Source organism: Prevotella sp. ne3005 (assembly GCF_900110085.1).
Classification (GTDB): domain Bacteria; phylum Bacteroidota; class Bacteroidia; order Bacteroidales; family Bacteroidaceae; genus Prevotella.
The window spans coordinates 1-115,343 of the sequence record NZ_FOCK01000001.1; the positions used below are offsets into that span (position 1 = coordinate 1).

Annotated in this window: 88 protein-coding genes, 1 tRNA gene, 1 pseudogene and 1 riboswitch (1 of these 91 running past the window's edge); of the genes and pseudogenes, 35 read left to right on the forward strand and 55 right to left on the reverse strand. The window is 49.3% G+C overall.

Going from position 1 to position 115,343, the window contains the following annotated elements:
* Window positions 1–188: 188 nt before the first annotated feature.
* The 5 genes from BMY16_RS00005 to BMY16_RS00025 all read left to right on the forward strand — a co-directional run bounded on the left by BMY16_RS00005 (window position 189) and on the right by BMY16_RS00025 (window position 8,265).
* Complete coding sequence (locus BMY16_RS00005; protein WP_091838401.1) at window positions 189–1,247, forward strand: hypothetical protein; 1,059 nt, start codon at window positions 189–191, stop codon at window positions 1,245–1,247.
* A 183-nt stretch (window positions 1,248–1,430) separates the two neighbouring features.
* On the forward strand, window positions 1,431–1,682 hold the full coding sequence (locus BMY16_RS00010) for a hypothetical protein (protein WP_139207062.1): 252 nt from the start codon (window positions 1,431–1,433) through the stop codon (window positions 1,680–1,682).
* Between the two features lie 51 nt (window positions 1,683–1,733).
* Entirely contained in the window at window positions 1,734–3,335 is a 1,602-nt protein-coding gene (locus BMY16_RS00015) for a DNA cytosine methyltransferase (protein ID WP_091838406.1), read from the forward strand.
* Window positions 3,241–7,323 carry a DEAD/DEAH box helicase family protein gene (locus BMY16_RS00020; protein ID WP_091838409.1) on the forward strand — a complete coding sequence of 1,361 codons (4,083 nt, stop codon included), beginning with the start codon at window positions 3,241–3,243 and terminating at the stop codon, window positions 7,321–7,323. Before BMY16_RS00015 ends, BMY16_RS00020 begins: the two co-directional genes overlap by 95 nt.
* Before the next feature lie 57 nt (window positions 7,324–7,380).
* A complete protein-coding gene (locus BMY16_RS00025; protein WP_091838411.1) occupies window positions 7,381–8,265 on the forward strand; it encodes a DUF5677 domain-containing protein in 885 nt (294 codons plus the stop codon).
* Between the two features lie 100 nt (window positions 8,266–8,365).
* Here BMY16_RS00025 and BMY16_RS00030 read toward each other — a convergent pair whose 3' ends face one another.
* Window positions 8,366–8,575: a hypothetical protein gene (locus tag BMY16_RS00030; protein WP_139207063.1), complete on the reverse strand. Its 210-nt coding sequence runs from the start codon at window positions 8,573–8,575 to the stop codon at window positions 8,366–8,368.
* Between the two features lie 46 nt (window positions 8,576–8,621).
* Window positions 8,622–8,740: riboswitch (SAM-I-IV-variant riboswitch) on the reverse strand.
* Between the two features lie 226 nt (window positions 8,741–8,966).
* On the opposite strand from BMY16_RS00030, the gene BMY16_RS15895 reads away from it, so the two are divergent.
* The 11 genes from BMY16_RS15895 (at window position 8,967) to BMY16_RS00085 (ending at window position 23,571) form a co-directional block, all read left to right on the forward strand.
* Window positions 8,967–9,089 carry a hypothetical protein gene (locus tag BMY16_RS15895; RefSeq protein WP_262987317.1) on the forward strand — a complete coding sequence of 41 codons (123 nt, stop codon included), beginning with the start codon at window positions 8,967–8,969 and terminating at the stop codon, window positions 9,087–9,089.
* A gap of 132 nt (window positions 9,090–9,221) precedes the next feature.
* The gene (locus BMY16_RS00040) at window positions 9,222–10,619 is read left to right on the forward strand and encodes a hypothetical protein (RefSeq protein ID WP_139207064.1); all 1,398 of its coding nucleotides are present in this window, start codon (window positions 9,222–9,224) and stop codon (window positions 10,617–10,619) included.
* 330 nt (window positions 10,620–10,949) lie between these two features.
* Complete coding sequence (locus tag BMY16_RS00045; protein WP_139207065.1) at window positions 10,950–11,606, forward strand: hypothetical protein; 657 nt, start codon at window positions 10,950–10,952, stop codon at window positions 11,604–11,606.
* 38 nt (window positions 11,607–11,644) lie between these two features.
* Window positions 11,645–11,938, forward strand: a complete 294-nt coding sequence (locus tag BMY16_RS00050) for a hypothetical protein (protein ID WP_091838423.1) — start codon at window positions 11,645–11,647, stop codon at window positions 11,936–11,938.
* Window positions 11,939–12,024: 86 nt separating this feature from the next.
* A complete protein-coding gene (locus BMY16_RS00055; RefSeq protein WP_091838426.1) occupies window positions 12,025–12,537 on the forward strand; it encodes a hypothetical protein in 513 nt (170 codons plus the stop codon).
* The gene (locus BMY16_RS00060) at window positions 12,522–15,149 is read left to right on the forward strand and encodes a BT4734/BF3469 family protein (protein WP_244512781.1); all 2,628 of its coding nucleotides are present in this window, start codon (window positions 12,522–12,524) and stop codon (window positions 15,147–15,149) included. The genes BMY16_RS00055 and BMY16_RS00060 overlap by 16 nt, the downstream gene beginning before the upstream one ends.
* A 19-nt stretch (window positions 15,150–15,168) precedes the next feature.
* On the forward strand, window positions 15,169–15,600 hold the full coding sequence (locus BMY16_RS00065; RefSeq protein WP_244512783.1) for a hypothetical protein: 432 nt from the start codon (window positions 15,169–15,171) through the stop codon (window positions 15,598–15,600).
* Window positions 15,601–15,849: 249 nt separating this feature from the next.
* The gene (locus BMY16_RS00070; protein WP_091838431.1) at window positions 15,850–18,879 is read left to right on the forward strand and encodes a SusC/RagA family TonB-linked outer membrane protein; all 3,030 of its coding nucleotides are present in this window, start codon (window positions 15,850–15,852) and stop codon (window positions 18,877–18,879) included.
* Between the two features lie 19 nt (window positions 18,880–18,898).
* Entirely contained in the window at window positions 18,899–21,013 is a 2,115-nt protein-coding gene (locus tag BMY16_RS00075; RefSeq protein ID WP_091839768.1) for a RagB/SusD family nutrient uptake outer membrane protein, read from the forward strand.
* Between the two features lie 75 nt (window positions 21,014–21,088).
* Window positions 21,089–21,913 carry a rhamnogalacturonan acetylesterase gene (locus BMY16_RS00080; protein WP_091838433.1) on the forward strand — a complete coding sequence of 275 codons (825 nt, stop codon included), beginning with the start codon at window positions 21,089–21,091 and terminating at the stop codon, window positions 21,911–21,913.
* A 2-nt stretch (window positions 21,914–21,915) separates the two neighbouring features.
* The gene (locus BMY16_RS00085) at window positions 21,916–23,571 is read left to right on the forward strand and encodes a glycoside hydrolase family 43 protein (RefSeq protein WP_091838435.1); all 1,656 of its coding nucleotides are present in this window, start codon (window positions 21,916–21,918) and stop codon (window positions 23,569–23,571) included.
* Between the two features lie 4 nt (window positions 23,572–23,575).
* Here the strand turns inward: BMY16_RS00085 and BMY16_RS00090 are convergent, their stop codons facing one another.
* Window positions 23,576–24,403 carry a sensor histidine kinase gene (locus BMY16_RS00090; RefSeq protein WP_091838438.1) on the reverse strand — a complete coding sequence of 276 codons (828 nt, stop codon included), beginning with the start codon at window positions 24,401–24,403 and terminating at the stop codon, window positions 23,576–23,578.
* 261 nt (window positions 24,404–24,664) lie between these two features.
* Here BMY16_RS00090 and BMY16_RS00095 point away from each other — a divergent pair, with 261 nt between their 5' ends.
* A complete protein-coding gene (locus BMY16_RS00095; RefSeq protein WP_091838441.1) occupies window positions 24,665–26,179 on the forward strand; it encodes a carboxylesterase/lipase family protein in 1,515 nt (504 codons plus the stop codon).
* 45 nt (window positions 26,180–26,224) lie between these two features.
* Here BMY16_RS00095 and BMY16_RS00100 read toward each other — a convergent pair whose 3' ends face one another.
* From BMY16_RS00100 to BMY16_RS00200, 21 genes and pseudogenes are all read right to left on the reverse strand, one after another.
* A complete protein-coding gene (locus tag BMY16_RS00100; RefSeq protein ID WP_091838444.1) occupies window positions 26,225–27,616 on the reverse strand; it encodes a glycoside hydrolase family 88/105 protein in 1,392 nt (463 codons plus the stop codon).
* Window positions 27,617–27,621: 5 nt separating this feature from the next.
* Complete coding sequence (locus BMY16_RS00105) at window positions 27,622–29,559, reverse strand: rhamnogalacturonan lyase (RefSeq protein WP_091838447.1); 1,938 nt, start codon at window positions 29,557–29,559, stop codon at window positions 27,622–27,624.
* 324 nt (window positions 29,560–29,883) lie between these two features.
* Window positions 29,884–31,548, reverse strand: coding sequence for an asparagine synthase B (gene asnB, locus BMY16_RS00110; RefSeq protein WP_091838450.1), 1,665 nt, complete (start codon window positions 31,546–31,548; stop codon window positions 29,884–29,886).
* A 63-nt stretch (window positions 31,549–31,611) separates the two neighbouring features.
* Window positions 31,612–33,303: pseudogene (gene carB, locus BMY16_RS00115) on the reverse strand (carbamoyl-phosphate synthase large subunit); the annotation flags it as partial.
* Window positions 33,303–34,403, reverse strand: a complete 1,101-nt coding sequence (gene carA, locus BMY16_RS00120) for a glutamine-hydrolyzing carbamoyl-phosphate synthase small subunit (protein WP_091838453.1) — start codon at window positions 34,401–34,403, stop codon at window positions 33,303–33,305. The pseudogene carB and the gene carA, both read right to left, overlap by 1 nt.
* Before the next feature lie 5 nt (window positions 34,404–34,408).
* Window positions 34,409–36,190 carry an amidophosphoribosyltransferase gene (locus tag BMY16_RS00125; RefSeq protein ID WP_091838456.1) on the reverse strand — a complete coding sequence of 594 codons (1,782 nt, stop codon included), beginning with the start codon at window positions 36,188–36,190 and terminating at the stop codon, window positions 34,409–34,411.
* 51 nt (window positions 36,191–36,241) lie between these two features.
* On the reverse strand, window positions 36,242–37,843 hold the full coding sequence (locus BMY16_RS00130) for a CTP synthase (protein WP_091838458.1): 1,602 nt from the start codon (window positions 37,841–37,843) through the stop codon (window positions 36,242–36,244).
* A 179-nt stretch (window positions 37,844–38,022) separates the two neighbouring features.
* A complete protein-coding gene (gene aspA, locus BMY16_RS00135) occupies window positions 38,023–39,432 on the reverse strand; it encodes an aspartate ammonia-lyase (RefSeq protein WP_091838461.1) in 1,410 nt (469 codons plus the stop codon).
* A 12-nt stretch (window positions 39,433–39,444) separates the two neighbouring features.
* The gene (locus BMY16_RS00140; RefSeq protein ID WP_091838464.1) at window positions 39,445–40,791 is read right to left on the reverse strand and encodes an anaerobic C4-dicarboxylate transporter family protein; all 1,347 of its coding nucleotides are present in this window, start codon (window positions 40,789–40,791) and stop codon (window positions 39,445–39,447) included.
* Window positions 40,792–40,920: 129 nt separating this feature from the next.
* A complete protein-coding gene (locus BMY16_RS00145; protein ID WP_091838467.1) occupies window positions 40,921–41,631 on the reverse strand; it encodes a TorF family putative porin in 711 nt (236 codons plus the stop codon).
* 28 nt (window positions 41,632–41,659) lie between these two features.
* Window positions 41,660–42,913 carry an ammonium transporter gene (locus BMY16_RS00150; protein WP_091838470.1) on the reverse strand — a complete coding sequence of 418 codons (1,254 nt, stop codon included), beginning with the start codon at window positions 42,911–42,913 and terminating at the stop codon, window positions 41,660–41,662.
* A 42-nt stretch (window positions 42,914–42,955) separates the two neighbouring features.
* Window positions 42,956–43,303, reverse strand: a complete 348-nt coding sequence (locus BMY16_RS00155) for a P-II family nitrogen regulator (RefSeq protein WP_091838472.1) — start codon at window positions 43,301–43,303, stop codon at window positions 42,956–42,958.
* Window positions 43,304–43,649: 346 nt separating this feature from the next.
* Window positions 43,650–44,195 carry a D-Ala-D-Ala carboxypeptidase family metallohydrolase gene (locus tag BMY16_RS00160; RefSeq protein WP_244512785.1) on the reverse strand — a complete coding sequence of 182 codons (546 nt, stop codon included), beginning with the start codon at window positions 44,193–44,195 and terminating at the stop codon, window positions 43,650–43,652.
* A 59-nt stretch (window positions 44,196–44,254) separates the two neighbouring features.
* A complete protein-coding gene (locus tag BMY16_RS00165; protein ID WP_091838474.1) occupies window positions 44,255–46,897 on the reverse strand; it encodes a BT4734/BF3469 family protein in 2,643 nt (880 codons plus the stop codon).
* A gap of 1 nt (window position 46,898) precedes the next feature.
* A complete protein-coding gene (locus BMY16_RS00170) occupies window positions 46,899–47,192 on the reverse strand; it encodes a hypothetical protein (protein WP_139207066.1) in 294 nt (97 codons plus the stop codon).
* Window positions 47,193–47,250: 58 nt separating this feature from the next.
* Window positions 47,251–47,574: a hypothetical protein gene (locus BMY16_RS00175; RefSeq protein WP_139207067.1), complete on the reverse strand. Its 324-nt coding sequence runs from the start codon at window positions 47,572–47,574 to the stop codon at window positions 47,251–47,253.
* 19 nt (window positions 47,575–47,593) lie between these two features.
* Window positions 47,594–48,154: a hypothetical protein gene (locus BMY16_RS00180; protein WP_139207068.1), complete on the reverse strand. Its 561-nt coding sequence runs from the start codon at window positions 48,152–48,154 to the stop codon at window positions 47,594–47,596.
* A gap of 201 nt (window positions 48,155–48,355) precedes the next feature.
* On the reverse strand, window positions 48,356–49,663 hold the full coding sequence (locus BMY16_RS00185; protein ID WP_091838483.1) for a hypothetical protein: 1,308 nt from the start codon (window positions 49,661–49,663) through the stop codon (window positions 48,356–48,358).
* 671 nt (window positions 49,664–50,334) lie between these two features.
* Window positions 50,335–51,444: a PDDEXK nuclease domain-containing protein gene (locus BMY16_RS00190; protein WP_244512788.1), complete on the reverse strand. Its 1,110-nt coding sequence runs from the start codon at window positions 51,442–51,444 to the stop codon at window positions 50,335–50,337.
* Between the two features lie 230 nt (window positions 51,445–51,674).
* Window positions 51,675–51,932 carry a hypothetical protein gene (locus BMY16_RS00195; RefSeq protein WP_091838488.1) on the reverse strand — a complete coding sequence of 86 codons (258 nt, stop codon included), beginning with the start codon at window positions 51,930–51,932 and terminating at the stop codon, window positions 51,675–51,677.
* Between the two features lie 23 nt (window positions 51,933–51,955).
* Window positions 51,956–52,849 carry a helix-turn-helix domain-containing protein gene (locus tag BMY16_RS00200; RefSeq protein ID WP_024990708.1) on the reverse strand — a complete coding sequence of 298 codons (894 nt, stop codon included), beginning with the start codon at window positions 52,847–52,849 and terminating at the stop codon, window positions 51,956–51,958.
* 142 nt (window positions 52,850–52,991) lie between these two features.
* On the opposite strand from BMY16_RS00200, the gene BMY16_RS00205 reads away from it, so the two are divergent.
* From BMY16_RS00205 to BMY16_RS00215, 3 genes are read left to right on the forward strand one after another with little or no spacing between them, the layout of a single operon-like run.
* Window positions 52,992–53,759 carry an MBL fold metallo-hydrolase gene (locus BMY16_RS00205; protein ID WP_091838490.1) on the forward strand — a complete coding sequence of 256 codons (768 nt, stop codon included), beginning with the start codon at window positions 52,992–52,994 and terminating at the stop codon, window positions 53,757–53,759.
* Window positions 53,760–53,769: 10 nt separating this feature from the next.
* Window positions 53,770–54,459: a radical SAM mobile pair protein A gene (locus tag BMY16_RS00210; RefSeq protein ID WP_091838492.1), complete on the forward strand. Its 690-nt coding sequence runs from the start codon at window positions 53,770–53,772 to the stop codon at window positions 54,457–54,459.
* Window positions 54,446–55,312, forward strand: coding sequence for a radical SAM mobile pair protein B (locus BMY16_RS00215; protein ID WP_027454042.1), 867 nt, complete (start codon window positions 54,446–54,448; stop codon window positions 55,310–55,312). Before BMY16_RS00210 ends, BMY16_RS00215 begins: the two co-directional genes overlap by 14 nt.
* A gap of 13 nt (window positions 55,313–55,325) precedes the next feature.
* Here BMY16_RS00215 and BMY16_RS15375 read toward each other — a convergent pair whose 3' ends face one another.
* Both BMY16_RS15375 and BMY16_RS15380 read right to left on the reverse strand, forming a co-directional pair.
* Window positions 55,326–55,481, reverse strand: a complete 156-nt coding sequence (locus BMY16_RS15375) for a hypothetical protein (protein ID WP_170835950.1) — start codon at window positions 55,479–55,481, stop codon at window positions 55,326–55,328.
* Between the two features lie 30 nt (window positions 55,482–55,511).
* Window positions 55,512–55,664, reverse strand: coding sequence for a site-specific integrase (locus BMY16_RS15380; protein WP_170835951.1), 153 nt, complete (start codon window positions 55,662–55,664; stop codon window positions 55,512–55,514).
* A gap of 178 nt (window positions 55,665–55,842) precedes the next feature.
* Here BMY16_RS15380 and BMY16_RS00225 point away from each other — a divergent pair, with 178 nt between their 5' ends.
* Window positions 55,843–56,271 carry an acyl-CoA thioesterase gene (locus BMY16_RS00225; protein ID WP_091838498.1) on the forward strand — a complete coding sequence of 143 codons (429 nt, stop codon included), beginning with the start codon at window positions 55,843–55,845 and terminating at the stop codon, window positions 56,269–56,271.
* 439 nt (window positions 56,272–56,710) lie between these two features.
* Here BMY16_RS00225 and BMY16_RS15995 read toward each other — a convergent pair whose 3' ends face one another.
* Window positions 56,711–56,914: a DUF4248 domain-containing protein gene (locus BMY16_RS15995; RefSeq protein ID WP_091838500.1), complete on the reverse strand. Its 204-nt coding sequence runs from the start codon at window positions 56,912–56,914 to the stop codon at window positions 56,711–56,713.
* A 268-nt stretch (window positions 56,915–57,182) separates the two neighbouring features.
* Between BMY16_RS15995 and BMY16_RS00235 the strand changes: the two genes are divergently transcribed.
* The 7 genes from BMY16_RS00235 to BMY16_RS00260 all read left to right on the forward strand — a co-directional run bounded on the left by BMY16_RS00235 (window position 57,183) and on the right by BMY16_RS00260 (window position 68,337).
* The gene (locus BMY16_RS00235) at window positions 57,183–57,725 is read left to right on the forward strand and encodes an HU family DNA-binding protein (protein ID WP_139207069.1); all 543 of its coding nucleotides are present in this window, start codon (window positions 57,183–57,185) and stop codon (window positions 57,723–57,725) included.
* Window positions 57,722–57,826, forward strand: a complete 105-nt coding sequence (locus tag BMY16_RS15385) for a smalltalk protein (protein ID WP_411267755.1) — start codon at window positions 57,722–57,724, stop codon at window positions 57,824–57,826. The genes BMY16_RS00235 and BMY16_RS15385 overlap by 4 nt, the downstream gene beginning before the upstream one ends.
* 275 nt (window positions 57,827–58,101) lie before the next feature.
* Window positions 58,102–62,595, forward strand: coding sequence for a glutamate synthase large subunit (gene gltB / locus BMY16_RS00240; RefSeq protein WP_091838506.1), 4,494 nt, complete (start codon window positions 58,102–58,104; stop codon window positions 62,593–62,595).
* A 36-nt stretch (window positions 62,596–62,631) separates the two neighbouring features.
* A complete protein-coding gene (locus BMY16_RS00245) occupies window positions 62,632–64,002 on the forward strand; it encodes a glutamate synthase subunit beta (RefSeq protein ID WP_091839774.1) in 1,371 nt (456 codons plus the stop codon).
* Window positions 64,003–64,030: 28 nt separating this feature from the next.
* The gene (gene dapF / locus BMY16_RS00250; protein ID WP_091838509.1) at window positions 64,031–64,834 is read left to right on the forward strand and encodes a diaminopimelate epimerase; all 804 of its coding nucleotides are present in this window, start codon (window positions 64,031–64,033) and stop codon (window positions 64,832–64,834) included.
* A gap of 38 nt (window positions 64,835–64,872) precedes the next feature.
* A complete protein-coding gene (locus tag BMY16_RS00255; RefSeq protein ID WP_091838512.1) occupies window positions 64,873–66,111 on the forward strand; it encodes an LL-diaminopimelate aminotransferase in 1,239 nt (412 codons plus the stop codon).
* Between the two features lie 12 nt (window positions 66,112–66,123).
* On the forward strand, window positions 66,124–68,337 hold the full coding sequence (locus BMY16_RS00260; RefSeq protein ID WP_091838515.1) for a glutamine synthetase III family protein: 2,214 nt from the start codon (window positions 66,124–66,126) through the stop codon (window positions 68,335–68,337).
* A 103-nt stretch (window positions 68,338–68,440) separates the two neighbouring features.
* Here the strand turns inward: BMY16_RS00260 and BMY16_RS00265 are convergent, their stop codons facing one another.
* The 3 genes from BMY16_RS00265 to BMY16_RS00275 all read right to left on the reverse strand — a co-directional run bounded on the left by BMY16_RS00265 (window position 68,441) and on the right by BMY16_RS00275 (window position 70,868).
* Window positions 68,441–69,043 (reverse strand): hypothetical protein, encoded by a 603-nt coding sequence (locus tag BMY16_RS00265; protein WP_091838518.1) that lies wholly within the window; start codon window positions 69,041–69,043, stop codon window positions 68,441–68,443.
* A gap of 524 nt (window positions 69,044–69,567) precedes the next feature.
* The gene (locus tag BMY16_RS00270) at window positions 69,568–69,969 is read right to left on the reverse strand and encodes a hypothetical protein (RefSeq protein WP_091838521.1); all 402 of its coding nucleotides are present in this window, start codon (window positions 69,967–69,969) and stop codon (window positions 69,568–69,570) included.
* Window positions 69,970–70,451: 482 nt separating this feature from the next.
* Entirely contained in the window at window positions 70,452–70,868 is a 417-nt protein-coding gene (locus BMY16_RS00275; protein WP_091838524.1) for an LPD3 domain-containing protein, read from the reverse strand.
* A 342-nt stretch (window positions 70,869–71,210) separates the two neighbouring features.
* On the opposite strand from BMY16_RS00275, the gene BMY16_RS00280 reads away from it, so the two are divergent.
* From BMY16_RS00280 to BMY16_RS00295, 4 genes are all read left to right on the forward strand, one after another.
* Window positions 71,211–71,924: a DUF2461 domain-containing protein gene (locus tag BMY16_RS00280; RefSeq protein WP_091838526.1), complete on the forward strand. Its 714-nt coding sequence runs from the start codon at window positions 71,211–71,213 to the stop codon at window positions 71,922–71,924.
* 21 nt (window positions 71,925–71,945) lie between these two features.
* A complete protein-coding gene (locus BMY16_RS00285; RefSeq protein WP_091838528.1) occupies window positions 71,946–72,767 on the forward strand; it encodes a LytTR family DNA-binding domain-containing protein in 822 nt (273 codons plus the stop codon).
* 112 nt (window positions 72,768–72,879) lie between these two features.
* Complete coding sequence (locus BMY16_RS00290; protein WP_091838531.1) at window positions 72,880–74,931, forward strand: TonB-dependent receptor; 2,052 nt, start codon at window positions 72,880–72,882, stop codon at window positions 74,929–74,931.
* Window positions 74,912–75,439 carry a hypothetical protein gene (locus BMY16_RS00295; protein WP_139207070.1) on the forward strand — a complete coding sequence of 176 codons (528 nt, stop codon included), beginning with the start codon at window positions 74,912–74,914 and terminating at the stop codon, window positions 75,437–75,439. The genes BMY16_RS00290 and BMY16_RS00295 overlap by 20 nt, the downstream gene beginning before the upstream one ends.
* A 29-nt stretch (window positions 75,440–75,468) precedes the next feature.
* Here the strand turns inward: BMY16_RS00295 and BMY16_RS00300 are convergent, their stop codons facing one another.
* The 16 genes from BMY16_RS00300 to gap all read right to left on the reverse strand — a co-directional run bounded on the left by BMY16_RS00300 (window position 75,469) and on the right by gap (window position 95,526).
* A complete protein-coding gene (locus tag BMY16_RS00300; protein ID WP_091838536.1) occupies window positions 75,469–76,839 on the reverse strand; it encodes a glycoside hydrolase family 57 protein in 1,371 nt (456 codons plus the stop codon).
* Between the two features lie 36 nt (window positions 76,840–76,875).
* On the reverse strand, window positions 76,876–78,147 hold the full coding sequence (locus BMY16_RS00305; protein WP_091838539.1) for a glycosyltransferase family 4 protein: 1,272 nt from the start codon (window positions 78,145–78,147) through the stop codon (window positions 76,876–76,878).
* A gap of 12 nt (window positions 78,148–78,159) precedes the next feature.
* On the reverse strand, window positions 78,160–80,139 hold the full coding sequence (locus BMY16_RS00310) for a glycogen debranching enzyme N-terminal domain-containing protein (RefSeq protein ID WP_170835952.1): 1,980 nt from the start codon (window positions 80,137–80,139) through the stop codon (window positions 78,160–78,162).
* A 147-nt stretch (window positions 80,140–80,286) separates the two neighbouring features.
* Entirely contained in the window at window positions 80,287–81,216 is a 930-nt protein-coding gene (locus BMY16_RS00315) for a diacylglycerol/lipid kinase family protein (RefSeq protein WP_091838544.1), read from the reverse strand.
* Between the two features lie 232 nt (window positions 81,217–81,448).
* Window positions 81,449–82,348, reverse strand: a complete 900-nt coding sequence (gene miaA / locus BMY16_RS00320; RefSeq protein WP_091839777.1) for a tRNA (adenosine(37)-N6)-dimethylallyltransferase MiaA — start codon at window positions 82,346–82,348, stop codon at window positions 81,449–81,451.
* 5 nt (window positions 82,349–82,353) lie between these two features.
* The gene (locus tag BMY16_RS00325; protein ID WP_139207071.1) at window positions 82,354–83,445 is read right to left on the reverse strand and encodes a hypothetical protein; all 1,092 of its coding nucleotides are present in this window, start codon (window positions 83,443–83,445) and stop codon (window positions 82,354–82,356) included.
* Between the two features lie 14 nt (window positions 83,446–83,459).
* Entirely contained in the window at window positions 83,460–84,968 is a 1,509-nt protein-coding gene (locus tag BMY16_RS00330; protein ID WP_091838550.1) for a hypothetical protein, read from the reverse strand.
* A 16-nt stretch (window positions 84,969–84,984) separates the two neighbouring features.
* Window positions 84,985–86,322 carry a YARHG domain-containing protein gene (locus tag BMY16_RS00335; RefSeq protein ID WP_211839313.1) on the reverse strand — a complete coding sequence of 446 codons (1,338 nt, stop codon included), beginning with the start codon at window positions 86,320–86,322 and terminating at the stop codon, window positions 84,985–84,987.
* 16 nt (window positions 86,323–86,338) lie between these two features.
* Window positions 86,339–87,607 (reverse strand): XAC2610-related protein, encoded by a 1,269-nt coding sequence (locus BMY16_RS00340; RefSeq protein WP_091838553.1) that lies wholly within the window; start codon window positions 87,605–87,607, stop codon window positions 86,339–86,341.
* Between the two features lie 12 nt (window positions 87,608–87,619).
* Window positions 87,620–88,813: a hypothetical protein gene (locus tag BMY16_RS00345; protein WP_091838556.1), complete on the reverse strand. Its 1,194-nt coding sequence runs from the start codon at window positions 88,811–88,813 to the stop codon at window positions 87,620–87,622.
* A gap of 28 nt (window positions 88,814–88,841) precedes the next feature.
* Window positions 88,842–90,434 carry a YARHG domain-containing protein gene (locus BMY16_RS00350; RefSeq protein WP_091838560.1) on the reverse strand — a complete coding sequence of 531 codons (1,593 nt, stop codon included), beginning with the start codon at window positions 90,432–90,434 and terminating at the stop codon, window positions 88,842–88,844.
* An 18-nt stretch (window positions 90,435–90,452) separates the two neighbouring features.
* Window positions 90,453–91,862, reverse strand: a complete 1,410-nt coding sequence (locus tag BMY16_RS00355) for a TMEM43 family protein (RefSeq protein WP_091838562.1) — start codon at window positions 91,860–91,862, stop codon at window positions 90,453–90,455.
* 149 nt (window positions 91,863–92,011) lie between these two features.
* A complete protein-coding gene (locus BMY16_RS00360) occupies window positions 92,012–92,203 on the reverse strand; it encodes a hypothetical protein (protein WP_091838564.1) in 192 nt (63 codons plus the stop codon).
* A 236-nt stretch (window positions 92,204–92,439) separates the two neighbouring features.
* Window positions 92,440–92,856, reverse strand: a complete 417-nt coding sequence (locus BMY16_RS00365; protein WP_091838567.1) for a polymer-forming cytoskeletal protein — start codon at window positions 92,854–92,856, stop codon at window positions 92,440–92,442.
* Between the two features lie 20 nt (window positions 92,857–92,876).
* Window positions 92,877–94,391, reverse strand: a complete 1,515-nt coding sequence (locus BMY16_RS00370) for a helix-turn-helix transcriptional regulator (RefSeq protein ID WP_091838569.1) — start codon at window positions 94,389–94,391, stop codon at window positions 92,877–92,879.
* Between the two features lie 109 nt (window positions 94,392–94,500).
* Window positions 94,501–95,526, reverse strand: a complete 1,026-nt coding sequence (gene gap, locus BMY16_RS00375; RefSeq protein ID WP_091838572.1) for a type I glyceraldehyde-3-phosphate dehydrogenase — start codon at window positions 95,524–95,526, stop codon at window positions 94,501–94,503.
* Between the two features lie 249 nt (window positions 95,527–95,775).
* Here gap and mscL point away from each other — a divergent pair, with 249 nt between their 5' ends.
* Complete coding sequence (mscL, locus tag BMY16_RS00380; RefSeq protein ID WP_091838575.1) at window positions 95,776–96,195, forward strand: large conductance mechanosensitive channel protein MscL; 420 nt, start codon at window positions 95,776–95,778, stop codon at window positions 96,193–96,195.
* Window positions 96,196–96,236: 41 nt separating this feature from the next.
* Here mscL and BMY16_RS00385 read toward each other — a convergent pair whose 3' ends face one another.
* The 10 genes from BMY16_RS00385 to BMY16_RS00430 form a co-directional block, all read right to left on the reverse strand.
* Entirely contained in the window at window positions 96,237–97,979 is a 1,743-nt protein-coding gene (locus BMY16_RS00385) for a RagB/SusD family nutrient uptake outer membrane protein (RefSeq protein WP_091838578.1), read from the reverse strand.
* 13 nt (window positions 97,980–97,992) lie between these two features.
* Window positions 97,993–101,148, reverse strand: coding sequence for a SusC/RagA family TonB-linked outer membrane protein (locus tag BMY16_RS00390; protein WP_244512792.1), 3,156 nt, complete (start codon window positions 101,146–101,148; stop codon window positions 97,993–97,995).
* A gap of 382 nt (window positions 101,149–101,530) precedes the next feature.
* A complete protein-coding gene (guaA, locus tag BMY16_RS00395; RefSeq protein WP_091838583.1) occupies window positions 101,531–103,141 on the reverse strand; it encodes a glutamine-hydrolyzing GMP synthase in 1,611 nt (536 codons plus the stop codon).
* Window positions 103,142–103,176: 35 nt separating this feature from the next.
* Window positions 103,177–103,875, reverse strand: coding sequence for a sugar phosphate nucleotidyltransferase (locus tag BMY16_RS00400; protein WP_091839780.1), 699 nt, complete (start codon window positions 103,873–103,875; stop codon window positions 103,177–103,179).
* A 17-nt stretch (window positions 103,876–103,892) separates the two neighbouring features.
* Window positions 103,893–103,966, reverse strand: a tRNA-Val gene (locus BMY16_RS00405).
* Window positions 103,967–104,047: 81 nt separating this feature from the next.
* A complete protein-coding gene (locus BMY16_RS00410; protein WP_091838586.1) occupies window positions 104,048–105,595 on the reverse strand; it encodes a RapZ C-terminal domain-containing protein in 1,548 nt (515 codons plus the stop codon).
* 61 nt (window positions 105,596–105,656) lie between these two features.
* Entirely contained in the window at window positions 105,657–108,563 is a 2,907-nt protein-coding gene (locus BMY16_RS00415) for a glucosidase family protein (RefSeq protein ID WP_211839314.1), read from the reverse strand.
* 375 nt (window positions 108,564–108,938) lie between these two features.
* Entirely contained in the window at window positions 108,939–110,570 is a 1,632-nt protein-coding gene (groL, locus tag BMY16_RS00420; protein ID WP_091838589.1) for a chaperonin GroEL, read from the reverse strand.
* Between the two features lie 37 nt (window positions 110,571–110,607).
* A complete protein-coding gene (locus BMY16_RS00425) occupies window positions 110,608–110,880 on the reverse strand; it encodes a co-chaperone GroES (RefSeq protein WP_091838592.1) in 273 nt (90 codons plus the stop codon).
* Between the two features lie 114 nt (window positions 110,881–110,994).
* Entirely contained in the window at window positions 110,995–112,344 is a 1,350-nt protein-coding gene (locus BMY16_RS00430; RefSeq protein WP_091838595.1) for a rhamnogalacturonidase, read from the reverse strand.
* A 139-nt stretch (window positions 112,345–112,483) separates the two neighbouring features.
* Between BMY16_RS00430 and sppA the strand changes: the two genes are divergently transcribed.
* Window positions 112,484–114,283 (forward strand): signal peptide peptidase SppA, encoded by a 1,800-nt coding sequence (gene sppA / locus BMY16_RS00435; RefSeq protein ID WP_091838598.1) that lies wholly within the window; start codon window positions 112,484–112,486, stop codon window positions 114,281–114,283.
* Window positions 114,284–114,286: 3 nt separating this feature from the next.
* Window positions 114,287–115,343, forward strand: partial view of a tetraacyldisaccharide 4'-kinase gene (gene lpxK / locus BMY16_RS00440; protein WP_139207072.1) — the 5' portion only. The gene runs 134 nt beyond the window's last position; only the first 1,057 of its 1,191 coding nucleotides appear in the window; it begins with the start codon at window positions 114,287–114,289; its stop codon lies beyond the right edge, outside the window.

Here is a 115,343-nt window from a genome sequence, read left to right on the forward strand (position 1 = left end):
TTTCACTTTCAAAAACCTAAATGTCCAAAGTGGGAAAGTGGGAAAGTGGGAAACATTTTGGCGAAAAGTTTGGTTGGTATAGATAAATTGCTTATTTTTGCAGTCGAAAGTATATTAAGCCTAAGATATAGGAATTACTAATTCAATATAATAACAATTTTAAAACATTATTATTTATGAGAAAGTCAATGAAAACTATTCTAGCAGCATTAGTGCTCGCAACGCCTTTGGCATTAACATCATGCGAAGGAACCCTCGATGACGTCTTCGGCGAGTGGAGCCGCCCCTCCGGCAACACTAACACCGATCCTACCCCCGCTGTATCTAATAACTATATGGAATGGGATGGTACTGCTTTAGCAGCAAAAGCTATTCCTACTACAGGAATCCAAGAAGTAACAGATGCTACAACGTCATTTGAAGGAGGTTTCTACATCGTTAAAACGGATGTAACCATTCCTGCTCCAGGAATTCTTATAAATGCCGACACGAAACTTATATTGTGCGATGGAGCAACTTTAACAGTAAACGGCTACTTTGAAGACAAATCTAGTACAACTACATATAGTCTGACAATATATGGTCAAGAGAATCAGATAGGAAAACTAATAGTTAATGCGCCCGGCGGCTGCTGTGGCACGATAGTAAAAGATCTCGAGATTCATGGTGGTGACATTAATATTACCGGGTCGACTGGTCTTGCTGCAATTAATCCATCTGGAGATATTTCAATATATGGTGGTAAAGTAACTGCAACTGGAGGTGATGCTGATGATATAATGACTGGAGGTCCTGGTATCTATTGTTTTACTGGAAATATTGTCATAGACGGAAATGCACAAGTTAATGCCTATGGCGGTGCAGGCCATATCAGCAATGATAATGGTGGTTATGGCATTTTGTTACAATCAGGTGATTTGACAATTTCAGGTACCCCAACAATTGTAGCTACTTCAGGTTCACAAAGGAACGCAATAGATGTTGCAGGAACTTTGACAATGAGTGGTGGTGATGTTACTGCAACTGCTGTTGGTAATTTAGGTAATGGCTTGGAATGTACTTCTAATCCTATGGCTTTTTCTGGCGGAAAAGTTACAGCATCTGGATCTACTGGAGCAGATTTGGGTATCGATGGAACCTTATCACTTAGCGGCGGGTTGCAACTCTATGAGGCAGCTACTGCAGACCCAACAACTTTGGCTGGAGATCAGACTGCTTGTACCAAGCAATATGCCATCATTAAGTAATAAGGTTATATATTATCATCGGAGGCGCTTCTGCAAGGAGGCGCCTTTTTTTGCCTTGTTTCACTAAATAATATAAAAACAAAGAGAGTTATGATGGAAATTGAGAAAAATGCAGTATCTTTGCATCGTATTTATAATACTGAAATAATGGATAAAAGATTAAAACGACAAGCAGCGCTCTACATGCTGATTACTCTAGTTGATGAGAATGAGGGTTACATCGAGATCAACTCCGATGTTATTCGTAGCACGTTCAACGATGAGGATCAGGTAGTTAAGGCCAAACTGAAAGATGGCACAGTGGCGCTGGCTGCAGACCTCGATGGCGACGTACTCCACGAAGCCGTAAGCAAATGGATGGTCGACAACCCGACCCAATCCAGGTACATCATGTCGAAACTCGACCCAAGAAGGCTTCATGGCCTAAGAATTTAGTTTTCTTTTTAACGAAGGAACTCCAAGACACAAGATGATATTAATAATAAAATGAGTAGAACATATATTTCACTTTTTAGCTGCGCAGGCGTTGGTTGCTATGGATTTAAGATGAATGGATTTGAATGCGTAGCATCCAATGAGTTGCTGGCACCACGCATAGAGGTACAGAAATGCAATCATAAATGTAAATATGAAAGCGGCTATATTTGTGGTGATGCCACTAAGCCAGAAACCCATCAGCGTATCTATGATGAGATAGCGATGTGGAAAGAAAAAGAAGGATTAGAACAGGTTGATGTTGTTTTTGCTACGCCTCCATGTCAGGGTATGTCAACGGCTAATTACAAGAAGACAGACCATGAGCAGATACGAAATTCTCTTGTTGTAGAGGCAATCAAACTAATTAAGGGTATTCACCCTAAAGTTTTTGTATTTGAGAATGTACGTGCTTTCATGAAATCAATCTGCACTGACTTGTCAGGAGATGACATGCTAATTAAGGAAAGCATCTACAAAAACCTGTCTGAGGACTATAACATCTATTGGAAAGTTATCAATTTCAAGGATTACGGAGTGCCTTCGAGTCGTCCGCGTACTATCGTTATTGGTACCAGCAAGGAACTGAGACATACTACGCCACTCCAATTGTTTCCCACAAGGCAGAATGAGATTCTGCTGCGTGATTCAATTGGCGGATTCCCCCGTCTGGCTTATTGTGAGAAAGATAAGAGTGATCCCTTCCATTTTGCACGCCCTTTCCCTGAATATATGTTGGATTGGATTAAAGACTTGAAGGAGGGTGAAACTGCCTTTGACAACCCAGACGAGACGAAACCATATCAGCTCGACAAAGATGGAAACAAAATAGTAAACAAAGGAGCCTATATGGGTAATAAGTACCGGCGTTTGATATGGGATAGGCCTGGGGCCTGCATTGCGACGAGAAGCGATATAATGTCATCACAAGACACCATTCACCCCTGCGATAATCGTGTTCTCAGCATACGTGAACTTATGACCCTGATGACAATCCCCAACAGTTTCCAATGGACAGACCATGATAGTCAACTCACTGTTGAAAACTCTGATGAATATCTTAGAGACAATGAAGGTAATATTCGCAGATGTATAGGTGAAGCAGTACCCACTCAGATAGGCAAGGATATTGCAGGAAAAATTAAACAGATGTTGGATTACGAGGATTATGTAAAGTGTGGCGGAGGAGATAATGCTAATAATTTCTACATAGCAGCACATCGTTGTTTTGGAGAAATACTGCCCCAAGATGCCTTTGCAGAGATTGACAAGAAAAAGGAAGAGGTGGAAAATATCTCTGTAAAAGTAGTTGGAATCAGAGATTTTCTAGTATTCGTCCCTCAATTGATTTCTTATTATTCTCATATCAACTCAATCACAATAGATGTCTTTAGCTTAACAAGCGAAGAAGAAATAAATTTATTATCGCTTTTGGAAAAGATGAACATAGGTAGCAATGTTCATATTAATATTCCAGAAAGAGCAGCTGAATTTGAAAGCTATAACATGATAGTCGAGAATGGCAAATGTCGTCATTTCTTTGTCACCATTCTTGGTGCGAAGCGACCTGTCAAAAAAACACAAGCAGACCCCCTACAACTTTCATTATTCTGAAGACATGAATCCCAATATTGACTCATCCACTCTTGATGGCATCTTAGTAGGTCGTGTAGATCCTCAAATATATGCATTCACGACAGAGACCATCCCTAACTACCTGAAAGTTGGTGATACTTATCGTCCCTTGGAGACAAGATTAGATGAATGGAGAAAACATTATCCCAATCTAATTCATCAATTCCACGACTCTGCTAAACTTGAAAGTGGGAACATTTTCAGAGACTTTGCTGTGCACGATTTTCTAGAACTGATAAAACACTATCACCGTCTTGAACCGCAAGATATTGAGGAGGGAATATATTATTCAAGGGAGTTCTTCAAGGAAGCACAAGTAGATGATGTTAAAGAGGCAATTGAAGATATTAAGGATAGCGAAAAGGCTAAGGATGGCAGATACCATTTCTATACCCCAGACCATTTGCCTATTAAACTGACTTTTGAAAGAGTTAAAGATTTCCCACCCAGAGATAATCAGCAACAGGCCATTGATAAGTTTAAGGAAGCTGTAAAGAACGGCAGGAACAATCTGCTAATGTATGCTGTAATGCGATTTGGAAAGTCTTTCACTGCTATGTGCTGTGCCACAGAAATGGAAGAGCCTGCGAAATTAGTACTGATAGTTTCGGCAAAGGCAGATGTCCGCAAGGAATGGCAAGAGACAGTACAAAGTCATGTCCGCTTCAAGGACTATGAATTTTTTGATGGGGAGGATTTGAAGAATGACACGAATCTCATTAGTAATACTCTGAAAGATAACAAACGAGTTGCTCTTTTCCTAACGCTCCAAGACCTTCAAGGCGATACCATCAAAACGAAGCATCAGGAGATTTTCAAGGAAAGCATAGATTTGCTTATCGTTGACGAAACTCATTTTGGTGCTCGCGCTGCTGAGTATGGTAAAGTTCTAAGAGCGGGTGGCTTATCTGATAGAGAGATCAAGAGTGAAATACAGACAGCAGAAACATCGGACGATATTGATAGTGAAATAAAACAGCTCAAGGCAAAAGTCAGGTTACATTTATCAGGTACACCTTATAGAATTCTGATGGGTGATGAGTTCACGAAAGACGATATTATTGCATTCTGCCAATACACTGATATCATTGATGCGAAAGAGGAATGGGACAAAGATAATGTTGATAATGACGATGTTTCAGAATGGGACAACCCCTATTATGGATTCCCACAAATGATAAGATTTGCCTTTCAGCCTAACGAATCGTCTATAAAACGAATGAAGGAGATGAGAGAAAAGGGGATTACCTATGCTTTCTCTGCTTTGTTCAAACCACTCTCACTAACAAAGAAAAATGATGGGAGTCACAAGAAATTTGCTAATGAAAGAGAGATATTAGAATTGTTAGAGATTATTGATGGTAGTCGTAATGATGATAATATCCTGGGATTCTTGGACTGCGATAAAATCAAGAAAGGAGAAATGTGTCATCACATGGTTTGTGTCCTTCCTTTCCGCGCCTCTTGTGACGCTCTGGAGGCATTAATCACAAATAACAAGAATCGTTTCAAGAATCTTGGCGAATATACCATCATTAACATTGCTGGAGTTGATGATGAGCGTACCTATAGTGACACAGAAACAGTAAAAGCTAAAATAAAGTCCTGTGAGGAAGCTGGCGAAAAAACAATAACCCTTACAGTCAACAGGATGCTTACAGGTAGTACTGTAAAACAATGGGACACAATGCTATATTTCAAAGATACTGCATCGCCCCAAGAGTACGATCAGGCTATTTTCCGCATACAAAACCAATATATTAAGGTTTATCAGGATAGTGAGGGCAAGGAAGTACGATTCAACATGAAACCTCAAACGCTTCTTGTCGATTTCGATCCTAACAGGATGTTTCGTATGCAGGAACTTAAATCGCAGTTCTATAATGTCAATACAGATAAGAATGGTAATAGCAAACTGAAACATCGTATTGAGCGTGAACTTATAATCTCGCCTATCATCACTATCAACAACAAGTTGATGAAGCAGGTTGAAGCCACTGATGTGATGGCAGTAGTTCAACAATACTCTCAAAATAAGAGTATTATGGATGAAGCTTACGAGGTGCCGGTAGATTTCTCGTTGCTTGATGATGCGACATTCAGGGATGAGATAGAAACAATGAAGGGTATTGATGCATCAAAGGGACTAGAATTTAGTCCCAATGAAGGCGATAATGATGATGATTACACTATCCCAGACATAGACACGCCAATAGATAATGATGGATCTAAAAGGGAACAGCCAGACAGAGAAAAGAAAGAAGATGAAGAAAATGAGGAGGAGAATATAGCAAATAAATTCAAAGCATATCAGGCTAAGATTCTGTTTTATGCTTTCTTGACGGATAGCCGAGTAGAATCTATCGAGGATGTCATCTACAGCATTGTGGGTGATAAAGGTAATAATCGTCGTATTGCGAAGAACCTTGGCTTAAAGGTTCCTATCTTGTGGATTTTACATAATAAGTGCAACCCCTTTATTTTACGCCATCTTGACTATAAGGTGAAGAATATAAATGATCTAATGAGGGACAATGCACTTAGCCCTATTGAAAGAGCAAACAAGGCCATCAATAAATTTGCAAGAGTATCAAGATCTGAGGTTGTAACTCCGCCATTCCTTGCTAATGAATTGGTATCTCTAATCCCGTCCGATGTTATAGACTCGGATATGCCTATTCTCGATATTTCAACTGTTGAAGGTGAAATAGCATATGCAATACAAAGAAAATATGGCGACAAGCTCAATAGCAGACTTTACTCCATACCATCTTCGCCATTGGCATACGAGTTAACACGAAAGATATATGGTTTGCTTGACATGCCTATAGAAAATGTTTTGGATTTCTATTCTTACAAATTAATTGGTGATAATAACGAAGAATATCTACGTCGACTTAACACCATTAATCCTGAAATAGTTATAGGTGTGCCACCATTCAGTGAGAGTGCAGGTGGAGGAAGAGGTGATGGAGGCAGTGCCATCTATCATAAGTTCTTCAATTTCGTCAAAGACAACTTATCCGCTCGTTATATCGATATGATGATGCAATCTACGTGGTATACAGGCGGACGAGGTGAGGGTCTTGATGCTTTCCGGAATTACATGCTTGATGTTAAAAGTGATGATACAGAGGAACAGTACGATAAAAACAAACATGTGAGAGAATTCCACGATTATCCCAATGTAGAAACATACGTAAATGGTGTCACTACTTTACGTGGAGGTATCTGTTTATTCCTTTGGGATAGGGAATATGAAGGCGACTGTCTTTTTATCAATCGATTCAATCATCACGACTATAAGAAGATGAGACCTCTGCGTTATTCTCATGGGGATTTTAAGGCAGATTTCCTAATAAGATGGAATGAGGGTCTTTCTATTCTTGAGAAAGTCCTGAGTCATGAAAAATCTTTTATCTACGAGAAAGGTCGTGATTTGATGCATAGTAGGAATCCATTTGGATTCCCAAACACAAGAGACAATTTCTCTACCAGAAGAACAGCTAGGAGTAAAACCAAGGTATATCTGGCTAAGGGCAAAGTAGGTTATGCGAAAGATGAACAATATAGTCATACTCCAGAAAAAGATGCCCTAAGGGATCGGTGGAAAGTGATGATTGCTAAGTCGAGCTCTGGCGGTGATGATTTACCACACCTAGTCATCAGCGAGCCAATCGTTTCAGAACCAGGCAGTGTAACTGCTAATACACACTATATAATTGATGGTGTGCCAACAGAAACAGAGGCAAGGAATCTTGCGGCATATATGAGGACCAGATTCTTCCGTTTTATGGTAAATCTCCTGCGTAGTAACCAGAATATGCGTATTGATATGTATCAGTTCGCGCCGCGTCTTGATTTTACGCGTAGTTGGACGGATACAGATTTATACGATAGGTATGATTTATCTTTAGATGAACGAGAATTTATCAGCCTGGTTGTAAGAGATATGGATTCAAAATAGCTTAGGGGGCCGCCTAGGCTTTCATAATAGTATAATACATGTATATGGCTATGGGTTATGGGTAGTGACAGCGTTAATTTCATATTCACAATAGATTTCGATCTGGATGTCATTGACAAAAAACTATGGCATACATTCTGCCTATGGCGAGAATACAACATGAAAAAACTCACTGCCGTTGATAATATATCTCAATGTCTACTACAAATGATGCTGCTAAGAGTTAGGTCTCTGAAACAAATGCTGTACGGAGTGCCTCTGTATCTTGAAAAACCAGAACTGAGGAAAGTACTGGATATATCATCTATGGCTGCCGTTGTAAGGGGGATTTATGAAACTGCTTTTATCTATCACAACATCTTTATTACAACAGAGAATGACGATGAGAGAGATATTCTTATTTTAATATGGAAGATTAAGGGATTAAATAACACCCAGGGCGCAATGCCGCCAGACGGACAAGAAGTACACCAAAGACAGGATGCTGCAACGATAGCAGAATATAAAAGAAAAGCTTCTGAGATAGCAGATAGAATGAACATTTCAGCAAATGCACGTAAGGTTTTAGATGAAATTATTGATGACACAGACAGCAATCTGAGAGGATACATATTTGAAAAGGACGAAGAGGGCAGGACAATCAAAATACATAGAAAAAACTTTAGCAAGCCTGCAGCATTGTTTGGACACGATATGTATTCATACCTATACTCTTACATGTCAATCTTTAGCCATCCATCCTATCTAGGCATGACTAATTACGCCGATATGTTTAATAATGGCAAGGACAGGGAAAATGCGAATATATTACTCCAAACAACTTGTATATGCGTTTCAAAATTTATCTCTGATTTTTGTGAGGCGATTCCTAATGGAAAAAAAATATGGAAAGAAATTAATCCAACTCCATTATCATTGTTAGATATATGCAACAATCTTTAGTTTTTATTTCTCCAACCTTTTTGTTGAATAAAAATTCCGCCTCGGAGCCAGAGCAGACGGCTTGGGGGCGGAGTCTACCATTTATATATAAGAGAGGGATTTAACTAAGGGGAATGAGTTTGTTGGTGCTTAAATCGTAGAAGACTTTGTGTTTGAAGTTGATGTTGCCATCATGAGTGATGGGGGAGAGATCGATACCACGATTCTTGAACTCGTCGATGAGAGCCCTATTGTGATAGGCGCGCATACTTGTCCAGGCGTTGAGGCCTGCCTGACGATTGAATTCACTAACTAACTGCCCAATTTGCATATCGGCAAATTGAAGGGCAAACCGAATGTAATAAATGTGATTTACCATAACTTTAATTTTTTGAAGTTTATAATGCTTCCGCATCGTACTACCACCGTGGCTAAAGCTATTTAAGCTCGGTTGGTGAGTTTACTCCCGAAGGGGTAACTGCTCTTGATGCTTTCGGGTGCAAAGATACGAAGATTTTCGATAAGTTCCAAATTATAAAGCATGAAAAATCGGGGCGCTCATCACTGAGGGCCCCGATTTTATAGGATTATTCGTTATAAGTGTTAAAAGTTAGAGGGGTGTAACGACTTATGGTACAGTCCTCTTTTACTTTTGCGGCATGAGTTACGAAGATATTATCAATTTACCGCATCATGTGTCGAAGCGACATCCGCAAATGTCCATGAAGAAACGAGCAGCCCAGTTTGCTCCGTTTGCTGCTATGGAGGGTTATAAAGAGCATATTGAGGAAGCAATACGCCAGAATGAAAAAGAGTATGAGACGAAGGTTGATGAAGATTGGTAGTGAGGGGAAAGCGTGACGTGAGTTTTCTTGGAAAAGGTTTGGTACAATGGTGGAAAAGTCGTACTTTTGTGGCTCTAAAACATTTTCTAACGGGGCATAAGTCCCAATTATTATCTTCTAAAAAAAAATAATATGGAACAAATAACAACCGGAGCAAACTGGCTCCAAGGAATGGGAACCCTCGACGCGGATCGTGCAAGTTCCCGAGAAACAGAGTTAATTAACAGGTCTAATTCTTCTAAGAAGTTAGGACTAAGAGACGGCATGATGCATCTGTATTACTCTCTGCGCTACTACAATTATGAGTCACATACCTACTATGCCGTAGCCAGATTATCATCTGCTCTTGATATTTGTGCCACTCTTAAATGCAATCTGGAAGCAATTGATGCTTATATTGCGGCACTTAACAGGAATGAGTGTGTGGAAATCTTGGACAAGGAGTTCTGGGATGCCATGAACAGCTTCCCCCCATATGCAGGCAGCTTATTGGAGCAAAACCTGCTTTCGAAGAATGTGTCGCTGAAGGATCATAATCTGGATAATGACAAATGTATAGAGAGTTGTATAAAGGATACGAAGGATATACACCGCTTCCTGAAAGAGGGTTTTGAGAAACTGCTGGGAAAACTGGCAATTGCCCAGAACAAGTTATTCCATGTTAATCCCAAGTTCTATATCAATCTGTATGAGGAGGAAAAGAAGCGTTTTAATCTCTGCTACGTCATCCCCGCCTATAATATCTGGCGTCTTGATGTCCTAGATCTGATTTTCGATGAGGAAAAGAAAAAGCAGACCAAAACTGTAGCTGACTTCGTAAAATGGGGAGGACTCCGGCATGCTGCTGATCCATCGAATGAGGATTTGGAGAAGGTTTACGAAGAGAAAGTGAAGCAGTTTATGCCTCATAACTATGAGTATCCCATCGACTTCAAGCAAAGATGCGCTGTAGTAAGGAAGTATCTCTATTGGGATGGCGAACTGCTCTTTATTAATAAGGCGAAGATGGCTTGGTATATGCATCGCTATTACTACAAGATGACAGATGTGGAATTTAAGAAGATTTTCGAACTGGAGATGATGCTTTCGTTGATTAACGAAGATTTGATAAGCCTTGACCCCCAATTATCTGCTAAATATAAGAAGGAGGAGACCAACCATCAGACCGAGATTAACATCTTCGCCCCTGCCAAAGCTATGAAAGTGATACTAAACAATGACTGGTTCTTTGATTTTTGCAAAGATAAGAGCATTGGCAAGACTTGGATAGATACTTTCATTGATAATCTGTTTGCATCGGAATATGGTTTGCAAATAGCGAAGGATTGGGAAAAGGTTAGAAAGAGAGTCAAGATAAAAGCGGGAATTATAGGCTGCCTTTGGGGTGCTGACTTCTTAGAGGGGAGTAACATGCAAATTGCCAAAGCCATTCTTCAAGGTGAGAAAGGTAACCGTTCATCCTTTGCTGAATACATGGGACTGGGTAGAAAGGAACCTTATGCCAAATGGATTTATGACTATGTAAAATAGTAAAAGTTCGATTCTAAGGGTTCGATTGTTATTCGAAAGAGTAGCAATCGATTTTTTTTGTATTTTTTTAATTGCTCATAATCAGATAGTTAGGCGTTCGATTATTCGATTCGATTTTTAATTGAGCAACAAAATTTTTCAATCGAATAATCGAGCACTACCTTTGCAGCGCATTTCTAGAAAGCAGCCGGCTTATAATTGCTCTTTGAGGCTTCGCCTCGGTGATCTTTGACTTGGTGATACAAAAATAAAATAGTTTTTTACGAACATTATTTATTAATTATATAAAGGTCGCCTGAAAGGGGGCGACGTAAAATAAAAAATTTCATTATGAAACATTCAGAAATACAAATGTTTAAGCAGTTTCTCAGTGATAAGAAGATCTCTGAGGTGTTTGCTGAGACTTACAAGAAGAACCATCTGATGACGAATCCTCCTTCGCTGGATGACTACTTGGAGAGAATTCGGGCTGAGAATGTGATTCCTCAGGCTTTCAGTTACCCCAACAATTATTTCGGCAAGAACTTCTGGTTGGGAGTGAACGAAGAGTGGAATCAGATCATCAGCCAGCAGAAGGCTGCCAATCGGGAGGCTATCCAGTTGGATTGTTTGGACTTGGAGGTAATAGATGTTCAGTCGAGAACCAACAACCAGGGGCTTCCTAAGAACACCTGTTCGCTGAATTTGAAGGGTAATCGTCTGACACTGAACATGGAACATTCGAAAATGGTAGCTAAGAAGCTTTCCACTCACATGTTGCTCACAAGAAGCCGCCAGTCTACTGATGTTGTTCTGATGTTCAACCGTGGCAGGGGGCTCGAGGTGAAGTTCAAGGCTGGTACAAGCAGTCTTCAGTTTGCCAACATTGATTTGGCGAACAGACTGGTAGAGCTGCTGGATCTGAATCCTGAACAGGAGTACTTCCACTTAGGGATTGAACTGCTGGATGAAACGAAAGAATACTTGCTTTTCATTCTGAAAAAGTAATTGAAAATTGAATATTGAAAATTGAAAATTGAAAAGTTATGGAAAAGACAGTTAGAATTGTGGAGCAGTCGGAGTTGCTACAGAGAAAGTACACCGACAAGAACACGGGTGAGGAAAAGGTTATCAACTGTGTTCAGTTTAAGTTAACAGATGGCATCGATACTTTTATCGGTGAGATTACTGGAGAGCGGGCTGTGAATTGCCCGAAGTACGACAAGAACTACTTCTATCAGGTACAGTGTACGATGGTGGTACGTGGTTGGAACTCCCAGCAGACTGGTGAGCAGAAACAAGCCACAACGATTTACATTGAACGGATAAATGTAAAATAGGGGTTAGTGGTTAACCCCTAACCACTAAAATGAACATCATGACTTTAGAATATTTAGAATTAACAGAAGACTTAAAACGTAGTAATATGGAAAAAGTAAACAAGACTCAGGAGCTGGAGGTGCAAGGCACCTCGGCTCCTACACGGAAGAAGTGTATTAAGAGCTTCAAGTCGAACACCCGCATCTTTGATGACAATTCGATTGAGGTGATTCCTAAGGCTGATGGCGTGCCATCGCAGAAGGATGTGAAGAAGTCGGGTCGCTCTAAGCGTTATGCCACTACCGGCAAGAACCCACTGACTTGTGTTGAACTGAAATGTCCTAACGATGTGGTAGACAAGGCTGCCTACTTCCACAAGGAGCTGCAGAAGCTTACCAAGGACATTCAGATCAGCGAACCTACCTTGCCCCAGGGCGAGTATCTGTTAAACAATGACAGACTGAAAGTTTGTTTTGTTAAAGACCAGAACCAGGTGATTGCCTGGCTCACATTTGAAGTTAAAGGAAATATCGACGTAAGAAAAGAGCTTTACCAAATGTCTAGTGAGATTGATAAATGTTTTGTTATCAACAGCGATTTGATTTGCCCACAGCAATAGTAACAGCTTCAATCTTCAATCAACTGGTGGACAGTGCCCAGACCCAATGGCTCACGACTCAACATCGTAAGCTGAGGGAGGCGCTGCCCTCCATTCTGGAAGGAGATAAGGATTTACTGAATCAGTGGGAGAACGACGAGAATTTCATTAAGTTTTGTCAGAGTCAGGAGGCATGTCGTAAGAAGACTTCGGGAGGTAAGACGAAGGGGGAGTGTTTCAAGGCACTCACCATCGAGAAGAAACTCCAGACTTATTGCGACTACCTGAAGAAGAGTCTGCCGTTTGTGATTTTCATAGCCACCTACGATGAAACCGCCTCTGCAAGCGGTAAGTTGGGGTGCTGGAGGAAACAGGCGGCTTGCAGGCTGAACGGCTTGTGTGTGATTGACCTCGACCATATAGAGGGGGATTGCAGGGCTGTTTGGGAAGAGGCTTATGCCAAGTTGAGTGATGAGGATAAGGCCAGGATTCTGCTGGTTTACGTCACCCCATCTGGGCATGGCTTAAAGGTGGTGATCATGGCTGACAGCCGTATCGGAAACCTCTTAGATAATCAAAAGGATTTCTCGGTTAAACTTGGATTAACCGATAATCACGATGATGTATGCCGTGACGCTTCAAGGGGGGCCTTCCTGACATCCCGCGAAAATATTTTACTGATTAACGAACAAGAATTATTTACTTATGAGAACAAAGATTTTGCTGAGAAATACAATGAGAACTATCATGCTGGTCATTCTCAGTCTACTATTAACTTTGGTGAGAGTGGCTCTGATAGCCATGGTTTATCCGCTGTACAAGATGCTGGAGAAGACAAACAGTCTTTATCAGAATTCGATGGAGACAACGTGCAGCCTTCTGAGCTTCTGAAGTATAATGGCGTATCATTCGCCAAGATTTTTGAAGCCTGGTTAGGGGATGCCTCTCTTGATCAGAACCGCCACAATACCCTTGTGGATTTGGCCAGCCATCTGCGCTACATCCTAGGTAAGAACCCTAAGAAGATTACCGAGTGGGTGATGACGCTGCAATGGGTTAGGAATCTGGCTGATGAAGGTGAGGATATTGGCGGTACGGTGAAGTCGGTGATGGATTTTAGGTATAAGGAGTTTATGCCTAAGAGACTGAAAGAGGCGCTAAGGAAAGTCGGGGCGCTGGATCCTGAGGGGAGGCATGTGACGGAGGGGGAAGTTCAGACCACCCCGCCTAACGGCACCCCTCCTAACTCAGGAGGGGAACAAGGGGATGTGTATGCGATGTTGCCGCTGGATAGCTGGGCGGAGGAGCTAGAGAAGATGAGTGAATATTTCCCTTGTCTGAAGGAACTCTTCATCAATCTGCATCCCCATAAGCGACCTGCTGTTCTCTTCTCTAGTGCTGCTCTGTTCGGCACGCTGATGACCCGCTCGTGGTATCATTATTGGTACGACCCTGAGCTGGTGCGCCGACTGAACTACTGCATCTTCATCATCGGTGATCCTGGTGCCGGTAAGAACGTCATCGAGAAGTTCTATAAGAAGATAGCCGACCCGATGATTCAGGCCGATCAGGTGGGTATCGATGCGGTGAACCGCTACAAGGAGAGTCGCACGGAGCGTACCACCTCTACCAAGGCCCAGAAGGGCGAGGCATTGAAGAAACCGGATGTGCCCATTCGTGTTCACCCCGCCCGAACGGCTACAGGCGAGTTTATCCGTCACATGCGGGCATGCGTGGAGATCATCCAAGGCAATCCCCTGAATCTGCATATGTTCTCGTTTGACTCGGAGTTGGATAATGTCACCAAGAACAACAAGGGTGGCGACTGGAAGGACCGAGAAATCTTGGAACTGAAGGCTTTCCACAACGAGGAGGACGGACAGATGTATGCCAATCAGGAGAGCGTGACAGGAATGTTCAACGTGTTTTGGAACTTCATCTATACCGGAACACCTTACGCCCTGCATCGCAAGGTGAATCAAAGGAATTTCGGTACTGGTATGAGCACCCGTCTGGCTGTGATTCCCCTGCCTGATAAGGGCTTGGCTCAGCGTAATCAGGAGGTTGACCCCGAGGCCAACGAAACCCTGAAACAATGGGCTTATAGGCTGGATAAGGTAGAAGGTGAACTGCCGATAGAACCACTGAACGATGAGACCTACGACTGGCAATCGAGCCACATGGAGATCGCGGAGTTTAATGGCGACAAGGCAGACCGCACGCTACTGAAACGTATTCCTTACTATGGTATCGGCATCTCGTTGCCTTACATCCTGATGCGTCATTGGGATGAGTGGCAGGAGCAACGCACCCTGACCATGGATGATATTGACAAGCAGCTCTGCCGCCTGGCAATGGATATCCAGTACAAATGTCAGCAGTTCTTCTTCGGTGAGATGGCGTTCAACTACTTCGCCGATCAGAATAAGGAATTAGTGGTGCGTCGCCGCTCTACTAAGTATGACGAGTGCTTCCGTAAGCTGCCTGATGAGTTTAAATCTCAGCAGTTTATAGAGTGCTTTGGATGCAGTAGTTCTTCGGCAGGAAGATTAATCAACAGGTTGAAGAACGATGGTGTGATTGAAAGTGTGAAGTATGGAGTCTATAAGAAAGTTCTGCAGGAGTTACCATGAATTTGGATTTTTAGAGATTATGTTAGCAAGAGGATTAAGAAATTGTAACCCGCTGAATATCCGTAAAGGCAGGGATCAGTGGCAGGGTCAGGCCGATCGGCAGACCGACAGTGCCTTTGTAGTGTTTAAGTCGATGGCGTGGGGCTGGAGGGCTGCGTTTAAGTTGCTCACGCGTACCTACTATCATAAGTACCGCCTCTATACCATCCGGATGATTATCCAGAAATGGGCGCCGCCGCATGAGAATAATACCGAGGCGTATATCAGCAACGTGTCGCGTCTAACGGGTATTCCGCCCGATGAGCCCATCGGCATTCCGATGGAGAGTCCCGCCCGCTGGATGATGCTCGCCGCCGCCATGGCCATCCAAGAGAACGGCACCAGCGATCTCGATTACTTCGCCCTGCTCCAAGGCTGGACGTTGAGCCGAGAAGAGTGCGGGGAAAGATAATTAGGCACGGATGACACGGATTTTTTGTTAAGCCCTCCCCTATCCCCTCCTACTCAGGAGGGGAATTTTTATTTTATATAATAAGGTACGCGAGGGGGGAAAACGTAAACGTTTGCAATAAAAATTATAAGAAATAGTGTTATTTTTCACAAATATATTGTAACTTTGCATCCGAAACAAGCATCTACTGAAAAGAAATAATAAAAAAATCATTTAATTAATTTAATTGTATAACTAAAACTAACGTGTATGAATCATCAAATCAAAAGAGCCTTTATGGCTATGCTTTTGTCTGTGTTCTGCTTCGTGGCTTATGCTCAGAAGACAGTCACAGGAACTGTGGTGGACGCTACAGGTGAGCCCATGATTGGTGTAAGTATTCTCGTTGACGGTACCACCATCGGTGGCGTGACCGACTTCGACGGTAACTTCTCCATCAAGGATGTTCCTGAGAATGGTGTCCTGAAGATCTCTTACATCGGCTACAAGGACCAGAAGATCTCGGTGGCTGGTAAGAGCAGTATCAACGTCACTCTTGAAGAGGACGCAGCCAGCCTTGATGAAATCGTGGTCGTAGGTTACGGCACGATGAAGAAGAAGGACTTGACCGGTGCTGTTGCCAGTGTGAAGACCGACGACCTCGCTAAGGTGGCAGGTGCCAACGCCCTGTCAGCCATGCAGGCAAAGGTTCCTGGTGTCGACCTCCAGCAGTCTAATGGTGGTCAGGCCGGTGAAGGCGTCAGCATGACCCTCCGTGGTAACCGTTCACTGTTGGCCGGTAATGGTCCTCTGGTAATCGTAGACGGTGTAGAGTATGGCTCTACCCTCGACATCCCTGCCAGCGACATCGAGTCAATGGATATCCTGAAGGATGCCGCCTCTACTGCTATCTACGGTACGAAGGGTGCCAATGGTGTTATCCTCATTACCACCAAGCGCGGTAAGGCAGGTAAGACATCTGTAACCTTCAACGGCTATCTGTCATTCAACAGCGCTACTGGTATTGTGAAGCCTATGTACGGCGACAAGGAAGTTCAGCGTCTGATCGACAAGAAAAACTATGAGGATGCAGCTGCAAACGGTTGGAACTTCACCAACTCTGCCACTCCCGCCGACGTGCTGACCTTCAACCTGGAGGACTTGACACCGACGCTCGACATCTATAATGACAAGTCGTACACCGACTGGCTTGACATGATCATGAAGAACAGTGTCTCTCAGAACTACGAGGTTTCTGTCCAGGGTGGTAACGAGAAGACCAACTTCAACGTATCAATGGCAGCCATGGATGATAAGGGTCTGCTGAAGGGCGATAAGTACAAGCGTTATACGGGTCGTGTGAACATCGACCACCAGATCAACAAGATCGTGAAGATTGGTGCCAGCCTCTCTTATGCTTATAAGAGCAACGACAAGCGTAACGGTGGTGTATTCAACCAGGCCCAGAAGATGACCTCTATCACTCACGCTTATCTGAACGACGGCAGTATCTATGCTACTCCTAACCCATGGTATCCCGCCCACTGTTCTCCTCTGCTTGACGAGGATGGCGCATACCAGCGTAACATTGAGAGCACCCGTTTCTTCGGTAGCGGCTATCTGCAGCTCAACCCGCTGAAGGGCCTCACCGTGAAGTCTCAGTTCACAATGGACCGTAGCGACTCTCGTACAGGTACCTATCAGGACTACCATAGCCAGGCTCGTTATCAGTCGCCGACCACTACTTACATCGGCAATGACAAGAGCGTCAGCACCAAGTATGTATGGCAGAACACTGCCAACTACAACAAAGAGATTGGCAAGCACGACATGACCTTCCTGCTCGGTCACGAAATGTCGCAGAGCGTGAAGGAAGCAAGCAGCATCTCTGGTGATGCAGGCTCGGAGAGCTACAAGAAGAGCTCGTTCTACGATGTCAGCAAAATCGGTTCTCCGCTCGTTACCTCTTCATACGTTAAGAGCTCTATGCTCTCATTCTTTGCACGTGCCAACTACTCCTTCGATGGCAAGTACCTGTTGCAGGCATCGGTTCGTGCTGATGGTTCTTCTGTGCTCGCAGAGGGTCACAAGTGGGGCTACTTCCCCTCTGTCAGCGCCGGTTGGCGTATCTCGGAGGAAAGCTTCATGCAGGGTGCCAAGTCTTGGCTTGACAACTTGAAGTTCCGCGTATCTTGGGGTCTCTCTGGTAACGCTGCCATTGATGCCTACCAGACACTGGCTACGATTTCTTCTATCGTTCCTAACTCTACAGAGAAAGCTCCGATGACCATGTCTAACCCCGAGTTGACTTGGGAAAAGACCTCTGCCCTGAACTTCGGTCTTGACTTCTCGTTCCTCAATGGCCGTATCTATGGTTCTGTTGAGTACTATATGAGCAAGACTTATGATCTGCTGTACTACAAGACAGCTCCTCCATCATCTGTCTTCACCAGCACCATCTCTAACGTTGGTAAGACCAAGGGTCACGGTCTGGAGGTATCTCTCGGTGCCACACCCGTTAAGACCAAGGACTTCACTTGGGATCTGAACGTATCAGGTACCTTCGCCAAGGACGAGGTAGAGGAATTGGCAGACGGTATCGAGCAGTTCGTAAGCGGAACATCTATCCTGAAGGTCGGTGAGCCTGTATCTGCATACTATGCTTACGATATGGACGGCTGCTGGGGTATCGGTGAGTTCGACCAGTACATGGCAGCACACCCCGACTTCGAGAAGCCTCAGGCTGACTACGGTGATCCTGGTACACCAAAGGTGATCGACACCAACAATGACGGTCAGATCGATGATAGCGACAAGATTATCTACAACCGCTCTCCGAAGGCCATCCTTGGTCTGGGTACTACCCTTACCTACAAGGACATCTCTCTGAGCGTTCAGACAATGGCCCGTCTGGGTGGATACCTCGACTACAGCGGCTATGGCCTGTACCTCTACGACAACGCCAACTGGGGTGAGCTGGGCGACCTTGGATACTGGACTCCCAACAATCAGGGTGCCGACATTCCTTCACCTGGTTGCGCCGGCGCTACTCCTACCTTCTACAAGAGCTCTATCCAGATCCAGAAGGCCGACTACTTCAAGATCAAGGACATCACCCTGTCTTACAATCTGCCGAAGAACCTCCTGAAGAAGGTCCTCATCAGCAATGCTCGCATCTATGGCTCTCTGAAGAACTTCTTCACCTTCAGCCACTTCGACAACTACGATCCTGAGCGTGGCGGTTCCGTGAACTTCCCGCTGATGAAGCAGGCTGTGATTGGTCTTAACATAACTTTCTAAATCAATAATGAGAATCGATATGAAAAAGATATTAAGTATGTTCTTTGTGACCGCAGCCTTCGCGCTGGGCACAACCTCCTGCTCAGACTTCCTGGAGGAGGACAACAAGACTGGTGAGACTGCCGACTTGGCATACAACACCATATCGGGTATCGACGGACTGATCGAATCAGCCTATGACTATACTCACGGCTGGTGGGGTAAGGAGCCGTCACTCGGACTCGCCGAGATGGGCAGCGACCTGTTCTATTTCGGTTACGACAACAAGCAGAAGTCCATGCTGAAGTATGACCTTTCTGCTGAGGCTCTTGGCAACAACGTAGCCGACAACCCCTGTCTTGACCAGTACTGGGAGATGTTCTACGCTGGTGTAGACGTATGTAACAACGCCCTGAAGTACGTGCCTACATGTACCGTCATCGACGATAACAAGAAAGCTGCCTACCTGGGTGATGCCTACTTCCTCCGCGCGCTGTACTATTCACAGATGGTTGCCATGTGGGGTCCTATTCCCTACAACGCAGAGCCTGTAAGTGCGATTAACAACAACCCGGTACGTGTACCCGAGGACGAGATCTATGGACATATCCTCGACGATCTGAAACTGTCGATGGAGAACTACAAGAAGGCCAACATCATGACAGTCAAGGCTGCTACATCCACAGGTCGTGCCTACTACTACTCCGCAGAGGCCCTCTATGCCCGTGTAGCCCTCTATGCTGCCTCTTGGCTGGGTGCCAATAGTGTCGACGGTTATGGCAACCTCTACAACGAGGCCCTTGCCGCTGCCAACGATGTCATCAGCAACTCTGGTGCCAAGTTCTACGGCCGCTACAGCGACACCTGGAACATGAACAACGAGGAAGCCACCGACAACACCGAGAACCTCTTTGCCGTTCATTACACCAATGACCTCTCTGCAGGCCGCGACAACTGTGTGCCTTATCGCTTCTCTGACGGTGGTACAGGTCAGTACAACTCTCTGATCACCCGTACAGGCTATAGCCGTCAGGGTGGTAGTGCCTCTCTGCTGATGTTCCCCTCTCTGTGGAACAACGGTTGTGACGATATCGGTCCTAACGGACAGACTGACAAGTCAGTATTCTTCCGTATGGCTGCCGGTAAGACCACTATCAAGAGTAAGATGACTGGTGAGAACGTTGAGTGCGGTAAGTACTACTCTCCTTACGGACGTGGATTCACCCGCTACCTGCCTTCTCTCTACTTCTGGCAGCTGCTGGAGAGCGTGAAGGAGACCGACCAGCGTTACAACGGTACCCTGCTGACCGCATATCGTATCCCCTACGAGCTGTCAAAGAACCCTGCAAAGTATCCGAAGATGAGCGAGCAGGAGTTCAAGGACTACGATGAGGCCTACAAGGAAGACGGAAACTACTTCAATGGTGGTGGTATCGCCATCCTCTACAGCATCCTCGATGGTAACTCTGCTGAGGGTCAGGCTCTTCAGGCTGAGGCCAAGGACAAGTATCGTCTGCAGTTTGCTTTCGGTGGCGACATCCCCGTCTACACCTCTGGCGATCCCGCAAAGGCTCTGCCCACCGAGGGTGGTAAGGCCAAGTCGGATGTCTATGGTGACGACCGTTACAAGAGTGAGAAAATCGAAGGCCGTCGTTCATATCCTTGCATCAAGAAGTTCCTTGACGACCAGTACAACCCCAGCTATCCCACTCACGACCTGAGCTATCGCGATATCATGGTGCTCCGTTTGGCTGAGATGTACCTGATCAAGGCAGAGGCTGAGCTCGCCACCGGTGGCAATGCCCTCTCTACTATCAACGAACTGCGCAAGGCCCGTGCCATCAGCGGTAAGGACAACAGCATCAGCGGTACGGTCGACATCGAGACCATCCTCCGTGAGCGTGCCCTCGAGCTCTGTGGTGAGTACCAGCGCTGGTTCGACCTGAAGCGTACCCACACGCTGCTGAGCCACGTGAAGGCTTACAACGCTCAGGCTTCTGGCAACATCGAAGTGAAGCACTACTATCGTCCGATTCCTCTCAACGAGTTGGAAGCTGTAACTAACCGTGCAGATATCAGCGTCAGTCAGGATGCCAGCGGCGTACTGCAGTACACCTCTACTGCTGAGGGTATGTGGCAGAACCCCGGATATTAATTCTGCTATCCGTTAATATGAATCATTATGAGGGTGTGTCAAGTCTTTGACATGCCCTCATTAAGCTTAAAAGAAATGAGAAAACTGTTATTTGCCATTTCAGCCATCGTCTTGCTGACGGCTGCCGTGCCCGACAAGACAACCACCATCTTCGTAATTGGCGACTCTACCGCTGCCAAGAAAGATACCACGGGTGGAAAACAGGAGCGTGGCTGGGCTATGAAACTGCAAGACTGTTTCGATGCCGATTACATCGTGGTAGACAACCATGCCGTCAACGGCCGTTCGTCAAAAAGCTTCATCGACGAAGGGCGCTGGGATAAGGTTCTGGAGAAGATAAAGCCCGGCGATTACGTCATCATCCAGTTCGGTCATAACGACGAGAAGCCACAGCCTAACCGTCATACCGACCCGGGGTCTACCTTCGACTACAATCTTGCCAAATACATTCGTGAGACGCGCGAACACGGCGGCATTCCCGTACTGATGAACTGTGTCGTACGACGCAACTTCATGGTCAAAGCCCCAGAGATAGCCGACGACGAACAGCTTCGCACTTCCACCTTCAAGGATGGCGTGAAGATGATTGAGGGCGACTCGCTCATCGACACCCATGGACTATACAAAGAGGCTCCCCGTGATGTTGCCCAACGCATGAACTGTCACTTCATCGATGCCAACAAAATCACCCATGACTTAGAACAGGGACTCGGCACCGAAGCATCCAAGAAGCTCCACATGTGGTTCCGCCCAGGCGAAGAACCCAGTGAGCCAAAAGGAAAGCAAGACAATACCCACTACAACATCCATGGTGCCACCGTCGTTGCCAATCTCCTTGCCGACGCCCTATGTGAAGAGATCCCCCTCCTCAAGAAATACCGTAAGCCAGCAATGAGGTGATCATGAACAAGAAACTACTTTTAAGCTTTTCTCTCATGTCGCTGGCATGGGCGGCACAAGCACAATACCGCTCGCAAGTGTGGTGCCCCGACAACGGCAACGGCACCTATACGAATCCTGTGATCAATGCAGACTACAGCGACCCTGACGTCTGCGTAGGCCCCAGTGGGGAAGATTATTATATGACCGCCTCGAGTTTCCATTGTACACCGGGATTGCCGATTCTACACTCCAAGGATTTGGTGAATTGGGAGATTGTGGGTTATGCCCTGAAGAACCTCTATGAGGGCGATGAAAGTCTGCTGGCACATTTCAGCAGCAAGCCGCAGCACGGCAATGGCGTGTGGGCACCTTCCATACGCTATCACGAGGGACAATACTATATCTACTGGGGCGACCCCGACTTCGGCGTGATGATGGTGAAGACCAAGAATGGTGATCCCGCTGGCGAATGGGAACAGCCCGTCTACGTGATCAGCGGACAAGGCTACATCGACACTACCCCACTTTGGGATGACGACGGCCGCTGCTATCTGGTGAACGGATGGGCCAACTCACGCTCGAAGTTTGCCTCGGTGCTGACAGTCCGCGAATTGTCGGCAGACGGTACACATGCTATTGGGCAGCCCGTCATCGTGTTCGACGGTAATGGTACGGAGAACCGCACCTGCGAAGGGCCGAAGTTCTATAAGCGTGATGGCTGGTATTGGATCATGTGTCCGGCAGGTGGTGTGCCAACAGGCTTCCAACTCGCCATGCGCAGTAAATCGCCCTATGGCCCCTACGAGCACAAGATTGTATTGGCTCAGGGCAAGACCGCTATCAACGGACCCCATCAGGGTGGCTGGGTGCATACGAAATATGGTGAAGACTGGTTTCTGCATTTCCAGGACAAAGAGGCCTACGGTCGCGTGGTGCATCTCAATCCCGTTGATTGGACTAGCGGATGGCCCATTATGGGCAGGAAGGGAGAGCCTGTAACGACTTACAAGAAGCCAAAGTCTTCAAGCAATGAGATTGTCAATCCCGTGGAAAGTGACGAGTTTAATGCGCCTACTGTCGGCCTGCAGTGGCAGTGGCATGGCAACTACGACGAGAAGTTTGGCGTGCCTACCGCCTTCGGCACCTTCCGTATCTACACCTATAAGATGAGAGAGGGGGCCAATTTCTGGGAAGTGCCCAACATGCTGCTCCAGAAGACACCCGCCGATGAGTTTACCGTTACCACCAAGTTGCGCTTCACCTCAAAGGCCGAGGGACAGATGGGGGGACTTATCATGATGGGACTCGACTACAGCGCCCTCATCGTGCGCCGTATGGGGAAATCGTTCCAATTAGCACAACTTACCTGTAAGGCTGCCGACAAAGGAAACCCACATACAGAGCAAATCATCGCTACGCTGAAGCCGACGGCTGAGGATCAAACCGACTATAAGCCTGGCATCCACGAGGACATCTACTTACGCCTGAAGGTGAAGGATTCCAGGATGACGTTCGCCTGGAGTCCCGACGGGAAAAAGTATCAGAATTGCGGTGATGCCTTCCAGATGAAGGAAGGCAAGTGGATTGGTGCCAAGTTTGGCTTCGTGGCTGTTGAGACCGATCCCAAGTGCGATCGTGGCTGGATAGACGCCGACTGGATCAGGATCGAGAGATAATCACCTAATTTCTCTTGTGCTTGTCTCTCATCTTGCAGGGGAACCAGAACTGGGCTACAGTCTTTCTGCCGTCCTGAGTGTCGATATCCAACTCGCCACCCACGGCATCGATGATAGCTTTGGAAATGGGCAATCCGAGTCCATTTACATCACCGTTCATCTTCAGGGCATCCTTCTGGAGATATGAGAAGATATCCTCGCTTATCACGTCGGCCTGTCCGTTACCCAGATAGTTAATCATCACCTTCAGGCCATTGCGCTCGCTAGTATAGGTCACGACTATCTCGCCCTGTGTAGCATGCTTGGCTGCATTATTCAGCAGATGCATCATCAGCTGGTGCATGAAATTCGAGTCAAGTGTAACCTTGCAGTGGGGCGAGAGGTCGGTCCTCACGCGTATCGACACATTGGCCTTCGTCAGGTTCATAGCCTCACGACGATACGACGCCATCAGTTCGGCCAGGTTCACCTCGATAAAAGTAAACGAAGGCATCCCCCCGTCGAAGCCCGACAGATCCATGAGCTGTTTGATAAAATCCAACAGTTCCTGTGAGCTCTGCTGGATGTGGCCGGCCATCTGCTTCACCTGAACGGCATCCATCGTATCATTCTTCTCTTCGAGAATCATGTTACTATACCCCAGAATGGCATTCAGCGGTGCGCGCAGCGTTTGACTCGCATTGTCGAGAAATACCGACTTCAGCCGCTCACTCTTCTGAGCACGATTTACCTCCCGCTTCAGTTGCTGGCTATAATAGCGGTGGACAAAAAAGAGAGCCGCAGCGAAACCGATCAGTAGTACAAAATTCACAATCCAAAGTAATGTTCCCATTGTTCAAATGCGTTTATGGGCAATAGATTTGCTCGTTATTTGATAATATTTCGCGACAAAGGTAATAAAATTATCTAAATAAACCAAATTTTTAACATATTATCACATATTTACACTTATCATCTCTACATGAAAAAGAGCGCATCTGTCGGTCTGGAAAAAAAATCGGGCACAGCGATTAAACCATTAGCGGGGAAATACGTCAAAGGTAATAGTAATATTACCTAATCAACTATATTATCGTTATTTTTTTAACAACTTATGAGAAAACTTTTTTTACCGCTTCTGCTCATGGTTGCCATGTCGGCCAGCGCTGCAGAGAATCCCGTGTTAACGATCGAAGGTGGTAAGGTTCAGGGCGTATTAGCCGACGACCATCCCGAAGTGTTTGTCTATCGTGGCATCCCCTATGCCGCACCTCCCATCCGCGAGAACCGCTGGAAAGAGCCCCAGCCCGTCATACCCTGGAAGGGTGTGAAGATCTGCGACACCTTTGGTCGTCCCAGTTATCAGGCCATCCAGTATACTGGCGGCTACTACACGGAGTGGGGCTATGGCAAGGAGGCCGCCTTCAGTGAAGACTGTCTGTATCTGAATGTCTATACCAAGGCGCCCGGACAGGTGAACAAGAAGCTGCCCGTAGCCCTGTGGATCCATGGTGGCGGTTATCGTGAGGGTTTCGGTTCTGAGCCCGAGTTCGACGGTCAGGAGTGGGGTGCCAAGGATGTGGTGCTCGTCTCCATCAACTACCGTCTTGGTGTGTTCGGATTCCTCGTTCACCCCGCCCTCACGGCCGAGAGCCCGCATAAGGTGTCTGGCAACTATGGAATCCTCGACCAGATCGAGGCCCTGAAGTGGATCAAGAAGAATATCGCCCAGTTTGGTGGCGACCCCGACAATGTGACCATCTTCGGTCAGAGTGCTGGTGGCGGTAGTGTTCGCACGCTGTGCGAGTCTCCGCTGGCCCGAGGCCTGTTCCACAAGGCTGTCATCATGAGTGCCCAGGGTCTGAGCATCCCCGATGCCAATGGCAATCCCATCGGAGCCCGTTACAGCGGTGGTTCCTTTGCCGATGCCGAAGCTAACGCCAAGAAAGTGTTCGACTGGGCAGGACTTACCGACCTGAAGAAGATGCGTGCCGCCTCTACCGAGACCATCTTCGCCCTCCCCACCCTCTACTATCAGGTCAACGACGATGGTCAGCAGCCCAGCGGTCCGATGGCCTTCATGCGTCGAGGCCTGCCCTTCATGCCCATGATCGACGGCTATGTCAGTGAGAAGAGCTTCGACGATGCCACCCGTCAGGGAACGCTCGCCGATGTACCTTATATGATAGGTTTCACCCTCAACGATATGGGTAACATGTCGCCCAACATCGTCGAGTTCTGTAAGGTGCGCGCTGAGAAGGGCGGCAAGGCCTGGGCTTACGAGTTTGCCCGTCCACTGCCCGACGACGGCTCTCATCCCGAGGTGACCCAGCGTCTGAAGGGTGCCTTCCACTCGAGCGACCTCTGGTTCGTCTTCAAGTCATTGAAGCACTGCTGGCGTCCTTGGACCCAGGGCGACTGGGACCTGAGTGAGAAGATGCTCACCGCCTGGACCAACTTCGTGAAGTACAGCGATCCTAACGGTCCTCAGGGTGGCGCTTGGGCTCCCTGCACCGCCAAGACCCCGAAGTTCATGGTGTTCAAGCTCAACGACAAGGATGCCGAGGCCTCCTTCTTCGGCGATCCCGAGATAGCACCCCAGCCACAGGGCTTCCCCTTCGGAAGATAAGGAAAAAGCAACAAGGCAAGCGTTTCTGCTTGCCTTGTTTTTATTTTAGTATCTCAGCGTTCCGTCGTAATTGAAGATGGCCTTGTCCGTAGGCACCTCCTGATCATAGAACTGTACGGCACTGTCGTTCATCTTCGGATGCTGTTGCTCCAGCAGTCGGATGATCTCTGCCCCTGCCCAGATTGCAGGGCCATAACCATGGGCTGCCATCACGTGTACGGGTCGGTAGGCATAGAAGGCCGCATCGAAGGCCATGCCCGTACCCACGCACACCTGTTCCACCTGTCCTTTCGCATTCACCGACGAGTCCACCGCCTGCCAGCCCAACAAAGCCACAGGCCCGTAAGCCTTCGCATCGATCCAGCCCTGGTTGATGGCATGCGCCAGACAATAGGTATAGATGGCCGTAGCCGAGGCTTCGAGATAGGTATCATTGCGGTCGAGCAGCTGGTGCCAGAAACCGTCGTGGTGCTGCAGGCGTGCCAGCCCCTCTACGTGGGCCTTCAACAGTTTCATGATATCCGCGCGCTGCGGGTGGTTCTGGGGCAGCACGTCGAGCACCTCACACATCGTCAGGATGGCCCAGCCGTTGGCCCTGCCCCAGTGGAAGGCAGGGTGCGGATTCATCTCCTCCACCCATCCATGACGGAACAGCTGCTTCTCCGGCACCCACATCTTGTTGGCAAACAGCAACACCTGGCGGGCTGCCTCGTCGTAATACCTCTGTTTGCCCGTCAACTTTCCCATATACGCCACGGTGGGGATGCCCATAAACATATCGTCGAGCCACACCGTATTCTTCTGCGGCCTCAGACGTGCAAACGTGCCGTCAGCAAGGCGGTATTCCTTATTGAGCACATAGTCGGCGTAATGGTCGATCAGCGGTCTGAGCTTCAGCTTCGGATTAGCCAGCTGTGCCTTGATCATCGAACAGCAGACGGCCCCCGCATCGTCGAGCGCGTGGGGGTCCACCACCCTGCGGATATTGCCGTCGATGGCCTTGTTGTTTTGATAGATATTGCTGAATACTGGGGCGATATCAGCCAGCAGCTGGTGGCGCTTGCTTACATAGTCGCCATAGGCCGCATCGCCCGTCACTTCATAGGCTGCCAGCACGCCCGAATAGGTCACGCCCCACTCATAACTCGTCAGTCGGAATCCGCCCTGCTTCAGTTGTGTGTCGGCATTGGCGGCCTTCAGGTTCACCTCCTTGCCCGTATGCTTATCCACCAGCGTGGCAGGCGTCTCTGCGTCGATATACTTCAGCACGCGGTCCATTGTCTGCTTCACGTCCTCCTTGGCGGGGATGCCGTAGCCCAGCTTATAGGCGGGCTTCATCAGGTGGAGCGGTGTGTTATTGTCGTTGATCTGTTGTGCCATCGCAAGCGATGCAAAGCCCATCATCAGGGCCATGGCCATGGGTAGTCTCTTCATCATTGTTGTTATTTTAAGAATGGATTTACTGTTTCGTCAGGTCCCAAGTAGAAGCCCGGTTCCGAGGGCTGGTTATAGCCCACGTTCTGCGCCGCTGTCGAGAGTCTGTAGGGGATATCCTCCATCAGACAGTTGATGCGGTAGTCGGTGGGTATCGTCGAAACGAAGATGCGCAGCTCGCTGCTGTCGGGTGTACGGGCGATGACCTCCTCACGCCAGTCGCCGAGGATGTCAGCTGCCAGACAGGGATTCGACTTCGAGCCGTTGTTGAACACGATGCCGTCAAACTTCTTCATATCCACCACAGCGTGGTTCTCCCAGTCGTACTTCGTCACCGTCTCGTGGTCGAGCAGCTCGCGCAGCAGGTCGCCGTCCCACCAGATGCCGAAGTTCACAGACAGGTGCCGTCCGTTCAGCATCAGGTGCTGCTGGTGCTGCGGATCGTCGGGGTCCTGAGCCGTGAAGACCACCTCGCCTTTCATATTGCGGATGCCGTGGCTGTCGCTGCTCCACATCTCCACACCCGGGTTGGTGGGGTCAATATCCGCAGCCATACAACGGCCCACGTCGCTCTTCGACTTCACCTGGAAGATCACCTCGCCCGTCCTCGCATCGCGCAGTTCCGAGCCGTCCTTGCGGTTCTCATGACAATCCCACACCTGCAGCTTCGTGCTCTTCGGGTCGAAGGCCATCAGGTGGATGGCGTCGCCATGTCCCATGCCTGTGTTATACAGTCCATGTCCGTCATCGTCCACCGCCATCGCTCCATAGGTGATCTCATCCTTGCCGTCGCCATCCACATCGGCCACGCGCAGGTTATGGTTACCCTGACCTGCATAGCTTGCCCACTCGGGGGTGTTCGTATCGAAAGTCCAGCGGTTCTTCAGTTCCTTGCCATCCCAGTCCCAGGCGGCAATCACGGTCCTTGTGTAGTAGCCCCTGCAGAAGATGGCCGAGGCGCGCTTTCCGTCGAAGTAGCCCACGCCCGCCAGCATACGGTCTGAGCGGTTGGCATAGTTATCGCCCCAGTCCATCAGGTTGCCACGCTCGGGCACATACGGCTTCGTATCCATCGCCTCGCCCGTCAGTCCGTTAAACACGGTGATATACTCCGGTCCCGTGAGGATGCGGCCCGTCATGGGTCGTCCCTGACGGTTATACTTCCCCCACTCTTTCTCGGGTGTCGGGTTCTGGGCGTCAGGCTGAGGACGGTGACGGTAGTCGGCCTTCTCGTCACCAATCACGCGTCCCTTGCCGTCGCGAGTGCCGTCCGATGTACGCACCATCAGCTCAGCCCTTCCGTCGCCGTCGAGGTCATATATTATATAAGGTGTGTAGTGCGCCCCACTGCGGATGTTAATGCCCAGGTCGATACGCCACAACAGCGTACCGTCGAGCCGATAGCAGTCGAGCAGCGTAGGGCCTGTAAAACCGTCGTGGGCATTATCGTGGGCGTTCGAGGGATCCCACTTCACGATGATCTCATACGTGCCGTCGCCATCCACGTCGCCCACCGAGCTGTCGTTAGCCGAATAACTGTAGGTCTTCCCGTCAGGCGTCTCACCGTCAGCGGGTTTCTGCAGTTTCACAGGCAGATAACCGTCGGGCGACTCCTTCGCCAACACAAATCGGCCGTTCTTTTGGCCACCCTTCACCTCGTAAACCGCCTCGCCGTCCAACGGCTGCTCGTCCACGAAGAAAGTGCCACCCTTCGTCAGCGGCTTCCGGTTCAGCTTCTGCCCGTTTCTGTACACGTCGTAAGCCTCGCCCACGGGGTCTGTCGTCAGCGTGCGCCAGCTCACCACCACCTGCTCTCCGTTTCTCACGGCTACCACACCACGGTTCAGCTGTTCTCGGTTCATCGCCTTCAAGTCGTAGGCGGGCTGCGCCATTGCCGCCCACGAACAACCCAAAGCCAAAATCATAGTAAATACTTGTTGTTTCATATCTGTTCAGTAGTTTGTGGGGGCAAAGTTACGCATTTTCCGCCAACTTCACCCCCACTTTTTGATAAACCACCCCGACTATCTGATAAAGCTGCACTTTACCCGGAGTAAAGTCGGGGTTTACACGTCATAAAGTAGAGGAATCGTCATCTGAGCGATTGATTCCCCTGTCATCTCGACTAAGCGTTAGCGCATGAAAACAAAATGTCATCTCGACTAAGCGTTAGCGCATGAAAACAAAATGTCATCTCGACTAAGCGTTAGCGCATGGAGAGATCTCTCGACTGCGCTCGAGATGACAGGAAGGGGACAGGAGGCGTTCCGTCAATACGCCATTTCATGGACGCCTTTGACGGCTCGACCTGAGGGATCATTCATGCCCTTGAAGGCGGCATCCCATTCGAGGGCGATGGCGGTGCTGCAGGCCACGCTGGCCTCGCTGGGCACACTGCGGGCGGCAGAGTCGCTGGGGAAGTGCTCGGCGAAGATGGAACGGTAGTAGTACTCTTCTTTGTTTTTCGGCGGGTTGATGGGGAAGCGCTCGGCTGCATGAGCCATCTGCTCGTCGGTGACAGCCTCGGAGGTGATCTGCTTGAGGGTGTCGATCCAGCTGTAGCCTACCCCATCGCTGAACTGCTCTTTCTGACGCCACGCCACCTCGGCGGGCAACATGCTGGCAAAGGCTTCGCGAACAATCTTTTTCTCCATGGTCTGACCTGGACACATCTTGGCCACAGGGTTGGTACGCATGGCGACATCAAGGAACTCTTTGTCGAGGAAGGGCACACGACCCTCCACACCCCAGGCGGAGAGGCTCTTGTTGGCCCGCAGGCAGTCGTACATGTAGAGCTTGCTGAGTTTGCGCACGGTCTCCTCGTGGAAGTCTTTGGCCGTAGGAGCCTTGTGGAAGTAGAGATAGCCACCGAAGATCTCGTCGGCCCCCTCGCCAGAGAGCACCATCTTGATGCCCATCGACTTGATGACACGCGCCAGCAGATACATCGGCGTAGAGGCTCGGACGGTGGTGACATCGTAGGTCTCGATGAAGTAGATGACATCGCGAATGGCGTCGAGGCCCTCCTGGATGGTGTAGTTGATCTCATGGTGGACGGTTCCGATATGATCGGCCACGAGCTTGGCCTTGGCGAGGTCAGGGGCACCCTTCAGACCTACGGCGAAGGAGTGGAGACGGGGCCAGTAGGCCTTGGTCTTGGAGTCGTCTTCGATACGCATCTCAGAGTATTTCTCAGCGATGGCGGAGATGACGCTGCTATCGAGACCGCCTGAGAGCAGCACGCCATAGGGCACATCGCTCATGAGCTGGCGCTTGACGGCATCCTCGAGGGCGTCGTGGATGGCCTCGACAGAGGCGGGATTATCCTTCACAGCGTCGTACTGCATCCAGTCGCGACGATAGTACCTCTTCTGCCCAGGGTCGACACTCCAGTAGTAGTGGCCGGGAAGGAAGGGCTCGTAACACTCGCACTGGCCTTCGAGGGCTTTGAGCTCGGAGGCGACGTAGACGGTGCCATCAGCATCGTAGCCGATGTAGAGGGGGATGACGCCAATGGGATCGCGAGCGATGAGGAATTCATTGCGATCCTCATCGTAGAGCACAAAGGCAAAGATGCCACTGAGGTCTTCGAGGAAGTTGATGCCTTTCTCACGGTAGAGGGCGAGGATGACCTCGCAGTCGGAGCCCGTCTGGAACTCATACTGCCCCGCAAAACGGCGGCGGACCTCCTGATGGTTGTAGATCTCACCATTGACGGCGAGCACCTGCTTACGATCGGGCGAGAAGAGGGGCTGACCACCACTCTCGGGGTCGACGATGCTCAGTCGCTCGTGGGCGAGGATGGCCGAGCCACCACAGTAGATGCCACTCCAGTCGGGGCCACGGTGGCGGATCTTCTGACTCATCTTCAGGGCTTTCTCACGCAGTTCATGCGACTGCTCCTTAACATTCAATATTGCTACTATTCCACACATAATTTTTCATTTTTTTATTATTTCATTTTTTTTTCATTCTTTCATTCTTTCATTTTTCTAAAGGTACGAGAGGTAGAGGTAATTGGTCTGGGCGGGGTATTCGGCAGCGAGGGTGTCGATCTGATTGACAGTAGGAACAATGCCCAGTTCCTTGCGCCAGGAGCGCACCATCAGACCTGCTTCGGTCATACTCATGCGCGACTCCATGCCCAGGGCACGGGCTATCTGGAAGTCGGAGAAGCCATAGACCTTGGCAGCACGCAGCAGACTGACAAACTCAGGAGCCTCCAGATATTCCATCAACTCCGTATTGTCCATAAACATCGCTAATTCAGACACTTGCGCATATTGCTTCAACTGATAGTCGATATCAACAAGATGCTTTAACTTCTGCAGGAACCAGCGATCGATCATCGTGAGCTGATGGATCTGATCGATGGTGTAGCCCACCTTCAGAGCCTTCGACACCACGAAGATACGCATATCCGTAGGCTCATGGAGCGACTGCCCGATATCAGCAATCTTGATCTCGTGGTTCTCGACAAATCCATGCATGCCCTGCCCTATCATGCGAAGACCTTTTTGCAGGGCTTCCTCGAAGGTACGGCCTATGGCCATCACCTCGCCCACACTCTTCATCGAAGAACCGAGCTGGCGCTTCACACCATGGAACTTGGTAAGGTCCCAACGGGGTATCTTGACAACCACATAGTCGAGGGCGGGCTCGAAGAAGGCACTGGTGGTCTTCGTGACGGAGTTTTTGAGTTCGAAGAGACCATAGCCCAGTCCAAGTTTGGCAGCGACGAAGGCCAAGGGATAGCCTGTTGCCTTCGAGGCCAAAGCCGAGGAACGCGACAGACGGGCGTTGACCTCGATGACACGATAGTCCTCCGACTGGGGGTCGAGGGCATACTGCACGTTGCACTCGCCCACAATACCGATATGACGGATAATCTTGATGGCCAGGGCGCGCAACTTGTGATACTCGGCGTTGGAGAGCGTCTGCGAGGGAGCCACCACAATCGATTCACCCGTATGGATGCCGAGAGGGTCGAAGTTCTCCATGTTGCAGACGGTGATACAGTTGTCGTACTGGTCGCGCACCACCTCGTATTCGATTTCCTTCCAGCCTTTCAGCGACTTTTCGACGAGCACCTGAGGGGAGAACGAGAAGGCCTCCTCGGCCTGTGCCAACAGCTCTTCCTCGTTGTCGCAGAAGCCAGAGCCGAGACCACCCAAGGCGTAGGCTGCACGGAGGATGACAGGGAAGCCCAGTTCATGGGCTGCACGCTGCACCTCCTCAACGGTGCTACAGGCCTCGCTCTTGATGGTCTTCACGCCAATCTCATCGAGGCGCTTCACAAAGAGATCGCGATCTTCGGTATCGATGATGGCCTGCACGGGGGTGCCCAGCACCTTGACACCATACTTCTCGAGCACGCCACGCTGATAGAGTTCTACACCACAGTTGAGGGCTGTCTGACCACCAAACGAGAGCAGGATACCATCGGGGCGCTCTTTCTCGATGATACGCTCCACAAAGTCGGGCTGCACAGGTTGGAAATAGACCGTATCAGCCACCCCTTGGGAAGTCTGCACCGTAGCAATATTGGGATTGATGAGCACCGAGTGGATGCCCTCTTCCTTTAGGGCCTTGAGTGCCTGGGCACCACTATAGTCGAACTCTCCTGCCTGTCCTATCTTCAGGGCTCCAGAGCCCAGAAGCAAAACCTTTTTGATTTCTTTCTTTTCCATCATCCTAACATTTTTACAAACTCATCAAACAAAAACTCGGTATCCACAGGGCCTGAACAGGCTTCGGGGTGGAACTGAGCCGACATCCAGGGATGCTGCTTATGACGAATACCCTCGTTGGAGCCATCGTTCATATTCACGAAAAGCGGTTCCCAGTCCTCGGGCAGCGTGGAGTCATCCACAGCATAGCCATGATTCTGCGAGGTGATGAAGCAACGCGTGGTGCCCACCTGCTGGACGGGCTGGTTGTGCGAGCGATGACCATATTTCAGTTTGTAGGTCTTGGCACCAGCGGCCTTGGCCAACAGCTGGTTGCCCAGGCAGATACCCATGCAGGGACGCACCTCGGGGTTGTTGAGGAACGTGCGGATATGCGCCACCGTCGTGCCACATTGTTCTGGGTCGCCAGGACCGTTGGCAAGGAAGAGTCCATCGAATTCGAGCTGGTTGAAGTCGTAGTCCCAAGGCACTCGAACCACCTCGATGCCACGCTTGATCAAGCAACGGATGATGTTGGCCTTGACACCACAGTCCACCAATACGACACGTTTTATTGAAGATTTAAGATTAAATATTGAAATATCTGGTTTATAAGCGATTACGTCTTTACAACTCACCTTCTCAACCCAGTTCACAGAACCATAATCCTCAGACTTGTTGATTGCTGCGCCACAGCAAACGATAGAGCCCATCATGACACCATGCTCTCGGAGCACCTTGGTGAGGCGACGGGTGTCGATGCCTGTGATGGCAGGTATCTTCTCGCGCTTGAGCCAAGAGGCCAGCGACTCCTTCGCATTCCAGTGGGAGAACGTCTCACTATAATCAGCCACTACGAGTCCCTTCACATGGATGCGGTCGCTCTCCATCAGCAGGGGCAGGCTATTGTCACCCAGTCCAGTATCAGGTACGCCGTAGTTGCCTATCAGGGGATAGGTGGTGACCAGTATCTGTCCTGCGTAACTGGGGTCGGTGAGGCTCTCCGGATAGCCCGTCATGGCAGTGTTGAACACCACCTCACCGATGGCATCAGCATCGTAGCCGAATGACCAGCCGCAGAACTGACTGCCATCTTCAAGTATTAGTCTTGCTTCTCTCATATCTTTTATAACTGTAATTTCAATACTTTTTCTACATAGTTCACGAAAGCCTCGTTGCAGAGACGGATGCCGCCCGGGGTTGGATAATGGCCAGTGAAATACCAGTCGCCAGGATGGTTGGGACAGGCCTTGTGAAGACCCTCGATACTCTGATATACGAGTTCGATGGGTGCCTGCATACCTTCAGGGCGCAGCATCTCGACAATCTTACGGTTGATATCGTCGACACTGAACTGGGCATAGATGCTCCGCACATGATTGCCGCTGGCGGGGTCGGTCTTGCAAGCCTTATACACATCGGCAATCACCTGTTCCCTACCCTGCTCCTTGATGAGAGCGATGGCGGCACGGAAGGCACAGAGCTCTTCCAGGCGCGACATGTCGATGCCATAGTAGTCGGGGTAGCGTATCTGGGGCGAACTCGACACCATCACAATCTTCTTGGGATGCAGACGATCGAGGATCTTGAAGATGCTCTCGCGGAGTGTGGTGCCTCGCACGATTGAGTCGTCGATGATCACGAGGTTATCCTTGTAAGGTTCCAGCGAGCCATAGGTGATGTCATAGACATGGGCGGCAAGGTCGTTGCGCTCCGCACCGTCTGAGATAAAAGTGCGGAGCTTGATGTCCTTCCAAACGACCTTCTCTATGCGGACATCATGGTCCAACTGACGGATGCCGTCGGTCATGCCATGGAAGGCGACCTCGGCCGTGTTGGGAATATATGAAAAAACGGTGTTGGCAACATCACCACCAATGGCTTGCATGATGGCTGGCGTGAGCTGTTCACCCAGGCGCTTGCGCTCGAGATAGATGTCACGATCGGAGCCACGACTGAAGTAGATACGCTCGAAGGAGCAGGCACTCAGATGCTGGGCGGGAAGAATCTGTTCGAGCACCATCGTACCACACTTGCGGACGATGAGCGACTGACCAGGCTGGAGCTCGTGGATAGCTTCGGCCTGAAGGTCGAAGGTGGTCTGGATCACTGGGCGCTCTGAGGCCAGCACCACCACCTCGTCGTCCTGATACCAGAACGCAGGTCGGATGCCCCAGGGATCGCGTACGGCAAACATCTCGCCAGAGCCTGTGAGTCCACACATCACGTAACCGCCATCGAAATGGGTCATCGTGGTCTTGAGCACATTCGCCATCTCCACGTGGTCGTCGATATAACGGGTGATATCAGTACCCTGCAGACCCTGTTCCTTGGCCTCGACAAAGAGGCGTTCCACCTCACGATCCAGACGGTGGCCCATCAGTTCGAGGGTGATATACGAGTCGCCATAGATACGAGGCGACTGACCTTGATCCGTAAGGAAATGAAAGACCTCGTCGATGTTGGTCATATTGAAGTTACCACACAGACAGAGGTTCTTGGCGCGCCAGTTGTTACGGCGCAAGAAAGGATGCACATATTGCAGTCCGCTCTTACCCGTAGTGGAATAGCGCAGATGACCCATCAACAATTGAGAATTGAAAATTGAGAATTGAAAACTTTCATTCAAGTGGTCATCGTATTTGGAATGGTCAATGGCTTTGAACACCTCGGTGATGGCATCCTTGCCCTCGGCCTTCTCGCGGAACATATATTCCTCGCCAGCAGGGGCATCGAGGTTGACACAACCTACACCTGCGCCCTCCTGACCACGGTTGTGCTGCTTCTCCATCATCAGATAGAGTTTGTTCAGGCCATAGCGCCACGTACCGTATTTCTGTTCGTAGTAGCTCAACGGCTTCAACAGGCGAATCATCGCCACACCACATTCATGCTTCAATTGCTCCATAACTTCATTTTTGATGTTTTCGCTTAATCGCAGACTTCAATTTTCAATCTTTCAATTTTCAATCTTCAATTTTTCAACGAAGCTCATGAACAGGGGGTGCGGATGCAGCACCGTTGACGAATATTCCGGGTGGAACTGAGTGCCGATATACCAGCGTTTTTCCGGTATCTCCACGATCTCCACCAGGTTGGCGGCGGGGTTGATACCTACGCACTTCATACCATGCTGTTCATATTCCTCCTGATAGGCATTATTGAACTCATAACGGTGGCGGTGGCGCTCCTTGATGAGCGTCTCCTCACCATAGGCCTCATAGACACGACTACCCTTCAGCAGTTCGCACTCATAGGCACCCAGTCGCATCGTACCTCCCATCTGGGTAATGGTCTTTTGCTCTTCCATCATATCGATCACATTGTGGGGTGTCTGGGTGTCCATCTCACTGCTATTGGCATCCTTGTAGCCCAGCACATTGCGGGCGAACTCGATGACCATCATCTGCATACCCAGACAGATACCGAAGGTGGGGATGTCGTGGGTACGGGTGTATTCGGCAGCAAGAATCTTACCCTCGATGCCTCGGGTGCCAAACCCCGGGCAGATGACGACGCCCGCCATGCCACTGAGCTGCTGGGCAATGTTTTCGCGAGTGACCTCTTCGCTGTTGATGAAATGGAGCCTCATCTTCACATCATTATAGATGCCAGCCAGATTCAGACTCTCGCGGATGCTCTTATAGGCATCCTGCAGGTCGTATTTCCCCACGAGGGCCACATGCACCTCGCGCATGGCGTTACGCTGCTTGTCGAGGAAGTCGCGCCAGGGTTTCATGGCTGGTGTCTCTCCCACAGGGATGCCTATCTTACGCATGATGGCTGCATCGAGACCCTGCTGCTGCATGCTGACGGGTACCTCGTAGATCGAGGGCATATCCTCGCTCTGCACCACACACTCCAGATCGACATTACAAAACGACGCCACCTTCATGCGCAGATGGTCATCAAGGTGGCGTTCGGTTCTGAGGACAAGGATATCAGGCTGGATACCCATACCCTGCAGTTCTTTGACAGAGTGCTGGGTGGGCTTGGTCTTCAACTCCTGGGCAGCTTTCAGATAAGGCACATAAGTAAGATGTACGCACACGGCATCACGCCCCAGTTGCCAGCGCAATTGACGGATGGCTTCCATGAACGGTGCACTCTCGATGTCACCTATCGTGCCACCCACCTCAGTAATCACGAAGTCTAAGCCCTCGTCGAGCCCTTCCCTGAGCATCCTGCGCTTGATTTCATCGGTAATATGGGGCACCACCTGGATGGTCTTTCCCAAATAGTCGCCATGGCGCTCGCGGTCGATGACAGTCTTGTAGATACGGCCTGTCGTAATCGAATTATTACGGGTGGTATGTATGCCCGTAAAACGCTCATAGTGGCCTAAGTCCAGATCAGTCTCAAACCCGTCCTCCGTCACATAGCACTCACCATGTTCGTAGGGGTTCAGCGTACCTGGATCAATATTGATGTAGGGGTCAAACTTCTGGATGGTTACCTTATAACCGCGTGCCTGTAGCAGCTTACCGATGCTGGCGGAGATGATGCCTTTTCCCAACGAGGAAACCACACCGCCTGTTACGAAAATGTACTTTGTATCCATAAAACAAATCCTATTTTATGGACTGCAAAGTTACAATGATTTCACAAAAAAAAATTCTAGCTCGGACTATTTCAATTGTTAAAAACAGTCCGAACTATCATTTTGTTAAGAATTCCCACCCCTTACCCAGCTGATTCCTTACTTTTTGGATTGGAATAGCCTCTATTTCTTACAATGTGTCAAAGAAACTTGTGAGACACAAGCATATTCTTCGGGTCAAGCGCCTCATCGAGTTTCTCCTGCGTCATCAGTCCCTTCTCGAGCACGATGTCGTAGACCGAACGGTTAGTCTCCAGCGCTTCCTTGGCCACTTTGGTCGATGTCTTGTAGCCAATGTAGGGATTCAAGGCTGTAACGATGCCGATGGAGTTCTTCACCATCTCCAGACAGCGCTCCTTGTTCACTGTGATGCCCAGCACGCACTCTTCCGTCAGCGTCTCAATGGCATTCTTCAACCAGATCAGGCTCTCGAAGAGCGACTCTGTGATCACGGGCTCCATCACGTTGAGTTGAAGCTGTCCGGCCTCGGCAGCAAAGCTGACGGTGGTGTCGTTGCCGATCACCTTAAAGCAGACCTGGTTCACCACCTCAGGAATCACAGGATTCACCTTTCCTGGCATGATGGAAGAGCCGGGAGCCTTAGGCGGCAGGTTGATCTCATTGAGACCGCAGCGAGGACCCGAAGCCATCAGGCGCAAGTCGTTACAGATCTTGGAGAGTTTCACAGCCAGACGCTTCAGGGCTGAAGAGTAGCTGACGTATGCACCAGTATCAGGTGTTGCCTCCACAAGGTCGGTAGCCGATACAAAAGGCTCGCCTGTGAGTTTGGCAAGATTGGCTGCACAGAGTTTGGCAAAGCCGGGGACAGCATTCAGGCCAGTACCAATCGCCGTACCTCCCATATTAATCTCATGAAGCAGTTTCACGTTGCGCTCCAGATTCAGGATCTCCTCCTCCAGGTTGTTGGCATAGGCGTTGAACTCCTGCCCGGAGGTCATGGGCACAGCATCCTGCAACTGGGTACGCCCCATCTTAATGCAATCCTTAAACTCGTCACCCTTATAGCGGAAGGCACTGATCAATCCCGTAAGGGCTGCAATCAGGCTCTTGTTCATGTGGATGATGGCCAGACGGATGGTTGTGGGGTAGACATCGTTGGTACTCTGTCCGCAGTTACAGTGATCATTAGGCAGACAATACTGGTAGTCGCCCTTCTCATGGCCCATGATCTCAAGGGCACGATTGGCAATTACCTCGTTGGCATTCATGTTCACCGATGTACCAGCGCCACCCTGCATCATATCGATGGGGAAGTTCTCATGCCACTGGCCGTCGATGAGTTCACGACAGGCTTGTGAGATGGCACCTGCTATCTCGTCGTTGATAACCCCAAGCGTGTGATTAGTCTGCACCGCAGCCAGCTTCACATAGGCGATGGCCTTGATGAAGTCTGGATACATCGACATCGTCTTACGCGAGATGTGATAATTGTTGATACCACGCTGCGTCTGTACGCCGTATAAGGCATCTGCAGGAACTTTGAGCTCGCCTAACAGGTCGGACTCTTTTCTGAATTTCTGTTCTGACATAGTTTTATTGTTTTAGTAAAGGAATGATATGATCAAGTAACCAATGCCAATACTGACAAAGGTGGTGATGAAGCCAGAGAGCTGGAACGAATGGTTCAGCACATACTTGCCTATACGCGTTGTACCAGTGGTGTCGAAGTTAATAGCTGCTACCTCCGTGGGGTAGTTGGGCACAAAGAAGTAACCGTTGACAGCAGGGAACATGGCCACCAGCGCCAGTGGCTGAATGCCCAGTCCGATAGCCAGCGGGAAAAGAGTACGCACTGTGGCTGCCTGGGAGAAAAGCATGATACTCATGATAAATAGGGCCACCGAGAAGAGGAACGGATACTGGGAGACGACATCTGCAATACTGCTCTTGAAGAACTCCAGATTGCCATTGAAGAATGTGTCGCCCATCCATGCGATACCGAAGATCGAAATCATGGCATTCATACCCGCGCCAAAGATGTTGCCACTGACGGCATCCTTCACATTGGCCTTGCCAACAATAAGAATCAAGGCAGCTATTGACATCATCACGATCTCGATCGTCTGGGGCATAGTAAGGCTCTCTGTAGTGCCATTTACCTCAAACGAAGGACGCAGTGAAGGAATGCTACCAAACAGTACTACGAGGATAACACCCGTCAAAAATGCCAGCACGCTCCACTTGGCATGCGGATTCGAATTTTGCTCCATCTGCGCCAACGTTTTCGCTTCGGCTTCGGGATCTATCAATCCATCGCGGATGCGCTGCTGATAGACAGGATCGTCATTCAATTCCTTGCCAACATGGTTCTGAACAAACGCAGCCACGAGGATGGCAATGAACGAGGCAGGAATACACACCAGCAGGATATCTTTCAGTTCTATGCCCTGTCCACCTAATAAATCCGTAGAAATGACTGCTGCAGTGGCTGCCGACATCGGACTACCCGTAATACCCAGCGAGGCTGCTATCGTTGATACGGTCAAGGGACGTTCTGGGCGTATCTTCGAGCTCTTGGCTATCTCTGCAATGATGGGCAGCAGCGAGTACGAGGTGTGGGCAGTACCTGCTAAGAGGCAAAAGAGCCAAGTGGTAAGCGGACCATAGTAGGTGATGTGGGCAGGATGGCTGCGTAGGAACTTTGCCGCCAGTCCAACCAGATAGTCCAATCCCCCAGCAGCCTGAAGTGCTGCCGTCGCAGTAATCACCGAGGCAATAATAAGCATCACGTCGATGGGAATATTACCAGGACGCACTCCAAAGACGAACACAAGAATGAAGACACCTACCATGCCGTAGATACCCATTCCGATACCACCGATTCTGGCACCGATAAAGATCATCGTCAACACAACGATGAGCTGCAATAGTACAATCAATGTAACCATAGGCTCAAATAAATTGTTTTATCAAATCAAATGCAAAGATAAAAAATATTTTCCATTTCTCAAAAGAAAAATGGAAAATATTGAGCAAAATGTTTTTATATGTACACTAAACAGCCAGATGATGCTCTGTCATGGATGCAGCGTAAATCCAAGAACCAGGTAAGCTTTCTGTGAACAAGGATTGGCCACGACCTGTCCGAAGACAGGAATCGAGAACGAGTCAGTCACCTTGATATCCTTCGTTGCCTTCAAGGCGAGGTTGGTGACGGCAAAACCTTCTGTTCCGTAGAATGTGGTGGCGAAGGGGACGACACCAGCCGTAGCAGTCCAGTCACATGTGGCAAGTTTGAATGGGACATTAGCCTCAAGATAACTGCTATAGGCCCGATTGCCGTCCTTGTTTTCACCATCGTTGCCCGCGAAGTTCGTGAACCACTGCAGCGAGACCACTCCAAAATCGTAGCCGATGTTAGCCTCGAATATATGGTTGGTGCCGTGGGCATCATACTTGAAATAGCGAGCATCAGGATCGAGTCCAACGCTGAACCAATAATCCGTGATGCCGATATTGAATCCACCTACCGAATAACCGAGGGTCAGGTCGAATTCCTTCGTGTCGTCAGGATTTGTCAATCCGTAACTGCCCCAGGCTGTCAGGCTCAGGCCTTTATAGCCAATGCCGAGCGTTGGCTGAACAGCGGTACTTCCAGCATCCAAACCACGCCAGATGTAACTGCTGACGATATCACCCGCTATCGTTGTCTCTACTTTTTCCGTTTCTTCTGCAAGGGTGCTGGCACTCATCGCCAGCCCCATCGCAAACAATAATATCTTTTTCATACCTTTTTACTTTTTTACCTTTTTACCTTTAGTTATAGCAAGCCTCTCCATGCTCGTAGATGTCGAGACCTTCCTCCTCTACACGCTTGCCTACACGCAGACCATGAAGCTTCTTGATGCCATAGAACAGGACGAAACCACAGACAGCAGCCCAGAGGTCGATTACGAGGATACCAAACACCTGTGCGCCAAAGAAGCCCCAACCAAAACCGTAGCATGCGCCATTGGTGGTTGACAACAGACCTGTCATCAGAGTGCCAAGGATACCGCATATACCATGTACCGACGAAGCACCTACGGGGTCATCGATGTGCAGCACGTGATCCACAAACTCAATGGCATAGACCAATACAAGACCACAGACAAGGCCAATGACGACTGCACCAAAGGGCGATACGAGGTCACAACCAGCGGTGATACCCACCAGACCAGCCAATACGCCGTTGAGCGTCAGAGAGAGGGAGGGCTTGCCATATTTAATATAGGTGAGGAACATCGTGGCCACACCACCTGCTGCAGCAGCGAGATTCGTGGTCAGGAACACGTGAGAGATAGCCACACGGTTCACCTCGCCAGAGGCTGCCAACTGCGAGCCCGGGTTGAAGCCAAACCATCCCAGCCAGAGGATGAACACACCCAGAGCAGCCATCGTCAGATTGTGACCAGGAATAGCGCGACTCTTACCATCCTTGCTATACTTACCAATACGGGGACCAAGGGCCATGGCACCAATCAGGGCCAGTACACCACCCACGCTATGTACGATAGCAGAACCAGCGAAATCGTGGAACACATCACCAAAGGTTGACATCATAAAGCCATCAGCAGCATCACTGCAGAGCCAGCCACCACCCCAGGTCCAGTGACCCTCGATGGGATAGATGAACAGTGAGATGACCGCACTATAGATAAGGTACATCGAGAACTTGGTACGTTCTGCCATTGCACCACTCACGATGGTGGCAGAGGTGGCACAGAAGACGGTCTCGAAAATCAAGAAACCCTCTACGGGCAGATCGCCCTTATAGAAACTCAGGTCGCCCCAGTTTGGCGCACCTATAAAACCTGCACCCTCACTTCCAAACATAAAGCCGAAGCCCAGAAAGAAAAACAAGAGTGAGCCGAACATGAAGTCTACGAAGTTCTTCATCAAGATGTTAGCCGTGTTTTTACTACGCGTAAATCCCGCTTCACACAGCGCAAAGCCCGGCTGCATCCAGAAAACCAACATGGCTGCCAATAGCATCCATACAGTATCGAGTGATAATCCTATTTCATTCATAATTCTTACATTTTTTCATTATTTCATTCTTTCATTTTTTCATTACTTCTTGTCTCTCAGCACGGTATCGCCATGCTCACCAGTGCGGATGCTCCAAGTATCGATGACGTCGCTCACGAAGATACGACCATCGCCAATCTCACCCGTATGGGCCACATCGAGAAGTACCTTGATAGTTGGATCGAGTATCACGTCACGACATACAATCGTAATGGCCACACGCTCAATCACATCCGTAGAATATTGTACGCCACGGTATATCCTTTCCTGACGACTCTGGCCGATGCCATGCACGTCGTGGTACTCAAACCAGTCGATGTCAGATGAGAGCAAGGCCTCCTTGACCTCCTCAAACTTTGTCTTCCTGATAATTGCTTCAATCTTTTTCATACCTTTTTACCTTTTTAATAATAAATAAATCATATCATCTCGAAAGCTTTCGAGTGCAAAGGTACGGAGTTTTTCAGGAAAGAAATGCATAAATTTTCAACTTTAAACCAAAAATCTTATGCAAAATGACAAAGTGTAAGCTATCATGCTTTAATTGGAATATAATACTATCTTTTTGTCACGAAAATAATTAGATTTAAGACAAAATGATATTTGTGTGCGAAAATCAACGAAATTTCTGCTACAATAACAATAATTTTAATAACTTTTTGAATTTCGGCAGCAACATATCACGCAACTCCGCTAAGTAGCGTGAGGCGCCTGAACTTAATCAGGCGCCCCTTGCTTACGTTTGAATAAACGCCGTCCTTCTGCGATTCTCCTTCGGCCGCACGGCAAAATGAATCCAATAATTGCCTTTGGACGAACGTTCGATAAACAGCTCATCGTAATCCCGCTTCGTGCCGTCTGCGATATCCAGTAGGATACACGCATACCGAATCGCCTGCTCGATACCCGCACATCGTATATCCACCGCACACCCCGTCAGATGGTTACTCGTGGGCGAGCCTCCCACCGCCTTATTCACCTCCGGCGATCTATACCCGCTCGTGATGATGATGGGCTCGTCACCCTTACAATCCCCTACTCCTTCGTAAATGAGATTATAATTCTCGCGGAGCTCCTCCAACCAATTCTCACAGAGATTCTTCAGATTCTCAATCGCCACACGGCTGGGAATATTTTCTCCCGCCGTTTTTACACTCGTCTTCGTAACCTCCCCGAGTGTAAAGTGAGGCGATAAGCGAAGGCCATCAAGCTTGCTTGAATGGCTGAGCGCAGCCTCACTCGGCGAAGCCAAGTGCTCGGAGAGGTGCATCGTTTTATTCAATTCTACTTTTTCCATTTTCAAAATCGTTTTGCAATTTTGCAATTTGGGACTTGGGGACATTAAATACTACCTATTTTCTTGTACTTGAAATGTTGATGCCCATCCTCCACAAACAACTCACTTACTTCAATTATCTTATCATCTACCAGACGTTTTATCTTACTGTTCACTCCACTTTCGTTCTTATACCCGAAGCACTTCATAACGTCTTCTCTGGTGAAGATTTCTGGCAGACGATTAAAGCCTTCCACAGATTTCTGATGGTGGCGCTTTCCGCTCACCTGCACATCGTTGTTCATGTCATCGAAATACTTCTCGGCCATTACCCCGAAAAAATGCTGCTGCGTGGCGTACTGGATGCGGGCAATCAGCTCGCAGAGCTTCCAGTCGGTCTCGTCCACCTCGTACTCACCTGTCCAGTAATTGCCATCTTTATGCAGACTGCTCCAGTGGCGCATATCTACGAAAGGCGCTGCGTAGTTCAGTCCGTGGTAGGCCACGCGCTTCAGCATCAGCTCGTTGGCCTCAGAGTTATCCTCAGCGCAGTCTGCCATGCGATTCTTCGTCCACTCCCACAGGTGTCTTACCAGAGGCTTTACAGGCAACAGCCCCGTACGCTTGTCGAGTTTAAAGGCCCAGTCCTTCATGCGTTTCAGTCGCTCCCAGTCCACATGCTCTTCGTCCTCATAGTCCAGCATCTCGAAGTTCGTCTTGGGCATGGGCAGCACAGCCAGTCGCGTGCTTAGACCACTACCGAAGTTCTTCTCCGTCACCTTCTTCTTCAGGGCTATGGGTGTACCCGTGTAGATGAAGTTCCAGGTTACGTCGAAGCTGTCAATGGGCGAATCCAGATTCATGTACATCTGTCCGTCTTCCTCGTTGTGGAAGGCTTTCAGCTCCATCGAGAGCTTATTGATCCACGATCCCCCACTCTGCAGCGTGATGCTGTTGTCCAGCTCTGTGTCAAAGGTGAACATGTGTAGCTGGATCTCCTTGCCATTCACATTCTCCTTGGCGTTGATCATGTCTGTGATAAACTGTCCGTTGGCCGTTCTGGCAGGGTGAATACGGATGGTCACCTTGGGCTTGTCCTTACCCTCCTTGTTGGCAGCCTTCTTCTTCGTGGAGTTCTTATAGTCGTTGAGCGCCTTCTTACCCGCCTTGTCAGCTTCCACCATGGGCTCTGCCAGAATCTTATACAGATCGTCGGCCATCGACTTGCCACTGGCGGGGTGACCAATCACAAACAACGAGCAGTTCAGTCTGCGCTCCTTCTGAGGCTTGTGGTAGAATCGGTACCAGCAGCGCGTCATCAGCGTCATCAGGATGCCGCCAGCGGTAAACAGGGCTGCAGGATACTGCGTAGGTTTCAGCCCCGCACACACATCCTTCAGTAAAGGAAAGTCATCCCACAGTGCCCTTATCTCACCGCCCCAGGCTTCCAGCTGCTTCACCATGGCATCCTCTGACTTCAACCCATCCGCAGCCTTCGTCGCAAGAAGCTGCTTGTACGACATTCCGGCAACTTTCTCGATGGCCTCCTGCATAGCCTTGCTGGGGTAAGGCTGCGAGGTGTCCCCTTCCCGCTTCGACATCTGCTGGGCTGCACTCTCCACCGTCTGCGCCACGTTCTCATTGCGCCCTTCAATGATCTCCTGCACCCACGGCTGGGCTTCGACGATTCGTTGTACCAGGGTCTTATCTCCGTCGAGCATGACCATGAGGTCTGTGGCCAGCTTAAGAGACTCTGTGTGCCTGTTCTTGTCGTGTTCACAGGGCAGCTTGTCAGCATAGCGCTGATCAATAATACTTTGTAAATCATACCCTCTCCAAGCTGCGCTCAGTGTATCTGACGAAACATCCACCTTCCGCTCATTCCCAACCCTTTGTTGAGCATTCTTACCGGCCACAGCAGCAGTCTTAACAGAAGCACTACGCCCAGCCCGATACTCAGGCTCATATTTCTCAATAAAATCTTTGTCTGGTTCATCTTCATATAGTTCTTTTAAGTTGTCATATAAAAAATTTTCATCAGAGGTCAGAAAAGAACCCCTACTGGAATCCTTACAACTGCCATCTGGCTCCACCTCAATGCCGTCAACGCACAGCTGCTTGCACATCCATAGCTGGTTGTCGATAAGGTTTCCGCGCGATGCTTCGCAGCGGAATACCACCCTGAGACCCATCCTGGGCGTGAGATAAATAAAGTAGATCTTCAGTGCCTTGAAATCCACTTTCTCTTCCCAGCGTTTATAGATGGCCATAGCGTCGTCCACATTGTCAAGATCGATGGCTACAAGACCCGACAGGTGCACATACTTCTGTTTGCGCCAAGGCCCTTTCTTCTTGGTCTTCGTCTTCTTGTCTGTAACCTCCGACGTGTCATACCCACTTGCACTGAAGTTGATAAATGGGTGCTTACCTTTCTGATCTTCCGAAAACAGCAGCAGCTTCTGCTTGTCACTCTTTTTCATAAAGGCATCGCCTCTATCTTTGGTCTCATTCTTACAGAAATCCTTGAATCGCTTATCAAACCATTGTGGCACCTCTGCAGGCAGTCCCTCTTTGGCATATTTGATGGCTTGGCGACAGCTGGCAGTCAACAGTTTCGTCTCTTGATCGGCGGCCAGCGCCCTGAGTTTTACCTCAGGGCAGGCCAACGAATAGATTCCTCTTTTATTTCTCTGGAAACAAATCTTCATATTATAAGCTTTGTAAGTCCGTAATATAGAAGGCATTCTCATGACGCGTCTGATGGTTCTGGTCTTCCCATGTACGATGTTTCCAGAATCCCTTCACGATATAAGGCATCCCCTGATGGAACTGCGTGTCTCGGTTCTTCGAAGCCAGCTCGCCCGTCATCTCACCATAGATCACGTCGCCACCACGCTTCATAACCACCCCACGGCTCTTGAAGTATTCAGAACTGCCGTCCTGCTTCTGATACTGGCGCTCAGAGTATGCGCCCACCTCAACGATTGTTACTAAATTCTCCATTATAGTTTTACCTTTTTACTTTTTTACCTTTTTACTTTTTTACCTTTTTACTTTTTAGTTACACCCTCTCTATAATCTCATACTCAATCAGGGCGTTCTTGGCATCACGGGTGTGATCGTCCAACAAGCCCAGTACTCTGGCTGTGCCCACATCGTCGGGGAAGCTTGCAAAAACTTTCACGCGAGTCAGCGACTTCTTCACCCAGCCCCATGGCAACTTCTTCACCAGCATGTCTTTTGGCTTACTGTATCTCTTGCGATTAAACGCATTCAGGTCGCCCATACCCTTACAGGTGTCAAAACCTACTGTTCCTTCCACTCTCAGCCCCATTTGCATACGGGCAAAACTCTTGTCGTCTACTAATACTTGTATAATATTCATATTATTTTATTGAATTTGTTTATGCTTCCCAGTACTCTCGCTCCATCCAGCTCTGGAGGTAACCCAGCGGCAGACTGTACATGCCGTCCTGCCAGGTCTTGTAACCATACTTCTCGATGATTGTCATGGCCTCTTTCTGGAACTTCATCACCACCATCATACAATGGTCATGGCTCTTCACGTGATGTCCCTTTGCTGGTAAGAGTTTCTGGGCCAGCTGATTGATTTCTCTGGCGCAGGCCACGAGATTATCAGGATAATCATGATTGATAAAACCAATAATCATGTCGCAGATGTTGCCCAGCTCCAGTTCTGCAATTGAGAATTTATTTTCCAACAGAATCTCGTGGTCGCTTGCATCCTTAAATCCTATGTAGAGCTTTTTCAGATACTCCAGGCAATTCTCCACATCCATTTCCTCATGAGGATGGAGGCCCGCAATACACTCTGCCAGATGGTCCTGCATGGGTTCTTCGCGTCCCACAACCTTTTCAATCTCTCTCAGCCTGATCTGCTCCATACTCATAACCAGACATCTCAGGCTGTTTGCCAATAATACTTTTGCTTCGTACGTATTCATAATCTTTAATCTTTTTATTGTTACCATCAGCGTTCAGCGGTCCGGACTTTCACTTACTTGCTGAAATCGTCTGCGAAATTAGGGGTATTTTTTGAGATGCTGAAGTGGAAAAACAACAAAAACCCCTCACTGTCAGGCGACAATGAGAGGAATGAGAAAGAATGAGAAAGAATGAGATTCTACGATGAGAAGAATGAGAGCCTATTCATCAGTTTTTCTGCTATAAGGGATGGTGGAACCAAGTTTGCGCCCCATGTCTTCACACATCTTCTTGTCATTGATATATAAGTATGGCCAGACCATATATCCCTCCTTGGGAATCCGTTTGTATTTGTCAGCCATACCATTGGCCAGGGCTTTAATCTCCCCTTCATCTATAGTAATGATACCCCAAGCTATCAACGACTTGATAAAAGCAGTGTGGGTATTTCTCTTCTTAATCAGGTTATGGTCGTAGAGCGTTATCTCTATCAGAGTCAGGTTAACGGCAGAACCCAGATAATATTCATTCACCAGATTCTGAACCAAATCGCGTACAAACCCACTCGTATTCTTGAAGCAATTGCCAGCCACATCCTCGCAGGCCTGATCCTGAGGCGCCTGCATCTCCACCTGTCCTGCAGAATTATCCAATAGCTTCATCATATCCTGACGAACCAAGTAAAGCAAATAGTCATGCTCATAGATAGCAACAAATTGCTCGGGGGTGAACTTGTCAGAATGCTTGTAGAGGTAAGAGCCAAGGCTATCATAGTCGACATTCAGGATTGAGTCATTGCTCCACGTAACATGGCGATGATATTTAACGCAAAGCTTATCAAAATCGGCAGGTAGTTTTCCTTTATAGTTTTCAGGAAGATTCTCAGTGACCCTCCTTACATCCACGCCTGCATATTCCAATGGAATAGTATCATCGTCGTAGTTCATGATTCCCGCAATCAAGGCATCTGCCACCACTTGTGCCTGTAAAGTCTTCAGTTTTTGAAGGGTTATGGGATAGTAGTCCATCTTCATTTTCATGTACTTCTTCCTTACAGTCAGCTCGTCCAGTTCCTTCTTCCTCGACTGGTAATAAGTGGCATACGCTTCCGGGTACAGTTCCAAAGTCATTTCTTCGATTGCTTTAAGATGATCATTCATCTCTTCGTATTCAGCATTCAGTGGGCAGATAAAATCCTTTATCTCCTTAATGTCATACCCCACTATAGAGAAATTGATGCGCATATCTGCCAGCTTCTTATTGCCATACTTTAGCAGATCATCCTCCACGGCACTTCCCTTAAGTTGCCGATGCTTCTCATTCTTCCAGAAGCTGAAGGGGAAGGGTTCAGTTACCACGCCCTTTTCCAGCTCCTCCTGACAAGACCTTAACTGTCTGTTAATATCCGCCAGGATTGTCAGCATCCACATGGAGCATCTTGCCACTTCCTCAAGAGAGCTTGTATTGGGATATACGCCATACGACTCCAACGCTTCATCTACCCTACGAATATGAGTTACTAAACGCATGTTTTCTTAACCTCCTTTCTCAGATTTAAGGTTACAAACTTCCAGAAATTGCGGAAACCCAGGATACATGATGCAACTGAGGTTTCCTTGCGTCGGGAGGGCAAAGCCCCTCCATAATAATAGTAGTTCTTTTTCATTTTGTTTATGGGTTTATTAATATTATTGTCCTCGGACTGATACAACAATCACGAGGGTGTTTCCTACATTATATATAAAGAAAGCGTGAGGTTTGCGATCACCCGACTGGTATGGTTGCGGACCACCAATAACGAGAAACCACCTAACTCACGCTCCAGATAGGAACGTAAGAAAGGCAGTTGAATTCTCGTTAATTAAATGGTCCGCTTTTGTCGAGTAGGATTCAACTCCAGATGCCCATGAAGGACATCGAAAATGTGAATAACGGATTTCTCCCCGCTATCACGCTGCAAAATTAATAAAACTTCTCGATTATTCCAAAGAATTATGCGTTTTTCGTCATAACAAAAAAAATCCTCCACCACTTAACAGTGACAGAGGATACAAAAATTAAACTATTTTTCAAACCCATACCCAGGAGCCTGACCCCATGACTATGTCCCCTGATTATGCTTCTCCTCACACTCCTTATGAACATGCGAGAAGAAACCAGCATCCTCACCACAATACTTACACTGCCCCATATGCTCACATTATTTAAGAGTATTTTCCAGATCGTCAATAGATGGCAATTCTGATTTTAGTTCTTCAATTACCTTATTTGTTTGATACTCCGCCACGCCCAAAGGCTGAGTCATACCCCGAAGTGCATATTCAACTTTCGTATTATTCTTGGTGCGACACAACAAAAGTCCAATGGTAGGATTGTCTTCAGGCATCTTCACCAGATCATCAATAGCAGAAATATAATAATTTAACTTACTTAAAAATTCAGGTTTAAATTCAACAGCTTTCAGCTCAATTGCCACATAACAATGTAAACGGGTATGATACATCATCAAATCAACCTTGCTATCTTCACCGGCGATATTCAATGGATATTGACGTCCTAAATATGAGAAGCCCCTACCAAGCTCCAATAAGAAATCTGTCACTTTGTTGGCTAATTGGTCTTCCAAGTCTTGTTCCTGTTTCACTTTTGTCATGTCCACAAAACCAAGATTGTAGGGATCTTTAAAGGTAGCTCTTGCCAAATCACTTTTTACAGGAGGTAAGGTTGTGTCGAAATTATTAGGTAATGCCCTTGCTTTCTTGTGATACTCATCGTCTATCTGAGTCAACATGATATCGCGGCTCCATCCCTGAATAGCAGTTTCTGTCATATAAAAGGCTCGCAATGCCAAGTCTTTTACCTTTGGAATCATTGATATATGGTGATACCACGTGATTTGTGCAAGAGGCACTTGCACAAAATTACCATCAGCTGAAACTGTGAATTTTGCAAGTCGTGCTTGCAAAATTGGCATCTCTCGTAATTTTGCAAGTGGCACTTGCAAAAATGGGAAATCTGGATATTCTGCAGCAAAGTTCTTCATATAGCCTAAGTTGCGCGAAGAATAGCCACTATCGCTGCCATATCGTTTCTGCAAATCAACAGAAAGTTGGTCGATGACTTTCGTACCCCATCCCTGTTCCTGCTGTTTCTTAATTATATCATTACCCAGCCACCAATAGTGCTGAAGGGTGGAAGCATTCACTTGCATCACAGCTTTCAGTCGCTGCTTGTCTATTTCCTCGCATAGGTTCTGAAACCATTGCTGATAAACTTTATTGTCGATGTTACTCAGTTCTTGTTTGCTCATATTCATTTTCCATAATCGCCTACAAAGGTAAGCAATTATCTTGAAACCACCTAATTATTCTAGTAAAAACTGGTCCTTCTTAATGGATAAATCTAACACAACATTTTATTTTAATAGATCTTTCAAATTTTTTTTGAATAACAATCATGATCTTCTGCTGACCTCTTTTCTATTTCTCTTTGACTATTTAAATCATAACAACTGAACTTTCGCAAGTGAATATTCATTCATCAAGCGACTAATTTATACATTTGATAGAGTTTATGGAACTTAGGATTGGCATCAATAACTGCAGAAAGCAGCTCGCTGGCATCGGCAGAGATCATCTCTGCGGTTTGCGGCCCTCTTCGCCATGAAGCGAGAAATCGAGGAACAACTGGCTCATGCCATCGCTCAGAAGCAGCGTCAGACATTTGTAACCGAGGATGCATCGAGGTGGCAAACGTCTCCAGGAAGATGGCACCAATCAGAAACAGCCATTCTTTCATAAATTGAAATTTACCTAAAAGAGTTATTCAAACGTTCCATTCTCGTATTCTTGCTGGAATTGTGTACACGTCTTGCCTGTGGCTTTCTTGAAGAACCGCATCAGATGTGAAGGCTCTGAGAAGTGGAAGTCGTAGGCAATCTCGCTGACCGTCTTGTGGCTGAACAACAGTCCGTTCTTGATTTCGGCCAGCAGGCGTTGCTTCAGCAGGACGGTGGCTGGAACACCATATTGCGCCATGACGCTCTGGTTAAGCGTCACCCGGCTGACGTGCATCAGGTCGGCATATTCCTGCACACGCTGCAGGTCGCGGATGTGCTGCTCCATCAGTTCCACAAACAGGAAAGCGTAGTGGTTCTTCGGCAGTTCAAAGGGCAGACTATATGTCTCGGTATAGCGTCGGTTCAAGACGGCCAGCAGATAGTAGAGCACGCTGACGATGATATGGTAGCTGTCGGCTACAGGCTGGCGCAGTTCGCTGCGGATTTTCTTCAGCAGCCGTTCGTATTCCGTCAGTTCGTCGGCTGTTGCCATGAAGTATGGTGGCGTGTCGGTCTGCTGGCAGTACTGCAGGCGATAGACAAAGAACTTGTCGGCAATAAACGTACGCATGAAGTCGTTGCGGAAGATAAGGAAATCGTAGTCGAGGGCATCTTCGTCAATGTGCCATTCCTGCTGCTGGTGGGGCTTCAGGATGAGCACCATGCCATCGCGCAGTTCTATCTTCTGGTAGCCCAGCAACAGATAGCCATTGGCCTTACGGAAGAAGAACATCTCGAAAAAATCGGTCTTGAACACGGGGTATTCCGTCAGCACGCCCCTCCGCTCACTGCCATGGGCGGTGTTGATAAAGAAATCTACACCACATTCCGTCTTGCTGAAAGGCACCTCTACGAGCCTGTATGTTGTTTTTGCCATACCTCTTTATATGATTTCGGCTGCGAAGGTACGAAAAAAGCGTGATTTATCAAAATGGCATAACAACATGTTGTTCTGGTATAGACATCTTTAACATTTCGCCGTACCTTTGCACCCAGAAATCAAAAAAACAGAAAAGAACATGAAGATTCAACAGATTAGAAACGCTACGATTAAGATTGAGTATGCCGGTAAGGTGATGCTGATAGACCCCATGCTGGGCGAAAAGGGCTGTATGCCTCCGTTCCCGTTCTCGCACCATCAGGAATTGCGCAACCCGATTCACGACCTGCCGATGACGGTGGACGAACTATTAAGGGATGTGGACTGCGTGTTGCTGACCCATCTGCACACTGACCACATAGACGATGCCGCTTATGAGCAGCTGCCGAAGGAAATGCTCATCGTCGTGCAGGACGAGCTGGACCGTGAGGTGGTCGTGTCGCATGGGTTCAAGCAGGTGAAAGTGATTGAGGGCGAGATGCAGCTGGGCGATGTTCGTCTGTCGAAGGCTGAGAGCCATCACGGCCACTGGTGGATGCTGCCGAAGGCCGGCCACACCTGCGGCTATGTGTTCCAGCACCCTGCGGAGCCTACGACCTATCTGGCTGGCGACACCATCTGGTATAGTGGTGTGCGTCGCAACCTTGACCGCTGGCAGCCCGATGTGGTGATAGTCAATGCTGGCGGCAACAAGTTTCATGTGGGAGGGCATGTCATCATGCACATTCCCGATGTGCTGAAGACGATGGACTACACACCGAAGGCCACCTTCGTGGCCACCCACCTGGAGGGCGTGAACCACAATCACGTCACCCGTGCCGCACTCCTTCAGGCTGCCAGGGAGCATGGAGTGGCTGGGCGCGTCCACATTCCCGAGGACGGTGAGAGCGTAAATGTCAGCAAGTAAACGAGAGACGATGAGTGTTTGTATCAAAGACCTGATTCAGAACATGAATCTTGTGATTGGCTGTAATATCGGCTGTAGTTATTGCTATGCCCGCAACAATTGTCGTCGCTACCACATTACAGACGATTTCTCTGTGCCGGAATTCTATCCTGGCAAGCTGCGGCTGATGGGCAATCCGAAGCCCCACAACTGGCTGCTGACAGGCATGAGTGACCTCGCGGGGTGGAAAGACGAATGGCGTGAACTGGTGTTCGACAAGATGCGCCAGAACGTGCAGCACCAATATCTGTTTCTCAGTAAACGGCCCGACCTGCTGCACATGTCAGTTACACCCGACAACGGATGGTTTGGAGTCACGGTGACCTCTTCGAAGGAAAAGCAGCGTATCGACCAGTTGCGGGAGAATGTAGGTTCAACTCACCTGCATGTCACCTTCGAGCCGATGTTCAACGATATTGGAGAGGTTGACTTGCACGGCATTAGCTGGATTGTGATAGGAACGGAAACGGGTAAGCGCAAGGGCAAGGCCGTGTCGGAAGTCAGTTGGGTGGAGAATTTGACAGAACAGGCACACCGGCTGAACATTCCCGTTTTCATGAAGGAAGACCTCGTTCCCATTATGGGGGAGGCAAATATAGTACAGGAGTTGCCACAGGAATTTAAGGAAGTATTAAAACAACAGGGTTATGATTATAAATGACAAACAAGTGCAGTCGGTGATGACAAAGTCATCGCTGCCTGTGGGCGGTTATTCCGTCAATCCGTACGTGGGCTGTACCCATGCCTGCAAGTACTGTTACGCCTCTTTTATGAAGCGCTTCACAGGTCATACCGAGCCGTGGGGGACTTTCCTCGACGTGAAGTACTGGCCTGCCATAACCAATCCGCACAAGTACGACGGCGAGCGCATCGTCATCGGTTCGGTGACAGACGGCTACAACGAGCAGGAGGCAGAATACAAGCGTACCCGTGCACTGCTGGAACAGCTACAGGGTGCCGACTGCGAGATTATCGTCACCACGAAGAGCGACCTCGTGTTGCGTGACCTCGACCTGCTGAAAACGTTCAAGCGCGTCACGGTATCGTGGTCTGTAAACACCCTCGACGAGCAGTTCAAGGAAGCGATGGACGATGCGCCCAGCATCGAGCGACGACTGGCTGCAATGAAGCAGGTCTATGAGTCGGGCATCCGCACCGTCTGCTTCGTGTCACCCATCTTCCCAGGCATTACCGATGTCTTTGCCATCATCGAGCGTGTTAAGGATTATTCTGACCTTGTATGGCTGGAGAACCTGAACCTTCGCGGACAGTTCAAGCCCACCATCATGCAGTACATCCGCGAAGAGCATCCCGACCTGCTACCGCTCTACGACGACATCTACAAGCGCAAGCGCCGTGACTACTGGCAGACGCTCGCCCTGCAGGTGGAAGCCTACACGAAGGAGCACCAGATGCCCTACGTCATCAACGACCTACCCTATGGTCGCTCAGAGTATGGCCATCCCGTCGTGGTCAACTATTTCTACCACGAGGAAATCAGGCTGACGCGATAGCATGACTTCGATTTCAATTATATTGCCGCATACGTACAATACTGCCGTATGCGGTTTTATTTTGCAGCAGATGGGTAGCAGTGGTGTGGCGGATGGTGTGCGGCGACACCCGCTTGTCTCTTACTGACGGCATCCTCTCTGCCAAAGTCTTTGCATGTCTCGTGACCATCTCGTACACACCGAATCGCGTCATTGGCTACTACTGTCTGTTGACAAAGACAAAATCATCAGGTTCTCTTTTGCCTATGAGCGTTCTCAGTTCCTTACGGGTATTGTCCCAAAGCGGGCATCTGCGTTTTTTGTTGCCCTTGCCGGTAATGGTGACAACAGGCAGTCCTTTCCCCTTTGGCATATATAGATCCTGATCTTTCGCAAGTGAATATTCATTCATCAAGCGACTAATAGGGCGAGGTGTTTTAAATCAAGAGTTTGCAGGTATTGGGAATAATTTTCCTGTTTCGAGGGAGGGGAAGTGTGGAGTTTTGCATAACTTTGCAGCCGAATTCATAGGCTAGTTTTAGTTTTCAGTGATGGTACAAGAAGTAAATAACGGCTATAGACATATCTTGCCGATTCAGATTCGATTCAACGACGTGGATAAGTTTGGCCACGTCAACAATACCGTTTATTTTCAGTTCTACGATACGGCCAAGACCGAGTACTTTGCCACCGTTTGCGAGGATGTGGATTGGGAGCGCGTAGCCATTGTGGTAGCGAAGATCGAGGCCGACTTCGTGTCACAGATCAAGGCAGGCAACCATATCGCAGCGCGTACGCGTACGACGAAGATTGGCAATAAGAGTTTCCATCTCGAACAGGACATTATCGATGTTGATACCCTGGAGGTGAAGTGCCGTTGCGCTTCAGTGATGGTGCTCTACGACTTGGAGCATCATCAAACCATGCCCTTCCCAGATGCCTGGCGCCAGGCTATCCGTCAGTACGACGGACTGGAGTGAAATTGTGTAGTACACGAAATTGCAAAATTGCAAAATTGCAAAATTGCAAAAACAAAAATCAATTTGGGTTTTTGGGGGCTTGGCTCGAGGGGATGAGAGTAAGAGATATTATATTTATAGTTATATTAAATATATTATATATATATTATATTATAATATAATATATATATAATATATTCTAAGTGTGGGATTTTGGTGGAACTGAAAAAATCGTTTTGCAATTTTGCAATTTTGCAATTTGGGCACATGCATTACCCTATGTGTCTTCACCAACCAACAAAATATTCTTGACAAAACAACATTCTTACATCACCCACAAAATATGCCTCCAATGAAAGTCGGAGTTTGGTCGGAGGAAAGTGGATGTTTACTCCGAGTAAAGTCCAAGTTTACTCGGAGCAAACCTCAAGCGTGCTATATGGGCCTAAAAAAGGCAGCTCTACGGCTGCCCAAGGTAACGGTAAATAATGTTGACTTCCGACGGAAGAAACGTTCGTCGGCGCTGCGTCGCGAAGCCCTCGAGATCAGGGTAATCGAGCAGCAAACTCTTAAATTTCTGCCAGGCTGAACGCGGCAGAATGTTGGGGAAGTAGCTCTGTGCGAGTTCCATTCGGCCCATTGAAGATAGAAGTTTATTATCCATTGATCTTGTTTTTAATTATGGTACAAAGGTACTAAATTATGGCGAAAATACCAAATTAAAAGAGCAAAATATTTAGTATAAGTACTTATAAGTAATATTAAGTTCATATAACTCATTATAAGTACTTTAGATTGATTATAGAATTTGCATAACTACAAATTATTTCGTACCTTTGTACTCGCAAACAGGAAATGGTACCACCTAGATTGCAAAGAGAGAACAAACAAACTATTTAAAAACAAACTAAAAAAGAAAGGAACAAAATTTTATGGCAAGTGAAGTAATTGCATTTCCAGTGAATCTGAGGAAGAACAAGAACCAGTACAACGCCGGTTACGGCCAGTACTATCCCGAGGCAGACACCAAGGAGCCTCTGAGTCTGAAGGGTTTCGCCAAGCACCTGGCTGAGCACGGAAAGCTCGTAGACTACCCCATGGCGGTGCTCGTGTTGCAGAACATCGTGGCATGTCTGAAGGAGATGGTGATCCAGGGTCAGCCTGTGAAGCTGGATGGCTTCGGCACGTTCTCGCCCAGCATCGAGAGCGACGGCAAGAAGGCGCAGGACACGGTGGAGAAGTCGCTGGCAGTGGGAGTAGACAACCTGATTGCGGGTGTACACCTGCGCTTCGTGCCCGAGAACTCGAAGGGCGAGAAGCTGACCAGTCGCGCGCTGAAAGAGGAGTGTACCTTCAAGGCCGCCTACGTGGTGGAGTCGAAGAAGAAAACCGTCGATGGCAAGGAGCGTACCTACCAGGAGAAGATTCCTATCAGCTCGTTCGCAGTAGCCACTCATCAGGAAGGAGGTGAATGATGACGAAGAAGGAGACGTTGAAGTGGACGCTGCAGATCATAGCGTCGGTAATCACGGCCGTACTCACGGCACTGGGAGCCACCTCGTGCATGGGTATGTAGACAATGGGGGCAGACGATGAAGTTCGTCTGCCCCTTGTCATCCCGACTAAGCTCGAAATGACGGGAGGCGGTCGAAATGACAAAGTGTAAACTATCAAGCGCCAATCACGAGAATTTACTATCAATTTGTTACGAAAACAATCAAAATCAAGGCAAAATGATATTTGTGTGCGAATTCCAACAAAATTAATGTTATAAAAATAATTGTTTTAATAACTTTTTGTATTACCTTTGCACCCGAAATCAGGACAAAAGAAAGATTTAGCAATAATAATATGACAAAAAGTAAACAGCAACTATCAAGCAAAGGATTATACCAACCAGACTACGAGCACGACGCGTGCGGCGTGGGTATGGTAGTGAACATCCATGGAGGCAAGAGCCATGAACTTGTTGACAATGCACTGAAGGTATTGGAAAACATGGAGCACCGTGGTGCTGAGACGCGAGACAAGACGGGCGACGGTGCCGGTATCATGATTCAGATTCCCCATGAGTTTATTTTGTTGCAGGGTATTCCCGTGCCCGAGAAGGGAAAATATGGTACAGGTCTTGTCTTTCTGCCCAAAGAGGAGAAGGCCCAGCAGGAGATCCTGAGTGTGATGATCGAGGAGATTGAGCGAGAAGGCTTGCAACTGATGCACATGCGAACAGTTCCCACAAATCCGGAGGTACTGGGCGCCGCAGCTCGCGAGGTAGAACCTGACATCAAACAGATATTTATCACTGGCGTTACAGACGACAAGGTAGATACCTTCGATCGTACATTATATAAAATAAGGAAAAGGATAGAGAACCGTATCGATGACGAGGATTTCTATATCTGTTCTCTGTCGAACAAGAATATCATCTATAAAGGTATGCTGACCAGCGGACAGTTGCGTCGCTATTTCCCCGATCTGTCGAATGATTACTTTACAAGCGGACTGGCGCTGGTGCACTCCAGATTCTCAACCAACACATTTCCAAAATGGAAACTTGCCCAGCCTTTCCGTCTGTTAGCACACAACGGCGAGATCAACACCATCCGAGGCAACCGCGGTTGGATGAAAGCCCGTGAGAGCGTGCTCAACAGTGAGGCACTGGGCGACATCAAGACCCTGCGCCCGATTGTGCAGGAGGGCATGAGTGACTCTGCCAGTCTGGACAACGTGTTTGAGTTCCTGATGATGAGCGGACTCTCGTTGCCACAGGCCATGGCCATCCTCGTACCTGAGAGTTTCAACGACAAGAACCCCATCAGCGAGGATCTGAAGGCCTTCTACGAGTATCACTCCATCTTGATGGAACCATGGGACGGTCCTGCTGCCCTGCTCTTCAGCGATGGCCGTTATGCGGGTGGTATGCTCGACAGGAACGGTTTGCGCCCCAGCCGTTATACGATTACCAAGAATGGTATGATGGTGGTAGCCTCTGAGGTGGGTGTGATGGACTTCGAACCTGGTGATGTGGTATCGAAAGGTCGCTTGCAGCCAGGCAAGATCCTACTGATTGATACGCAGGAAGGTAAAATCTACTACGACGGCGAGATCAAGGAGCAGTTGGCAAAGGCTCATCCTTATCGGGAGTGGCTCAACGAGAACCGTGTGCAGCTGGAGAAGCTGAAGAGTGGCCGCAAGGTTGATAACGGGGTAAGCAACTACGAGCAGAAGCTCGTCACCTTCGGCTTTGGCCAGGAGGATATCGACAAGACCATCGTTCCCATGGCCACAGCTGGTCAGGAGCCTGTGGCAGCGATGGGTAACGACACCCCGTTGGCTGTCATCTCAGATCGTCCGCAGATACTCTTTAATTATTTCCGTCAGCAGTTTGCGCAGGTCACGAACCCTGCCATCGACCCCATCCGCGAGGAGCTGGTGATGAGTCTCACAGAGTATATCGGGGCGGTAGGTACGAACATCCTGACACCAGATGCCTCTAACTGTAAGATGGTGCGCTTGCCACAACCCGTATTGACCAACACACAACTCGACATATTATGCAATATCCGCTACAAGGGTTTCAACACCAAGAAATTGCCTATTCTCTTCGAGATTCAGAAAGGTGAAGAAGGCCTGCGCCAGGCACTCGACGACCTCTGTAAGAAGGCAGAGGAGAGTGTTGATGAGGGGGTGAACTACATCATCCTGAGCGATCGCGATCTCGACGAGACCCACGCTGCGATTCCAAGTCTGTTGGCTGTCTCTGCTGTCCACCATTATCTGATCAGTGTGGGTAAGCGTGTGCAGACAGCACTGATTGTGGAGAGCGGTGAGATACGTGAGGTGATGCACGCCGCCCTGCTGTTGGGCTACGGTGCCAGTGCCCTCTGTCCTTACATGACCTTCGCCGTGCTCGACGACCTCGTGAAGCGTGGCAAGATTCAGGAGGAGTACGCCACTGCAGAGAAAAACTACATCAAGGCGGTGGATAAGGGTTTGAAGAAGATCATGTCGAAGATGGGTATCTCCACCATCCGTTCGTACCGTGGTGCGAAGATTTTTGAGAGCATCGGACTGAGTGAAGACCTGCTGCGCCGCTATTTCGGCACAGAGGTGAGCACCATTGGTGGCATTGGTCTGAAGGAGATTGCACGTGATGCCATTGCCCTGCATGCGACTGCCAAGAATCAAACGCTTTTGCAGAACCAGGGACAGTTTGCCTGGCGTAAGGACGGCATCAAGCACGCCTGGAACCCAGAGACCATCGCCCAGTTGCAGTTGGCTACCCGTCAGGGCAACTACGACAAGTTCAAGGCTTGGGCCAAGATTGTCGATGAGAAAGAATCACCTATCTTCATCCGCGATTTCTTCGGCTTCAAGAAGGCTGCCCAACCCACACCTATCAATGAGGTGGAGCCCGTGGAGAGCATCGTGAAGCACTTCGTAACAGGTGCGATGTCGTTTGGTGCACTGAGCATCGAGGCCCACGAGGCACTGGCTCTGGCAATGAACAAGCTGGGTGCCCGTAGCAACACTGGTGAGGGTGGTGAGGACAATGCCCGTTATCATACAGAGGTGGATGGTGTAAGCCTCTCCAGTAAGACCAAGCAGATTGCCAGTGGACGTTTTGGTGTCACAGCCGAGTACCTGGTGAATGCTGAGGAGATACAGATTAAGGTGGCACAGGGCGCAAAGCCTGGTGAGGGAGGACAGTTGCCAGGCTTCAAGGTCAACGAGATCATCGCCAAGACGCGTAATGCCATCCCAGGCATCTCGCTCATCTCTCCCCCGCCCCATCACGACATCTATTCGATTGAGGATCTGGCACAGCTCATCTTCGACTTGAAGAATATCAACCCGACAGCTGCTGTCAGCGTGAAACTGGTAGCAGAGAGTGGCGTGGGAACCATTGCCGCTGGTGTGGCTAAGGCTAAGGCCGACCTCATCGTGATCTCTGGTGCCGAGGGTGGTACTGGTGCCTCACCTGCTTCGAGCATGCGATTCGCAGGTATCTCTCCTGAGATCGGACTGGCAGAGACGCAGCAGACGCTAGTACGCAACGGTTTGAGAAATCAGGTACGCCTTCAAACGGATGGTCAGTTGAAGACCGCCAAGGATGTCATCATCATGGCAATGCTCGGTGCCGACGAGTTCTCGTTTGGAACGCTGCCCTTGATTGTGCTGGGCTGTGTGATGATGCGCAAGTGTAACACCAATACCTGTCCGATGGGTGTGGCAACTCAGAACCCCGAGTTGCGTAAGCACTTCGAAGGTCGCGCAGAGTATGTAGTCAACTACTTCACCTTCCTCGCAGAACAGGTGCGTGAATACCTCGCAGAGATCGGTGTGAAGAGTCTGAAAGAGATTATCGGACACACGGAGCTGATCGAGGTGAAAACGGAACATGCTACTGAGAAACAGCAGACCATCGACTTTGCCCGTCTGCTGCATAAGCCCGAGACAGACAAGAACCTCTACTGGGATCGTGGCGCCTACACCAAGGTAACAGGTGTAAAGGACGAGGAGATCATACGCGCTGCCCAGAAGGCTATCGACGATCAGGAGGAGATCACCCTCGACTACGCCATCAAGAATACCGATCGTGCCGTGGGTACGATGCTGAGTGGTGTCATCGCCAAGAAATATGGTGAGGCAGGACTTCCTGACGGTACCATCAAGATCAAGTTCAAGGGCTCGGCAGGTCAGTCGTTTGGAGCCTTTGCCGTGAAGGGGCTCGACATCCGTCTCGAAGGTGAGACCAACGACTACTTCGGTAAGGGACTCTCAGGCGGTCGCATCTCGATTCTTCCCCCAGCACGTAGTGGTGAGGATTTCAAGGCAGAAGACAATATCATCGCTGGTAATACGGGTCTCTATGGCGCCACCTCTGGTGAGCTTTATATCAATGGTAAGGTGGGCGAACGCTTTGGCGTACGCAACTCTGGTGCCATTGCCGTCATTGAGGGTGCAGGCGACCACTGCTGTGAGTATATGACTGGCGGACGTGTGGTGGTATTAGGCAAGACAGGCCGTAACTTCGCTGCAGGTATGAGTGGTGGTGTGGCATACGTCTATGACCCTGACCACACTTTCGACTACTTCTGTAATATGGATATGGTAGAACTCTCGCTGGTTGAGGACTCCGTATCGCGCAAGGAATTGTTAGAGCTCATCCGTCAGCACTATCTGCACACAGGCTCCGCCCTCGCAGGTCGGATGCTCGACAACTGGCAGCGTTACATCGAGGACTTCATCCAGGTGGTACCTATCGAGTACAAGCGCGTGCTGCAGGAAGAGCAGAACAAAAAGCTGCAGGAGAAGATAGCAAATATCCAGCGCGACTATTAATGTTCAATGTTCAATCATCAATGTTCAATAGATAAAATGGGAAATCCAAAAGCATTTTTAGAGATACACCGCCAGGAGGCGGGTTACCGTCCGATTCACGATAGAATCCACGACTTTGGCGAGGTAGAACAGACGCTCAACACTCGCGAACGCAAACTGCAGGCCTCGCGCTGCATGGACTGTGGCGTGCCCTTCTGTCACTGGGCTTGTCCGTTGGGCAACAAGGCTCCGGAATGGAACGATGCCCTCTACAAAGGAGACTGGGAGCTTGCCTATCGTCTGATTACCAGCACCAACCCCTTCCCAGAGTTCACAGGTCGTATCTGCCCTGCCCTCTGCGAGAAAGCCTGCGTGCTCAACCGTTTTAACCATGAGCCCACCACCAATCGTGAAGACGAGTGTGCCATCATCGAGGCTGCTTTCCGTGAAGGTTTCATCCAGCCTCACACCGACATCGTACGCAATGGAAAGAAGGTGGCCGTCATTGGCGCTGGTCCTGCAGGACTCGCTGCAGCCAACGATCTCAACCTCATGGGTTACAGCGTGACAGTATTCGAGAAGAATGAGGCCGCTGGCGGACTGCTCCGCTATGGCATCCCCAACTTCAAACTCAACAAGGCCATCATCGATCGTCGCATCGCCCTCCTCGAGGCCGAAGGCATTGCGTTCCGCTATGGCACAGCCATAGCCCTAGAGGACCTAGGAAATCTAGGCAATCCTAGGATATCCTACGATGCCTACGTCATCGCCACAGGCACGCCTACCGCCCGCGATCTGAAGGCCCCTGGCCGCGAACTCAAAGGCATACACTTCGCCCTCGAACTGCTCTCACAGCAAAACCGTGTGCTGGCAGGCATAGAATTCTCCAAGGACGAGCGCATCACCGCCAAGGGCAAAGACGTACTCGTGATTGGTGGTGGTGATACGGGTAGCGACTGTATTGGTACAGCCCATCGTCAGGGTTGTAAGAGCGTCACTCAGATTGAGATCATGCCTAAGCCTGTGGAGGGTCCCGAGGATCCCCAGAACCCCTGGCCCAACTGGCCCCGCACGCTCAAAACCACCTCGAGTCACGAAGAGGGCTGTACACGTCGCTGGAACATCAACACCCTCGAGTTCATAGGCGAAAACGGCAAACTCACTGGCGTCAAGGTGCAGGAGATTGACTGGAAGCCCAATCCAGAGGGTGGTCGCCCCATCATGGTCGAGAAAGGCAAGCCAGAGATTATCAAGGCCGAGCTCGTGCTCCTCGCCATGGGATTCCTGAAGCCCGAACATCCTGAGTATCCCCAGAATGTCTTCGTCTGCGGCGACTCTGCCAATGGTGCTTCACTCGTGGTGCGCGCCATGGCCAGCGGTAAGCAGACAGCATTGAGAGTAAACGAGTTTTTAAAGGTAAAAAGGTAAAAGGGTAAAAAAGTAAAAAGGTAATAATATGATTAGGATCCCATTCACCAAGATGCACGGCTGCGGCAACGACTACATCTATGTCGACACCATGAGCCATCCCATCGCCGACCCTGTGGCAGCTGCGATTGCCTGGAGCGATCGGCATAAGGGCATCGGCTCCGACGGACTGGTGCTCATCGGAAAATCCTCGATCCCTGAGGCCGACTTCTCCATGCGCATCTTCAATGCCGACGGTTCTGAAGCCATGATGTGCGGCAATGCATCGCGGTGTATCGGGAAATACCTTTACGAGCGCGGCCTCACCAATCAGGAAGAGATCCGTCTGCTGACCCTCTCTGGCGTCAAGACCCTCCAGCTACACGTCAGCAATGGCATCGTAGAAAGCGTCACCGTCGACATGCTCGAGCCTGTCTTCAACAACGAAGAGCAGTTCATTGGCTCGCGCGCCACAGGCAAGGGTACCTTTGTTTCCATGGGCAACCCCCACTACGTGATCTTCACTGACAATGTGGATCAGGTGGGTGAATCAGGGCGCGTGCTCGAGAATCACCCTGCCTTCCCCCAGCGTTGTAACATCGAGTTTGCGCATGTGGAGGCCGACGGCACCATCCGCACCCGTGTGTGGGAGCGTGGCAGTGGCATCACCCTGGCCTGTGGAACAGGTGCTTGTGCCACGGCTGTAGCTGCCGCCCTCACAGGCAAGGCTGGTCGTAAGTCAGAGATCGTGATGGATGGTGGCACACTCACCATCGAGTGGTGCAAAAGTGATAATCACGTCTACATGACAGGCCCCGCAGCCTTCGTCTTCGACGGCAACATCGAAATTTAATTTTCAATCTTCAATTTTCAATTTTCAATTAATAACATATGGCTTTAGTAAACATTCATTTCCTGAACCTGCAGAACAACTACCTGTTCGCCGACATTGCCAAAAAGGTCAATGCCTTCAAGGTGATGCACCCCAAGGCCGACGTTATCTCCCTGGGTATCGGCGACGTCACCCAGCCACTGGCACCAGCCGTCATAGAGGCCATGCACAAGGCTGCACACGAAATGGGCACCAGCAAAGGCTTTCGCGGGTATGGTCCTGAACAGGGCTACGACTTCCTCCGTGAAGCCATCCTCAAGAACGATTTCCTGCCACGTGGCGTACACCTCAATATCGACGAAATCTTCATCAACGACGGCGCAAAGAGCGATACTGGCAACTTCCAGGAGCTGCTCCATTGGGACAACTTCATTGGTGTCACCGACCCCATCTACCCCGTCTATATCGACTCCAACGTGATGATTGGCCGCTGTGGCACCTACCGCGACGGACGCTGGACCAATGTGCGCTACCTGCCCACCACGGCAGAGAATGGTTTTGTGCCAGAACTGCCCAAGGGCCGCCCCGTTGATGTCATCTACCTGTGCTATCCCAACAACCCCACAGGCACCGTCATCACCAAGCCTGAGTTGCGCAAATGGGTGAACTACGCCCTGAAGAACGATGCCCTCATCCTTTACGATGCCGCCTATGCCGCCTATATCCGCGACCCCGAGATACCCCGCTCGATCTACGAGATCCGTGGTGCCCGCAAGTGTGCCGTCGAGTTCCACTCGTTCTCGAAAACAGCAGGTTTCACAGGCGTCCGCTGTGGCTACACCGTCGTTCCTAAGGAAGTCAGCGTCTCTACCTTCGAGGGTGAGCGCATCTCGCTCAATCAGCTCTGGCTGCGTCGACAGTGCACCAAGTTCAATGGCACCAGTTACATCTCCCAGCGCGCCGCCGAAGCCATCTATACCCCAGAGGGCAAGCAACAGATCCAGCAGACCATCGACTACTATATGGACAACGCCCACCGCATGCTCACCAAGCTGCGCCAACTCGGCTACGAGGTCTATGGTGGTGAGAACGCTCCTTATATCTGGATGCGCACACCCGACAGCATGGGCTCCTGGCAGTTTTTCGAGGCCCTGCTCTACGGTGCCAATGTGGTCTGCACCCCAGGCGTCGGCTTCGGCCCCAGTGGCGAGGGCTACGTGCGCTTCACCGCCTTTGGCAGTCACGAGTTAACAGAAGAAGCATTAACGAGAATAGAAAATTGGACTAAGTCACATTAAAACAACACAATTATGGAAGCATTAAGATTTCAGGTTGTCGGTGAGGCATTCAAGAAGAAGCCCCTCGACGTAAAAACACCAAGTGAGAGACCTTACGAGTATTTTGGTAAGAAGGTCTTCAATCGTGAGAAGATGTACAAGTACCTGCCGAAGCAGGTCTACGAGAAGATGATCGATGTGATGGACAATGGTGCCCGTCTGGATCGTGATATCGCCGATGCTGTGGCCTCAGGCATGAAGCAGTGGGCCGTAGAGAACGGCGTTACCCACTACACCCACTGGTTCCAGCCTCTGACGGAAGGAACGGCCGAGAAACACGACTCTTTCATCGAGCACGATGGCAAGGGCGGCATGGTAGAGGAGTTCACAGGTAAGCTGCTCGTACAGCAGGAGCCCGATGCCTCTTCCTTCCCCTCTGGCGGTATCCGCTCCACCTTCGAGGCCCGTGGCTACTCCGCCTGGGATCCCACATCGCCCGTCTTCATCATCGACGACACGCTGTGTATCCCCACCGTCTTCATCTCTTACAGCGGTGAGGCCCTCGACTACAAGGCTCCGCTGAAGCGCGCCCTGCATGCCGTCAACGTAGCTGCCACAGAGGTATGCCACTATTTCGATCCCGCCGTGAAGAAGGTTCAGAGCAACCTCGGCTGGGAGCAGGAGTACTTCCTCGTGGACGAGGGACTCTATGCCGCCCGTCCCGACCTGCTGCTCACAGGCCGTACCCTCATGGGCCACGACTCTGCCAAGAACCAGCAGATGGACGACCACTACTTTGGCGCCATCCCTGAGCGTGTGGCAGCCTTCATGCGCGACCTCGAGATCCAGGCCCTCGAACTGGGCGTCCCCTGTAAGACCCGCCACAACGAGGTAGCCCCCAACCAGTTTGAACTCGCTCCTATCTTCGAAGAGACCAACCTCGCCGTCGACCATAACATGATGCTCATGTCGCTCATGAAGAAGGTGGCTCGCAAACACGGTTTCCGCGTGTTGCTCCACGAGAAGCCCTTCGCAGGCATCAACGGCTCCGGAAAACACAACAACTGGTCGCTGAGCACCGACAACGGCATTCTGCTCCACGCCCCTGGCAAGACCGCCGAGGCCAACCTGCGCTTCGCCACGTTCATCGTCGAGACGCTGATGGGTGTCTATAAGCACAACGGACTGCTCAAGGCCTCTATCATGAGCGCCACCAACGCCCATCGTCTGGGTGCCAACGAGGCACCTCCCGCCATCGTTTCATCGTTCCTCGGCAAGCAGGTGAGCGAACTGCTCGACCACATCGAGAAAGCCGACAAGGACTTCCTCTCCATGGCTGGCAAGCAGGGTCTGAAGATGGACATCCCCGAGATTCCTGAGCTGCTCATCGACAATACCGACCGTAACCGTACGTCGCCCTTCGCCTTCACTGGCAACCGCTTCGAGTTCCGTGCCGTAGGTTCTGAGGCCAACTGTGCCAGCGCCATGATCGCCCTCAACAGTGCCGTAGCCGAGGCCCTCGCCGACTTCAAGAAGCGCGTCGACGCCCGCATCCCTGAGTTCGAGAAGAAGCTCGCTGGCTCTGACCACAGCGCCAAGTTCCACGCCATCATCGACGTGCTCCGCGAGGACATCAAGACCTGTAAGCCCATCCGCTTCGACGGCAACGGCTACAGCGACGAGTGGGTCATCGAGGCCGAGAAGCGTGGTCTCGACGTGGAGAAGAGCTGCCCGAAGATCTTCGAGCGTTACCTCGACAAAGAGAGCATTGATATGTTCGAGAGTCTGGGCGTGATGACCAAGAAAGAGCTGGAAGCCCGCAACGAGGTGAAATGGGAGACCTACACCAAGAAGATTCAGATTGAGGCCCGTGTATTGGGCGACCTGTCGATGAACCATATCATCCCCGTGGCCACCACCTACCAGAGCCAGTTGCTGAAGAATGTCGACAGCGTGTCAACCGTCTTCCCCATCGACAAGGCCGAGAAGCTCAACGCCCGCAACCTCAAGATTATCGAGGAGATTGCCGAGCGCACCAGCGCCATTGAGAAAGGTGTCGAGGAACTTGTCAACGCCCGTAAGCTCGCTAACAAGATTGACGACGAGCATGAGAAGGCCATCGCCTACCACGACAAGGTTGAGCCAAAGCTCGACGAGATCCGTTACCAGATTGACAAGCTGGAGCTCATCGTCGACGACAGCCTCTGGCCGCTGCCGAAGTATCGCGAATTGCTGTTTATACGATAAATAAGCCATTTTTAAGGCATTCAATTCTGACGACTCCCCGCTGCGACAGCGCGGAGTCGTTTTATTCATAAAAACAGGAAAATGGGGGACTCGATTTGTTGGTTCAGTCGCTTTGATATGGAGGGAGGGCATAGGATTGCTTGCGGCCTTCTACGGAGAGCTGGATGTAGAAGGAGGGGCTGAAATTATATTTCAGGGCGGCACCGAGGCGGTCGCCTAAATCCATCATATTATAATAAGGAAAGGGAACCTTGGGGCGCATGAGCGACTTCTGACCGTAGAGATAGCCCTCCCAACGGTCGCTGAACTTGTAGCCGAGCACGGCACTCAGTCCCGCATCACGAAGATTCCTGCCACCCCAGTCGGCATTGAGGAAGTAGCCTCCGATGGCCAGCGACAGCTTGTCGTTGAAGGGCAGAGCATACATGCCACTCACGTTCTGGGAGAAGCCAGCCCCACTGGGAGCGTATTTGCCAAAGCCCGTAAAGACGCTGGCACCAAGGTTCACGTTCAGCCCCCGATGCAAGTCCCAGTCGTGATAGCCCATCAGGCCGTAGCTCATGGGCCAACGGTTGATGTAGTGCATCTGCCCAAGGTTGTTGAGCGGAGGCAGATGGAGCGTGGAGTCAGGCAGCAGCGTCTCCTGAGCCCTCGACGTGAGGGCTGTCAGCAACAGCAGAGCGGTGAACAATATCTTGCGAATCATGGTGCAAATTTACGCATTTAGGGCGATACTCAGCAAATAAGCAAGATTATTTAGCACTTTCTTTTCTCTTTTAACCATCATATTAATAATCATCAGCTACAAGAAAAAAAAACATAACTGACACTTCTTACACTTCTGCTATAATCAACTGATTATAAGACGATTACAGAGATTTGTATCTGACACTTAACTGACACCCGAACTGACACCTAAATTTTCAAAGAAGTTTTGCAATAAGTTAAAATATTTGTTTAGGTGTCAGTTCGGGTGTCAGTTAGGTGTTAGTTCTATAAGTCCACAACATACTGGAAGTCAGTGTGTTATAGCAGAAGTGTAAGAAGTGTCAGTTAATTTCTAATTACTATATTATCTTATGCGTATAGAGAATAAGAGAACAAGAACAAAACAAATTGTTTTGTTCTCGTTAAGACTATCTCTTATGATGAAAGAAACTATCTAAAGCAAAGTAAAACAACTTGTTTTACTAAGAAAGAAACGTTGAAGTAGATGAGTTAAATCCTTTGTTATACTAATGTTTGCATACGCTTCAATATCATGAGGAACCAATTCTTATCCTCCTCAGTAGCGTGTTCATAGGCCCAGTGATTGAAGTATCTCCATTTTGAGAAAAGACCTGAGCCCAAAGCCTCAAGGTTATTCATTTCGTTGATCATTGATGATAAACCTTTATTTGATCGCCACGCCTCTCGCCCATAAGTCATAGTAAAGCTTTCGCCACAATCCATATCAAAACCTAAGCTCCAACATTCATCAGGAAAATCTGGAGAATCGAACAGGTCATAATAAGATGCTGACTTAGGATCAAAATCGTTAAGGAAGTAATTGATATACTTCTCTGTGAACTCCTTGAGGGAGATAGTCTTTATCAGTTTACTCCTCTTCCATTTTCGCAAGAGGCTCTTCATCCTGTCATCGAGGAATGATAGAGCTTGTTTCTTTATTTTCTCGGGGATTCCCCAGATAGCTTCTGCTATGCTGCCAACAATGGCACCAAGTGTATCAGCATGTAGCTAATGTTGTAACTTACAATCTTCATACGCTTTAATCTTGTTTCTGGGTGCAAATATAAGGTAGGGGTGTATCATAAGTCGTATCACCCCCTCAAGATTTAACTTTCTTTATAGAAAAGATATATTTTGCTTGTTATGGTAGGTAAATCAACGAGCCCAAATTTGGGCAGGTTAAAGCCACGATGTGCAGCCACAATGCCTAATTTTCCCTCACTATTAAAAAATTCTCTCAAAAAAGTTTGTAAATTCAAGAAAATATGCTAACTTTGCACCGTCAATTTGAGGATTTCGCAGAAAGGATGACAACCTTTATGGCCTTTATGGTCGTTTCGAGCCTCACCTTTACAAGCCATCACTCTTCGGATGTGGTGGCTTTGTTATTTTACCTTGGATTGTTGTTGTGGAACCGTTATACAGTATTGTACCAGTTCCTGATTTGAGCGTTGAAGGCCTACTGTCAATTTTACATTTCCAAATTGCATCATATACAATTTCTCAAACTGCTTTTGGTTCCTTGTATTGCGTTTTGCAGGACACTCGCCTACCTTAACTGCCTTTTCTAACACTTCAGTAAGGTTCAATACTGCAAGTGTCGATTCGTATCTACGAGATGCTTTCTCGTAGGTTTCATTAATGGAGAGAAACTTTATGTGGATATATGCACCAAGGTTCTTATTCCAAATTTTCTTATCTGGATGTTCAGAAATCCATTGGGCATAATAGTCTTTTATTATTTTCTCTCTTATCTTTATCGCTTCCCTAGAACAGTCGGTAGGTATTTCTTTGAAGTCCATTTATGTTTAATCTTTATATTGTAATGCAAAATTACTACAATTCTATAATATGGCCAAATTATTCGTTTTTGTATTTTTATTCAATTGCGAAATTGGCGATTTCGTAATTTCAGACGATTTGATTTGGCGTAAAAGTGTTGTGTATGTTTGAATCATAATCTTAAAATTAAGAGTTGAACATTCTGTCTGCAAAATTAAAGTGTTTTTCTGACACCACCAAATAAATTAGGAATTATTTAGTTTTCGCCACCTTATTATAATATAGAGATAAATCAACGAGCCCAAATTATTCATGATAAATATTTGGTTTTTCGATTTTTTGCACTACCTTTGTGGGCGATTATGGATCAGAAAAGAATCATCAGGTTTCTCCGACAGGTGATGGCGAACAACAACCGAGCCTGGTTTCAGGAGCATAAGGCGGAGTATGAGGCCGCAAAGGCAGAGTTTGAGCGTGGTGTGGCCCAGGCGATAGAGCGCGTGATAACATTCGACGAGGAGATCGTACACGTGGCGGTGAAGGACTGCACGTACCGTTTTTATCGCGACACACGCTTCTCGGCAGATAAATCACCGTATAAGAACCACATGGGGGCCTACATCAACGCTAAAGGCAAGAAGGCCCTGCGAGGCGGCTATTACATACACCTGGAGCCCGACCACTGTCTGGTGGCGGTGGGAAACTACTGGTTGCCCACGAATATCCTGACGGCATGTCGCAACGAGATGATGGCGAACACGGCCGAGTGGCTCAGATGTGTGGAGCGCGAGGATTTCAAAGAGTATTTCGGTACGCCTCAGGGTGTGGCAGACAACGTCTCGGCGTGGGACCAGCCACAGGGCTTCGGACTGACGAAGCTGAAGACCTGCCCAGCAGGATTTCCCAAGGACTGGCCCCACGTGGACTATCTGCGCCTGAAGGATTACTGCTGCTGGCACGCCGTGAGCAATGATTTCTTCGAGGGCGACGGTTGGCTGGACGAGATAGAGAAGATGTTCCGTGCAGCGAAGCCGATGATGGACTTCATGAATGCCGTGATCGACGACTATGAGTAGAACCAGATAAAGAACCTAACCATGTCGATACTGACCAGAAAATATCCCTTTCCGCAGAGCAGCCACTGGCTGAGAGACAGCATCATCGATAGTGCCATCGTATTCCTGATTCTCTTCCTGCTACAGCCGTTTGGATTCAACATGTATCAGGGCAACAAGCTATTGTTGGCGCTGCTGTTTGGCGCAGTGACCTTTGGGTGTTGTCTGCTGTTCGGGCAGGTGCATAAGCCTATATACCGGCGTGTGGCGACATGGCGCATCTGGCACCAGGCAGTGACGGTGTTGCTGTTGATACTGTTGGTGAGCATCGGTAACTATCTGGTATGTTCGGTGGTGTTTGATTTCTCCATCACATTCAGTAGTTTCCTGCTGTTTCTCTACTGGACGCTGATCATCGGCGTGATCGTGACGGTGTGCTCCATCAGTTTGAGTTACTACCGCCACCTGCGCAACCAGCTGGAGATGCTGCTCGACAAGACCACGGAGCAGCAGACGGACATCAGCGTAACCATCCACGACACAAACGTGAGGGGCAACGATCTGCAGCTGCCCATCAACGACCTGCTGTATATCGAGGCACAGAAGAACAATGTGGCGGTGAGCTACATGAAGGAGGGAAAGAACATCACGACGGAGCTGCACACCACGCTGGCTGCCGTGCTTGACGACCTGAAGGACTATGAGAACATCTTCCAGTGTCACCGCTCATTTGTGGTGAACCTGAATAATATCTCTTCGGCTCAGGGTAATTCGAACGGCTACCAGCTGAAGTTAGGAAAGTGCCCCACAATCGTGCCCGTTTCGCGTACTTACGTCCCTAAACTGCGGTCGTTTATCGCTTAGTCATTCGTCCTTTTTTCTAGTCATTCGTCTGGCGGATTAGTTATCTGTCAGAGGTTTTAGTCGTCTGTCCCCCAAATTTGGAGGGTATTGTTTTCGTGCTTATCTTTGCAGCATGAAACAACAGATTGCACATATCATCATCATGCTGCTCACAGGCCTCAACGCCTGGAGTCAGACCACCGTTACAGGTACAGTCACCGACGGGCGCAAACCGCTCGCAGGAGCGAACGTATTTATTATGGGAACCATCGACGGGTGTATGACCGACTCGCTGGGACGGTTCTCGTTTAAGACCAGCCAGACGGGTGAGCTCACTCTGCGCGCCACGTTTATGGGATTCGAAGACTACACGCTGACCACCACACAGCCCACAGGACTGACCATCCGCATGAAGGAGCGGGCCACAGCCATCGACGAGGTGGTGGTGACAGCCAGCACCTACAGCTTCGGAAAGAGCGACCATTTCAAGACGATGGATGCCCACGACGTGGTGATGAGCGGCAACTCGTGTGGTGACATCGTGGCAGCCCTGCAGTCGTTGCCTGGCACACAGAAGGTGGGCGAGGACGGAAAGCTGTACGTTCGTGGCGGTGAGAGCGACGAATGCCAGACTTTCGTGAATGGCATGCACGTGCTCGTTCCTTATTCTACAAACGTGGAGAACACCGCCTCACGAGGACGTTTCTCGCCTTTCCTCTTCAAGGGCATCAACTTTTCTCTGGGAGGCTATAGCGGTGAGTACGGACAGGCCCTCTCGTCGGTGTTGCCCATGGAGACCACCGATGTGGCTACAGGCGACAAGCTGGGTGTGAGCGGATCGCTCGTGGACTGGAACATTGGCGGTACGAAGGCCTTCAGCAAGAGTAGCCTGTCGTTTAATGCCGACTTGACGAGCATGGATATCTACAATGCCCTTTCCCCCGACCGTTTCGAGTGGACACGTCCCTACCGTAAGCTCTCGGCTGAGGCGCAGTATAAGGCGGATTTCTCATCGGCCACGGTGCTGAAGACGTATGTGGGCTACGACCTGACCTCAGTAGGACAGCATATTGACGAGCGCAGCCTGTCGATGACGGAGCACAACGTCTATGCCAACGCCACGTTGAAGACGAACATTGGCCACGGCTACACGCTCTTTGCAGGCATGGCCAACTCGACGGTGATCAACCATATCGACGACGCACTCACCCTGGGCGACCACTATGAGAACACACGCAACGAGGTACACCTGAAGGGGGAGCTGAGGAAGGTATTTTCACCTGTGCTGAAATGGTCGGCAGGGGTGGAGGATTATATCCGCCACAGCACGAAGCGCTATGAGGGCGATGGCTACGGACTGGACTACCAGCTGCTGGCTGCCCATACGGACGCCCAGCTGCGTCTGGTGCCAAAGCTGTTTCTGAACCTCTCGGCCCGTCTGGAGAACGCCACCTACGACGGCCGTTGGCTGCTGATGCCACGCGCCACGCTGAGCTATGTGCCCAACAAGCGTTTCCAGCTGTCGGCCATGGTGGGGTGCTACAGTCAGACAGCCAACGACGAGTATATCGCCATGAGTGGCGAGACACTGCGACAGAGCACTGCCGACCATGCCATCCTGAGTATGCAGTACAGCACCAACGGCACGCTGCTGCGCATAGAGCCTTACTACAAGAAGTACCGCCATCTGCCTCTGCTGCGCGAGGGCATCTATACCGCCGAGGGCTACGGCACAAGCAGAGGACTGGACATCTTCGTGGAGAACCACTCGCTGGTGAAGCATCTGACCACCACCCTCTCCTACTCGTTCAACGACTCAGAACGGCTCTATCTCGACTATGCCACGCCACAGACACCCCACTACGCCTCGCGCCACAACCTGCGCCTGTCGCTGAAATACGCCCTTGGCAAGACCATCATCGGACTCTCAGAGTCGTATGCCAGCAAGCGCCACTACGCCAACGGCGATACACCTTATTATAATAGTATAGACGCGAACATCACATGGCTGGTGAGTCCGAAGGTGATTGTCTACACCTCGCTGAACAATATCCTGGGGCGCACCAACATCTTCGGCTACGAAGCCGACGGTAAGGCCATCACAGCCAACAGAGACCGTTTCTTCTATATCGGCATTTTTGTTTCACTTAAAAATAATAAAGCGTATGACATTTCAAATTTTTAATCATCGTGTGTTAGCCATCGCCCTTTTCATGATGGCATCAGTGTGTGTGAATGCCCAGCAGTCTGCCTCCATGCAGCAGCTGATAGGCCAGTCGTTAATGAAGATCGAGCAGCAGAAGCCTGAGACGTTTCTGAACTGCGTGGCAGAGATGAAGCGTATCGACGCGATGTATCCTGACAGCGTGGCACCCAAGTATCAGATGGCACTGCAGAGTCTCTACTACGCCGTGCTGAATCCACAGGCAGAGCCTACGGAGGGGCTGCTGGCAGAGACGGAGCAGACCATCGCCAAGATGGAGACGATGGCGAAGGCAGACCAGAGCGATCTCTGCACGCTGAAGGGATTCCTCTATATGGTGCGCATCGTACAGGACCCTGCCCAGAACGGACAGCGTTACTACATGCAGGTGATGGAGAACTACGAGAAGGCGCTGAAGCTGAACCCTGCCAACGAGTTGGCCAGACAGCTGCAGGAGAAGTTCTTTGAGGGCATGAGACAACAGCAATAAAAAAATCGGGGCGCAGGCCCCGATTTTCTTTACTTCTTAGCAGCAGCTTTCTTGGCTGCCGGCTTCTTGGCGGCAGGCTTCTTCTCTGCCTTGGGCTTGGCGCCCTCGAGTTTCTCGAGGCGGGCTTTCAGGCGAGTGATCTCCTTGTCTTTCATCTCAATCTCATCACCCTGGTTCTTGATGGTGGTGAGCAGGCCTTCGAGCTCATCGTTGTCGATGTCGAGCGGATAGAGGGCGTTGACTCTGTTGATGAAGTCGCCAAGAATATTCATGTAGTTGGTGAAGGCATCAAACGGTCCGGTGTAGATGCCACGATCGAGACCCACATTAGAGGGCTTGGTGGTCATGAAGCGGAAGTTGTTGGAAGCCTGCAGATAATCCCAGTCCTGATTGATGCGGGGATCGTTGGCGATGCGCAGACGATCGGCCACAGAGTAGAGCTTGTTGAAAGCCTCGTGCTGCATGGCGTTACCCAACCAGCAGCTGCAGTCGCGCTCCTCGTCGACCCAAGAGAGGGTGTCGGGCACGTCAAGCTGGCTCACGCTCTTGCAGGCCTTGCAGATCTCCGTAGGCGTAGAGAAGGTGATGCCTTTCTCCTTGGCGCATGCGGGCAGGGCGTGGATGAAGTCGAGGATGTTGCTGCTGAGCGGCTGGGCGATACCCAGGGCAGAGAGCTCCATGAAGATGTTGATGATCTGCTCTTCCTCGGGCAGGCGGGCGATACGGTCGATATAAGAATCGGCAAAGAGGGGATAACCGTCCCACTCAGAGTTGTTGAAGCGCAGGGAGATATCATCCGACAGCTCGATGTCGCGGAGCAACAGCTTGAGGTTGGGAGCCTGGTTGCAGTGGTAGACATAGTGGGGCGACTTCCAGCCGAGCACGTGTTTGGCACCCTCGGTGAGCATACCCTTGAAGCCCATGGCTGCAATCTGGGCACCGATGTCGTCGCTGTAGATAAGCGAAGAGTTGCGGGCCACGGTAGGCTTCTTGCCAAAGAGCTCTTCGATCTTGGCTGACTGCTTCTTCACGTCGAGAGCGAAGGTGTCGGGATTGGCCAGTGAAGAGAGGCCGTGGCTGTAGGGCTCAGCGAGGAACTCCACACAACCCGTCTCGTTCATCTCCTGCAACTTGGCGATAACCTGCGGTGCATGCATCTCAAGCTGCTCGATACCTGTACCAGAGAGTGAGAAGGCCACCTTGAAGTACTTGCCGTTCTCCTTGATCATGTCGTGGAGCGTGTTCAGCGCGGGCATATAGCTGCGCTCGGCGATGTCGGTGATGCTACGCTCGTTCTCGTAGTCGTCGTAGTAATAGTGATCGGTACCGATATCGAAGAAACGGTAACGCTTCAGATGAATAATCTGATGTATCTCGAAATATAAACAAATCGTTTTCATAACTTTTACTTTTTTACCTTTTTACTTTTTTACCTTTTATTCTTCCCATCCGAGGGTGCGGCGATAGAGTGTACGGATCCAGCGACCTACCTTCTCCCATGTGATCTGATCGACCTCGCGTTTGCCCTCTTCCTTCAGATACTGGAAGAGCGACTCGTTGTGGCAGATAGAATAGATGGCATCGGCCAGAGCGTGGATATCCCAATAGTCTACCTTGATACAGTTGTCGAGGATCTCAGCACAGCCCGACTGCTTCGAGATGATCGAAGGCGTGCCGCACTGCATGGCCTCCAGCGGAGAGATACCAAACGGCTCAGAGACGGAGGGCATCACATAGACATCACTGTCCTTCAGGCACTCATAAACCTGTTTGCCGCGCATGAAGCCAGGGAAGTGGAAACGGTCGGCGATGCCGCGCTCAGCAGCGAGCTGGATCATCGCATCCATCATATCACCAGAGCCTGCCATGCAGAAACGCACGTTACGGGTACGGTGGAGCACCATCGTGGCAGCCTCAACGAAGTATTCCGGACCCTTCTGCATGGTGATACGACCCAGGAAGGTGACCACCTTCTCCTTGCCCGTATGGTCGGGACGAGGGATGGCCTGATACTCATCGGGCAACGGATAAACGGCGTTATGAACCGTGAAGCACTTACGAGGATCCTGATGATACTGGTTGATGACCGTCTGGCGCGTCAGCTCTGACACACACATGATACAGTCGGCCCAGTCCATACCGTTCTTCTCGATGCTGTAGACGGTGGGGTTCACCTTACCACGGCTGCGGTCGAAGTCGGTGGCATGCACGTGGATACACAGAGGCTTGCCACTCACCTGCTTGGCGTGGATGCCTGCAGGGAAGGTGAGCCAGTCGTGGGCATGGATGATATCAAACTCCTCAGCGCGGGCCACCTGACCAGCAATGATCGAGTAGTTGTTGATTTCCTCGTGCAGATTGCCAGGATAACCACCAGCGAACTCCATCGCACCAAGGTCGTTGACGTTCATATAGTTGAAGTCGGCATAGATATGTTCACGGAGCTTGAAATAATAGTCGGGATCCATGATGTTACCCACACGATTCTTCACATAGTCATAGTCCACATCGCGCCAGGCGATGGGCACAGCGTTCATGGCGACGATACGGCAGGCGTGCTGGCTCTCATCACCAAAGGGATGAGGCAGGCAGAGCACCGTTTCGATGTCGCCCTGGGCCTTCAAGCCCTCAGAGATACCATAGTTAGCAGTGGCGAGTCCACCAAATACGTGAGGAGGATACTCCCATCCAAACATTAATACTTTCATAGACGTTCCTCCTTATTTTTGATATGAATATTTATCCATCAGCTTGAGCGTACGCAGGATCTCTGCCACGTTCATCGCAAACGACATGGCACCACGTCCGTGGAAGGGCGGGTTGCCGTCGAACAACTCAGAGATTGTGCCAATGGCATGATAATCCATCTCATCCTCATAGCCTACGAGCTGGCGCTCGATGAAGCTGAGGCGACTGCGCTTGTAGAGCTTCAGACAGGCCTCCATATAGAAGCCTCCGAGCCAAGGCCAGGCTGTTCCCTGGTGGTAGGCATAGTCGCGCTGGGTCTGCGGCCCCACGTAGATGGGATTGTATCCCCCACTCTTCGGAGAGAGCGAGCGCAGTCCCTTCGGGGTGAGCAGCTCACGGGTACAGATATCGACCACGTTCTTCATCTGCTGCTGATTGAGCGGAGAGTAGTCGAGGGCCACGGCGAAGATCATGTTCGGACGAACAGACCAGTCCATCATGTTGCCATCGACATAGTCGAGCAGATAGCCATATTCGTTGACGAAGGTGTCGACAAACGACTGCTTGGCCAGCTCTGCACGCTTCTCCAGATCCTCAGCACGCTGGGCATCGCCCTTCTCGGCAGCCATCGAGGCGCAGAACTTCAGGGCATTGTACCACAGGGCATTGAACTCTACGATATAACCAGAACGCGGCACCACAGGACGGCCGTTGGCAGTGGAGTTCATCCATGTCACAGCACGGTCACGGCCATTGGAGTAAAGCAGGCCATTTTCGTCGAGGCGCAGGTTGGGATGACCGCCCTTGATGATATAGTCAACGATATCGCTGGCCAACTTGCCGTAACGCTGATACCCCTCGTCCTTTCCAGCATCCTTCACATACTGCTGGATGGCCCAGATAGCCCAGAGGGGCACATCGGGCTGCTCGATCTCATAGATCTTTACCGACAGGGGCTTCTCCTCCATGAACTCACGGAGGCCACGCTCAGCGGTTCTCATCACCAGCTCAAAGTAGTCGCGCTCGCCAATGGCCAGCGTCAGTCCAGGCAAAGCGATGAACGTATCACGGGCACGGGCCTTGAACCAGGGATAACCTGCCAGCAGATAGCGCTCGTCCTTCTTGTCAATCTTCTCCATCGTGCCACTGCGGCGATCACGGAAGTGGAACTGGTGGGCGGCGGTAACCAGACAGTGGTAGAAGTTATCACGCGGCACACGGTCGGCCACCTCCTCGTCGAAGAGTTTCTTCAGCGTCGAGGTCTTGATCTGCGAGGTAGAGCCAGAGAAGATGATGCTCTCGCCCTTCTTGATAGGCATCTCGAAATAGCCAGGCACGTAGAGGTCCTCGTTAGAGGCATAGCCACGCTCCTGCTCCTTCGGATATTCTACACCACGATACCAATCGGGCTGGAAGATGAACTCGTTCTTCTTCGAGAACTGCATGAAGAGGTCAGGATAACCAGCATACATACAGGTCTTGATACCATTGTCGACGGGTGTGTACTCGCGACTGGCAGTACTGTTCTCGTGCGTAAACTGGCGCACGGAGCGGAAGGCGAGGAACGGGCGGAAACGCAGGGTTGTGGCCGAGTGGGCCTCCACCAGCGTGTAGCGGATGAGGATACGGTCCTCATAATGCTGGAAGATCACTTCCTTCTTCAACACAACGCCACCCACACGATACGTTGTCGTAGGTACGAGGCTGGCATCAAACTCACGGATGTACTTGTGTCCGTTAGGACTGAAATTGTTGCCCTGATACTTGTGCAGGCCGAGGTTGAATTCTGCTCCGTGCTGGATAACCGTACAGTCGAGCGACGACAGGAGCACATGGTTCTCATCGTCTAATTCGGGTACAGGCACTACCAGCAAACCATGGTACTTGCGCGTATTGCAGTCAACAAGTGTTGAGCTGCTATAGGCACCAGAACGGTTAGTACGGAGTAATTCACGACGAAGACTTTCCTGCAGGTTAGTCATCACAGCTTTTTCTAATCGTAAATAGCTCATAGTTCCTTAAAAGGTATTTAATTATTTGTATAAGTAGTCAATTATCCCCCCAAAGGTAGGCATTTTTATCAAAGTGACAAAGGATTTCGCAACATTTTACAATTATTTAAGTAAAAAGCTGGCAAGTTTGCTACTTGCCAGCCTTTTTTATGCAGGAATGAGGAAATTTATCACTTCTTGTTCGACTCCGATGGTGAAGGCTCCGACAGGTGTCTTCATCAGCCGACCGTCAATGCCCACCATCGCATGTTTGGCATAGTCGACCACCACCTCCTTCGTGCGATAGGGATGTACGCTGCGATGGTTGAGGAAACGGCCCGTCAACAGCAGCCAGATACCCTCGATGAGCTGCACCACCTCAGGGTGATAGACCACAGAGACATCGATCATGCCGTTGTAGGGTACGGCATTAGGCGTTTGTCCATATCCAGGGCCACTGCCGATGCAGACAGTCATCACCTTACGGTCGATGACGTCGCTGTTGATGCGGAGCTTCATCTTATACTCCATCCTGTGGAAGAGCATGACGAAGAGCGACGATATAAAAGATAAGGTACGCGAGCCGAAGAGTCGGCGCGTCTGGCGTCGCAGGTTCATGATATCAGCCGTCATACCGATGTTGACGCAGTTCAGGAAGTAGCGGTGGCAACGCTCGCCCTTGGCATTGGAGTAGCGGATACAGCCAAGGTCTACCTTACGGATGCGGTGCTGGATAAGCCAATCGATAGTCTGCTCCACCTCGTCTTCATCAAACTCCCAGAAGCGGGCAAAGTCGTTCATCACGCCATTGGGGATGACACCCAAGGCGATGCTCTCCCTGACCTCTTTCTCTTCCATCATCAGACAGTTCACGGCATCGTTCAGTGCCGAGTCGCCACCCACGATGATGATCGTCTTGTAGCCATTGGAAATCATCATCTTCATCAGGCGCTCCACACTGTCGGAGGTCTCACTCTGCACGAAGTCGTAGTTCACATGACGATTGTCGAGGATCCGTTGTATTTTCTCCCAACGCTTGCGCTTGTTGGTGATACCTGCTTTCGGGCAATATACGATGCCCCATTTTCCTGTCTCCATCGCGTTCTTATTTTATATATCTGCTGCAAAGGTAAGAAAAAAACTGTAATCAACAAAGTTTTTTCCCAAAAGAAAGCATTTCACCATTGTGCTGCTGGGCTTCATGGCTCAGACAAGAGCAGAAGAGAAGAAGATAGTCGTGCTTTCCGACATTCACGTGATGGCGAAAAGCCTGGAAGGTACGGAGAAAGAAGGGTATCTTCATCAACGAGCATGGTAAGAAGATAATCCGTTAGTATAAGGACAGGATTTGCGCTATCTTCTCCTCCATCGGGAGGGTGGCGGAAATCCAATGGATCTTGAAGCCGCGGCGCTCCATGCCTCGGAACCACGTCATCTGACGCTTGGCAAACTGATGGATGGCAATCTCCAAACGCTGGAACATCTCGTCGTAGGAGAGCTGCCCCGTCAGGTACTCCGTCAGGAACTTATACTCCAGTCCATAATAGATAAGGTCTTCAGCAGGGATGCCCTCATCGAGCAGCGCCCTCACCTCCTCCACCATACCATGGTCTAAACGGGCTTTCAGACGACGGGTGATCTTCTCGCGGCGCAACTCGCGGTCGATGTCTATACCTATTATAATACTATCTACAGGCGGCAGTTCACGGCGAGGGGTCGGATGCTCAAGATTATAGGTCTCAATCTCGATGGCACGGATGGCACGCTGACAGGAGTCTACATCGGTGGTGTTATGCATATTACTCCCCGTCTTGGACTTCAGGTCGGTAAGCATCTGCGACAGTTCATCCAGGCTCTTGCCTTCCAGACTGTCGCGCAATGTTTGGTTCTGAGGTACTGGCGAGAGATGATACCCTTTCAATACGGCTTCGATATAGAGTCCCGTACCACCACAAAGGATGGGTACCGCTCCCCTACTCTGGATTTGCTGATAGACATCGTAGAAGTCCTGCTGGTATTCGAAGAGGTTGTACTTCGTGCCAGGCTCACAAATATCAATCAAGTGATAAGGAACGGAGCCATAGTCCTCCAGGTCTTTGCCCGTACCGATATCCATGCGACGATATACCTGACGGGAGTCGGCGGAGATAATCTCCCCGCCTATCTCTGCCGCCAGACGGGCTGCCACAGGCGTCTTGCCTGAGGCCGTCGGCCCTAATATCGTGATCATCTTCTTCAATTCGCCAATATATTGAATACCTTCAGACTGTTACGAGCAGTCATCTTCACATCGAAACTATTGTCGTAACCTTCTTCCGTCATCGCCTCCTTGCGCTCTATACATCGCTGATTCTCATCGAAATAGTAGCGATACTCGTATTTCTCACCCTCCTCACGGGCACAGTCGTAACCAAAGATCAGCTCAGGACGCTTGGGCTCAAAGAGATACTCGCTGTAATCATCAAAAGACATCGTCTTAAATCGAGTCGTGATGAAATAACAGTGGTTCACACTCTTCTCGCCATCCTGCTGTCGCTCGAAATAGTATTTGATCTCCTTGGTAGAAGGCGGACAGTCGCCCTCCTCCTGATCGTGGACGACGATGGTCATGTTGCGTTTCACCTCGGCCTTGTCGTCCTTATCAACCTTCTGCTTGGCCTGGGCATAGGTGCTACGGATGAAACTCATGCGATCGTCTTTCGGGGTGGTTTTCCTCACGGGACCATCCTCCCACTCCTTGGCAGGAGCCATCACACCGTTGAACACGCTGAGATACTTTTCGGCCAAGGCTTTCTCTCCTTGCTCCGACTGCATATCCTCCAGTTCCACTCCACTGGCAGGTTTATTCCTCACCTTGTGAAGCTGTTCAATCACATTTCCCTTCGCATCGTAGTAGAAGCGTGAGTCGAAAGGCGTGCCAGCATCTGTCTCGTAGTGGGAGTAGATGAAAAGCAGATGTCCTTCCTTGGGGTCGAAAAGGAACTCACGGTAACGGGTATGCCCATGACACGACCAATTCTCAGTGATGAAGTAACACTGGTTATCCTCGAAGAAGTTATCGTCGCGGTATCGTCTGACCTTATCGAAGTAACATGTGAGTTCTGTCTCATCAATAAGACTAAAGTCTGCGTCGATCTCATCACCGTCCGTCAGGCTTACCGTCATGTCGCGTCTTGGATTTCCGTCTTTACCGTTGGCAGCCATTTGCTCCTTGGCCTTGGCGTATGTCTGGCGAATATACTTCAACTGTTCCGCCTTCGATGTCTGGGCGTGAGCAGCCATGCTGCCGATAAACAGGGCGAGTAATGTAAATAGCGTCTTATTCATTTGCCGATCCTCATTCAGTTCTCCGCTTCGATATCTTTGAAGTAGGCCGTGATCTTCTCACCTTTAGGAAGATTGTCACAATAAGCCTTTCCCTCCTCCTTTGTGAGGTCCTTGCCATTAAGACCACACTCATCAATCTCACCATAGACGAAGAGAGCCGTGAAATGCTCCACTTGCTGACCATTCTTGAAGGCGAATATCTCCGAATAGATGGATGGCCCTCCAGCAGAGCCCGAGATGCTGAGATATTGTTTTCCGTCTTTTTCTCCTCGCGAGGGTTTCAGTTTAGGCGTCTCCACGGCTATCAGCTTGAATTTGCCATCCTGGCGGATAAAGAAAGCACCATTCTTTTCGTCCTTATCGCGGAGCCATATCCACTCATTGTCGTAGTCGATGTAGCAATGAGCCCACTTGGTGAACGTCACAGTCCTGTCGACACCCTCTGCAGCAAGGAAGAGTTTCTGCATCTCTGCGATATCTTTCTTCCATACAGGAATCTCCTCGTCAACCAGCGCATGGTACATCTCATACTGGTGTTCAACGAGTTTTCCATCCCTCAAGTAAATCATGCCGACGCAGAAGCTCTCTGGAGCACCGTGAGTGTAACAGAGTTCCAAGCCTTTCGGCCCCTCGAAGGCAGCAACGACAGTATTGGGAATATAGCCATCGGCATCAGCATTCCAGCTGCTTCCATACGTCTCATCGTAATAGCCCAACTCCTCTATCTTGAACACCTTGCCGCTGTCGATCAGCACCTCGAGGGCAAGAGCGAACTTACGGTCAGCGTCATACTTATCCTTGGGAGCATTCTTATATTCACCCTCAAACTCTACGACGCCCATCGTATAACGATCGCCGATAATACAAGTCTGAGCCGTTGTCTTTGCCTTCATGCCATACTCTTTCTCCAGCTGACTTACGACATCGCCAGAGAGTTTGGGATAATTATAATCCTCATTCTGGCACGACTTTATGTGGAGCATCTTTCTCGAATTCAGATAGCTGTCGGTACAAATCACCAAGCCCCATCGGTCAATCAAAGACTCTCCGTCGCCAAGATTCTTATCCTTGGAGTTCACACAGTCGAAACGGGCACAAAGCGACGGAATCTCTTGACGGTGGATCTCACCGGTAGAGGGAGCTTTGCCATCAGGATCCTTCAGCACCTCGTCGATGAACTTGATCTTCACAATCTTATTATCTCTTATCAGATTGGTATACTGGGCAGCGTTGCGACGGAACATCTCCTGATACTCCCAACTTCTATGCCAGTCGTCGAAATACTCGTCGTCGCCTTCACTTTTCTGGGGCTCCTCGATATTTGACCAGTAGAGCATCTGCATGTACTGGCCATCATTACCAATGAGGAACATGGGTAATGGCGTGGTATCGTTTTCCTCGATGATACTGTCGATGACGGCTGCCACCGAGTCTTTTCCATCAGCAGCGGCAGTCTGGCCTTTCTGCTTACATCCCATCATCACTGCCATCACGCAGATGGCCATAAACATCAGTTTCTTCATATTGTTGACTATTTTTTTATTCTTCTGTAACATAGCGGTCCTCATCGGGTTTAGCCTCCTCGGCCTTGATGAGTTCGATGTTCAACTGCTCGAGAAGGTAGGGTTTAACAGTGCTGTTGGATTCTGCAGGTTGATACCATTCCTTCGTAGAGAAATAATGCTGTAAGTCCTCCGACTGGAAGCGGTAGCCATGAACTGCTAGGATCTCGTTGCGCATGATGCGGAGAGTGGACTTCTTCATTTTACGGAACTGCTTGTCGTTAAGCAATACCATACAGGCATAGTTGAAGCGCGGTCTGTCGTTTCTGTTCCAGATTAACTTTTCCTTATCCCCCAGACGCTTGAACGAGCCATACTCATCTTGCTCCACCTTATAAAGCGTGATACCATCGAGGGTCACCACTGCTTCCCACATGCCCTGAAAGCGAGTACCGCCATCAATCTTGATGACACCAGTGATCATGTCGTTGAACGTGACATGCTCATAAGTGAGATCAATGGCTCCTATGGTTATCTTATTCCAACCTATCTCGACGGGTTCATTGTTGTGGGTAATATATTTACCCTGTATCTGTGCCGTCCACTTACTCTGCGCCACTATCGGACCCTCTGCGTACTGGCTGCCGTCAAGGATATCCTGCAGCAGCCCTTTCTTGTCGTAGATACAGAGCAGCTTCCATCCATCATTCTTGATGTACTTCACACGAGCAGGGGTGCTGTAGGGGTTATAGCCTTTGTCATGCGAATCATCAGTCAGCACATATTCATCTTCCTTATTGCTGTCTGGCGTCAGACGAAATGCCAGTTCCTCACCCTCGTTCATCGCATGGAAAGTGACAACGTTGGCCTCGTCACAACTGGCAAAATAGTCCAGACTGCGGACATTCCATCGTGAGCCGTCCTTGATACCCTGTTGGGCACTGACAATCTTGCCACCTTCGGGCTTCATGGTGTCGATAGCCCAGGCATTGCCGATTCTGGTTAAGCCAAACAGGACCGTATACTGATAGAAATCATCATTGAAATCCGACCTGCATACGACTCTATAGGTATTGTCCTTGACCTTGTCGACCTTAAACTCCTTCAAGGCGCCAATGTCGGTACCAGCCTCCCTCCAGAACAGCCAGATGGCCATGGCCGTGCCATCATCATTGTCGTAGTCGTAGCTGTCCTGCAGATACTTCACGGCATTCTTCGTGAGATACATCTTCAGGAAGCTAGGGCTGAAGTCACGCTCAACACCTTCTTTATAGAAACTCTCCAAGAAGGATTTTCCCTCATCAGCAGGACTGCTTGCCCACACATGCAGGGTTGAGGCAACAAAAATGAAAACAAGACACAAAAGCTTCTTCATAACAAAAAGAGTCGAATTATTGTTTCACCTTAATATAAATACCGTCAAAAGACGAAAATGCACCGAAGCAGTCGAGTGACTCGTTGTCGGTAATGGTTTTCAACACCACAAACTTAGGATAGAACTTTGCCCGGAAGCCATAGCCACACTCATTGACATCACGATACTCAAACATATTTCCCTTGAGTACGGCGGGACGACCTTCGTCACTTCTACCCTCAGCGAGATTACGCACGATATTGGAACATTCAAAGTATACCTTGTTCTTACCAACTGCTCGGAAAGAGATATGGCCACCCAGATATTCATCGTATCCACTACGCCACTGTTGGAAAGAATATTCGCGGCCAATGTTGCCAGGATCCTCAGGCGTCAGCAGCGACTTGGTGAACCATTTAGGGCATTCATGACTGAAGGTGACATCTGTGATTTTCATCTCTTTATCCGTCTTGGGGTTGGTCCATGTGCCCTCCACCTTGTCGTCCCATCCGTTAACCACCTGGTGCTGCAAAGAGATGAAACCGCTTACCTTACCATCTGGTTGATATTCGTCGAGCCCATAGATACCTACACCGTTGTAGAGGGTATAACCGCCTACGACCATGATGGGTGCCGGATTCTTGGCACGAGGGTAGTAAATATACCCCGCCACCGTATCGTCGGCATTTCGCTGAAGCACAATAATGATGGGGATACGACCATCGAGTTTGGCAGTATAGCACTGGATGGGCAGATTGAGCATTCCGCTGAAATCAACAACATCTTCATCGTCCATCCGCCAGGTGTTCTCCAGATAGAGCTGGAGTTCATTGCCCACCCAACGGTAATAGCTGGTGACACGCTTATCAGGTCCGTTGCTAAGTACGGTATAGATACACTTCCGCTCAGGGTCGGGTTGCGGTTCGCCAATGCCATGATAGCCCTCGGCCTGTACAAAACAATGCTGCTGCTGATTCCAGAGCAGGCCATCGTGCTCGGTATTATTGGAAAAACCGCCATAATAGCCGAGGTAGATATCCACATCGGGATAACCGTCGAAATTGAGGTCTTCTTCACTTACCGTTCCAACGTGTTCGGCCAGGTCTTCTGATATGGGAACTGACAGTTCATAGGTGTACTCTTTGACCAGTTTACCACCAGCATAGGTACCCAGTTTCACCTCCGAGATGTCGCCATCGGCATTCTTCACCTTCGTGGTCTTGAAGGAAAAGTCCTTACGCTCGTACTTGGGCTGAGCCTGCACTGTCACAGCTATCAGCAAGACGAAAAACATCAGTTTTCTCATACGTCAATATCGTCAAGGTACAAACTTATTTCCGTTCCATGTCATACGTTTCTCTATCCTACCAGAAGGGGTGTGGAAGATATAGACGATGGTCTTTCCCTGGCGCGGCAGGGCATGGGCAGCAATACTCGTACCAGGAGGCGCTTCAAACTCGAGTCCCAGATCTTGGGCGTAGACTAGTTCCATCTTGCGGGTGGCATTGTCATACTTGTAGAATGTCAAGCCCGAGAACTGTCCGGCAACAGGTACGCCGTCCTCGAAGATATCGTTAGAGATAGCCACTAACTTATGTTTTTTGTCGGTGTAGTTCCAATAACAGCACTCTATCACCTGACGCTCATTATCATCAGTTTCCGTAAAACCAAGATAACCATTCTGGGTGTCGACGATGAATTCGCAGCCAGGCATGAGCTTCATGCCATTACGATACAGTTTCCAGTTTTCTTTTATCGAGCCCCAGCCCTCGCCCATCTCATCCTGAGAGATGATGGCGGACACAAAGTCTTTCACGTTAGGACTCTGCCCTTTGAAGTTCACGACAATGTCACTCAGTCCATCTTCATATTCAAGGGGCTCAGTCTTAGAGAATACGGGCTTCATGCCGTCCCATGTAAAGGTATGCTGCCGAGGTTCTTCCTGCCCCCACTCATGTACCACCACATTCTTACCCTCCTTTGGCAACTTACAGAACAGTTGGGTATAACCCTCCTTGTCGCCCCATCTGTAGCCTTTCAGGATAGCAGGTTCTGGGGTGAGACATTTCTTGGCAGGGTCGTAGTCGTAGGTACACAACACCTCAATACAGGGATCTGTAGGCTTACCTAACAGGACTGCTAAGAGTTTATGACCATTGGAACGGTTCCAATAGCAGGCTGACATATACTCGCCATCGGTGCCAGCATCACCCACTGAGACATAGCCGTTCTTGCTATCAACAATTACAGTCAGATCGGTCTCGTCATCAAGCACCACCTTAGACAGTCCCTTTTCCATAGCGTCACGCACATCGCCTACCATCCATGTGGGCCATGTCTGGTCAAAGCGCTCGAGCATGATGCCAAGACTACCATTAATGACATTGTCGATGGTCTTGGTTTTCCAACCCTCGTTAATCACTGTGAGAGGACAACTCTCAAAATGCCTGTCCTGGGCCTGCACCATTGTGCAAGCCATCAGGGCAGTCAATATCAGGAACAGTTTCTTCATACACCTTATTTATAATATACTCAGACACTTACTGCGGGCCTGTGCCACGATTCTGAATACTACTATCAAGAGGATTATCCACCCACTTACTCGGGCCCTGCAGCTGCTCTGCTTCCTCAACAGAACCCAGATTCTGCGTAGGATGATAGATTTCACATTTAATCAGATAGAAAGTATTGTCGAGATTAAACAGAGGCGCATCGCCCCAGTTGGCAAAGAAGCGACAGTCTGTAAATGTCAGACCCTCAACACCACGACCCTCGATAAGGTCATACTCACGATTATTGAAGAAGTCACATTTATTGAACTTGACAGCCGTACAACTTCTGAGCTCCATGATGCCATAGGTACAGTCATGGACGTTAGAGTTAATCATACCAAAGTCGGTGGTCTCAATCAGGTCGAGGCCATAGGTTCCACAACCATAGAGATCACAATCCTTCACGACGGTCTGACGTCCGCCACGTACACCGATCACACCTCCAGAACAATAGCCGCCCTCTGTGTGGCCAATGGTCAGGTTATGCACCTCACAGTGGTCGCAGTTGATGAAGTAGAGACAGTAGGAATAACGGGGATCCACCTCGATACTTGCATTCTGCTGACCCTTGATGACGAGTCCGGAGAAGTTGAGCAATGCCAGCTGACGACCATCAGTTTCATACTCACTCACGACTATTGGTTCCTTGCTGAGGATTGCCGTAGCATCACTTGCCCAGCGACGACCAGGCTTATTCCTGAACATATTCTCGTTTTCCAAGACACGCGACAGGTTCAGATGTGTATCTTTGGCCACAATGACGGTATGGTTGTTACCCAAAGCACTCAGGAATTCCTCCTCTGTCCTCACAACATAGGTCTTCGCCTCGCCTCCCTGATCTTCATCCATCTCGTCAGGTCCACGTCCGTCTTCCGCCAGTCCACCTACATATTGACTGATGTCAGCACCATGGCTGCGGAAGGTATCAGGCACCGTTTCCTCACTCTTGATAAGCTGGATGTTCAGCTGTTCGATAACGTTAAGTTTGATGGCACTGTTATTGTTGCCAGGCTTATACCACGGCTGTTTGGAAAAGTGCTCCTGCAGATCCTTCGACTGGAACTTCCAACCATGTCGCGCCAGGATCTCATTACGCATGAGGCGCAACTCATCCTTAGAGAAACGTCCCAGATAAGTGGTGTTCAGCAGACAATGGGACAGCTGGTCACTGACGGGCTGCTTTTCCAGATAACGCTCGAAGGCAAGGCTGTTCTCCAGATTGTCAGGAGTAAGCGTCATCTTCCATACTGCATCACCGTTAGGCTTGCGGACAGCCAGGAAGTACATACCATCCTGACGGACATACTGCACACGCCAACCTACCTTTGCACGCAGCGATGCTGCCTCTTCCTCGGAACCAGTGAGGATATACTCACCGTTCTTTCCTTCTACTTTCGTCAGATGGAATCTGAAGCCTCCTTCATGCTCGCCGATACCTTCCATCGTTACGGCATTACCCTGCACCTTAGCGGTATAGAGTACGGAACCGTCGAACCAATTCGAACCATTCTGAATGGTCTGCGCCTGTACACCACAGAGGGCGCACAGACACATCACCATTGATAATAATACTTTTTTCATTAACAACAATATTTAATCTTATTCTGCCACAGGAGCTGGTGCAGCACCCTTATTCTTACCCTTGGCTGCCAGTTCCTTCAACTTATCCTTACCCTTAAAGGCAAATACCCAGACGAGGAAGCCAGCCAGTACCAGCAGACTGATTCCCAGCAGCGGACGATAGAACAGCCATGCGATGGCAATAACGATCAACGACCAGGCCACACCAATAACGGTGCATACGATACCAACGCCCCAGCCAAAGATGCCTGCGATAAACGGAACCACCTTGAGAATGGTCGTCAGGAAGCCGAAGATACCCTTCAGACCACCGATGACTATCATAATACCGATGATACGGAGTGCCCAGAGAATCATGTTGTTGGCCTCCTTCTCGGCCTCGATGATCTCATCACCACTCTTCTTACCCATCACGAGGGTCTGGAAGCGCTTGCCGTTCTTAGCCTTGAAGGGCTTGAAGGTATCACCATCAACCACAGCCATAACGGTAACCTTGGCAGGAACAACCTTCTCGAAAGTCACACGAACATCACCAACCTCAGGCGAGCCAGGAACACGTCCATAATAAAGAATGTTGTTGGCTACATGGATATACTGCAGGTCCTTCTTGTTCTCAGCATTCTCCATAGCCTTCTTGATGCTGTCGTTGACAGCCTGCAGCGAGTCGAGCACAGCCTTGGCAGAGTCAGAGAGCAGGGCTCTTACTGAATCGGGGATGGCAGGCGACTGAGCGGGCTGCTGTGTTGTGGGCTGCTGGATGCTCTTCTGAACACCATAGAAACGCTCGTAGGCAGCCTGGGTGTTCTTGTCGAACTGCTTCAGCATATCCTCAGAGATAGCCAGATCCATACCCTCACGTGAAGAGATGCTACGGATCAGGCTCTCGTTCAGCTTGTAGGTGCCAAACGATACGTTCTCTGCATACTGCTCAGCATCCTCAACAGTGGTCAGCACCATATTCTTGTTCTGATAGGCAGGATCATGGAACTGGCTCGACTGTACAGGACTTGATACCCACTGCTTCGAATATGTATAAGTGGTAGTGGTCACTTCCTTGCCACCCAGTTTGTCTTCCTTCTTGGTCTGCTCGTGCTCCACCCACTGGTAGTACTCCACAGAACGACGGATAGCGATGGCGTTGGCACCAATGCCAAACTCAGCATCAATCAGCGAATCCTCTGTCGTAGCCATCGCCGTACCACAGATCAGTTCACCATCCAGAGAGGCGTCCTTCTTGTTAGGATTCTCCATCTCCACATAGGCACTTCCTGCCTCATCGAGCATCTTCTCGGTCTTGACAGCGCGACCTTCGTTCCACCACAGCAGTGCAGTACCCAGCACAAACATCAGGAAGCCACTGCCAATTGCTTTAAAAGAATTTCCCACTCGGGTTCCATACCCCGTTGTTGTTGTTTCTGTATAAGCCATAATTTTAATGTATTAAGTTAATAATTTAGTCGTCTCATCTCATGTTATCTTATTGGTTTCGGCTGCAAATATACAAAAATATTGCCGTCCGTCAAAACGTGACGGGAATTATTTTCGATATTTCAACGAAATACTGCAGTTCATTTTCTCTATGGGGGCTTGATTTGTTCCAGTCGCTGAGCTACCTTTTCCTCTATCATCTGCTCTATTTGTGGCTGCATCTCAGTAAGTTTCTGGGTGACAATACGCTCAATCATCATCTCCTGATCTGCCAGGAAGTGAAGATAGTCGAAGGCTGTCTGTCGCATTGCCCTCTGTCGCTCTGTCAACTGCTTACCCATACTCACGTTGATTCATTCACGCTGCAAAATTACGAAGAAAAGCGTGATGCATAGAGAACATTTTCTTCCAAAAAAGCGAAAACCACTCTACAAAATCTTACAAATTGCACTCTACGCCCTAAAAAAGCGATGAAATGGGACTTTTTTGCCCCCAAAAAGAGATAGGGTTTAGTCGGAGTAAACTTATACTTTACCCGGACTAAACCCTATCTTTAGTTACGGTAAACGACCAAACGTCACATGTTGAAGAATCCAAAGAAATACATCACAGCCACACGACGTACATCAGTCATCTGCTCCGCCCTTCCAATGATAGAGCCCTTGTAGCGGATATCGCCATTCTTCTCCACTCTACCAACGATGGAGCCATTGATGCGGATATCGTTATTGGACTCCACCCTACCAATGATGGAACCACGTTTGCGGATGTCGCCATTCTTTTCAATCCTGCCCTCGATGGAACCACCAACACGAATGTCACCATTGCTCTCGAAGCGACCCACGATAGAACCATTAAGGCGTACATCACCATTAGCCTCAATCTTACCCACGATACTACCACCTTTACGGAGTGTATCGCCCATCACGTTTACATTCACTGTGAGTAGCAGGGCCAAAGCCATTGCCAGTCTCAAAAAGATTGCTTTCTTCATCGTTTTTTAAGTTTTAAAAGTTAATGATTTTCTCGATATTGGGAAGGTGAAATGCCATAAGTTTTCCTGAATGTACGACCAAAGCTGGTAACCTCGTCATAACCACAACGATTAGCTATCTGAGTGACAGACATATCAGGACTGTCAGTCAGCAACTTAGCAGCCAACTCCATCTGAATGGCAGAGATGAAGGCCTTGGGCGATTCACCAGTAACACTCAGCAGGCGACGACGGAAGGTTTGCACACCCATGTTCATCTCACTGGCTATGTCCTCAACGCCATAACGCCCTGAAGGCAGATTGGCATTGACCACATCAATCAGATGCAAAAGGAACTGACGATCCGGATCTGGCTGCTCTTCCTTAACAGGCTCCTCCCCTTCGGGCTCTGCAGCCACTTCTACAGGAGAAACAGCACCCTCACGCAACTTGGAAATCTCAGCAATCAACTCCTGAATACGACGACGGGCACGACGATAACGCCAGAAACCATAGGCTAGGACAGCCAGCATCAAGAGGACCACGACGACACCTATTATATATGATAGGCGACGATCAGAGCGCATACCCTCATTCTCTGCCTGCAGCTCATTATAGCCATATTCAACGGCATACTTTGAGAGCAGTTCGCCAGTATCCTTATCGTAGATGGAGTCACGCAGAGCATTGTAACGGTCATTGTGCTCCATCGCCAAGTCTGGATCCGTATGGCGCAGAGCCTCATAAAGTCCCTTACGGCTATGGCTCTCGTTGAAAAGGTCGTGCTGGGAGAGGAATATCTGAAGGGCCTCGTTGAAGTAGCGCACAGCAGCAGAGTCGTTCTTCTCCTGATGCATCAGCAATCCCATCTGGTTGCACGCAATACCCAATGAATGGATATTTGCACTCTTGCGCAGACCAGGAATGGCCTCATCCAAAGCCTTCCGAGCTTCAGCATCGCGTTTGAGGGAGACAAGAGCCGAGGCACGCTCAGCCTGACGGATGGCCATCTTGTCCTCACGTCCTAGTTCCCGTTCCATCTCATAAGCCTTCGTGGCATAATCGAGCGAACGCTCTTCCTGTTTCAGATGATGATACACCTCGGAGGCCATACCATGAAGGACGGCCAGACGTTGCGGATTATTGGCCTTTTGGGCAAAGTCAATCGCCTTCAACACATATTTCTCTGCCTCCTGAGGCTGGCGCATACTCATATAGATACCTGCCAGCGTATTAAGACTTGAAGACATCGCATCGGGATCGCCCGACTTCTCATCCAGCGCATAACACTGCTTGGCGTAGGTGACAGCTTTATCAAACTCGCCCTTCCTGACGTGGATAATAGCCAGCAGGTTCAGACAATCAGCCTCCAGCTCTCCATCCTTACAGCGTGACAAAGCCTTCTGGGCTGCCTCCCCTGCAGCATCATATTGCTGCAAGGCATAGAGGCTGTCGGCTTCGTCCAACAACTTTTCACCCTGATTATCTGCCAAAGCATGCAGAGGCAGTAACAGGAAAAAGGAAAGGATACACCTAATTACATAGATTTGTTGCATATCGACTGCAAAGGTACGAATAAGTGAGCGAAAAACCAAATATAGTTACATAAAAAAAGCCGTCCGATTTCGTCGGACGGCCATTTTTTTATTTATCTGAGTGATAATCTTATTTCAGCTCAGCGAGGTACTTAATGGTGCGAACCATCTGAGAAGTGTAAGAGTTCTCATTGTCGTACCAAGCAACAACCTGTACGAGAGAGTTGCCATCACCAATCTTAGAAACCATGGTCTGGTTAGCGTCGAAGAGTGAACCGAACTTCATACCGATGATGTCGCTAGAAACGAGCTTCTCCTCAGTGTAACCGAATGACTCGTTCTGAGCAGCCTTCATGGCAGCGTTGATATCCTCAACAGTTACCTCACCCTTAACAACAGCGTGCAGGATAGTGGTAGAACCAGTGGGAGTCGGAACGCGCTGAGCAGCACCAATCAGCTTACCGTTCAGCTCGGGGATAACGAGACCGATAGCCTTGGCAGCACCAGTAGAGTTAGGAACGATGTTCTGAGCACCAGCACGAGCGCGCTGAACATCACCCTTGCGCTGAGGACCGTCGAGGATCATCTGGTCGCCAGTGTAAGCGTGTACAGTGGTCATGATACCGCTCTGGATAGGAGCGAAGTCGTTCAGAGCCTTCGTCATAGGAGCCAGACAGTTAGTGGTGCAAGAAGCAGCAGAGATAACAGTGTCGGCAGGAGTCAGAGTCTTGTGGTTTACATTGTAAACGATGGTGGGCAGATCGTTACCAGCAGGAGCAGAGATAACAACCTTCTTAGCACCAGCAGTCAGGTGAGCAGAAGCCTTCTCCTTAGAAGTATAGAAACCTGTGCACTCCAGAACAACGTCTACATCCAGCTTGCCCCAAGGCAGCTCTGCAGCGTTAGGAATAGCATAGATAGTGATCTTCTTGCCATCAACTACGATGAAATCCTCACCAGCCTCTACAGTGTGCTTGTTCTCACCGAACTTGCCACAGAAACCACCCTGAGCGGTGTCATACTTCAGCAGGTGAGCGAGCATCTTAGGACTTGTCAAGTCGTTGATTGCTACTACTTCATAACCTTCAGCCTCGAACATCTGACGGAAAGCGAGGCGACCGATACGGCCAAAACCGTTAATTGCTACTTTTGTCATTTTACTTAAAATTAAATGGGTTTATACCTAATTTACTAACTATTTTATGCTTTTAGATAAACTTTTTTTCTTTTTCGGATGCAAAGTTACAAAAAAATTCCTATATTTGCACGCAGTTTCAGTCTAAAAAGAAGTGAAAAGTTAAAAGTGAAAAGTGAAAAGACTCTAAATCGAAGATGACAAGTCAGAGATTGCAAAATGCAGATTACAAATTTAAACTCTATACGTTAAACATTAAACATTAAGATTATGGGATTTATTAAAGAATTCAAGGAGTTTGCCGTTAAGGGCAATGTGATGGACATGGCAGTCGGTGTAATCATCGGCGGTGCTTTTGGAAAGATTGTCACCTCTCTCGTTAGTGACGTTCTCATGCCGTTAATCGGCAAGATGACAGGTGGTATGAGTTTTACCGACCTCTTCGTCAATCTTGGTGATGGCGAGTACAAAACATTAGCCGAGGCCCAGGAGGCAGGTGCAGCAGTCTTGGCATACGGCCAATTCATCCAGAACATCATTGACTTCATCATCATCGCCTTCTGTATCTTCCTGATGATCAAGGGCATGAACAAGCTGAAGAAAAAGGAAGAGCCCGCTCCAGAGGCTCCTGCAGGACCTACACAGGAGGAACTGCTCGCTGAGATCCGCGACCTGTTAAAGAATAAGTAAGTGATAATAAAGCCCCGCCGATTGGCGAGGCTTTATTCTTATTATTTGAACTTGTAGGGAAGATCACCTTTTGCCCAGTTCGTTCCGTCACCCCAGCCGGGATTCTGCTCCAAAACACCTTCTGAAAGGGTTACCTGATCCTCAGGAATCTTAAAGAAGCCACCACCCGTTTCATTATAACGCTGCATGAAGTCGTTGGTAAACGCATACTCGCCAGGGATACCCTGATTCGTAATCTTGTTGCCCACCTGATTCTTCACTTTCTCCTGAACATCACCCCAACGGCGCAGGTCGTTCCAGCGCAAAGCCTCGAAGCAAAGCTCATAACGGCGTTCCTTCTTCAGATTGGTCAGGCTATACGGAATCTCAGGCAACTTGGCACGCTCACGGACAGCATTCATGCCACTCTTGCCGTTGTAGATGGCCTTACCATCAGTCAACTCTGAGTGCATGAGCAACACATCAGCGAAGCGCAGCCATACAAGAGATTGTGTCAGACCCGTCTGACGGTTGTTCTCCGAGCCATAGAAGTAGCCATAGCTCAGCATACGCTGACCAGTCTCTGGATCAATGGCCTCACAGCCGATATATTTCTTTGCCAGCAAATTGGTATTCTCCACCTCCTTGGCAGGATCGCCCTTATAATTAGGTATCTCAACGGCACGGTCGCAGATAGAACCTTCACGACGATAGTCGCCTGCATAGTCAGGATCGGCAGCCCAGTCTGTCCACAGTTTCTCACATACAGGGCCGTTCGAATAACCCTGAACAGAGAACGGGAAGGCATCGGCTGTGGTCTTACGCAGGCCATAGAACTCTACAATACGGTTGTGGCGCAATTGAGAGTCAGCACTCCAACCCGGCTTGTTCGACATCTTGATGGCAAACATGTTCTCCTTGTTCTCGTCGGTTTCCCAGTTCAGCCCATTATCAAGATCATACTTATAATCCCTTCCTGTATAGGGGTTCGTATATGGCCAGAGGTTACGCTGATCGGACACCAGGCCATAGCCGCTATTCTGAATACAATCCTCGAGCCAAGTGACGACCTGCTGCTTCGAAACGCTTCCACCTTCGGCCAGAGGCAGCTCCGACTTATTGTAGAAACCGGTATAGAACAGCCATACACGGGCCATCATACCTTCAGCTGTCCACTTCGACACACGGCCATCGCCAAAAGCAGGATACTTGGTGGATGGTGCAATCTCGATAGAGGCCTTCAAGTCAGAAGCAATCTGGGCATACACCTCATCAGGAGTCGACTTGGGCAGATTCTCTGCTGCTGTGGTCAGTCGGATGGGCACACCATTGAACACCTGAGCCAGATTAAAGTAGTACCAGGCACGGAGGAAATAAATCTCACACAACAGTTGGTTTTTCTTTTCAGGTGAGCTCCACTCCTTCACATTATCGATGGTCTCTAAGGCACTATTGGCACGATTGATACCGGCATAACGCTGCTGCCAAAGCGGTTTCATCCAGTCTACATAAGAGTTCATCAGACGGTCGACACCCTGGGCACCTATATTACTCTGACTACCACCGCCCAGACGATCGTCAGAGGCGATATCGAAAATAAAGAAGGGGTCTTCCTCTGGATCAGCCAGATTTCTGTTCATCACGGAATAGATACCATTTACCATCTGAGTGGCATCCGTCTCGTTGATGGGGAAGTTCGACGTATCCTTCATCGTAAGGTTATCTGTGTCGAGGAAGTCGTCACAGGCTGCGAAGAGCATCACACACAGGGCTGATGCAACAAGATATTTGATTGTCGTTTTCATAACGCTTCAGAGATTAAAAGTTGATGTTTAGACCCACCTGCCATGCACGGGAAGAGGGATAATAACCGCAGTCGATACCAGAAGCCCAGCTGGTTCCATTGCCAAAGCCCACCTCAGGATCCATACCTGAATAGCTAGTGAAGCAGAACATATTGCTGAGTGACACATAGAGACGGCATTTCTGCACAGGAAGCTTGGAATAGAGCTTCTTGAAATCGTAACCGAAGGAGATGCGTGAAATCTTGAAGAAGTCGGCATCCTCGATCCAGACGCGAGAAATCTCAGACATATTTACGTTCTTACCGTCTGAGAAGCGCGGATATTTATTGGTGCTACCCTCGCCCGTCCAGTACTTGGTGTAGACATCCGTGCAATAGTTGTCATCAGGATGGTCGGAGAACTGACGATAGCTCTTAGCCACCTGTTGGCCAAATGATCCATAACCGTTCAGAGCCAAGTCGAAACCCTTGTAGGCGATATTGATGTTCAGACCAACAGTCACATCAGGATTCGGGTCACCAATCATAGTCTTGTCATCATCACCAGTATCAATCTTACCGTTACCATTGACATCTACAAACTTCACATCACCAGGCTGCAGCGACTCACCCTGCAGGGAATTCTTCTTGTCACCACCGCAGTTACGGTTGATGTAGTCCTGCAGGTCAGCCTCGTTCTGGATGATGCCCTCCATGGCATAACCCCAGAAGTAACCGATAGGATAACCCACCTGCAGACGATAGAGCTCAGCGGTATTCTGGGCAATGGCGTTTGATCCACCGTGGATGATACCCTCGGAGTTGGCCAGACGCGTTACCTCATTCTTATTCTTCGAGAAGTTGGCTGTAATGCCATAGGTGAAGTCCTTGCCGATGCGGTCATTCCAAGACAACTGAATCTCAATACCTTTGTTTTGGATATCACCACCATTGATATAAGGAGCACCAGTACCATAAAGGAGCAACATCGGAGCACGAACGAGCCAGTCCTTGGTGGTTTTGTTATACCAGTCGAAGGCCAAGCCCAGACGACTGTTCAGGAATCGGGCATCGAAACCTAAGTCAAGCTGCTCAGAAGTTTCCCACTTCACATCCTTGTTGGGAAGGATATTAGGATAGGCACCAATGCCAGGATTATCCTTGCTGTCGAAATAGTAGGGATCGTCGAAGGCGATGGTTCCCACATACTGGAAGTTGGCAATGTTACAGTTACCGTTCTGTCCCCAGCTGGCACGGATTTTGAAGAAGTCAAGCCAGCTCTGGGTCTTCTCCATAAACTTTTCGTTGGTAATCACCCAACCTGCCGATACAGAGGGGAAATAACCCCAGCGCTTGCCACGGGCGAAGTTTGAAGAGCCATCGGCACGAAGTACCAAAGAGAGCAGATAAGTCTCATTATAGTTGTAGTTGATACGCCCGAAGAATGATGACAAGGCACCTTGATCCTCTGGACTACCGCCGATAGAGGTATAGGCAGGATCAACCACGTTGGCATTGGCAATATAGGCATGATCGAAGGAGCCCGGGAAGAGAGAGTTGGAGTTGGTGACGCTGACACTGTTGCCATAACCCCACTTCTCAATAGACTGACCCAGCAGAGCGTCAATGTTATGTAGGCCGAACGACTTCACATAGTTCAGAGTGTTCTCCAACGACCAGCGGATATTGTATGACTGGTTCTGACTCACATCATCGTTGGGGTTCGACTTCTTCGTGCTCAGCTCATAGACGGGCTTATAGCTGCGGCCTTCTCTGTGACGGTAGAGCCAACCAGCACTTGCACGGTAGGTAAGGCCTTTTATAGGCATGAACTCCAGGAAGAAGTTCGATTGCAGGCGCCAACCCTTGGTATAGCCATAACCCTCATCATACTTCATCGCTGCCAGAGGGTTAGACATCTCTGCGCTGAAATCCCACTGGTCGGCCACGATGTCCTTATATTCATAGAAGCCACCCTCATCATTATAGGCAGGCAATAACGGCGACATGGCCAATAGGTTGCGGATGCTGTTGCCATATATACCACCAATCGATACACCTTGCTTATTCGTGGAAGAGAAGGTCACATTCTCTCCCACCTTCAGGATCTCACGACCTTTCTTTTTGATGAGTGTGTAGTCAGAGTTCAGGCGGACGGTATAGCGGTCATACTTCGGATCGGCAGGATAGCCGATGGTACCAGTCTGATGATACTTACTAAAACCAAGTGAGAAGCGCGATACGTCGCTGCCACCCGTAATGTTCAGTGAGGCATTGTGCATTGGGGCATTATGGATGGTGGTCTCCTCCAGCCAATTCGTTCCATTCCAGGTGCCGTTCATGATCTGAGCATACTGTTTCGGAATCAGTTTCTGCCAGTCATAAGTGGCCACGCCCTGAATTTCATAGGCCTTATCGTTGATTTCCATATACTGCTTGGCGTTCAGCGGTGTCACGTCGTTGGTATTAGGATTCTGCCAACCCAAGTAACCATCAAATGTCACCTGCACACGGCCAGCCTTACCCTTCTTGGTAGTTACCAGAATTACACCGTTAGAAGCACGGGCACCGTAAATGGCACTCGAGGCTGCATCTTTCAGCACATCGATACTCTCAATATCATTCGGAGAGATGTCGGTTATAGAACCGCCAGGAACTCCGTCAATGACATACAGCGGGGTGTTGGAACCTGCAGTACCCATACCACGGATTACCACTCGATAGCTTTCACCGGGTTGTCCTGAGTTCATCACGATGTTCATACCGGCAGCCTGACTCTGCAGGGCACCAAAGGCATCCACAGCATTCACCTCAGCAATCTTGTCGGACGTCACATGGACGGTAGAGCCGGTCACCAGTTTCTTACGCTGAGTACCATAACCCACTACCACCACATCGTTCAGGACCTCGGAGTCCTCCTCCATAACCACCTGAACGGTCTTTCCTGCTGTAGGCTTGACTGTCACGGTCTTATAACCGACATAAGAGATTTTCAGACTTGCGCCTCTGGCAATGGAGATGGTGAACGAGCCGTCAGGGCCTGTCAATGTACCATTACTTTGAGTGCCTGTTTCAATGACGCTTGCCCCGATGATCGGCTGATCACTCGTGTCGAGGACTACGCCTTTTACCTGTACAGAAGTTTTTGCTTGGGCAACAGCCTCAACTGCCATGGCCGGAACCACAGACATGGACGCTCCCAATAAAAAGACTCCCGCATAGATAGCAGAAAGAAATTTAGAATAGTTGTACATAAAAAATTAATTAATTAGAATAGTAATATAGCCTAAGTGATCTCTTACTTAATGTTCTAGGCAAATTTTCCGTTTAGGGTTGATTAATTTAGCTTCCTTTTTCGATTACGTGGCAAATATACAATTATTCTTATAAACATGCAACCCCTATTCTTTTTTTTATACGCAAAAAGCCCAATAATATAGACCGAGAATTCTAGTTTAACTATTTTTAAACAAATAACAGCTGAAAGCACACACTTTCAGCTGTTATCACGATCATTACACCTTATTATATATATTATAAGGCAATATCCATCTTAGGGGCAAAAAACTTCTTTCACTCCCATTCAATGGTAGCAGGCGGCTTGGAAGAGATATCGTAGCAAACGCGGTTGACGCCACGCACCTTGTTGATAATCTCATTCGACACCTTGGCCATGAACTCGTAGGGCAGATGGGCCCAGTCGGCAGTCATAGCATCGGTAGAAGTAACGGCACGCAAGGCAACGGGATGCTCATAGGTGCGTTCATCGCCCATCACACCAACACTACGGACTGTACTCAAAAGGATAACTCCAGCCTGCCAGATTTGGTCGTAGAGCGAAACCTCAATCTCGCCGTCCTGCATCTCTGCAGGGACTCCTGCAGCCAGCACCTTACGAGCTTCCTCGCCAGAGAGTTTTACCTTATAGTCGCGCAGTCCACGGATATAGATGTCATCGGCATCCTGAAGGATACGAACCTTTTCGGGAGTGATATCACCCAGAATACGAACAGCAAGGCCAGGACCAGGGAAGGGATGACGGGTAATGAGATGCTCGGGCATACCCAACTGACGACCCACACGGCGCACTTCGTCCTTAAACAGCCACTTCAGCGGCTCACAAAGTTGCAGATGCATCTCCTTGGGCAGACCGCCAACATTATGATGGCTTTTGATGACCTTACCAGTAATGTTCAGCGACTCAATTCGATCGGGATAGATAGTGCCTTGAGCAAGCCATTTGGCATCGGTAATCTTCTTAGCTTCGGCATTGAACACCTCAACGAAATCACGGCCAATAATCTTACGTTTCTGTTCTGGATCGGTGACACCTGCCAAGTCAGCAAAGAATTTCTCAGAGGCATCGACTCCTATCACATTCAGGCCCAACACCTTGTAGTCGTCCATTACCTGACGAAACTCGTTCTTGCGGAGCATACCATGATCAACAAAAATACACGTCAGATTCTTGCCAATGGCACGATTCAGCAACACGGCTGCCACTGAGGAATCGACACCGCCAGAGAGACCAAGGATTACGCGATCCTGACCCAACTGTGCCTTGAGTTCTGCCACTGTGGAATCAACAAATGAAGCAGCACTCCACTCCTGACGCGAACCGCATATGTCAACCACGAAATTCTGAAGCAGCTGCTTGCCCTGAAGAGTATGGAATACCTCGGGGTGGAACTGCACGGCCCATACAGGCTGCGTAGTGCTGGCAAAAGCAGCATTGGTTACATCTGCAGTAGAGCCAATCACCTTGAAATCAGAGGGGATAGCGGTGATGGTATCACCATGGCTCATCCATACCTGCGAGTGCTGTTCAAAACCTTTAAAGAGGGGGTTCGTCGTGTCCACCGTCTGGAGATTAGCACGGCCATACTCACGACTGTCGGCCTTCTCAACCTTTCCTCCGAGAGTATGAGAGATGAACTGTGCGCCATAGCAGATTCCCAGTACAGGGATACGACCCACAAACTGCTCGAGATTAACCTTGAACGCCTCAGGGTCATGAACCGAGTAAGGCGAGCCACTCAGGATGACTCCAATCACACTAGGGTCGTCCTTCGGGAACTTGTTGTAGGGCAGAATCTCGCAGAAGGTATCCAGTTCACGGACACGACGACCTATCAGCTGCGTGGTCTGAGAACCGAAATCTAAAATAATAATCTTCTGTGTCATACTTATTATATTAATTGAATATTGACCATTGAACATTATAAGCCTTCTATGAAGGCTTCAGCATCTTGAAGTGTATCAAGCTTACCAACATCCATCAGCCTGAGATCCTTCGCTTCTACACCCTTAATGACATGGCTGGCACATGATTTCAGATAGAAATCCATAATCGGGAATCGCTCCGGCCAGTCAGCCAACAACGGGGCTAGCGAGGGATGGAAAACGTGAATACCACTGAAAGCAAGCGGATGTCCCTCCCGGCCTTTCACCTCTCCGGTCTCAATGTTCTTCCAACCAACAAGGCGCATAGAGTCGTCGAACTGTAGATAGCGCTTCGTTGGACGGCTGCTGACGACCAACAGCGGCGTATCAACAGGAAGAGTGTTTAGGTCGAGATTACTCAAGATATCCACATTATGAATCAGTATCGGAGCCTCCGGATCAAAGTGCGGTAGGGCTTTCTTGATGCCGCCACCCGTTTCCAACAGCCCGCCAGTCTCATCGGATATACGAATATCAATACCAAAATTATTATTGGCCTGAAGATAGTCGATAATCTGCTGGGCAAAATGATGAACATTAACCACGATGCGCTCATAACCAGCAGCCTTCAGCTTCATGATAACATGCCAAAGCAAAGGCTGTCCTCCTACCCTCACGAGTGCTTTCGGCATCGTGTTTGTCAGGGGTTTCAGTCTCGTACCGAGCCCTGCGGCAAATATCATCGCCTGTTTCATCATTTTTCGGAGAGAAGTGTCGACAGTTGGATTCGGACCAACGACCCCCACCATGTCAAGGTGATACTCTAACCAGCTGAGCTATGCCGACGAAATTCGGATGCAAAGGTAATGCTTTTTTTTCACCCATGCAAGGAATTACCCAATTATTTTAAGGCACACCGATTTTTTCTTATAACTTGGCCTCAAGGGTCTGGGTGATGTTCTGCTCACGATGACAGATGCGGACCTCAATGCCAAATTTCTCATGAATATGTTCGGCGAGGTGTTGGGCTGAATAGACGCTGCGGTGCTGACCACCAGTACAGCCAAAGGAGAACATCAGCGAGGTAAAGCCACGCTGGATGTAGCGGCGCACATGGGCATCAGCCAACTTATAGACACTATCGAGGAAGGTCAGTATCTCACCATCGTCTTCAAGGAAACGGATGACAGGCTCGTCAAGACCCGTCAGTTTCTTATAGGGTTCATAACGGCCAGGGTTGTGGGTAGAACGGCAGTCAAAGACATAGCCGCCACCATTGCCACTCTCGTCCTGAGGAATGCCTTTTCCGTAGGAGAAACTGAATACTCTCACCACCAGCGGACCTTGGGCATCATATTTCGAGAAGGTGGCTGGACCATCCTGAGGATGAGCTTTATAGGGATTCAGATCTGTCGTCTTATAGCCATCGGCTCGACTGGCCATCGTCTCAATCTGAGCAAACTGAGGCAACTCGGTGAGCTGTCGCAGAATATCCATCAGATAGGGATAATGGAAAGAGGAAGAGGTGGCCAGCAGTTCACGAAGGTTCTGAATGGCAGGGGGGATGCTCTCTATGAAATGTTTCTTCTGTTCGAAATAGCCCCTGAATCCATAGGCTCCAAGAACCTGCAGAGTACGGAAGAGTACAAAGAGAGACAGTCGGTTGACGAAATGGCGCACAGGCGGCACTTCGGTATAGTTCTTCAGAGAGTTATAGTATTCATAGACCAATTCCCTGCGCAGTTTGTGGGGATAGCGGGCCGAAGCCTGCCATAGGAACGAAGCCAAGTCATAATAGAAGGGGCCCTTACGACCTCCCTGATAGTCAATAAACCATGGATTACCTTCGTGGTCAAGCATCACATTACGTGCTTGGAAATCACGGTAGAGGAAACACTCGCCGATAGTATAGGTGTCATTCGTCAGATCCTTTGCAAAAAGGCGGAAATCGGCTTCCAATTTCAGTTCATGGAAATCAAGCTCAGTAGCCTTCAGAAAACAGTACTTGAAATAGTTCAAGTCAAACAGCACGCTGTCGACATTAAACTCTGCCTGAGGGTAACAATTGGAAAAGTCAAGTTCTTGCGCTCCCCGAATCTGGATATTAGGAAGTTCGCGAATAGTGCGCTTCAAGAGGTCCTGTTCTTTCAACGTATAGCGTCCGCCAGCCTCACGTCCACCACGAATGGCATCAAAGAGCGACATGCTACCAAGGTCTGTTTGCAGATAACGTAATTGATCCTCGCTGGAAGCCAGGACAGTCGGAACAGGAAGTTTCCATCGGTTAAAATGCTCCGTCAGATAGATAAAGGCATGATCCTCATCACGGCTGGTACCAATGACCCCTACCACTGTCTGGCCTTCATTATCGGTCAGGCGGAAATAGGTACGATTACTTCCTCCTCCAGGAATCTGCTGAACATTAGCCGGTTCAGCTCCTTTCCATTCTCTATAGAGATCTATAAGTTTCTGCATAACGACTGCAAAGGTAGTTCTTTTAATTGAGAATTAATAATAGGAAATTGAAAATTAACAATTATTGGAGGGTTACGGCCATCAATCCAATGACCACATCATTGGAAAGGACCCGCAGAGTAAGCGATTTCAATTTCTTCTTCGCGTTGAGAGGCATACGCAGCATTTGGGCTGCACCACCAGGAATCTCACGGCCATAGACCCCCTGAAGATGCAGGGTCTTGCCGAGGTTACGACTGACATCCCCCGTTCCAAGACAAACGCGGTATGGACGAGGTGCTGCCGTCTGAAAAGCCTTGCCGTCAATGTAGTAGTCTTGTTCAATAGGGCACCAATTGTCGGGATTCCGCAAGGCAAGGGTATCGCAGGTATCGTCTGTATAGGTAATAATCACCAATCCATTGTCAATACGACTCTGCATGTGGTTCGTTGAACCTGCCATCAACAGATAAGCCGACTCAGCCCTACCCTTCAGCGGCATGGTCACACTATCCGGGTAGTTATCCCAGAGAGAGGTGTAAATGATGTTATTTCCCTTGGCGGGTGTTATGAATGGAACACCAGCCACCTTAAATACGCCATCCCTGATAAGGGTGCGGAATACGGAGTCATTGATCTCTGCCGTCAACTGAGGATGGCACCATTCGCCGATACCTTGCGTGGGAATCTGCAGGGTGGTGGTTTGAGGACGAGGTGAGAGGTATCTGTTCTTAAAGATATCATCGACTTTGGCGTTGAAACGACCATCTATCTCTTGCGGATGGAAGGCTTTCGAAAAATCAGGCTCTTCAAGCCCGGAATTAACCTTTCTTGAGTCAGGAGCCCCCTGGGATGGCCCGAAAGAGAGCTTTGGGGAGGAGACATCTATTACTTGATGTGCTTCACAAGTGCCCTCAATGTCACGATACTCACCATTACCAAGGTTCTGGCGAAGGATAATCTTCAGAGGGCGGGTGAAGTGCTGGGTAATCTCAAAGACATCGTGACCATCCTTACGGCTGAATTTATATGAAAGGTAGGGTGTATTTATGCTAGCGTGCTCCCATTCCGACGGGAAACCCGGCCGAATGATGCATTGTCCGTCGAGAGCCTGCGGGATGATGCCGAAAAGTCCCTGCAACAAAGTACGGCTGCTAATACCAATGCAGTCGCCGAAGTCACGATAGCACTCGCCACGCGCCGCATCGTAATAACTGATCTGTCCGAAATTTCCAGGGCTGGAACCATAATACATCTGGTCGAGAATATTTCCTTTCATCAGACGATAGCCTTCTTCTGAACGACCTGCCTTAAAGTAAGCCAATGCTGTATGCATCACCTCGGCAGCCGCCACATTATTGATGCTCCAAGAATACGGCAGCCAGTCGCTGGTGGCAATGGTCTGATATTCTGTCTGCTCAACATCGATATGGGGTATATGCTCATCTATATAACGAGTTGCGTCAAAGGCTTGTTTCGGGGTACAGGCTCCACAGTCTATTGGGGTGTAGATGCTCCAGACAGCAGGATGCTCATGCGTCCGCTTGAGTCCCATTCCATCTTGGTATTCAGCCCATGTGCCCTTCTCTGGCAGCCACAACCTCTGGTCAATAGCTTTTAAAATGGCATCTGCTTCACTGCGATATGGCTCAGGGTCTTCTCCAATCAGGGCCGCTATCCTGGCTGCCAGTTTGTTGCCACGGTAGTTGTAAGCAGAAGAGTGAGTTACTGCCCCACCATTATAATATAAAGCATCACTTGCCCAAATACAACAGTACGCATCATAAAGATGGTCACCATCAGGATCGTAATTACGCTTCTCCCATGCCAGATGGCGCTGGATGACTGGCCACATTCGACGCATATAAGCAGTATCAGCATCATACTGAAAATGCCAGAGTAGTTCATCCATGTAATTTAGATTCATATCGTAATGATGCATCTGGTCATTGCGCTCTGGATTACGGCAGATATAACCATTCGAATACATCTGTGTGCCCCAGCGCTTCTCGGCTCTGGCAAGGTTCAGGGTGGAGTCCTGCGAGGGATGTGGTATCACAGGTTCCACCTCTGTCACCTGACTTTTGGCATAGGCATTGAAATGCGAAAGCGCCCTGTCATTCCACCCCAGTACATCACCCAGATAACCTGCGCGCCAACCAGCCAACGGCATGCGCCATCCCACACAACCATGTAGCCATGTCTGTCCATCCCAGTCTCCATCAGCAGCCAGGGCCAGTGCCCCACCGAGGGTATTAATATAAGGATCGGGAGTGTCAAACCGGATACGGTCGGACAATTGCCTAGCGTATTCCACTGACTTCTTAAAATCTGCCTTTCCCTCTTCAACACCTGCCTCCCTGACATGATCAAGGATGACTTCCAGATAATTTTCTGTTCCTAATAAAATGTCAACGGTTTGTATAGGATCTCCCACAGCCTCCAACACGCCAGGAGCATCGGCCCCGATGTCACCATTACGATGCAGTTTGGGTTGAAAAATGCCACAAACCAGCACGCGCAACTTCATTGGAGATGTAGCCTCGAATCTCCATAAAGCCTTTTCGCTGTCAGGCATGGCGACCGTCTCTATCATCAGCTCAGCACCTTGCCACCTTCTGTCTCTCAGAAGATAACGGCGTAAACCATCCTTATACTCCGCCCTACAATAGTCAGTAGAGTCAAGGGGCACGTCATTCACCACAAATCGGATATTGCGATGATGGCCTTTCTTCACTACAGCAAAGACTGGGCGATCGCTTGTCTCCAACCGCCAGTCCGTGTTGCTGCCATATAACGCTCTGGTAAAACGGTTCTCACCATTCTCACAGACAAAGCCACCATTCTCCGGGAAATACTGCTGATGACGTTCCACACCTATCTTGTCGAGGTTGTAGGACGTTGACTCGATGAAGTCGCCGATCTTCTGCTTTTGGGCGTAAGACAATGAGCCCAAAAGCACGGCACATAGTAAGATTAGTTTTCTCATCAGGGTGCAAAGTTACAAAAAAAGTTGATACGGACAAACAATCTTTCTTAAATCCTTAATAAAAAAACCGACTGTCTCACGACAACCGGTTTCAAAAACAAACTACTTAAAAACTAATCTACTAAAACAAATCAAAAAAATATCTTTTACTTAAAAGTATCTAATACTATCTTATAAAAAGGAGGCATTTTTCCTTTTACGGCTGCAAAGGTACTATGTTTCCACTTCTCCACCAAGATTTTCTGCATAAAAAATAGCTTGTGCGCGTACAAAAAGCCACCAAAAAGGGATGGGTTCAACACCCATCCCCCAAATTTGTTATGTAAGCTTAGCAAAATTAAACCATTTTGCCTCACCTCTCTTGTACTCAGTTGATTACATCATGCCACCCATGCCTGGGGCTCCACCCATCGGCATAGCAGGCTCCTTCTCTGGCTTGTCGCAGATGAGACACTCTGTGGTGAGGAACATGCCGGCGATAGAAGCGGCGTTCTCCAAAGCCACACGGGCCACCTTGGCAGGGTCGATGACTCCAGCCTCGCGCAGATCCTCGTAGACATCGGTACGGGCATTGAAACCGAAGTCGCCCTTGCCCTCACGAACCTTCTGAACGACCACAGCGCCCTCAGCACCACCATTGTAGGCAATCTGACGCAGAGGCTCCTCGATAGCACGGCAGATGATGTTGATACCTGTCTGCTCGTCGGCATTGTCGCCCTTCAGACTAGCCAATGCCTCTTGAGCGCGGATGTAGGTAGTACCACCACCAGCAACAACACCTTCCTCAATAGCGGCACGAGTAGCACATAGTGCATCGTCAACGCGATCCTTCTTCTCCTTCATCTCTACCTCGCTGTTAGCACCTACGTAGAGTACTGCTACACCACCGGCCAACTTAGCCAGACGCTCCTGCAGCTTCTCCTTGTCGTAAGAAGAGGTTGTCACCTCAATCTCCTTCTTGATCTGAGCGATACGGTCCTGAATAGCCTGCTTGTCACCGGCACCGTTGACGATGGTCGTGTTATCTTTAGAAACGGTTACCTTGTCGCAAGTACCCAGCATCTCGAGGGTAGCCTGCTCCAGCTTCAGACCCTTTTCCTCACTGATTACCACACCGCCAGTAAGGGTAGCGATATCCTCGAGCATGGCCTTACGGCGATCGCCAAAGCCAGGAGCCTTCACTGCGCAGATCTTCAGACCACCACGCAGACGGTTGACAACAAGTGTGGTCAGAGCCTCAGAATCCACATCCTCAGCAATTACCAGCAAGGGGCGTCCGCTCTCAGCAGCAGGCTGCAGGATAGGCAGGAAGTCCTTGATGTTAGAGATCTTCTTATCGTAGATGAGGATATAAGGGTTCTCCATCACGCATTCCATCTTCTCGCTGTCGGTGATGAAGTAAGCAGACAGATAACCACGATCGAACTGCATTCCCTCTACCACACCGATATGGGTGTCACGGCTCTTGCTCTCCTCGATGGTGATCACGCCGTCCTTAGAAACCTTGCGCATAGCTTCAGCCAGCAACTCACCGATTTCTTTATCGTTGTTAGCAGAAACGGTAGCTACTTGTTCAATCTTATCGTAGTTATCGCCCACCTGCTCAGCACTCTTGGCAATGTGCTCAGTCACAGCCTTCACAGCCTTGTCGATACCACGTTTCAGATCCATCGGATTAGCACCAGCAGTGACGTTCTTCAGACCCTCGCTAACGATAGCCTGGGCGAGAATGGTAGCAGTAGTGGTACCGTCACCAGCATCATCACCAGTCTTTGAGGCTACGCTCTTTACGAGTTGTGCACCTGTGTTCTCGAACTTATCCTCCAGCTCAATCTCCTTGGCTACGGTTACACCGTCTTTTGTAATCTGAGGAGCACCGAACTTCTTCTCAATCACCACGTTACGACCCTTCGGACCGAGGGTTACCTTTACTGCATTTGCCAACTGATCAACACCCTGCTTCATCGCATCGCGGGCGTCAATATTGAATTTAATATCTTTTGCCATAATCTTCTATTTTCAATGTTCAACCTTCAATGTTCAATCACTTCTCAATCACTGCGAGTACATCACTCTGACGCATCATCAGATATTTGGTTCCCTCAAACTCGAGCTCGGTGCCGCTGTACTTTCCATAGAGCACTTCGTCACCCTCTTTCAGAATCATCTGCTCGTCTTTTGTTCCCTGGCCAACGGCCTTGATGGTTCCGTGGAGTGGCTTCTCTTTGGCAGTGTCAGGAATGATAATACCACCGATTTTCTCTTCTGCAGGTGCTGGCAATACCAACACGCGATCTGCTAATGGTTTAATGTTCATAATACTTTTTATTTTAATGTTATACCTTATTTATATATAGAGGCGGACAGTTTTTCAACCATCCGCCTTCTTTTCTGCCAAAATCGTGCCAAGAATCAGAGATGTGACAACTTGTCAGCGACTTTTGCCATTGATAATGACATTTCTGACTGTTGTGCCCTCAATCACACTTGCATCAAAAGCATCTTTCTCGTCAGTCACGTTGACATCCTCAAACGAAAAGTCTACCAAACGGTACTTATCCGACGTTCCGACATCAAAGAAATTCTTCACCTTCATCTGGATATTCTTGATGTAGATATTGTTACATTGCGACAATGGCATATCCTCACGATTCTCGGGTTTGAAGAACTGTGTCCAGGGGCGTACTACCAGAAATGAGCCGCATTGGCCTGTAATATCCTCAACCCTGACATACTCATAATGCTGTGGCGTATCAGGGCGCATCTTGAGCCAGAGCACTCGGGAAGCATCCTTAACATCGATGCGGCGCAGGATAATGTTATGGTCGTCGAGACTCTCCGACCCCAGCGTCAGACAGCCATGAACCTTTCCGTAGGTACAATCCTCGATGATAATGTTTGAACAAGGACCGTTATCGGGATTCTTGTCTGCCCAAGTTCCCTTGCCGCCCTTGATTACCACGGCATCGTCGTTGACATGCATAAAACAGCCATGAATCAGTACATTCTTGCAGACATCTAAGTCGATTGCGTCAGTACTGGGGCCACCCCGTTTGGGATCGACAGGCGTTACACCCTCTGTCGGTGCAAAAATGAAACAACCGAGATAGCGCACATTCTCGCAGCGGTAGAGATGATTGGTCCAGAAAGGAGAATTGATAATCTTCACATCCTGTACCGTCACGTTCTTGCTATTGGAGATATAGACATTTCTTGGACGCATAGCCTCCAGGTTCGTGCATTGGGGATTATATTTACGGCGTATCCAGAACTCCTCCCAGTATTTCTGACCGTTGCCGTTGATAGTGCCTGGACCGGTTATGGTAAAACCATCCACGCCGTCGGCATTCACAAGAGCCGCGAAGTAATCCAACGTCTGCCCCTCCATACGGGTCTTTACAATCTTGAAGTCGCGTATACGATCAGAACCTTTCAGTTCACCGCCTTCTTCTATCTGGAGGTGAGTTCCTGGTTTAAAAAATAGCGAACCACTGAGGAAAGTACCCCGGGGAATTACAATTACGCCCCCGCCCTCTTGGGCACAACGGTCAATAACGGCCTGAATCTGCTGGGTCTGTACACCATCTGCATAACGGTCGACACCATAGGCTGTTACGTCGTAATGTTTCAGACCTGAGAGATCTACGCGTGCCGTATCCTTAAACCATGCTGATATCTCCGTACCGTCGGGCCAAAGTTCTTTTTTCACATCTTTCTTTTTGCCGATAGCGACCACCACTATGGCCAACATCAGCAATGTCATAAAAAATCTTGTTTTCATTTCTTTTGAGATTAGTTTTGGATGCAAAGATAGTCAAAAAAACAAAAAACGCCAAATAACTTACATAAAAATTTGCTATTTCATTCATTTTACACTATCTTTGCAAACTGTTACGTAACAATAGATCAAAAGACTTATTATGAAACAATTCTTCAAAATGACGTTTGCCACCGTCTGTGGTATCGCAATTTTCTTAGTTGTAACGGGACTCTTTTTCGTTATTTCCCTCGTCGGTATGATTGCCAGTGACTCGGCTTCAACAAAAGTCAAGGACAACTCCGTATTTGTGATTAGGCTCAGTGGTTCGGTTGAGGAACGCTGCCAGGAAGGCTCGCCCATTGATGCTTTCCTGGGTATGGCCGACATGAGCCAGATGGGGCTCGACGATCTTATCGCCTCTATCCGCAAAGCGAAGGATAACGACGACATCAAGGGAATCTACCTGGAAGATGGTACTGTAACCTTCGACTCTCCCGCTACAGCCCAGCAGTTGCGCGATGCCTTGAAAGATTTCAAAAAGAGTGGCAAGTGGATTGTTGCCTATGCCGACAACTACATGCAAGCAGCCTACTATGTGGCTTCTGTTGCTGACAAAGTCTACCTCAACAAGACAGGAATGCTCGAGATGAAAGGTATGGGCGGATTGGGTGAATACTGGAAAGGTTTCCTTGACAAGGTCGGCGTGGAGTATCAGGCTGTACGAGTAGGAAAATATAAGAGCTATGTAGAAAGCAAGACCCGCTCAGACATGAGTGAAAACGACCGTGAGCAGCGCATGGCCTACTCTCAGGGCATCTGGGACTACTGGCTGAAGGAGATTGGCGAGAGCCGTAAGGTGTCGGCAGCCAGCATCAACCAGTGGCTCAACGACAGTATCGCCGCCTTTGCATGCCCTGAAGATTATGTAAAGGTAAAATTGGTGGATAAGTTGATGTATCCTGACGAGTTTAAGGCTGACATGAAGGCCCGCCTGAAAATCGACAAGGATGACGAGATTGCGCAGCTGACCCTTTCAGACATGCTCAATGTGAAGTCTAAGGACAAGAAGGAGGGTGATGAGATTGCCGTCTACTATGCTGTCGGTGAAATTATCGACAATCCCCTTACCGGCTTTATGTCAGGTGGTGAACAGTCTATCATCGGCAATCAGACAGTCAATGCCCTTAACAAACTGGCCAACGACGATGATGTGAAGGCTGTAGTGCTGCGCGTGAATTCTCCAGGCGGATCGGCAGTAGCATCCGAGCAAATCTGGCATGCCATCAAACAGTTGAAGACAAAGAAGCCCATCGTCGTGTCGATGGGAGGCGTAGCTGCCTCTGGCGGCTATATGATCAGCGCTGGTGCCGATTATATCTTCGCTGAACCCACCACCATTACTGGCAGCATTGGCATTTTCGGCCTTATCCCTAACTTCAAGGGACTGGTTACCGACAAACTCGGTTTCACTTTTGATGGTGTAAAGACCAACAAATACACACATTTCGAAGAGGATCTCATACTCAAGAAGGGGCAGGAGAATGCTGATGCCATTAAGTGTATGCAGGGATTTGTAGACCGTGGCTACATCAACTTCCTCAACATTGTTGCCGATGGTCGCAAGATGAAACGTGCAGATGTGGACTCTATCGCCCAAGGTCGCGTCTGGCTCGCTTCCGAAGCTTTGAAGATAAAGCTCGTCGACAAGCTCGGCAGTCTTGACGATGCCGTAAAGAAGGCTGCCGAACTGGCAAAACTGGAAGAATATCACGCCAAGACCTATCCTAACCAAGGTAGCTGGATAGACCAGTTCATGCCCAAGGAGAACAAGGGGACCTATCTTGACGGCGAACTACGTTTGTTGTTGGGTGACTTCTACGAGCCCTTCATGGAGATGCGTCGCGACCAGCAGCGTAATCGTCTGCAAGCTCGTTTGCCATTCAGCGTAGCCACTAAGTAAACGATGAGAACCGAAGGCGATTTCATCAAGATCAATAAGAATCTGTTACCACTGAGTTGGTTCTACGGATTGGGGGTTGGTCTCAGGAACATGCTCTTCGAGATGGGAGTCTTGAAGAGCCATTCCTACAGAACACCTGTCATCTCCGTAGGTAACATTACCGTTGGAGGCACCGGCAAAACTCCCCACGTGGAATATTTGATTCGTCTGCTAAAAGACAAGATCAACGTGGCGGTTCTCAGTCGGGGATATAAACGCAAGAGTCATGGTTTTGTGATGGCAGAGGCAGACACACCGATGCAGACCATCGGCGATGAGCCTTTCCAGATGAAACAGAAGTTCCCCGAAGTGACCGTAGCTGTTGACGCCAAGCGTACCCGTGGCATCGAACGACTCACAGAAGACAAGTCGGAAAAAGGCGTAGGCGTTATTTTGCTCGACGATGCTTTCCAGCACCGCTATGTCAAGCCTGGCCTCAACATCCTACTTGTCGACTACCATCGCCTTATCGTCTACGACAAACTTCTGCCGGCAGGCCGTCTCCGTGAGCCTGTGAAAAGCAAAGACAGGGCTGATATCGTCATCATCACCAAATGTCCGAAAGATCTGAAGCCGATGGAATTTCGTGTCATTACTAAGGCGATGCGACTTTATCCCTATCAACAGTTGTTCTTCTCCCGTCTTGAATACGATGTGCCCACACGCATTTTCCAAGATTCGGATACCCCAGAAGCCCCGGCTTCCCTCGACATTCTCACAGGAAAGAACGTTCTTCTGTTGACAGGCATTGCTTCTCCCAAGCAGATGAAGCACGACCTCTCTCCTATGTGTGCACAATTAACGCCCCTCGTTTTCGGCGACCATCATCAGTTTAAGAAAAAAGATGTGCATTGCATCAACGAAACCTTCAGTGCCCTTCCCGAGCCAAAGATAATCGTGACCACTGAAAAGGACGCAACCCGTCTGACTCAGGTTGAAGGACTCAGCGATGAAGTGCGCCAGAACATCTATGTACTTCCTATCCGTATCAGTATCATGCAGGATCAAGAGGAAGAATTTA

Excerpts from the sequence above, each read along its gene's own strand:
- BMY16_RS00265 (WP_091838518.1), bottom strand. The coding sequence starts at position 69,043 with ATGATTCGCAAGATATTGTTCACCGCTCTGCTGTTGCTGACAGCCCTC.
- BMY16_RS15385 (WP_411267755.1), top strand. The coding sequence starts at position 57,722 with ATGATGACGAAGAAGGAGACGTTGAAGTGGACGCTGCAGATCATAGCG.
- BMY16_RS00355 (WP_091838562.1), bottom strand. The coding sequence starts at position 91,862 with ATGGCTTATACAGAAACAACAACAACGGGGTATGGAACCCGAGTGGGA.
- BMY16_RS00410 (WP_091838586.1), bottom strand. The coding sequence starts at position 105,595 with ATGCAGAAACTTATAGATCTCTATAGAGAATGGAAAGGAGCTGAACCG.
- BMY16_RS00065 (WP_244512783.1), top strand. The coding sequence starts at position 15,169 with ATGTTAGCAAGAGGATTAAGAAATTGTAACCCGCTGAATATCCGTAAA.
- BMY16_RS00105 (WP_091838447.1), bottom strand. The coding sequence starts at position 29,559 with ATGAAACAACAAGTATTTACTATGATTTTGGCTTTGGGTTGTTCGTGG.
- BMY16_RS00205 (WP_091838490.1), top strand. The coding sequence starts at position 52,992 with ATGAAGATTCAACAGATTAGAAACGCTACGATTAAGATTGAGTATGCC.
- aspA (WP_091838461.1), bottom strand. The coding sequence starts at position 39,432 with ATGTCAGAACAGAAATTCAGAAAAGAGTCCGACCTGTTAGGCGAGCTC.
- BMY16_RS00170 (WP_139207066.1), bottom strand. The coding sequence starts at position 47,192 with ATGGAGAATTTAGTAACAATCGTTGAGGTGGGCGCATACTCTGAGCGC.
- gap (WP_091838572.1), bottom strand. The coding sequence starts at position 95,526 with ATGACAAAAGTAGCAATTAACGGTTTTGGCCGTATCGGTCGCCTCGCT.
- BMY16_RS00225 (WP_091838498.1), top strand. The coding sequence starts at position 55,843 with ATGGTACAAGAAGTAAATAACGGCTATAGACATATCTTGCCGATTCAG.
- BMY16_RS15375 (WP_170835950.1), bottom strand. The coding sequence starts at position 55,481 with ATGGTCACGAGACATGCAAAGACTTTGGCAGAGAGGATGCCGTCAGTA.
- asnB (WP_091838450.1), bottom strand. The coding sequence starts at position 31,548 with ATGTGTGGAATAGTAGCAATATTGAATGTTAAGGAGCAGTCGCATGAA.
- BMY16_RS00015 (WP_091838406.1), top strand. The coding sequence starts at position 1,734 with ATGAGTAGAACATATATTTCACTTTTTAGCTGCGCAGGCGTTGGTTGC.
- BMY16_RS00415 (WP_211839314.1), bottom strand. The coding sequence starts at position 108,563 with ATGAGAAAACTAATCTTACTATGTGCCGTGCTTTTGGGCTCATTGTCT.
- BMY16_RS00430 (WP_091838595.1), bottom strand. The coding sequence starts at position 112,344 with ATGAAAACAAGATTTTTTATGACATTGCTGATGTTGGCCATAGTGGTG.
- BMY16_RS00145 (WP_091838467.1), bottom strand. The coding sequence starts at position 41,631 with ATGAAAAAGATATTATTGTTTGCGATGGGGCTGGCGATGAGTGCCAGC.
- BMY16_RS00055 (WP_091838426.1), top strand. The coding sequence starts at position 12,025 with ATGGAAAAAGTAAACAAGACTCAGGAGCTGGAGGTGCAAGGCACCTCG.
- BMY16_RS00125 (WP_091838456.1), bottom strand. The coding sequence starts at position 36,190 with ATGGAGCAATTGAAGCATGAATGTGGTGTGGCGATGATTCGCCTGTTG.
- BMY16_RS00315 (WP_091838544.1), bottom strand. The coding sequence starts at position 81,216 with ATGGAGACAGGAAAATGGGGCATCGTATATTGCCCGAAAGCAGGTATC.
- miaA (WP_091839777.1), bottom strand. The coding sequence starts at position 82,348 with ATGATCACGATATTAGGGCCGACGGCCTCAGGCAAGACGCCTGTGGCA.
- BMY16_RS00370 (WP_091838569.1), bottom strand. The coding sequence starts at position 94,391 with ATGCAACAAATCTATGTAATTAGGTGTATCCTTTCCTTTTTCCTGTTA.
- BMY16_RS00325 (WP_139207071.1), bottom strand. The coding sequence starts at position 83,445 with ATGAATAAGACGCTATTTACATTACTCGCCCTGTTTATCGGCAGCATG.
- BMY16_RS00245 (WP_091839774.1), top strand. The coding sequence starts at position 62,632 with ATGGGAAATCCAAAAGCATTTTTAGAGATACACCGCCAGGAGGCGGGT.
- BMY16_RS00340 (WP_091838553.1), bottom strand. The coding sequence starts at position 87,607 with ATGAGAAAACTGATGTTTTTCGTCTTGCTGATAGCTGTGACAGTGCAG.
- BMY16_RS00085 (WP_091838435.1), top strand. The coding sequence starts at position 21,916 with ATGAACAAGAAACTACTTTTAAGCTTTTCTCTCATGTCGCTGGCATGG.
- BMY16_RS00150 (WP_091838470.1), bottom strand. The coding sequence starts at position 42,913 with ATGAATGAAATAGGATTATCACTCGATACTGTATGGATGCTATTGGCA.
- sppA (WP_091838598.1), top strand. The coding sequence starts at position 112,484 with ATGAAACAATTCTTCAAAATGACGTTTGCCACCGTCTGTGGTATCGCA.
- BMY16_RS00290 (WP_091838531.1), top strand. The coding sequence starts at position 72,880 with ATGAAACAACAGATTGCACATATCATCATCATGCTGCTCACAGGCCTC.
- BMY16_RS00200 (WP_024990708.1), bottom strand. The coding sequence starts at position 52,849 with ATGGCAAAAACAACATACAGGCTCGTAGAGGTGCCTTTCAGCAAGACG.
- BMY16_RS00210 (WP_091838492.1), top strand. The coding sequence starts at position 53,770 with ATGAGTGTTTGTATCAAAGACCTGATTCAGAACATGAATCTTGTGATT.
- BMY16_RS00100 (WP_091838444.1), bottom strand. The coding sequence starts at position 27,616 with ATGATGAAGAGACTACCCATGGCCATGGCCCTGATGATGGGCTTTGCA.
- dapF (WP_091838509.1), top strand. The coding sequence starts at position 64,031 with ATGATTAGGATCCCATTCACCAAGATGCACGGCTGCGGCAACGACTAC.
- BMY16_RS00005 (WP_091838401.1), top strand. The coding sequence starts at position 189 with ATGAAAACTATTCTAGCAGCATTAGTGCTCGCAACGCCTTTGGCATTA.
- BMY16_RS00040 (WP_139207064.1), top strand. The coding sequence starts at position 9,222 with ATGGAACAAATAACAACCGGAGCAAACTGGCTCCAAGGAATGGGAACC.
- BMY16_RS00275 (WP_091838524.1), bottom strand. The coding sequence starts at position 70,868 with ATGGACTTCAAAGAAATACCTACCGACTGTTCTAGGGAAGCGATAAAG.
- BMY16_RS00080 (WP_091838433.1), top strand. The coding sequence starts at position 21,089 with ATGAGAAAACTGTTATTTGCCATTTCAGCCATCGTCTTGCTGACGGCT.
- guaA (WP_091838583.1), bottom strand. The coding sequence starts at position 103,141 with ATGACACAGAAGATTATTATTTTAGATTTCGGTTCTCAGACCACGCAG.
- BMY16_RS00175 (WP_139207067.1), bottom strand. The coding sequence starts at position 47,574 with ATGAATATTATACAAGTATTAGTAGACGACAAGAGTTTTGCCCGTATG.
- BMY16_RS00075 (WP_091839768.1), top strand. The coding sequence starts at position 18,899 with ATGAAAAAGATATTAAGTATGTTCTTTGTGACCGCAGCCTTCGCGCTG.
- BMY16_RS15380 (WP_170835951.1), bottom strand. The coding sequence starts at position 55,664 with ATGCCAAAGGGGAAAGGACTGCCTGTTGTCACCATTACCGGCAAGGGC.
- BMY16_RS00095 (WP_091838441.1), top strand. The coding sequence starts at position 24,665 with ATGAGAAAACTTTTTTTACCGCTTCTGCTCATGGTTGCCATGTCGGCC.
- BMY16_RS00310 (WP_170835952.1), bottom strand. The coding sequence starts at position 80,139 with ATGAGCTATTTACGATTAGAAAAAGCTGTGATGACTAACCTGCAGGAA.
- BMY16_RS00045 (WP_139207065.1), top strand. The coding sequence starts at position 10,950 with ATGAAACATTCAGAAATACAAATGTTTAAGCAGTTTCTCAGTGATAAG.
- BMY16_RS00190 (WP_244512788.1), bottom strand. The coding sequence starts at position 51,444 with ATGAGCAAACAAGAACTGAGTAACATCGACAATAAAGTTTATCAGCAA.
- BMY16_RS00155 (WP_091838472.1), bottom strand. The coding sequence starts at position 43,303 with ATGAAAAAGATTGAAGCAATTATCAGGAAGACAAAGTTTGAGGAGGTC.
- BMY16_RS15895 (WP_262987317.1), top strand. The coding sequence starts at position 8,967 with ATGAAGAAACGAGCAGCCCAGTTTGCTCCGTTTGCTGCTATGGAGGGT.
- BMY16_RS00385 (WP_091838578.1), bottom strand. The coding sequence starts at position 97,979 with ATGAAAACGACAATCAAATATCTTGTTGCATCAGCCCTGTGTGTGATG.
- BMY16_RS00195 (WP_091838488.1), bottom strand. The coding sequence starts at position 51,932 with ATGAAAGAATGGCTGTTTCTGATTGGTGCCATCTTCCTGGAGACGTTT.
- BMY16_RS00270 (WP_091838521.1), bottom strand. The coding sequence starts at position 69,969 with ATGAAGAGCCTCTTGCGAAAATGGAAGAGGAGTAAACTGATAAAGACT.
- BMY16_RS00140 (WP_091838464.1), bottom strand. The coding sequence starts at position 40,791 with ATGGTTACATTGATTGTACTATTGCAGCTCATCGTTGTGTTGACGATG.
- BMY16_RS00345 (WP_091838556.1), bottom strand. The coding sequence starts at position 88,813 with ATGAAGAAACTGTTCCTGATATTGACTGCCCTGATGGCTTGCACAATG.
- BMY16_RS00130 (WP_091838458.1), bottom strand. The coding sequence starts at position 37,843 with ATGGATACAAAGTACATTTTCGTAACAGGCGGTGTGGTTTCCTCGTTG.
- BMY16_RS00425 (WP_091838592.1), bottom strand. The coding sequence starts at position 110,880 with ATGAACATTAAACCATTAGCAGATCGCGTGTTGGTATTGCCAGCACCT.
- BMY16_RS00090 (WP_091838438.1), bottom strand. The coding sequence starts at position 24,403 with ATGGGAACATTACTTTGGATTGTGAATTTTGTACTACTGATCGGTTTC.
- BMY16_RS00330 (WP_091838550.1), bottom strand. The coding sequence starts at position 84,968 with ATGAAGAAACTGATGTTTATGGCCATCTGCGTGATGGCAGTGATGATG.
- BMY16_RS00280 (WP_091838526.1), top strand. The coding sequence starts at position 71,211 with ATGGATCAGAAAAGAATCATCAGGTTTCTCCGACAGGTGATGGCGAAC.
- BMY16_RS15995 (WP_091838500.1), bottom strand. The coding sequence starts at position 56,914 with ATGGATAATAAACTTCTATCTTCAATGGGCCGAATGGAACTCGCACAG.
- BMY16_RS00295 (WP_139207070.1), top strand. The coding sequence starts at position 74,912 with ATGACATTTCAAATTTTTAATCATCGTGTGTTAGCCATCGCCCTTTTC.
- BMY16_RS00180 (WP_139207068.1), bottom strand. The coding sequence starts at position 48,154 with ATGAATACGTACGAAGCAAAAGTATTATTGGCAAACAGCCTGAGATGT.
- BMY16_RS00235 (WP_139207069.1), top strand. The coding sequence starts at position 57,183 with ATGGCAAGTGAAGTAATTGCATTTCCAGTGAATCTGAGGAAGAACAAG.
- BMY16_RS00390 (WP_244512792.1), bottom strand. The coding sequence starts at position 101,148 with ATGTCTGTGGTTCCGGCCATGGCAGTTGAGGCTGTTGCCCAAGCAAAA.
- BMY16_RS00070 (WP_091838431.1), top strand. The coding sequence starts at position 15,850 with ATGAATCATCAAATCAAAAGAGCCTTTATGGCTATGCTTTTGTCTGTG.
- BMY16_RS00215 (WP_027454042.1), top strand. The coding sequence starts at position 54,446 with ATGATTATAAATGACAAACAAGTGCAGTCGGTGATGACAAAGTCATCG.
- gltB (WP_091838506.1), top strand. The coding sequence starts at position 58,102 with ATGACAAAAAGTAAACAGCAACTATCAAGCAAAGGATTATACCAACCA.
- BMY16_RS00010 (WP_139207062.1), top strand. The coding sequence starts at position 1,431 with ATGCTGATTACTCTAGTTGATGAGAATGAGGGTTACATCGAGATCAAC.
- BMY16_RS00350 (WP_091838560.1), bottom strand. The coding sequence starts at position 90,434 with ATGAAAAAAGTATTATTATCAATGGTGATGTGTCTGTGCGCCCTCTGT.
- BMY16_RS00030 (WP_139207063.1), bottom strand. The coding sequence starts at position 8,575 with ATGCAAATTGGGCAGTTAGTTAGTGAATTCAATCGTCAGGCAGGCCTC.
- BMY16_RS00050 (WP_091838423.1), top strand. The coding sequence starts at position 11,645 with ATGGAAAAGACAGTTAGAATTGTGGAGCAGTCGGAGTTGCTACAGAGA.
- BMY16_RS00305 (WP_091838539.1), bottom strand. The coding sequence starts at position 78,147 with ATGAAAGTATTAATGTTTGGATGGGAGTATCCTCCTCACGTATTTGGT.
- groL (WP_091838589.1), bottom strand. The coding sequence starts at position 110,570 with ATGGCAAAAGATATTAAATTCAATATTGACGCCCGCGATGCGATGAAG.
- BMY16_RS00020 (WP_091838409.1), top strand. The coding sequence starts at position 3,241 with ATGGCAAATGTCGTCATTTCTTTGTCACCATTCTTGGTGCGAAGCGAC.
- BMY16_RS00165 (WP_091838474.1), bottom strand. The coding sequence starts at position 46,897 with ATGAAGATTTGTTTCCAGAGAAATAAAAGAGGAATCTATTCGTTGGCC.
- BMY16_RS00255 (WP_091838512.1), top strand. The coding sequence starts at position 64,873 with ATGGCTTTAGTAAACATTCATTTCCTGAACCTGCAGAACAACTACCTG.
- BMY16_RS00360 (WP_091838564.1), bottom strand. The coding sequence starts at position 92,203 with ATGGGTAAGCAGTTGACAGAGCGACAGAGGGCAATGCGACAGACAGCC.
- BMY16_RS00185 (WP_091838483.1), bottom strand. The coding sequence starts at position 49,663 with ATGCGTTTAGTAACTCATATTCGTAGGGTAGATGAAGCGTTGGAGTCG.
- mscL (WP_091838575.1), top strand. The coding sequence starts at position 95,776 with ATGGGATTTATTAAAGAATTCAAGGAGTTTGCCGTTAAGGGCAATGTG.
- carA (WP_091838453.1), bottom strand. The coding sequence starts at position 34,403 with ATGAGAGAAGCAAGACTAATACTTGAAGATGGCAGTCAGTTCTGCGGC.
- BMY16_RS00025 (WP_091838411.1), top strand. The coding sequence starts at position 7,381 with ATGGGTAGTGACAGCGTTAATTTCATATTCACAATAGATTTCGATCTG.
- BMY16_RS00365 (WP_091838567.1), bottom strand. The coding sequence starts at position 92,856 with ATGAAGAAAGCAATCTTTTTGAGACTGGCAATGGCTTTGGCCCTGCTA.
- BMY16_RS00300 (WP_091838536.1), bottom strand. The coding sequence starts at position 76,839 with ATGAAAACGATTTGTTTATATTTCGAGATACATCAGATTATTCATCTG.
- BMY16_RS00285 (WP_091838528.1), top strand. The coding sequence starts at position 71,946 with ATGTCGATACTGACCAGAAAATATCCCTTTCCGCAGAGCAGCCACTGG.
- BMY16_RS00400 (WP_091839780.1), bottom strand. The coding sequence starts at position 103,875 with ATGAAACAGGCGATGATATTTGCCGCAGGGCTCGGTACGAGACTGAAA.
- BMY16_RS00335 (WP_211839313.1), bottom strand. The coding sequence starts at position 86,322 with ATGAAGAAGCTTTTGTGTCTTGTTTTCATTTTTGTTGCCTCAACCCTG.
- BMY16_RS00260 (WP_091838515.1), top strand. The coding sequence starts at position 66,124 with ATGGAAGCATTAAGATTTCAGGTTGTCGGTGAGGCATTCAAGAAGAAG.